Source organism: Weissella uvarum (assembly GCF_016908785.1).
In the GTDB taxonomy this organism is placed as follows: domain Bacteria; phylum Bacillota; class Bacilli; order Lactobacillales; family Lactobacillaceae; genus Weissella; species Weissella uvarum.
Genome location: NZ_JAFBEO010000003.1, coordinates 57,672 through 173,014 on the forward strand (window position 1 = coordinate 57,672; position 115,343 = coordinate 173,014).

Sequence of the window (115,343 nt, forward strand, 5' to 3'; positions counted from 1 at the left end):
CATAAATATCAAATGCAAGTCAAAACGGATCAACCCATTGATATCAAAAACGTCTCCGTGAAAAATGAGCTTGGCAAAGACGTCACGAATCAATTTAATGTGGTGAATAAAAATCAAAATGGGGCCCTCTTAGTGGCCAAAAACTTAGCGGATCCAAGCTTTTATGGACAAAGCTATGCGGTGCAGTTAACCGCTAATTTGAAGAACGCCAAGGACAAGGATGTTGTTAAGGCTTACAATGAAGTGACCTTAAATGATACGCAATACGAAACAGCACAGGTAACGACCCTTGTTAAGGCAGAGCAACGGGCCATGCCACCAGCAAAGCAGGAGCCTAAAAAGCCTAACCACAGAGCCAGCTCTGTGAAAAAACAAGCTAAGGTCGCTAAGAAACAGTCTGTCAAAAAGCATCAGGCTAAGCAAAAAGCACCTCAAAAGCAGCATAAGCAAACCACGCTAAGTCATTTGACTAAGGCTAAGAAACGACAGTCTAAAACCATTCCGCAGGCAACACGGAAATCGGTGCATCATAGAAAAACCGTCTCCCAAGCGGTCGGGCGTAAAAAGCCAGCGAATCATACTGTTAAGCATGTTTTAAAGCAACAACATAAGAAACGTGCAGCTAAAGCAACGTACAAAAAATATCCTAAGCCCAAACTTAAAAGCAATGTCTTTCAACAAAATACAGGGATTTCTAGAAAGGACCAGAAAGCATTATTTGGGGCTTTAAGCAAAATTGAAAAGTATGGAAAAAAGCATGGCTGGTCAGCTGCTAGAATACAGAGAGCCCAGCTAACGTTAATGACACCAGATTATCTAGATGATAAAAAACAAATCTTAGTAAGTGGCCCTACGGAGAAAGATCGCAAAATAAATAAGAAAATCCTTGGAAATGCCACCATTCGCCACGTATACACTATTGTTGGTAAACGTGATAACGGGCAAGGTACTGATAAAAATCTTAAAAAAAAGCAAAGGCCTGATTTACAGCACCAAATGATTATTTGGAAGTCCTATCAACATGGCAGACCAGTTATGCGTGCTCTAGGTTCGACAAAACTTCGAATGCCATGGAACTATCCTGGTCCCATAGGTGGTATCTTATTTAGTAAAGATTTATATGATGCGCTTAAACATAATAAGAAGAATATGTTGGCGATTAACTCATTAGTTGGAGATGCTTATCAACGATTTGGGCCTGGAGACTTTGAATCTGATGCAGATGTTCTGAAGATGGTGCATAAGAAGTACGGTAATAGGCCAGTGCAAGATATGTTAATCGATCTTTATGGCCAAAAAAGAATTACGAATAAGGACCGGCATAAGTTTCTTAATAAGCATGTTTCAAGAAAATGGTTGGAAAAACAAAAAAATAAAACTGGAACGATTATAATTGCCGCAATCACAGCTCTGGGATTCATAAAAGGTAAAGATTTTCTACTCAAGGAATATAGAAAACAAGTTAAAAAGAATAAGGCTTGGTATTATCCTAGCGGATCTAAAAAGCCAAAACAGCCTCCAAAGCCAAAGAAGAAAAAGACATTTAAGCAACGCGTTCGTGAAGCTCAAAACAGGTTTGACAAGGCTAAAAAGTCGGTTAAACAGAGGTATCGAAAGACCGTTCGGGGCATGAATCAGGCGGGCCACAAGTTTAAACGTGGTGTTGATCAGACCGCTCGTAAATTCGTACGTAGTGCTAAGCAAAATTTTGATAAAGCTAAAAAGTCCGTTAAGCACACGTATCGAAAGACTGTTCGGGGCATGAATCAGGCGGGCTACAAGTTTAAACGTGGTGTTGATCAGACCGCTCGTAAATTCGTACGTAGCGCTAAGCAAACTTACCGCAGTGCTAAACGTCGAGTTAAGCACACGTATCAAAAAGCTAAAAAAGCCGTTAAAAACACTTATCGCAGAGCAAAACGTCGAGTTAAGCATACGTATCAAAAAGCTAAAAAGGCAGTCAAAAGCACTTACCGCAGGGTTAAACGTCGTGTTAAGCACACGTATCGTAAAGCTAAAAAGGCGGTTAAGAAGACTTACCGTAGGGTTAAACGTCGAGTTAAGCACACGTATCGTAAAGCTAAAAAGGTGGTTAAGAAAACTTACCGTAGGGTTAAACGCCGAATTAAGCATACGTATAGAAGAGCTAAGAAGGCAGTTAAGAAGACATATCGCAGATTTAAGCGTGGCCTCAAGCATAACTACCGTAAAATGAAGAAACGTATTCGACGGACTGTAAAACGGTATAGCAAGAAATGGCATAAGTTTAAAAAGAGACTTAAACGAAAGAGAAAGGCTAAAAAGCGCCGCAGGAAGAAGCGAAAGGGAAAGAGTTTCATGTCGAGATTCCGTTCTTGGTTGAAAAATCGCAAACGTAATCGCCGTCGTAAGAAACACTTAAAGAAAGCTCGCCGCCGTCGTAAGAAGCGCCATAAGAAGCGCAATCGTCGTCGCCGTCGTAAGCATCGAACTAGCCGTAAGCGTCGTAAGAAACGTCGTCGTCGTGGTCGTAAGCGTAGAAGGAAGCACCGTCGTCGTGGTCGGAAGCGTAGAAGGAAGCACCGTCGTCGTGGCCGGAAGCGCAGAAGAAAGCGCCGTCGTCGTGGCCGGAAGCGCAGAAGAAAGCGCCGTCGTCGTGGTCGTAAGCGCAGAAGAAAGCGCCGTCGTCGTGGCCAGAAGCGCAGAAGAAAGCGCCGCCGTCGTGGCCGGAAGCGCAGAAGAAAGCGTCGTCGTCGTGGCCGGAAGCGTAGAAGAAAGCGCCGTCGCCGTGGTCGGAAGCGTAGAAGGAAGCGTCGTCGTCGTGGCCGGAAGCGTAGAAGGAAGCGCCGTCGCCGTGGTCGGAAGCGTAGAAGGAAGCGTCGCCGTGGACGGAAGCGCAGGAGAAGGTAATGCAAAAAAAATCATCAAAAATCGGAAAAATTATTTGTTGGATTTTGGGTTTGTTATTTCTATTAATCTTTGGGACCATCTTTGCATTTTTGAATTTTAGAACATATGGTTTGTATTATGCAGAACAATATTATGGTAAAGATAGTTATTTTCAACTTTTGAGAGAAGATTATAAAACGAATACAAATCCAAAAGAAAAAAGACAATACAAAGACGTTTTTTACTTATCTAATGAGGATCGCGATAAGTCAATTGCTTTGGGTAATGGAAGAGGTTATTCTAGAATCTATATACTCTCTGGGGAATCTACAGCAGAGAAAGTTTTGGCCATGCAAAGTAACCCACACTTTACGAGGTTTTACAGCTTGCATGAAAATAATCGATTACATTATGATTCTTATACAGATGAAGATACCGGTGAAGATTATGATAAAAAGCCCCAAAATTTTGCAAATCTGTATAAAAAGGACCAAAAAGATTTCAAAAAATATATGAGACAATATTTTGATATTCAATTAGAGTCGATTGATAAGCCAATTATTAATCTTCAATGGATTTACAATATTGTGCAGATGAAATAAAGGAAAAGCACTAGATTTTTAACAAGCGTTATCAATCTAGTGTTTTTTTTATGTTTAAAAGACCATTTGACTTGGATACAATAGAAGGAGTTATTTGGAAGAGATAATATATTAGTTTTCCAGTTAAAATAAGGCATCAAAATTCTTTCCAGGTTTAAAATGAGTTTGAGAAGAAGGAGGAGATAATGAAAAAAGCATCAAAAAAGAAAAAAATTATTTGGTGGATTTTCGGGTCATTATTCCTATTAATCTTTGGAACCATCTTTGTATTTTTGAATTTTAGAACATATGGTTTGTACTATGCCGAACAATACTATGGTAAAGATCATTATTATCAACTCTTAAGAGAAGATTTTAAAAACAATTCAAATATAAGGGAGAAAACAGAGTATAAAAATGTTTTTGCACTTTACCCTGAAAAGCCAAATAAAATGATTACTTTTGGGAATGCTGGGGGTCGTGCTAAAATGTCGATAGAAACGAATACGGACCCAACAATTCCATCGGTTACAGGACCTAGGCTTGTCTATATTCAACATAGTAAAAATTTAGAAATGAATTATTTATTAGATGATGATAATAAATTAAAATTTGATTTTTACAATGAAAATGATAATGCTATCAAACCGCATAATTTTAAAAGTATTTATAAAGAGGACACAAAAATTTTTAAGAAATATGTGACACAATATTTTGATATTCAATTAGAGTTGATTGGTAAGCCAATCATTAATCTTCAATGGCTCTATAATATCGTGCAGATGAAATAAAGAAAAAGCACTAGATTGATAACATCTTGTTAAAAATCTAGTGCTTTTTTATGTTTAAAAGATCGTTTGCTTTGAATATAATATCTTGCCTGGCGTGCCGGATACTGGAGTGGATCTTAATCAGTTTCGCATTTTATTATCAGGTTTAAATTGGTTTGAATTAATTTTTTCAAATTAAGATTTTAGCTACATTCGTGTATGCACTTAGTCAGAATATCATGTAAAATAAAGGTATCAACTAAGAAATATATGAGGGAGTAGGAAGCTTATGACATACAATAGACAAGACTTAATTAAAGATGTTGCAGAAAAGACGGGATTAACTAAAAAGGACTCTAATGCAGTTATTGATGCAATGTTTGCCTCAATTCAAAATAACCTAGCCAAGGGTGAAAAGGTACAGCTAATTGGGTTTGGTTCATTTGAAACACGTGATCGTGCTGCACGTACAGGACGAAATCCTCGAACAGGTGAAGAGTTTATGATTGAAGCAACAACTATTCCGGCCTTCAAGCCTGGTAAAGAACTAAAGGACGCAGTAAAGTAACTAATGGAGAATACGGTGAGTAATCTAATTTAGTTAGTTTCTGATTTTAAGACTAAAAATAAATAGTTGGACAGTTAATTACAAGTAGTTGGTTATTTATCAATTACTTGTTTTTTATTTACTTGTTTTTTATTTTTAAAGATAAAAAAGCGGAATTGGGGGTATTTCTTGACTAAATCTGACCTTTCCCATTATGATAGTTGTATTAAATTTAAGGAGTAGTACTATCGTAATTCAGAAAAAACAACGAAAAAATGCGCTAAGTTTTGATGAACGTCTAGTGATTGAAGACTTATGGTTACGTCAATATTCGATTAGTCGTATCGCAAGATACTTAGAACGTTCTAGGTATGAGATTGAACAAGAATTGAAACGGGGTAATGTCATTTACTTTCAAGGGTTAAGTGAGCATGAACTTAAATTGATGACCCTGCATAAGCGCATTAAATATATGCACAACAATTTATTGTTCAAACAGATATGGTCCATGAAGAACGGCATCACTTAACCCCAAAGGTTAAACATTTTGTTGAAATGAAGTTAGCACAAGGGCTTTCTCCTGAAAAAATTAAACAGTTGTATGCTGATGAAATACCAGTATCAGCACGTATGCTTCGGTATTACATTGATCAAGGGTTAATTCAAAAACGGTTACATAAAGCAGACGCCATAGTAAATAAAAATAATGGTGTGGTTGAGATAAAACCAGTACATAGAATAAATCCCGAAATGATAACCTTTGGTCATTGGTTAGTATATGTCAAACATGAAACACCTGTTTATCAACGTGTTGCGACATTAGTGCTAGTTGAAGAACGAACAACTAACGTTGTTTTAGTTCGGATTGAAGATACAACGGTACAGGATATTTATACAGGTTTAGTGATATTTCTTAGTCATTATGCAGATGCGGTTAAATCGTTAGATTTACTTGACGATTGGTATTTAGATCGTGAAAAAAGGCAGTTATTAGTTAAGGATTATGACTTAATTGTCTATCAAGCCCAGCAGTTAGCCGGCCAGTATTTAAATCGATTGAAAGCGGTGGAAGAGCTGTTGCCCGATTACGTTGATATGATCAAGTTGACGCAACACGAGATGGATGTTTTAGCTTCTATTTTAAATGAATGCCCAATTAATGATAATATAAATAGTGGGACTGTTGCGGATGTATTTGAAAAGGAATTATGGGCAAATGGGAAAACACTTAACTTTTGAAGATCGGGTATTACTTGAACATTATTGGAATGTTGAACAAAAATCAATGACGGAAATTGCTGATTTAATGGGAAGAAGTCAGTCATCGATTTCACGTGAGTTATATAAGGGTTCAGAAACCGACTTGTCGACCATACCGAAACGTGTGTTGAATAAGAATTTACATGGTTTGTTGAAGTATTCGGCACGTCAGGCACAATATTATAAGCAAAAAGCGAATGGCAATCGTCGTGGATCACGTAATTTAACTTACGCTTGGCAAAAAAAGATTGAATTGTATTTGAATCAGCGCGGTTATTCACCCGAAGACTTTGTATATGAGTTTCCGGGTTGTCCCATGAGTGTGGCGACGATTAGAAATTATATTGCAAAAGGCTATATTAATGTGTCGAAAACTGCTTATGGTCGGCGTTCTACGAAACATAAAAAGACTCCTGAACGAGCGACTAAAGCAGAGGTACAAGCTAGTATGGAGAATTTAAATGCGAAAATAGAGCGGGGGAATCGTAACACGACCTCTTCTATTCAAGTGAAGCGTTTAACGATTGAAGACCGCCCTGCTTCGGTTGAAAATCGCCGGCAGTTTGGGCATTGGGAAATGGATTTAGTTGTCGCTCGTGATGGTACCTATTCAGCTGTGATTGTGTTTGTTGAGCGTAAAACACGTTATATGGTCGCTGTACGGCTCGGTCAAAGCCGTAAGGCTGATGCGATGATCGCAGGTTTAGACTACTTTATGAATTTACATGGTCAATTTGTCCGTTCAATTACCTTAGATAATGGGATTGAATTTATTTCATGGGACTTTTTAGCACATATTCAGCAAGATTTTGGCGTTAAAATGTATTTTGCGCACCCTAATTCACCGCAAGAACGTGGTACTAATGAGCGTCGTAACCGTGATTTACGCCATATTGTTGGTTATGGTGACTATGAGAGCAAAACTCAGTTAGATTGGGATAAAGCCTGTGAAATCGCTAATCGTAAACCGATGCGGATAGCTTTAGATGGTGAAACCCCTAGAAAGATGTATCATCAGGAATGTTTAGCTCGGTTGCGTCAAATCAAGCGTGCTAAATCGAGTCCAGCTAGTTAATCTGCTTAATCCCGAATATGATATTAAAAATAAAAAGCGTACCGTTTAAATTAGCTTCAGAACGGTACGTTTTTTATTTGTTTTTCTTCAAATTAAGTTAGTAAGGTGCTATAATAGATTTACTTAAAGATATGCCAATGTTCGTTGCAATACGAACAATACCCTTGTTGGAGTTTGTGCCCAATGATGCATGAAAACATACGTTTTCAGTTCAAGCTAAAAAAAGAGGGGAACGTTGGTATATTACAGTTTAGTAACATTTTCGTCAATTCATGATTTTCGGGTTGACATGTGCCTAACTTATTCTAGTTTACATAATATATATTATCATTAGTTGTTATTTAGTGTGGTTATTTTGAATTACTTATGTAAAACCAGTATTTAAACAATTACACAACAAAACACTGCTACTAATTAGTTTGACTGTTTGATCATGATTTTGTCTTTCATGTCGTAGACGGTTTTCAAGGACTTTTGGTTTGCATTGACGTAGTTCAATATTGTATCTAATTTTTCATGCTGGCTTAGTGTTTTGCCACCTGAGTGAACAATAAAGCTGTGATATGTTACTGAATCATTATTTACGACGAAATAATTTGGTTCTAGTTTCTTATCATTATTTTGAACTGCTTTATTTTCCCAAACATAATTTTTGCCGTTGTGCATTTGTTCGATTTGCCAACCATTTTGACTTGTAGATGGCTCTTTCCAACGTTGAATATCAACTTTGTTAAACCCATAATTTAAGATTGCGGCATAAAGTAATTTTTTGTCGTGTGTAATGCTAACTTTGCTGATTGGCTTAGTATTTTGGACGATTTTTTTAACGCTATAATGCTTTGAACGCCATAATTTATAACGTTTATCGCGGTTGAAATCGCTTTTGTTAACGAGTGTTACCTCATGTGTACGCAAGTTAACTTGGTAATCATTATAGTATGGCTGATATTTGATCTTATTTATATCAAACGTTGGCGTATAGACAGGTTTTCCCAATAGTGGCTTTGCTTCGGTTACCTCAATTGGTGTATTTTTGGAATCAATACCTGGCTCTTTGGTGTGAATGTAGTATTCGTTTTTATGCTTACCAGCATAAATGTCCATATCGATGTTATCTTTGGAAATTGGCTTTAAATAGCGACTGATCGGACTATTTTTATAATCAGATGTTTGCTCTTTAAAAAAGACATTTTGTACTTTCTGAACTGTCTCATTACGTTTTTTGTCAAGGAAGATTAAGGCTATACAAAAAATAATAATCACAAGAAATACTGTAGCCACTGTTGTTATGAGCGTTTTCTTTTTCATAATTTCAATAATCTCCCTGATGATTTAATAGACCCTATGTTGATTGTACGCTCTTATGTGAAATGATGCGAATAACGTGGAATTTATGGATTAACTGATTTATTCGCATATTAAAGACCAAATAAAAAGATGCATGGTGCTCTTAAGCGACTATGCATCTTTTTTATTATTAGTGCTGGTTAGCAAAGACTGTTATGAACCAAATATTTTGATCCCTTTATGACGATTAGTCTGCCAAATAATCATAAACCTTATGTGGTGCTGGTAAGGTCAAATCAGTAACGATATGCTGTGATTTTACAATTTCACGCACTGGCAAATCAGCGACGGGCGCCATAACATGCTCAAACAATTGTAGCTTTGCGGGTGAGTTCTAGGCCCCTTTGACTTCAACATCCGTGATTTGTGACTCGGTTAATTCAAAAATACGTGGTGATCCATCGTAGTTGCGCATAATATTTAAGCGGAAGCTAGGCTTAGTAATCTCTGCTTTACCCTCTTCCAAATCCATTGGATAGTAATTATAGGCCATGGTAGCAGTGGCGACTGGTAACCCGCTGTATTCCAGTTTACCAACTAGGACGTCGTTGTCTAAATAGATTGATGTATCAGCTAGCTTTTTTGGAAAGGCAGCTACTTCACGTCCCGAAGCGATGGCAGCACCATTGTTTACATACATTGAAAGGTAAAATTCGCCCTCTTTACCATTAAATGTCACCGGAATGACTTGGCCAATTTCTGAATAATCTCCTAATCCGTCTGAATCAGGCATGTTGATAAATTCAAATTTTACCAAGTCATCAATGGGTTCAAGTGGTTCAGGTAAAATTTTAACTAAGGCATCATGATCAGTGCGGTAAGTGATATTCATAAAGTCGCGATTATGAAATCGTACCTTAGCATCCGAGAAGGCCGGAGAATCAAGCGGCGTGGTTATTTTGTTCATTAAATCTGACTGATTCATTATATATAGCACCTTTCACCTTTATATTAGAAAACACAAAATGTTAAATGAAAATTTTATTAACATAATCAAGTATAGCACTGTTTTTAAATTCGGATTAAAAGTTAGTGTAGAGCAACGAATATGATTATACTCAGATACACAAAAATGCTCTCCCTTTCGCAATAAGGACGCGATTGGAAGAGCATTGATGGGCTTAGTCTATATTTTTAATTGATTTTTGTAGATTGATATCGTAATTTCGCGCTGACTTAAACGCCAAGTTGATTGGTACGCAGAGCAAAATGGCAATACCTGCGATAATAAATACGGTCGTTAAGCCAATTGAATCACCTAATGGGCCGATGACGATTAACCCAATCGGACCAGGCAAACTCAAAACTGACAAGGTTGCCCCCATCACCTTTCCGAGATCTTTCGCTTCATAACTTTGCTGAATCATCGAATTTAGGATAGTTTCAAAGAATGGCACACTAATTCCAGATAACGCCGCTAGAATGTTGAACCAAATAAAGCCGGTGAAATTAGCTGGTAATAGCCCTGAGAGCAAGAAGGTTGCCCCTAAGATGACATAAGATAGCACAAATGGAATCATTCGGTTTTTCCATTTTCCAAACAGACTAATGATAAGCCCGCCTGAAAGCATACCAACTGAATACAAAACTTCAACAATTCCTGCATCAGCAACAGTTAGTTTAAAGAAGTTTGTGGTCATAAGTGGATAAAGCGTTGCAGTTGGCATAACAAAGAGTGTTCCAACTGCACCAATTAGTAAAGTAATCCATAGTCCTGTTTTGCTCCGAAGCAACTGAAAACCAGTGCGCATATCAATGAAGGCTTGCTTAACAGATTGCTTTTCGCCGGTTGTTTGATTTGATGGAATATTGACATAGCGCAGTATTAAGATCCCAAAGAAAGCACCTAGAATATCAAGTAAGAGTAGATATTCGATGGAAATGATACCAAATAGGAATGCACCTAACGCTGGTGCTAAAATCATATTAACCGATTGAATCACTGAAAAGCGACCATTTACTCGGGTTAGCTTATCCTCAGGTGTAATCGTTGGAATGATTGACTGCAAAGTCGGCATTTGGAAGGTTTGCGCAACTGCTCGGATGAACAATACTGCAAAAATGAGATAAGTCGCTTGCGCGCTCGTTTGATGGAGATATAATGACAATCCCCCTGCTACTAACGCGGCCACGACATCAGGTGCGATTAAGAGCACTTTTTTATTGTAGCGATCAACGATTGTACCGGCGAACGGACTAAGAACAATCATAGGTAACATCCCAATTAATGTCGCAATACTCAATGTGGTCGCTGAATGGGTTTGTTCAGTTAAGTACCACATAATGGCATACTGAACGGTCATACTGGTGATACCAGTCAAAAACTGACTGATTAGCAGTAAATTAACATTTCGCTCTACCTTTTTTGGCTTGGTAGAGTCTGCATGATTTTGCATGTTGAAGCCTCCTTTAATATAAAAGCTTGCATGCTAAAAATACTTATTTAAATGACTATTAATCTTACATATACCTATCAGGTCATATGTCTGTTTTGATTAATAAAATTTTATTAGACGGCACGCCCAGGGGCGTACAAGTAATTTAAGCATAGAAGTGACAGTGTTCCCTATTGTTTGAAAATTACCAGTCCGCGCATCAAGTCCTCCTTTAGTTTTATTGGCAAGGTTTAAAAGTATAGTGAATGTAATTGGATTTGTCAACAATGATGCTGTAGCCTATTAGTTTTCTGTCTAAGATTTGTTATCAAGTCGCTGTGTTTTATGCTATCATATGGCTTAATCAAGACCCAAGGAGGATTTAAGAGATGTTTGTATTTGATGAATTTACAGCCGAACAACATTATGTACAGCTCGTATTACCAGAGCGCACGCAAGCACCTGCAATTTTTGAAGTGTTACAGCGGAATCAGACTGAATTTGCAAAATGGTTACCTTGGGTCTTAGAAACTAAATCAGCTGAAGATGAAGCCAAGTTTTTGATGGAGGCCCGTGTACGTTTCGCAAAATATGAGGCATTAACATTGATTATCTTGGTCGATGATCAACCGGTTGGGTCAGTCGATTTGCATAACATCGATACAGATTTCCATACAGCTGAGGTTGGTTACTGGTTGGATGCTCATTACCAAGGCCAAGGTATTATGACCCGAGCAGTACAACATTTAACAGAAGCTGCCTTTGTTGATTTAAATTTGCATAAACTTAGTATTCAAGCTGATGCTAAAAATCTGAACAGCATTGCTGTGGCTGAACGAGCTGGCTACACCTATGAAGCGACTTTAAAAGAACAAATTATCAATCAAGGTGAATACCGAGATGAAGTGATTTATTCTAAAATTAATGAAGTCTAACCATCCCCATTTATAACAGCATATGAAAAAGCGAGTAACTCACACGGGAGTCGCTCGCTTTTTATTTTATAAGGTAGCATGAATAAGTGTTGGCGCTTGCGCATGTTCTTGAATTTGAATATGCTCATCTAAACTTGATAAATCTAACTCGGGTTGATTGGCATGTACAGTCAAAATTGGTTCACCAACTGAAATGGCATCACCAATTTTTTTATGCATTGTGACGCCAACTCCATAATCAAGTGTATCATCTTTAGTCGCGCGGCCTCCGCCCAATTGCATGACCAAGATACCTAAAGCATCTGCATCGATGGTACCTAGTTTCCCCGCCGTTTTTGCGACATAGGGGATGGTATATGGTGCTGTTGGTAACTTTAGATAATCTTGGATGAAAGCTGGGTCACCACCTTGGGCAACAATCATCTCGGTAAATTTAGTTAAAGCAGAACCATCAGAAAGTGTTTGCATCAGCATTTTGCGAGCAATTGCTTCGTTTGGAGCTTTTTGGGCCATCACCACCATCGGTGCTCCTAAGGCTAGGCATAACTCAACTAAGTCATCTGGCCCATTCCCTTTGAGCGTTTCAACCGTTTCGATAATTTCTAAAGCATTACCAATTTCATAGCCCAGGGGCTGATTCATGTCTGAAATCACAGCACGCATCTTAACGCCGGCAGCTTCGCCAATTTCCATCATTGATTCAGCTAAGGCTCGTGCATCTTCAGTATTTTTCATAAAGGCACCACTACCTGTTTTCACATCCAAGACTAGCGCATCATTGCCGGTTGCTAACTTTTTCGACATGATTGAACTAGAAATCAAGGAGATTGAATCAACAGTACACGTTACATCGCGAAGCGCATAGATTTTTTTATCCGCTGGTGCAATTTCACCAGTTGCCGAAATAATAGCCGTTCCGACATCGCGAATTTGTTGTTTGAAAGCATCTTCAGACAAATCAACCTTTAACCCTGGGATTGCCTCCAGCTTATCCAATGTGCCACCAGTATGACCAAGTCCACGCCCAGAAATCATTGGAACTTTAATATCTAAAGCAGCAACCATCGCGGCCAGCGGTAAACTTGTTTTGTCACCCACACCACCAGTTGAATGTTTATCAACCTTTATGCCGGGAATATCAGACAAGTCGAGGACATCCCCTGACTCCATCATGGCTTTGGTCAATGTAGTTCTTTCGGCAACATTCATCTCATTAAAGTAAATGGTCATCAAAAAAGCACTCATTTGATAATCTGGAATGCTGCCAGCTGTGTATTGGTTGATGACATCAGTAATCTCTTTATCCGTTAGGACTGCACCATTACGCTTTTTCATTAAAACATCGGTCATATTCATGATCATGACTCCTTGATGTTAGAACTTGAGACTAGTTTCAAGTGCAACTTCCATCATATCCTTAAATGAAGTCTCACGTTCTTTTGCGGACAATGCTTCATCACGGTAAATATGATCAGATGCGGTTAGGATATCTAGGGATCTAAACTTTAATTTTGCTGCTAGCAAATAAAGTCCAGCCGCTTCCATTTCAGTACCAATGACGCCATAATCCTTCAACTTGTCCATATCTAGTTCATCATTATAGAAACGGTCGGCAGCAAAGATATTACCAACTTTAACCGGAATGTTTAGTTGTTCTGCAGTATGATATGCCGTATCCAATAGTTCGAAATCAGGCGTAGCTGACCAATAAATGCCAGGACCAAATGTTTGCGCAATGACAGCCGAATCAGTTGAGGCTGCTGAAGCGAGCACAACATCACCTAATTGGATTGAATCTGCCATCGCACCAAATGAACCGACGCGCATGATGGTTTTAACGCCAAAGGCACTAACGAGTTCATTGATATAAATTGACATTGAAGGGATGCCCATTCCAGAACCTTGGACCGAAACACGCTTACCCTTATAGGTCCCCGTAAATCCTAAAGCACCACGAACTTCATTGACTTGGACCACGTCTTCTAAAAAGTTTTCGGCAATGTACTTAGCACGAAGTGGGTCACCAGGCAAAAGAACTGTATCAGCGTAATCACCCATTTTTGCATTAATATGTGTTGTCATGTTGTTACTCCTATTGATTTTTGAGGTCGTTTAAGAAACTTTTACCGACCGGACCAGGATTGACGTTGAAATTTTCAAGGATAGTTTGTCCAAAATCAGCATAAGTTGGACGGATTCCAATTGAATGACTATTTGTAAGACTAGGTGAATAAGCTAACATTGGTACAAATTCACGCGTGTGGTCTGTTCCTTTGAAGCCGGGATCATTGCCATGGTCAGCCGTAATCATTAGGAGATCGTCGGGTCGCATTTGGTCTAAGACATCCCCTAACCGTTGATCAAAGTCCATTAAAGCTTGCCCCATTCCCTTTGGATCACGCCGATGGCCATACATGGCATCAAAGTCGACTAAATTAGCGAAACAAAAACCGTTGAAGTCTTTTTGGAGCCAAGCATCAATTTGGTCCATACCATCCATATTTGATTCAGTATGGATGCCTTCATTAATCCCTTCACCTGAGAAAATATCATTGATTTTACCGATTCCAATAACTGATATGCCGGCATTTTGCAAGCGATTTAAGTCAGTTTCGCCCATTGGCTTAAGCGCGAAGTCATGTCGGTTAGCAGTACGCTTGAAATTATTTGGTTGATCACCAACGAATGGGCGTGCAATGACGCGCCCGATTAAGTTGGGTGCGTCATTAACTAAAGTTCGTGCATACTCACAAATCTTGTAGAGCTCTTGCACAGGAATGGCATCTTCATGGGCGGCAATTTGTAGCACAGAGTCTCCTGAGGTATAAATGATTAATGCCTTCTCTTGCAATGCTTGTTCGCCATAGTCATGGATAACTTCAGTTCCAGAATACGGTTTATTTACTAAAATGGGATGTCCAGAATAGTCTGCAATTTTATGCAGTAGGTCTTTTGGGAAACCATTTGGGTAAGTTGCTAATTCTGTTTTAACAGGTAGCCCCATCATTTCCCAATGACCATCCATGCTATCCTTGCCCACAGATGTTTCTTGCATTTTTCCATAGACACCAATAGGGTCAGCAATGGGTTCAACCCCTTGAATTGGGTTGTTTGTTCGAATGTTACCAAGCCCAAGTTTTTGTAGGTTTGGTAGCTGCCATTGGCCTTCGTAAGCTGCTCCGATATGACCTAAGGTATCTGATCCATCATCATCATATTTGGCAGCATCAGCGGCAGCGCCAATACCAACAGAATCTAATACAATTCCAAAAATTCGTTGATAAGTCATAAGTGATTCATCCTCCATATTTGTAAACGCTTACATTTAACTGGTAAATAAAAGGTAGGTGATAATCCCCTACCTGCTGGTCTATTAATAGTCTCCAGTGTATGTTTCTTCGTTCATAATGGCGACTGAGGCACTTACACCTAGCCGAGTTGCGCCTGCTTCAAGCATTGCTTCAGCTTCTTGGCGCGAATGGATACCGCCAGATGCTTTCACACCAAAGTCAGGGCCAACAGTTTGACGCATTAATTTAACGTCATCGATTTTTGCCCCACTCGTTGAAAAGCCTGTTGAAGTCTTTACAAAGTCGGCCCCACCAGCGACGGTGGCCTTACTTGCGGCGACAATTTCGTCTTTAGTCAATAAAGCTGTTTCAATAATTACCTTTAAAATAGCATGACGCGCATGGGCAGCTTGTGCTAATTGATGAATTTCATCAGTGACCATGTCAACGTTGCCATCTTTTAGCTCACCAATGTTCATGACCATGTCGACTTCAGTTGCCCCATTTTCGATCGCATCAATTGTTTCAGCAACCTTAATGGCAGTTGTATTAGCCCCTAGTGGGAAGCCAATGACCGTGCAGGTTGCAATATCTGTTCCGGCCAGTGCTTCTGACACTGTTGGGACCCAATATGGGTTAATGCAGACAGAAGCAAAGTGGTATTGCTTGGCTTCTTGTGCAATTTTTAAAATTTGTTCACGTGTAGCGTCAGCTTTTAACAAGGTGTGGTCCATTGTTTGAGCGAGTTCTGTGTTAGACATAGTCTTTCTCCTTGAATATAGAAAAATGAGAATGCCCAAATTCTCGTTTCTAACAGCCTCCACACCACACTGCTGTCACCCGCCACAATTTATGAAATCGCTTACATTTAGATTTTAGCAATTTTATGTTAAAAGCTCAAGTACTGTTTGTGATAAAAAAGACTCGCCATTTATAGCGAGTCTTTTAGGATATTCAGTTTATTAATGGCCTGATCCATACAGGTTAACAAGGACGACCCCAATAATGATCAATCCAAGTCCAAGCAAAGTTGGCAAATTAACGGCTTGATGAAATACGAGGACGGAAATGATTGTTAATAAGACGATACCAACCCCACTCCAAATTGCGTAAATCACGCTCGTTGGGACGTTGTGCGACATCGCTAATGATAAGAAGTAAAATGTCACCGCATAGGCTGCAAACGTCATCAAGGTTGGTCCTAGCTTTGTAAAACCTTCCGTGTACTTTAGTGAAGTTGTTCCGATGATTTCACCAACTATGGCGATAAATAGTTGTAGATAAAACATAATTCCCCCATTTTAATTCAGTTGTGTTGTACGCTAAATTAAAATGGGGCATCACCACAATTGCTCCCAGGCTAAGGTATTAAAAAGAAACTTATCAAACATATGCTAATACCTCCTATCCTAAAAGTCGTTGTCAGACCATTATATGGATAGTCATATTTTAATGCAAGCTTTGTTTAACAAAAAGTTCCTGAGAATTGTCGTTAATGAATCATGCATAAATTTCTACTGCTGTTCGCGTGGCATAGTCCTTCGGGAACGAAATTTCACGAATACCAAAGTCAGAGTAACTCTCAAAATACAAGCGGCGACTTTCAATACATACTGCACTACGGTAGACCGTATAAGTATCTGATCGCGTATGCTGCGCGGGCACAGTCACATTATTGAGCACATGCCAGATTCCGATAACGCCAGCGCGTTCATTATCAAAGGAATCGAGGCGTTCTTTATTAATCATCGTTCGAATAAACCGCGCCGTTGGCGTAAATCCTGTTGGTGCCGTTTTAAGTCCCGCAAAATTACCATCAGTTAAGCGGTTTTGGTTAAACGGTAATGCTTCCCAATTATCCGCATGTAGTGGGAAGTATTGCTTGAGCCGGGTTACTTCCCTTCTAAAATCAACGGCATTGGTTGTGACATTTAAAGGATTATCAATTACAGACATGGGCATTTGAGTCGGTTCGATTAGAATCAATCGCCCACTAGGATCCGTGGCAATAAAATGTAATTCGGCTGGTCGTTCCCGGAAGCTTATGGCAGAATTGGTACTCGTCATGAGTTCGATTGTTGGCAGTTTTGCGATTAAATCATCAACTGATGCACAATGGGTTAAAGCCCACAATACAAATTCAAATGGCGCAATTTGGTCCATATTATCTTTACGTTCTTCACTAAAGTTAGCCGCATTTTGAAAGGTCAATTTATGAACGGCTAAGCCCTTTTCATTAACCCCATCTGCAACGTCTTCGTGTTGCGCATGAGGCTCACCAACGCCTAAGATAGCATAAGGACCAGCATGCCATTTTTCATTATAGAGTGATTGCCAGGCATATTTTCGTGGTATGAACAGTGGACGAGAACTTTCATCATACCAATCCATGGTACGTGCGAGAAGATGACTATGATCAGTTGCCGTCATTAAAATTGAGGTACACATAGTCGGCTCCTTTACTTAGCTAAGACTCTGTCCAAGAAATCGACAACAACTTGATTGAATGACTCACTCGCCTCAAGATGCGGAATATGGCCAACGTCTGGGAATACAACTGCTTGTGAAGCCATATTTGGTTGGAGGGCTTTTGCCGCTTCAGCTTGTTTTGCATCATATAGTGGTGATGCTGCCCCCGCTAAAAATAGATGGGGCATTTGCTCATGTGTCTCAACATCCAAAAAATTCTGCCCCATCCCATCTAACAATAATGGCAGATTTTCATTGAAATCGAATTTAGGTGTCGGATGGCTAATGCGCCGTTTTTGTTCACTGGTCAACGGTTGGCGTATTAACGGTGTTTTAGGAAAATCCATTGCCATTTGGACTAAGTTAGCATAATTTAAATCGTAACGCCCATAGGGCCAATTTTCATCTGGAATCATTTTTGGAGGTTGATCTTCAGAAACGATGGCTAAAATATTGTCGTTGTTGAAAAGTGATGTATAGGCATAGTCAACCATGGTCCCCATGGAATGGCCAATCAAAACATATTGTTTAATCTGTAGATTATTGATTAATTCATGCAGGTCTTGCGCTAAACGGGCAATTCGTAGACCATAATTAACACGGTCACTGTCACCATGTCCGCGATAATCCCAGGTTAAAACCCGATATCCTTGTTCAATGAAGTAAGGAATTTGTAGCTGCCATGTTGCAAAATTGCCAGAGTAACCACTAGAAAAGATAACTGGAATACCATCATAAGGCCCTTACCATTCATAATGAATGCGGACACCATCATTTGTTTTAAAAAAGCTCATCGCAATAACTCCTATTGACAAAAAAGAGGTACCTCAAAGTGTAAGGAACCCCTTTTTTGATTTTATTTAGATATGAATACCGAGCCCGTCAGCGACCTCGGCCGTATCCATAATGGCTTCACCTAAGGTTGGATGTGGGTGGATTGTCAAAGAGATATCATTTGAAGTTAAACCATTTTCAATGGCTAATGAAATTTCTGATATCAAATCTGAAGCACCCGGTCCAACGATTTGTGCACCAAGTACGGCATTGGTTTCTTTATCGGTAATCATCCGGATAAAGCCAACCCCTTCATCAATACTAAGGGCACGACCATTTGCGGCGAATGGGAATTTTGTAACTTTGGCGTCAATTTGCTTCTCTTTAATTGACTCTGGTGTTTCACCAGTTGTTGCTAATTCGTAATTCGTGTATGCCACTGATGGTAATGAGTAATGCATATCATGGGCAGTTGGGTCACCAGAGATAGCTGCCGCCGCAATTTTAGCTTGGAAGCTAGCCTTGTGGGCCAAAGCTGGGCCTGGTGTGATATCACCAATTGCGTAGATATGGTGAGTTGAAGTTTGCATTTGATCATCAACTTCAACAAGACCACGATCATCAGTTTTGACATCAGTATTGTTTAGACCTAATGCATCTGTGTTGGGACGACGACCAACTGATACTAAGAGATAATCCCCCGTAACGGTTTGTTCTTGGCCGTCAACTTCAAAGGTCAAAGTCACATCATCATCAGTTTGTGTTGCTGATTTAGCTGTGGCAGAGGTGAAAATTTCACCGCCCTTTTCTGCAAAATCTTTCAAGACAGGCCGTGTCATTTCTTTATCAAAACCATTTAAGGTATGATCAAGTCCTTCGACGATGGTGACCTTGGTACCGAGGTTAGCGTAGGCACCACCTAATTCAGAACCAATGACACCACCACCAACAATAATCAAACTTTTTGGAACTTCTGGTAGGCTTAGGACACCGGTTGAATCAACAATGCGTCCACCAAACTTAAGGGATGGAATTTCAACTGGACGTGAACCAGTCGCAATAATCGCATTGTTAAATTGCAATAATTGGTGGTCATCTTCTTGAATAACGTTAATTGTTTCGTTATCAATGAATGATGCTTCCCCATGGATAACGTCAATTTTGTGTTTTTTAAAGAGCATTGACACACCACCAGTCAACTGTTCGACCACTTGGTGCTGCTTCCAATCTTGCGTCTTTTGCCAATCCAATTCAGCCCCCCCAACTGTTAGCCCAAATGGGTTAGTTTGTTGTGTGGCTTGGTAATGATGGCCAACGTTAATTAAGGCCTTTGATGGAATACAGCCAATATTTAGACAAACACCACCAATATCACCGCGTTCAATAACGGTAACCTTTTGACCTAATTCTGCAGCCCGGATAGCAGCGACATAACCACCAGGGCCTGAGCCAATCACGACTGTATCTAATTCTGTTGCTTGTGCTCCGACAACCATTTTTTTACACCTCCATCAACATATAAGCTGGATCAGCCAACAACATCTTGAGGTAATTCAAGGCTTCTTGACCCAACATACCGTCAATCAAGCGATGATCATATGTTAATGATAACTTCAAGTTTTGACCAACTGCTAACTCACCCAAATCATTGACCACTGGCTCCTTAACGATTGAACCAAGACCAAGAATAATTGATTCATGACCGTTGATAATTGGTGTGAACCAAGTACCGCGAGCTGATCCAAGATTTGAGATAGTCATTGTAGCGCCTTGCATTTGAGCTGGCTTAATGGTTCCATTCCGCACTGCTTCAGCAAGTTCAGCAATTTCTTTAGCAATGGTGAAAATAGACTTACGATCAGCATTTGCAATCACAGGCACATACAATCCATTTGGCGCGCTAACTGCAATTCCCATATTTACTTCGTCATGGTAGATAATCTCGCTCTTATCCATATCGATTGATGCATTTAGTTCAGGGAATTTCTTACCAGTTGCGGCCAAGGCCTTAACTGCATAAGCTAAGTATGTCAAATGGACATCTTGCTTCTTGGCAGTTTCCTTGAAGGCTTGACGATGTGCAACTAACTTTGAAACTTCAACACTATCAAAATTCGTAACGGATGGAATCGTGGCATTTTGCGTTGACATTGACTTAGCGATTGCCTTACGAGTTGGTGACATTGGCTGGCGTCCTTCCGTCACATGAGCAGCAGCAACGGCTGCGACAGCCTTAGGCTTATCTTCAGCAACTTTCGCAGCAGCTTCACCAGCAACAGCGACTGTATCAGCCTTTGCCTTTTCGGCAGTGGCAGGTGCTTGCTCAGCATGGTCGATGTCAGGAACTGAACTACTAAAGCCTTGTACATCGGCCAATGTAATATGACCGTGACGTCCAGTTGCAGGAACTTGGGTCAAGTCAATATTGTGTTCAACCGCATAATGACGCACCGAAGGCATTGCCAATATCTGACCATTTGAAGCAACGACTGGCGCAGCTTCAGTTTGGTTGGCAGCTTGTGGGGTTTCATTTTGCTTAGCTGTAGCATCAGTTTGTGTTGGTTCAGTCGCAGTCGCTTCAGATTTGTCTGCGGTATCTGTACCAGCACCACTGCCATCCCCATCAAATTCAATTAATGGATCACCAACTGTCACAGTGGTATTAGGCTCAACGAATAACTTTGTTACCTTTCCTGAATAGGGTGACAAAATTTCTTGCATTAATTTATCGTTTTGTACTTCAGCGACGGAATCATCGACTTTCACTTCATCGCCCACTTTAACAAGCCAATCGGTGATTTCGCCTTCTGTCATCCCTTCGCCGATATCGGGCATCTTAAAGATTTCAGTCATAGTTGACAACCTCCTCAGTCTTTGCAATTACATCATCTGCCTTAATCATCCAGTCATTTTCAGCTTGAGCGAATGGATAAACAGTATCCGGAGCAGCAACACGACCGATTGGAGCCTTTAGACTAAGAATGAAACGTTCAGAAATTTCTGCCATCACATTAGCAGCAACACCGGCCATTCGTTGTGCTTCTTGGACGACAACGACACGACCTGTTTTCTTGACTGATTCGCCAATTGTCTCAATATCTAGTGGAGAAACAGTTCGCAAATCAACAACTTCAGCATCAATCCCCTTCTTGGCAAGTTCTTCGGCAGCCTTAAGTGCTACGGGAACACCGCCACCATAACTGATGATCGATACGTCCTTACCTTCACGGGCGATGGCAGCCTTGTCCAATGGTGTTGTGTAATAACCATCAGGCACTTCACCCTTTAGAGAACGGTATAAGTGAAGGTTCTCTAGGAAGACAACGGGATCGTTTGATTCGATTGAGCTAAGCAACAGTCCTTTGGCATCAGCTGGGTTAGCTGGCATAACAACACGGATACCAGGAATTTGTGCCACTGTGCCTTCTAAGTTATCGGCGTGCATTTCAGGCGTCTTGGTTCCCCCACCATATGGAGAGCGGACAACGATTGGCATTTGACGCGTTGCTCCTGAGCGGAAACGATTACGGGCCATTTGGCCAGCGATTGAGTCCATAACTTCATATAAGAAACCAAAGAATTGGATTTCCATGATTGGGCGGTAATTTTGGGTCGTCAAACCAATGGCCAAACCACCAATACCAGACTCAGCGAGCGGCGTATTGAAGACACGGTCTTCGCCATGCTTTGCTTGTAGTCCGTCAGTAGCTCGGAAGACACCACCATTTTTACCGACATCTTCTCCAAAAATTAACGTATTTTCGTCATTTGTTAATGCTAAATCTAATGCATCATTGATTGCAGCTAAGTAAGTTTTAACAGCCATTTATTTACCCTCACTTTCGAAGTGTGCAATTTGTTCTTGCATCGCTTGACTCGGAACTTCCATGGTATTTTTAATAAAGTCACTAATCTTTTGTTTTTCAATGTTATCGGCAATCTTGATGTTTTCGTCGATATCCGCATTGACCTTAGCGATATAAGCTTGTTCCATGTCCTCGTTCCAGATGCCCTTGTTGGTTAGGAAAGTACGCATCCGAATAAGTGGATCCTTTTGCCACCAAGCATCAATGTCTTCTTGTGTACGATAACGAAGTGGGTCATCACCAGCAGTTGAATGTGGCTCTAAACGGTTCGTCAACGTTTCAATCAAGACTGGACCGTTACCAGTTGCCGCCCAAGCCCGGGCTTCCTTAGCAGCAAGGTAAACGGCAATGGCATCATTACCATCAACGACAACGCTTGGCACACCAGAACCCCAACCTTTTGCGGCGAGGTGTTGTGCGGCTGTTTGAACATCCCGTGGTGTTGAGATAGCGTAACCATTGTTTTGGATAAAGAATACGGCGTTGGCCTTATAGGCAGCTGCAAAGTTAACACCTTCATAGAAGTCACCTTGCGATGAACCACCATCACCAGTATAAGCATAAGCAACAGCATCTTTATTTCGCTTCTTCAAACCAAGGGCAACCCCAGCTGCTTCAACATATTGGGCCCCAATGATGATTTGTGGAATCCAAGCATGAACATCATTACCATCGGCGTCTAGCATTTTGTTTCCTTCAACATGACCACGTGACCACAAGAAGGCCCGCCAAATTGGCCAACCCTTAACTAAAATTTCAGGGATGTCACGGTAACCTGGGAATAGCCAATCTTCGTTATTGAAGGCAAATGATGAAGCCATTTGTGAAGCTTCTTGCCCTGCCGTTGGTGCAAAGAAACCAAAACGACCTTGCTTTGCTAATTTAGTTGAACGAATATCTAGCTCACGGCTAAAAATCATGCGTTGCATCAAATCAACTAATTGCTCGTCAGTTAGACCAGCCCGTTGTAGTGCGTCCTCATCGATGATGTTACCATCAGTATCAAGAACTTTAAGAGTTGGGAATGCATCGTCCTGTGCTTGCAATTGATAATTGAAGTCGAGGACTTTTTTGTTAGTATCGCTAATTGTTGCCATATCTGTCTTCCTTTCTTTCGATCCACTTAGACAAAGTCAGTATTGGTTTCTTTTGCTACATCGAGTAAGCTGGCAATTTCGTCGTTGCTAATGCTACCAAAGTACTGTTGTTCATCATTGGCTTGATTCAGTACCTTGAGGAGCGCTTCCTTAGTGAATGGAATACCAATAAACTGATCTTTGATATCACGCCACTCTTCTAGACCTAAGAAATCACCAGTAAAGTCGATATCCTTGATGCGACCGTCAGCTAAATTAGCTGAGATACCTAAAGTACCACCAGGGAAACGCTTCTCATTTTCAAAGTCAGCAGCTGGTGATTCACCGTAAGTCCAATTCCAAGTAGCAAAACGATTATTACGTAAGTCCATAATGCTTTGCTTTTGTTCGTCAGTTAATTCGTATTCGCCATCTTGACCATGGTTCGTCAATTCGTCCATCAAACCAGCCATTAAGTCTTCATAACTCAAATCAGGCTTAATGTCATGAATCATACCAACACGGCTACGCACAGACTTAGCTGCCTTCGAGATGAACTTATCATCTGAAACATTTAAAGCACGTACCATTGTATCGATGTCCACATCGTACATCAGCGTACCGTGATGTAAGACATAGCCCCGTTCCATACGTTGGGCATTTCCAGAAATTTTCTTACCATCAACAACTAAATCATTTCGACCAGTCAGTTCTGCGGGGATGCCCATCTTCTGTAAGGCTTTCAAAACAGGTTGAATGAAAGTGCCAAAATCAATTTTACCTGTCTCACTGGTAACCGGTACAAATAGACTGAAACAAATATTACCTAAGTCATGATATACAGCCCCACCACCGGTTACTCGGCGAACGACTTGGATATCTTTTTGTTCCACGACATCCTGATTAATTTCTTCGTACGTGTCCTGGTTACGTCCAATAATTACAGCATTCTTATTACGCCAAAGTGCAAAGACTGGTTCATCAGCATGTAAATTACTTAATAACCAAGCGTCCATTGCAATATTCGTATATGCATCCGTCCCAAAATATTGAATATATCTCATAGCACCACCGATCCTATTAATAAAATGATTGCTCTCTACCCTTTTATTGTAAGCGGTTTCATTCGTTTGTGCAAGGCTTTTCAAGCAAATAAAACGCCTTACTTTTTGTCATCGAATTAAAGAGGAATGTTTATTGTTTTTCTAATTGTTTCGTAATGATACCGATAACATAAACACCTTTTTTGAATACATATTTGAGTATACAAAAAAGACCAAGAATGGCATCATTCTTAGTCTTTTTCATATTATTTAAGGATTAGAAGCTAAACTTGTTACCTTCGTCAGCCTTGATGTACTTTGATTCCAAACCTTCTTGTTCAAGGAATTCGCGCAATGGTACAAGATCTTCAGCTTCGTACTTAGCCTTGTATTCATTAACCACGTCTTCACCGTACAACTTTGGATCTACCTTCAAAGTTTCAACAGGAATTGGACGATCCTTTGTAATCTTAGCATCAACAACAACTGTGCGACCTTGCTTGTTGTATTCAACAGCTTGCTTCATCACGTCATCGATGTCTTCAATCTTGTTAACAGTCAAACCAACAGCACCTTGTGCTTCGGCAATCTTAGCATAGTCAACATCAGTGAAGTCAACACCAACATTGTACTTGTTAGTGTCTTCGTACTTGTTCTTGATGAATCCGTATTCAGTGTTAGTGAAGACAACGTTGATAACTGGCAAGTCATAACGTACGTTTGTCACAACATCAGGATAAGTCATTGAGAAGGCACCATCACCAATCAAGTTCCAAACTTGACGGTTTGGATAAGTCTTCTTGGCTGCAATACCACCTGGCAAAGCAATTCCCATTGAAGCAAACAATGGTGAAGTACGCCACATGTTCTTTGGTGTCATGTGCAAGTGACGTAGTGACATTTGAGTAACGTTACCAACGTCAGTTGAGTAAATCGCATCTTCATCAGCAAACTTGTTGATAGCATTGTAAACTTGGTAAGCTTGTAGGTCACCTGAAGTCTTTTGCTCCAACTTGTTCATGTAATCACGCCAGTTTTGAACGTTCTTGACGTTAGCATCCCACCATGCTGATTGTTCAACAGGCTTAACCTTGTCTAACAAATCATTAACGGCTTCGCCAGCGTCACCAAGGATTGTAACATCTGTGGCATGACGCTTACCCAACATTGCTGGGTTGTTGTCGATTTGGATGAACTTATCAACGTTACGGAAAGTTCCTTCAACTTCTGAGAATGGGAAGTTTGATCCGACAAACAAGACAGTGTCGGCTTCAAGAACCATTTCATTAGCTGGCTTCCAACCAACACGGAAAGTTGAACCAGTCAATGCTTCAAAGTCCCAGTCGAATGTTTCGAAGTTCTTACCAGTTGTGATGATTGGGGCCTTAATCTTACGGGCCAATTCTTGAACTTCAGGACCATGTCCCATTGTTCCGATACCAGCGTAGATAATTGGACGCTTAGCTTGGTTCAAGATTGCAGCAGCATCTTCGATTTCTGATTCATCGATTGGCGCTGACTTGTAGTTTTGGAAAGCTGATCCTGATGAATACAATGGTGTTGAGTAAACTGACTCTGGGTCAAGTTCAGCAAAACCAAAGTCGGCTGGTACTTCAAGTACAGCCACACCACGCTTAGCAACGGCAGTACGGATCGCATCATCAACCAAGTGTGGCAATTGTTCAGCAGTTGCTACACGACGGTTATAAACGGCAATGTTTTCGTACATTGGGTTTTGGTTTAATTCTTGGAATGAATCCATGTTCAATTCACGCACAGGCTTTGATCCCAAGATTGCCAATACTGGAATGTTATCCATAGCAGCATCATACAAACCGTTAATCAAGTGAGTAGCACCTGGTCCACCAGAACCAACAGTAACACCAATCTTACCACCGAACTTTTGTTGCATAACGGCAGCCATGGCACCAACTTCTTCATGCTTAACTTGCAAGAACTTGATGTTGTTTTCAGGATCACCCATCGCATTCATCAAACCACTCAATGTACCAGAAGGGATACCATAAATGGTGTCAACACCCCATCCTTCCATAACCTTTAAGGCAGCTAATCCAGCTGTCATCTTCTTTTCTGACATTAAAATAATCCTCCATGTATGTATGGTATTGTAAACGTTTTCCTTAATCTATTTTATTGGTTGTATGTATACAATGTCAAGCAATTTTCATGTTGGTGACCTGATAAATTTCACAAAGTTTAGGAAAGGCGTTGAACTAAGTTAGCATTGCCTACAAATATGGCTTTTAACGCTTAACAACAAGGCTTTTACCTCCCTTTGATGTTGATGATTTTTAAAAGGATTCATGGCTGAACGCAGTTGTTAATTGTGAAATCGGAAAAACGTTTTAACGCTTAAATTAGACCATTCAATGACATTATTTAGATGTTGAATATAGTATTAACTGGTGTTCTAGATTATTTCTGTAATTTTTTTGATTATGAATGTTGAAACTCGATTACTAATGTTGTTATAATACTTTTAACAAATATGTAAAACAAATGTAATATATTGTATTAACCGAATGAACTCATTTGAGTGGAGGCTTTACGACATGGATAAGAATCAATTGATTAATTCATTAGAAGAAAATATTGATGAAGTAGTTGCATCGCAAGCAGAAGCTATGGCAGAACATTTGGCTGAATATATGGGAGATCTAGCAACTGATTATGGCATCCCACTGGATGTGTTAAAGTCTCGCCTCTTCCTATCACTTGAAGATCCTGAAATGCCTTTGTTAGCCGACAAAGTAAAAGAACGGGTCGTGAGTATTATCGACCAACAATTAAATTAAAATTGACCCGGGTGCACCAAATTGGTGGCACCCTTTTTGTTTGGACATTAAAAAAGCAGTCGCTCCCTTTCGAGAGCAACTGCCTTTGTGTATACGATAAGTTTTTAATCTAAGTTGTTTTGATTGAGCTGATTAGGCTTCATCATACCAGCTGTAATGGAACATTTCACCACGAGGAGCATCGACACGCTCGTAAGTGTGTGCACCAAAGTAATCACGTTGTGCTTGGATTAAGTTGGCTGGCAATACTTCTGAACGATATGAGTCATAGTAAGCAATTGCAGCTGACAATGATGGTGTTGGGACTCCTGCTTGAACGGCCAAGGCGACTACGCGACGAGCAGCGTCTTGATACTTCATAGCAATATCACTGAAGTAATCATTCATAAGCAAGTTGTGCAAATCTGGGTTCTCATCGAACGCATCAGTAATACGTTGCAAGAATTGAGCCCGGATAATGGCACCAGCACGCCATAGTTGTGCTAATTCACCAAATGGAAGGTTCCAGTTGTATTGGTCTGAAGCCATCCGAAGTTGGTCGAATCCTTGGGCGTAAGACATAATCTTACCAAAGTATAGGGCCTTACGAATGTCTTCAATTGTTGCATCTGCATCACCATCAAAGTGGAAATCAGGACCATTCAAAACCTTAGAAGCAGCCACGCGGTCATCCTTCATTGCTGAGATGAAACGGGCGTAGACTGATTCAGTAATTAATGATTGTGGTGCACCAGCATTAAGGGCTGATTGTGATGACCACTTTCCAGTTCCCTTGTTTCCGGCACGGTCCAAAATCATGTCAACGATTGGTTTACCAGATCCCTTGTCATCCTTACGCGTCAAAATATCAGCCGTAATTTCAATCAAGTATGAGTTAAGCTCACCCTTGTTCCATTCACGGAAAGTATCAGCTAATTGATCATCATCAAGACCAACCACGCGCTTCAATAGGTCATAAGTTTCGGCGATAAGTTGCATATCACCATACTCAATTCCATTGTGGACCATCTTAACATAGTGGCCAGCACCATCAGGTCCAACATAAGTAACCGTTGGCTTACCATCTTCAGGCGCCTTTGCAGCAATTTCAGTCAAAATTGGCTCAACCAAATCGTAAGCTTCCTTTTGACCACCTGGCATAAGTGATGGGCCTTCCAAGGCACCTAATTCACCACCAGAAACCCCCATACCGATAAAGTTAATACCTGAATCAGCTAAGTGTTCTGAACGACGAATCGTATCTTCATAGAAGGTATTTCCACCATCGATTAGAATGTCTCCCTTATCTAGATATGGAAGCAATTCTTCGATAATGGCATCGGTCCCTGCGCCGGCTTTAACCATAAGCAAAATTCGACGAGGACGCTTAATGCTTTTAACGAAATCTTCGACTGAGTAACTTGGGATAAATTTCTTATCGGCATGTTTCTCAACTAAATCCTTTGTCCGCTCAGATGAACGATTGTAAACTGACACGGTATATCCGCGTGATTCAACGTTCAAAGCTAAGTTACGACCCATTACGGCCAATCCAGCGACACCAAAATCTGATTGTGTATTTTGATCCATCGTACTTTCCTCCAATTGTTGAGTAGCAAATGCTACTGAGTAACAAAACAACGATAAATGAGAAAACTAGCAGGTAATTCGAACCAAATCATCTGTTAAAATTTTCATGCGCGCCACGTTATCTTGCACATTATCAAGATAATAATAACTTTGGGTACCATTTTTTTTAAAGTTAATAATACCCGCCTCTTTTAAAATCTTAAGATGATGTGAGACAGCAGGACGTGAGAGATTAGTTAATTCGGCCAAGTCTTTGACACACAGTGGTTTATGCTGATAAGCATTAATCAAATGAGTCAATAACTCCAGTCGTTTTTTATCTCCGAGGGCGATGAGTAAATCCTCAACATTTGCAATATCTTGATTGATATTTGCAGCCATTTCTTGATTTTCTTCCAAAGAATCACCTTCTTCCTAAATTGTACAACTTCTCACAAAATATTTAAAGTTTAATAACTTGAAAAGTCTTTTCATCGGGTAGAACCGCTTCAGGCGTGTATTGCACTGCTGTGATTTTTAAACGTGGCATACGTTTTGTAATGTACGCGTCTAGTGTTGCAATGTCTGCAAGACTCCCCTGGACTTCTCCTTCAACTTGATCGGTTCGTTCAGGATGATTTTTCACCCAGCCGGTCAACTGACGTTGTTGTGCAAGCAATCGATAGATTTTACGAAAACCGACATCTTGCACTTTCCCCTCGTAGACAAAATGATACCGGACAATCGGTTGGTCAAAATCAGCATTCGGCCAAGCAACTTTACTTGTTTCGTAAGCTAAATATCGATCACGTAGTTTTAAAAATTGTTTCCGAAACATGCTTATTTCCCAAAAATTTGACGGATTCCCTCATCGAATGACGTAATCTTGAAATTAGGGAATTGCTTTTGGAATTTATCAGATTTGAAGACATTATCATACTTGTAGCGTGGTAGTAACTCTAGGAGTTCCTTGGCATTGTCATTGAAGTAGCTGGCTAACTTAAAGGCCCACATTGGAACAACGCTATACTTAATATCTTGACCGATGATTTTTCCGGTTTTAGCAATAATGTCTTTGTACGACAAGCTTGGTGCAGTTGGCAAGTGCCATGTTTGTCCATATGCTTCAGGTGTATTACCAAGCAAAGCCAAAGCCCGGCTGGCATCTGGCGTCCAAATTAATGTCCGGAGTACTGAATCACTCAAAGGTACCACAGCACGCTTGCCTTCCTTCACACGGTTAAAGACCATCGTGTTTGTAATACTTTGCGTGTGATCAGGACCATAAAATTCAGGAGCCCGGCCAATGACAGCATCAATATAGCCATCATTCATGGCCTTCAAAAGTGTTTCGGTCATTTCGCCACGTAAAGTTGACTTGTGACCAACCGGTTCAAATGGTGAATCATCAACTTGAACCTTGTCATCTTTAGCATACATATAGGTGTTATCAAAATAAGCTAACTTAGCCCCTGTTTCATGGACGGCCCGGATGACATTGTCCAAAATTGTTGGGAATTGGCTGTCCCAGAGGTTGTATGGCAAACCGACTGTGAAGTAAACAACATCACTCCCCTTAATGGCACGATAAGCATCTTCATACTTGAAAAGGTCAGCCTTAACAAGTTCATCAGTTGGATTGATTTGCTTTGGCTTTCGACCGACTAAACGAATATCTTGTGTGTAGTTTTTGTATAGTTCCTTAGCAACTTCGGTACCAATTTGGCCGTTGCTTCCTAAGATTGTTTGCATGGTGTACTCCTTTAAGATTGATTTACTTTAAATTATTGATTAATAGTCGCGCAACTTGACGAGGTGAGAATGGATTTTGTCCCGTAATCAATTGGCCATCTTGAACGGCATATGGCTTGTAAGCGCGTGCCTTTTTGAAATCGGCGCCCTTTTCTTGCGCAATTTTTTCATTCATGAATGGTACTTCACGAACCTTACCACTCAAGTATTCTTCAGTCGTCGTAAAGCCGGTAATTTGTTTACCAGCGATTAGTGGTTGTTGATTTTCATCTTGTAGGTAGAATAATCCAGCGATTCCATGACATACAGATGTGACATAACCACCGTTTTGGTAGATGCGCTCACTTGTGCGTTGCAAATATGGGTTGTTTGGGAAGTCCCACATTACACCGTGGCCACCAGTGTAATAAATAGCATCATATTCATCAGGCTTAATATCTTTAGCAGCCATGGAATGGGTCAAAGCACGGTCGATGAAATCAGAAGATTTATAATATTCAAAAATATTTTCGTCAGCATACTTTAAGCTACGTGGGTCAATTGGTACATAACCACCTTCAGGACTAACATAGTCGACATCGATTCCGACTTTGTTTAATTCGTCTACAAATTCAGTTGCTTCACCAAGCCATAGACCAGTTGCATCTGCGTGATCACCATAAGTTGATACATTAGTTAAGACAACAAGTACTTTTTTCATATGCTTACTCCTTTTTTTGAATCCTGTTTGCTTTCGATGAACATAGTATAACACATTACTTGGATAATGGTTTAAAAAAATGGACGAATATGTTTATTTTTTTGAACGAATGGTCAAGCATGTGATTACAGCAAAGATTTTGTGTTAAAAAAAGCGCTTGTTTTTTTATAAACAAGCGCGATTAAAATTATTTAGCATCACTTGCCTGTAATGCTGTGTAAGTTGCGATATCTGATCCAAGTGCATCACTAGGCACAATGACTGTGTTGTTTTCACCGTCAGCCAAATGATTATATGAATCAATTTGTCGATTTTGTAAGTATTTAGGATTAACATCGGCAAAGGCTTCGTTTTCAATCCGGATGGCATTCGCATTGGCAGTTGCTTCAGTTTCTGTCATCTTTGCGGCATTAATAGCTTGTGCCAATTCTTTTTCGTTGACAATCGCTTGCATTTCCTTTTCGGCGTTCGCGTTTGTTAACTTAACCTTCTTTTGCCCTTCAGCCGTGATAATGGCAGCACTGGTTTCGTTATCAGCGGCAATTTTCTTATCCATTGACTCTTGAATTTTTTCATTTGGATTAATGCGGTCAATATTAGCAAAGTCGACTTTAATGCCAAATTGCGCGGTAATGGAATGCCCATTAGCCCCACCATCTTGCAGATATTGTAAGAGAGCTTTATTGATTTCAGTCACATCTGATGTACATTCGGCCATATCGCGACGCCCAATTTCACCACGTAAATATGCATTAACGATGGAATCCATTGTTTCGAGTGGATCATCATTAGCATAAAGAAATTTACGTGCATCTGAAACATGATATGTGAGAGATGCATCAACTTGAAGCATGGCATTGTCCTTAGTAATTGGGGCCAAATCATTTAGATGCGTTGTCCGTTGGGCCAAAGAAACCTTGAGGGCACGATCCCAAGGAGCTTTAAAATGGAACCCAGATTCTAGTGTTTTATCCAAAGGTTTTCCAAAACGTACCAATTGTCCTTCTGAGTTAGGTGGAATAATTGTGAAACTAAAGATACCGACAATGAGTAATAGAATAATAAGTGTGATGATAATAAACATGGAACCTCCTTGATGGCCCGTTATGGCAATGCGTTAATAGACAATAGATTCTCGGCTTAACTGATTGTTTGGGTTAACTCACTGGCTTGGTCATTAACTATTTTTTCAATTTCTTGCGCGAAGGTTGTTCGCGGTACTGGACGACATTTTGTTAAAAATGACAAGTGAGCCCGTTGAATCAGCCATTTGAGCATAAGTGCCGGATAATAAGTTGATTGACGTGTACGATCATACACGAGGCCAGGATAAACATTGAAGGCCCGTGCGTTGAGCCGACTTTTTGCAAAATCTGCGATGGCCCGTTTGGTGTCCATATACTTTTTTAACGGCGAAGCATTCGCGTTAATGAATAGAAATTTAGTGGCACTATTTTCAATCGCGCCAATGAGTCGAATGGGTGGTAATAAACTATTTTGTTCGTAAGAGGTATGTTTAATTGGATTGGGCAACAAAATACCGATGCAATCAATCAACCAGTCCGCCTCCTGACATTCTTGCTGCCAGACGCCATCTTTATTTAGGTCAGCTGCTAAATAGCGGACTCCAGATAGTTGGTTATTCGGCTTACCACCTGTTTTTGAGATACTAACCAATTCGTATTGTGGATTTTGACGTAATTGTTCTAAAATGCCTTGCCCCACAAAACCTGTGCCACCGGCGACGACAATTTTTGACATAGATGCGACACCTCCTTTTTCTAGCTTAATTTCAGTATACAAGAAAAATACAATGAACGGTATATCACCCGACAAAGTAAATCGTTTCACCTTAACATTTTAAAATGTTATACTTAAAATGTTATTAGATTTAAATCAAGTATTGAGACACGACGAGGTAGTTAAGATGGTTAATCCTGGAAAAGAAGCAGCTGCAACAGCAGCTTTGAGTTATGTTGAAGACAATATGTATGTTGGTTTAGGTACAGGTAGTACCGCCAAAATTTTTATTGAAAAGTTGGCCCAACGCGTTAAGGATGAAAACTTAACGATTACATGTGCGGCTACTTCAATTTTTTCAGCTGAATTGGCAGCGTCATTGGGTTTGAAAGTTGTGCCCTTGGATGATGTTGATGAACTTGACATTAATGTTGATGGTGCCGATGAAGTTGATCCCCAGTTGAATGGAATCAAAGGCGGTGGTGCTGCCCTATTCTACGAGAAGATTGTGGCTAAAACGGCTAAGAAGAATATTTGGATTGTTGATCCCTCTAAGCAAAGTGAGCAATTAGGTAGCTTTAAATTACCAATTGAAGTCCTACCTTTTGGAAGCAAGCATGTTTTTAATTATTTGAAGCATGACTTGAATTTGGATCCAACTTTCCGCCTTCAAGCAGACGGATCTTTATTAACAACTGATTCAGATAATTACATTATTGATGTTGATGTGGCTAAGATTGATAATTTGTATGAATTAGCAGATGAATTAATTCGACATGTAGGTATTTTGGAACATGGCCTATTCATGGATATCTGTGATATCTTAATTGTTGGGGATGAGCCCGCGCAAATTATTGAACGTCAAAATTAATTTAAATGAAAAAGCGTCTAGACTATGCAAAATTGTCTAGACGCTTTTTTTGTATTTTTATTTAATCGCCTCACCGGCAAAGTCGACATTTGATTCTAAAACAATGTTTGAAAAAGGAGTGACCTCTCCGGTACGTACGGTTGCAATGTTATTTGGATCACGCGTCATCGCTTTTAGAGCTTCATGACTAATCCATTCAATTTGTACATCATCGTCTAATAATGTTTGGATGGCTGTTAATTGCTCTGGATTTGCTTGTTTAATTTCTTGAGCAAGATAGACTTTTTGTACTTTCATCTCTGATAGCGTTGCAGCTAAGACATCAATGAAGCTTGGAACGCCTCTTACCAATGCTAAATCAATTTTTTGTCCAACATCTAAAATCGGTAGACCCGCATCACCAATTGATAACCATTGTGTATGACCGATTTGTGAAATTGCAGCGGATAATTGACTATTAAGTAGATTAGTTTTTCGCATTTTTAAGACCTGCACTAAATTAAAGCTTAGTCAGCTTCGTGAGCAGCTAAAATGGCTTGAACTTCGTTCTCAGTTGGAATACTTGGTTGGGCCCCAGGACGTGAAACAGTAATTGATGAAGCTGCAGCACCATAGCGCATTGCTTCTGGCAAGTTACTCAAATCTGGTGCTAAGCGTGTGGCGGTTGAACCAATGAAAGTGTCCCCTGCAGCTGTGGTATCAACAGCCTTAGTCTTGAATGCAGGTACAATCCCTTCTTCACCATTGTCTCGCATGTAATATGATCCATGTGAGCCAATCGTAATAATGACTGTATCGATACCTTGTTCAAAATAATAGACAGCGTTATGACGCATAGAACTCATATCATCTGTGACTTCCACATTAGTAAGCAAGAACGTTTCATGTTCGTTCGGTACGATAATATCCGTTTCCTGCAACAACTCGGCTGGAAGGCCACCTGCTTCTGGCATTGGTGCTGGGTTCAAAATTGTTTTCACACCGTGTTCATGTGCAATCTTAAAACCTTCAATGACTGTTTCCATGGGTGTTTCTAATTGCGCAATAATGAAGTCTGATTCGGCAATCGCCGCTTCATGCTCACGGACATCGGCAGCCGTCATATCAGCATTCGCACCACCATAAATATAAATAATATTATCACCAGTCTCTTCAGATACAGTGATGTAGGCATGGCCAGTTTGCTCACTAGCCGAACGCATGACGTGATCAGTTAGCAAATTTGGCACATTCATATTCTCATCAGTATTGAATTCAAGGCCAACTTTAGTAATCATATTCGTTGAAACACCAGAACGGGCTGATGCAACACCTTGGTTAAGTCCTTTACCACCCATGGCTTCTTCAAGATGGTGGCTAGTATGTAAAGTTTCACCACTTGCGCCAAAACGTGGTACTTTAACAACTTTGTCGATGTTTGTTGATCCTAAAATGGTAATTTTTTTATTCTTATGCATGGTGTGACTCCTTTTTAAATCTTTTTCTAAACAGTGCAATCATACAATATTTAAAACGTTTTAACAACATCATTTTAACGTATTTAAATATAAATGTAAACGCTTTCTATAAAATTAAAGAAAAAACACCCGCAAAAAATTGCGAGTGTCGATGAATTTTAATGTGTATCGTTGTCTTTAAAGACAACTAATTTGCTAAGAATGTAATTCAAGATGACGACAACGACATTATCAATTAATTTCCAAATAAATGGATTTTGGTGCAAGAATTGGACACCAAACCAGATAATCATGATATCAACTAGCAAGGTCGCAAAACGCGCCCCAGTAAATGATAAGGCTTCACGTCCAATCGCTTTGGGTGTGGTTGCCTTTGAATGGAAAACCCATTTACGATTTGTTAAATAAGCAAATAAAACCGATAAAATCCAAGCTGTGACGTTTGCAATTTGGACATTTACATGAAAGTAAACTAAGACATAGAACGTCACCAAATTAACCAAAGTCGTTAATACTCCAAAAATTAAGTACATTAACACATCTTGATACTTTTTAAAAAGTTCAGTCATTCTGTACCCCTTTGATTTAGTGCTTAATGACGCGTGAATTGCTTATCATCCAAATCTTCATTGTTCAATAAATTATCTTGGATGACATAACGTGGGCGATCTTTGACTTCGTTAAAGATTTTTCCGATGTACTCACCTAAGATGGCGATCGCAATCAATTGCAAACCACCGATTACCCATAATGAAATCATCAAAGATGACCAACCAGCGACCGTGTGGCCAGTGATTTCTTTAATGAAAGCATAAATCACCATAATAATGGCAAAGAGCACACTCAAAACACCGATTCCAAGAATGAAGCGCATTGGTGCCACTGAGAAAGAAGTGATACCATCCCACGCAAAATTAATCATCTTACTCAAAGGATACTTAGACTCCCCCGCTTCTCGCTCTTTACGAGCATAGTAAACAACAGTACTTGGGAATCCAACGCGAGGCACAATGCCACGCAAGAAAAGATTGTGTTCTTTGAAATCAAGTAAGTGGATGACTGCTCGTCGTGACATTAAACGGTAGTCTGCGGAATCAGGCACCATTTCAACCCCTAACTTACCCATGATTTTATAGAACAATTCAGCTGTGTTTCGCTTGAATGCTGAATCCGTTTCACGTGAATTACGGGCACCGTAGACAATGTCGTAACCGGCAGCATTTTGAGCAACCATTTCAGGAATTGCATTGACATCATCTTGTAAATCAGCATCGATGGTGATGAAAATATCGGCAGCATCTTGTGCAACTGTTAAGCCAGCAATTAAGGCGTTTTGATGCCCATAATTACGACTAAAATTAATTCCAGTGATGTGTGGATTAGCTTGCGACGCTGCAACAACGATATCCCAAGTTTTATCTGCGGATCCGTCATTGACAATCAAAATTTGACTATTCGGTGTGACTTGTCCCTGATTAATCATTTCAGAAAGCACGCCATCTAAGACCTCAAGGGTTTTAGGCAGGGCTTCTTCTTCATTATAAGCAGGCACGACAATCATTAATTGCTTCATTTTTAACTCCAAATTTAATTATATATTTATATATAAATGTACAAGTAATAACCTTAACATACTATTATCGAAATAAAAACACGCTATGGTCTGAATTTTATTCTGGCTAACCAACTCCGGGTTAGTTCCAAAATAAAAGCCAATTTTCACAATTGTGGAAATTGACTTAAATATATTATTTTTAGTTTGCTTGACGCTTATGGCTACGTTGCGTGAAGTAGTATACTGGCAAGCCAAGCAAAGTCACACCTAATCCAATCATGGCAAGTGTAAATTGTGTGAACAATGTTGAAATGATAATAAATAAACCACTCAAAATTGCAATCAATGGAATCCATGGATACAAAGGTACCTTATATGGACGTGGCAAATCAGGTTCGCGATGACGTAAGATGATTACCCCTACGAAGACCAATGTGTAGAACAACCAAATAACAAAGACTAGCATGTCAGTCAAAGTATCAAATCCACCGACGAACATCAAAGCGATAGCCAAAACAAGTTCAAATAATCCAGCGATGTAAGGAATTTGGTTCTTGTTCAAGCGTGTAAGATACTTTGAGAATGGCAATGAGTTTTCTTCGGCCATAACATATGGCAAACGCATACCAGTCAATGTGTAACCATTCAAAGTTCCATAAATTGAAATCAAGATACCAATGGTGATAAGCTTACCGCCCCACTCACCAAAAATCTTGTTTGCAACGTCCATGGCAGCATTTTCATTACCGGCCAAGGCACTTAATGGTAACGTGTGCAAGAAGACAAAGTTAACAAATAAGTAAACAGCCATAACGGCTAAAATTCCACCAGTGATGGCCTTTGGCAAGTCACGTGAAGGGTTCTTCATTTCACCAGCAATGTTACCAACGTGGATCCAGCCATCATAAGCATACATTGTGGCAAGCAAACCAGCTCCCATAGCAGTAATGAAACCACCAGTACCTGGGCCTGCAGTCACTGGGAAGAGACTAACATGCACCCCACCAGGTTGCATTAAACCAAAAATGACAATTAATGCAAGTGGAATTAACTTAAAGAATAATGTGATTGACTGGAAAGCTCCAGCAATCTTAGCCCCTAAGAAATTAATCAACTCCACAGAGATTAAGGCGATTGCGCCGATTAGGATAATAAATTTGGCATCTAGATGGAATAAGTTAACCAACTGGGTTCCAAAAATGATTCCTTTGGCTGCAATACTTGCTGGGAAGTACACAATAACTTGCGCCCAGCCAAGTAAGAAACTTGGTAATTTTCCGTACGCCCGTTCGATGTATACCAACATCCCACCAGTTTCTGGCAAAGCAGCCGCTAATTCGGCACCTGTCAAACCAGCACATAAGGTAATTAAACCACCTAGTAGCCAAACGAGCATCGACATACTTGTTGATCCAGTCACCTCTGAAACATTTGAGACTTTAAAAAAGACACCTGCTCCGATAACAGTTCCTACCACAGTTGAGATGGCAGACATAAGCGACATACTGCGCTTCAGTTGTTTCGGATTAGATGAAACATTTTCATTATTCATAATTATCTGTACCTACTCACTTTTTTCTAACTTTATTAGCTAATCCCAAAATTATAGCTGAATTTTATATGTTTTGCAATATTTTAATGCCCTTTTAAGGCTTGGTGCATGTAGTGCCGGTACATATAGTTGTACTTTTCAGTGACATTTTTACTATGCCAAGGCTTATTTTTACCACAATAGTGCAAGAAAACGGTGTTATTAATGACCCAATCAGTATCGCAAATGCCATTTGAGACAAATTGGTAGGTCATATCTTTGCGGACATCGTAATTGTAGTAAGCATCCGTGACGGGCAAAATTTGATCACCATACAGTTTATTTAAGACATCCTGGTCGGGCAACAACAAGAAATTTTTGTATTCTTCAATGAAATTAAAAATGTCCTCTGGATGGACCTTTTCACGAATATACGCTAAGTTCATCAATAAAACGCCAGAATTATAATAGTTGTCTAAATCAGTGTCGAGACGAATCTTGTTGACAGTTCCGGTTAAATTCAAGGCATCTGCATGCATTGAAGCCGCATAAAGATAATTATCAATATTTGTTGTATAGAATTCGCTAATATCATTGATGCAAAGAATATCTGCATCTAAATAAAGAATTTTATCTAGATTAGTTGGTAAATATTCATGTGCTAGTAGTCTGAAATAAATCGACTTTGGATAGCGCTTAGAAACTGGCGCCTTTGAAAAATCATCTTTATCAATGATGATTGGATGATAGGTCATGTTAAATTGATTTAAAAATGCCTTCAAACGAGCAGTTGTTTGGAGCTCTTCCTCTTGGACAACATAAACGTGGTACTGGTTATCAGGTGATGAATTCACGTAAATTGAATAAACTGTTGTCATCAGTTGATCAGTAAAGTGTTCATCAATCGAAAAAAGTAAATTAACATCCATAAAAAAACCTCGATAGTTTGGTCATTTAACACTTAATTGATATTGGGGTTTCCTACTTAAGTGGTAATTGTAGTTCTTTGATAACCGTGTCTAAAACACCGTCACGTTGATTATCAGCAATTGCATGTGGGAAATGCTCTAATAAATAAGGATCTCCGTTTGGCATTGACCGTGCTGCTTTAGCATGTTCTAGCATTTCTAGATCATTAAATCCGTCCCCAAAAGCCATGACATTGTCGAAAGTTAAACCATAATAGTCTAGCAGATACTGGATACCTGTTGCTTTATTGACGTTTGCGGGAATAATATCGATGGCACCATATCCGGATGTAGTAGCATGATAAGTCTCGCCATAATTACGATTAATCATGTCAATAAATTGGCGCGCATCTTCTGGTAAGGCGCTAAAAATAATCTTAATGATGGTCTCATCGGTTGGAATTTCTGAGAAATCATCGATAAATTTCAAATCAGGGAAATACCAGCGAATATCGTCATAGAGATCCCCCTGTCCACGGTATTGGCTGAGCATATACGAATCGTGTTGACCATTAAAGATGATGCCATGACGTAAGCGTAGCTGTGCATCTTCAATAAGTTTTTGGATTTTAGGACCGTCTGAGCGTTCAAAATGCGCTTCACGCAGTAATTCACCTGTTTTAGTTTTAACTTGTCCCCCATTGTTGACAGCATAATCGAAGCGACCGATAAAAGGTCTAAAAACGTGGTCCACTAAGGGCTGATCATTACCGGTGGCGATGACAAAATGTAAATCGTGGGCATCAAAATAATCGAGCAAAGCACTAAATTTGGCTTCATTCACGCCACGTTGATTGTTGAAGAATGTACCATCTAAGTCAGTGGCTACCATTTTAATTTCAGACATATCGCTCTCCTTTAATTGTTGGGCACTTTTCTTTCATTCTAGAGTAAAAAAAAGCAGGTGTAAACCACACCCACTTTTGAAAGGCCTATTTTAGGCTTGTTTATATTTTTTAATCCCCTTCATGATAAACGAGAGCATGAGGTTAACGGCGACCATGCTACCATAGATGCAGACCGATGTTTCAACGAAGCCTTCCGTATTCGTGATAAAGACGGCTTTATCAAATTGAAATAGACTCATAATCATTAAGTATAGCTTTTGTCCAGGGAAATAAGGCACTAAACCAGGTACTAGCAGAATAAAGGCCGGAATGTGATAGCGTCGGGCGGCAAAAAAACTAAGTGCAGTGACACTAGCAACGCCAAATGCCACCCCATAATAAATATTATTGGCAATATACGTGGCAATTAAATTAGGAACATAACTAATGGCACCAATTGTCCCAGCAACTAATAAAGAACGATTAGGCGCTTGCACGGTCATGGCAAAGCCAATGGTTGCGCCGAAAATAAGCAAGATTTGTAATGCAATTGATGAAATGGACATACCTTACCTCCAAACCGTGTAAACGAGTAGACTACCTAATACCATGGTAAATGTAAGAATTAAAGCACTCAACAAACGTTGTGGCCCACTAATCAAGTTACCATCAAAGATATCGTTAATCGAGGTGGTGATTTGGACCCCTGGTAATAATGGGAAAAGTGCACCAATAATAATCATATTATATTCTGGTAAAGGAGTTCCAAGTTTAATCAAACGGACGGCAACTGTAATTAAGGCGGCCACAATTAGTTCACCGATAAATGGTCGATGGAGCACATTATAGAGTTTGGTCACACCGTACATGCCTAATAAGCCGAAAATACCGGCTAAAAGACTATTGAATACATTGTGCATGGCCATATACGTTAATGTACTACTGAGAAAAAAACTACCTAGATTGGCTTTTGTTAAGCTGGTCATGGGTTGTTTTCTAAGTTTACGCAGTTCTTGATAGAGTTCTTTTAGGGTAAGTTCATGCGCGACAAATGAGCGGGACAAACGATTAATCTCATCAATTTTGGTTAAATTAATTGATTTCACACTGGTTTGTTCAACCAAGACTAAGGGCTGCATATCTTCATCTGTCGGGTCATTGGCTGTAATGATAATCAAAGTACTGGTAACATAAGCTTGAATATCATCATTACCTTCCGAATAGGTATTGGCGATATAATGCACAGTGTCGTCAATTCGTGAAAGTTCAGAACCATTTTCCATTAAAATTTGGCTCGCCAATAAACAGGTTTTAGCGAGTAATAGTTGTTGCCGATCTTGCCCTATCATAGCGTCCTCTTTCCAGTAATTGTAAAAATTTAAAATATCAATTGTCGTTTTTTAGCTGCCGAGGCAGGCCAAACCACAAAAAAAGTTACTAAAGTTGATTGGAACTTTCAGTAACTCATTATACTTAATAAAATGGATTGTACCGCTTAAAACGATGTGATCGATTTCCGGCTGTCAGAATTCGTTTAACTTGGTTCAAGCCATTCTTATTGACTGAGGCCATAGCTGCTTGATCAGGTTCAAAAAGTAATGCAGCAGTTGAACCGACTAACGGTAACAGCGTTTGTGGGTCCCCTGCTAATTGATTACATTTACTTAATGCATCTTGATAAGACTCAGCATTGAGGATAATCCAAATGCAGGCAGTTAAGGTATCAGTAACTTGGTTTGAAGCAGTTAATTCAGTCACATGGGTATGCTTGAAATCGGGTGTGTTTAATTGGTTAAACGCCGAAAGTGAATTTTGAAATACTTGATGTTTTGAATAGTAATCATAAGCAGTATCAATTGCCGATTCTAGTGCATCAACTGGTGTGACCTGCGCTAATAATTGATTGACGAACATCGCGTAGATACCGTTGGCAATTAAGGCTACCGGTTGATTGTGTGTTAAGCCAGTAATTTGATGCAAAATCAACATTGCTGGGTCATCAACGACAAAATCATCACCATATTCAGTATTCAAAAATAGCACTGCGGGCATAATTCTTAATAAAGCCCCATCATCAACATCCTCAGTCTGATTACTACCAGACGAAAAAGGATCGTGATTAATCATATAGTGTTCAATCGACCGAATGGTTGTTCGATCACTGAGTTGCACACTACGGTCAGCCGTATAGTCGCCACGCGCATACCAAGCCGTAAATTGATCCATTAAGTGATTTAAGTTGTATCCTCGAGTTAAGCTAGCAATGGTTGCCAGGCTTAGAGACGAAGCAGATGACCAATCTGTGATGTCACTGTACTCCTGCTTTTCGGCGTAACAGTCCGCATTGATCAAGCCATAAGTTGTCTGGGTTAAAGGAGACTGCGTTTCATTCATGTGTCTTAATCCTTTCAATCATCAAATTCTAACATGGATGTAATATGTTGGCAAATGAATTGAAATGCACTATAATTGGAGATATTGATTTTCAAATTAAGGAGTACCGCATGGACGAATCAGTTCAATCACCAGAAATTAATACATTTTCGCTTGTCGCATTGCGCGATCGTTTGCTACCTGATTTGTTACAAGATGATGAATCTAACATTCTTTATTGGGCTGGTAAAAGCTTAGCACGACGCGAAGAATTTAGTAGCATCACCGCCATTGAAATTTATTTCAGTCGCATTGGTTTTGGTAATCTCAAAGCCCTCGGCCATAAAGGTACAGAGATCAAATGGGAATTAACGGGACCAATTGTTGGGGCCCGCTTAGCTGAACGAACAGAAGCAAGTTTTTATTTAGAAGCAGGTTTCTTAGCACAAGCACTTGAAACACTATCAGGCGTTGGGACAGAAGCTCAAGTTAACGTGGCTGATGATATCGCTACATTCGATGTGTTAACTGAAAGCTCAGTTGACCTACCAATTTAATAAAGTATAAAAAAAGCAACGATTCGTCTATATGAATCGTTGCTTTTTTATTGCTGTTATTTGAATGCGCCCACAAATTTGTAAATTGGGAAACCACGTTCTGAAAACTTTTGTTCATACTCTGTTTCTACATTATCAACCATTTTCTCAGGGTCGGCATGCAAGTCGAGTGAAATACCATCAGGCAAAAATTCTAAACCAAATTGATTAAATGAATATAGTGAGTATTCAAATAAACCACGGTTATCGGTTTTAAATTCTAATTCCCCACCGGCTGGTAAGACAGCTTGATAACCAGCTAAGAATGATTTGTATGTTAAACGGCGGCTTTCGTGGCGTGTTTTTGGCCATGGATCAGAGAAGTTAAGGAAAATCTTGCTAACTTCCCCTTTTTCAAAATAAGTTTCGACGCCAGCCCCATCACCATAGATGAATTTTAGGTTAGGTAATTCATCTGGATCTTCATCGGCTTTACGAGCAGCTACCGCAACGGCGGCTTCTTGAATTTCCATACCGATGAAATTGATTTCAGGGTATTTTTTGGCCATACCAATGATAAATTGTCCCTTTCCAGTTCCAATTTCGATTTGTAGTGGTCGTTGGGTTGGAAAAATTGATTGCCAATTGCCTTTCAATTCTGTGGCAGCCTGTTGGTTGATGACTAATGAGTCATGTGCTTCAAGCCAAGGCCCAGCCCATTTTTTATTTCTTAGACGCATTGCGTGTTCTCCTTTTGAACATTGAGTTAATTGAATAATTAGAATACCAGAATACCAAAAGCAAACTCAACATGACAAGCGTTAAGCTCATAATTGCCTGAAATTCATGGAGTGGTTGCGTTAGGATAATGAGGATGAACCAAACGATATCCATAATGAGTAATAGCGGTAAACTTAGTGCTTGAAAAGCTTTTTTACGATCACTTAGACTGATTGGCAGAATGCCATCATAGGCTAAGCGACGATAGCTGCTAACTAAAGGTAGCAGTTGAAGGACAAAAAGATATTGGAACAATGCTAGAAGTAAGAGTAACAAAGGTCCCTGTAGGAATGGAATGAGTAAGCTACCAAGCACCACCATTCGGACCCACAACATTAAATATTGACTCTTCCGAATGAAAGTTGTCAAATACAAAGGCAGTAATGCTAATTTATGGTAACCAGGCCAGCTTGGCCGAATTTTTTCTAAATAAGGATGTGCTTTGATTGGGCTGGCTAGTCCTGGGACATCAACAAATAGATTGAAGAAGCTGTAGATATTGGCTAAGCGCTGATCTTCGGCATTAGCAATCGCTTCCCAATTCATCAATTGTGGCTGTTGTTTAAAACGAGCAGTTCGTTGTCCCCGCATATATGTGATGCTGATTTTTGCTAAGACAAGCACGACGGTACCGATGATGATAATCCACTCCAGCTGAGCAAATAATTTAAAAGCAATGGGCCAAAAAATGAGGACCATTATTAACTGTAGGCCACCATTGAAGAGCATACTGTAGGTCATTGCTTGTTGCCAAGCATGCCGAAGTTTATGTTCATCACCTAAAAAGACCAAGGCATCAGCATGGCGAATGAAGGTAGCCGGCTTGTTAAAGATAGCCAAACTAAAGCCTAGGATGAGGCCTAAACTAGCCTGCGTCCACCACGTAACTGGCAAACTGATGAGTAACTGACGATAGGCAAATAAAAGTGCTCCAAACAAGAAGAAAAAAGCAATTACTGCATGGTCGTTAAAAATGAATTTTAAATACTTTAAAAATTCGCGCCATTGTTGGGCTAAGCGTTGTTTAAATAATTGATCCGTGTGCATATGCTAACCCTCGCCCATCAACAAGGCTGGTACACGTCCGGCCATGGTATCAATTGGACCAGCAGCAGCAATTTCACCATTTTCCAGATAAATAAAATGATTGGCATGGGCTTTTAATGTGCTCATCACATGAGTAGTAATGAGAAAACCAGCGCCTTGTTGCTTTTTTTCATCGATTAGCTCCAATAAATCTTGGACAGCCAGGGCATCAAGGCCTAAAAATGGTTCATCAATGATGTATAAATCAGCATTAGTGATAAAAGCCATGACAATCATGACTTTCTGCCGCATCCCTTTTGAAAAATGGGTGGGAAACCAATTTAATTTATCATCGAGTCGGAACATTTTGAGTAGACGATCAGCTTTTTGCCAACTTGTAGTTGCATCTAGTTTGTAAACATCAATCATTGTTTGCAGGTGCTCTTTTAGATTTAATTCCTCATACAAAACAGGTTGCTCAGGGACATATGCAATTTGTGATTTATATTGGATTGGATTTGCTGTGAGACTAGCCCCATTTAAAGTGATTTGTCCTTGCATGGGGGCTAAAAGTCCGACGAGATGGTTAATCGTGGTCGATTTACCAGATCCATTTAAACCAATTAATGCAGTGACTTCACCAGGTTCAATTGTAAAATTAATATCATGAATGACGGTTTGTTGGCCGTATCCGCCAGTTAGATGTTCGACATTTAGTGTCATGTGTTTTCCTCTTTAATCTTTAGTCCATTCCCTATTTTACACTATTTTGCGAGAAAGTTTACAAGCATAATTCAAGCGCATACGCTATAATGAAACTATAACTAGATTTAACCGGAGGCATCACAATGGCAGAAGAAGATATTTTTGATAAGATTATTTCAGGCGAAATCCCTGCGTATAAAGTCTATGAAGATGACGATGTTTTAGCATTTCTTGATTTAAGTCAAGCGACACCAGGACACACATTGATGGTGCCTAAGCAACATGTCGACAGTATTTTTGATTACGATGACGCTTTAGCTGAGAAAGTCTTAACTAAGATTCCAAAGGTGGCTCGGGCCATTAAAGCCAGTGATGATGCGATTATCGGTATGAATATTTTGATGAATAATGGCGAACCAGCAGGACAATCCGTCTTTCATTCGCATATTCATTTTATTCCGCGTTATGCTGATGATGATTTGAATTTGCCCGCTCCATCAACCGAACATCCAGTTGATGAACAAACCTATAACGAGCGTGCTGAAAAGATTCGCAAACAATTTTAAGGAGTTAGCTCATGATGGACAACATTAAAAATTTATTTGGTAATGGTGCCAAAGCTGTTCAATATAATTTGCAACATGTGCAACTTCGCTTGAAGTCACTACAGGTTAGTACCAAGGAAGTTTCAGCCGCAGTTGAAAATCTGAAGGATGCCCTACCTGAAATTCAAGCAGTTGGGGATGATTTGAAAAAAGAAACACAAAAGCTTGAATTTAAGAATAAGCCCCATTTAGCCCGAATTGATGAAGCTAAAAAACGGATTGATGATAACTTGGAAACAATCAATCATACCCTCTCATTTAAGCGTAAAAACAAGAAAAATAAAGCATAACAACATAAAAAGAGCTAACCGGCATTCACCTAGTTAGCTCTTTTTTATTCACCAATTTGTAGCTTTAGTTCCATAACTGTATCACGGAGGTTGGCGGCTTCTTCGAAATCTAAACGTTTAGCAGCAGCACGCATTTGTTCTTCCAGATTAGCAATCGTGGCCTCTTGATCATCTCGTGCCATATCTTTAAAGGCGGTTTCAGTAAAGCTGCTTTCAACATGATCGGCATCTTTTGGATCATGCGAAACTGAAATCAAGCCACGAATATCCTTTTTGATTGTATGTGGCGTAATATCATGCTCTTCATTATATTTCATCTGAATGGCACGTCGACGTGACGTTTCATCCATGGCTTCTTGCATTGATCCAGTGATTGAATCGGCATACATAATAACATGGCCATTCTCATTTCGAGCGGCACGTCCAATCGTTTGAATCAAAGAACGTGGGTTACGAAGGAAGCCTTCCTTGTCAGCATCTAAGATGGCAATCAAAGAGACTTCGGGCACGTCAATTCCCTCACGCAGTAGATTAATTCCGACTAAGACATCAAATTTACCAAGGCGCAAGTCACGGATAATTTCAGAACGCTCAAGGGTTTTAATATCAGAATGGAGATATTTGACCTTAATACCAACATCTTCAAGATAGTCGGTTAAATCTTCAGCCATCTTTTTTGTCAAAGTCGTAATGAAGACACGCTCATCTTTGGCAATACGTTCATTAATTTCACCAATTAAATCATCAATCTGCCCTTCGACCGGACGGACCTCCACTGTGGGATCTAGTAAACCAGTTGGTCGAATAATTTGTTGGGCTACATCTTCTTCTGGTACGCGTTCGGTTTCATAATCTCCTGGTGTTGCAGACATGTAAATAATTTGATGCACATGTTGCTCAAATTCATCAATCTTCAATGGGCGGTTGTCCAAAGCACTTGGAAGACGGAAACCATAATCAATCAAGGTTTCTTTACGTGCTCGATCGCCTTTATACATACCTCGAATTTGTGGCATCGTCACATGAGATTCGTCAACAATGATTAAGAAATCATCTGGGAAGAAATCAAGTAAGGTAAATGGAGGTTCACCAGGTTTACGACCATCCATGTGACGTGAATAGTTTTCAATTCCGGTCGTAAATCCCATTTCTTGAATCATCTCAATGTCATATTCGGTCCGTTGCTTAAGCCGTTGTGCTTCAAGTAATTTACCCTCAGACTCAAACTTCTTCAATTGTTCATCTAGCTCAGCTTGAATTGTTTTAACAGCACGATTTCGAATCGCATCATTAGTCATGAAGTGGGTTGCAGGATAAATTGAGACAAAGTCATCATCAGCTGTAACCTCCCCCGTTAGAGCATCTACTTCACGAATTCGGTCAATTTCATCACCAAAGAATTCAACGCGTAAAGCCTTGGCATCAGATGAGGCTGGGAAGATTTCAAGTACATCACCACGGACGCGGAAGCGACCACGTTGGAAATCAATGTCGTTCCGCTCAAATTGAATATCGACTAAGCGCCGCATTAATTCGTTACGTTCGATTTCCTCACCAACCCGTAGGTTAATGACGTGATCACGATACTGTTCAGGACTACCTAATCCAAAAATTGAAGAAACAGAAGCAACCACAATGGTGTCATTACGTGATAGCAATGAGGCAGTTGCCGAATTACGAAGCTTATCAATTTCATCGTTGATTGATGAGTCTTTTTCAATATAGGTGTCAGACGAAGGGACATAAGCTTCGGGTTGATAATAATCATAATATGAAACAAAGTATTCAACCGCATTATTTGGGAAAAATTCTTTAAATTCACCATAGAGTTGGCCAGCCAAAGTTTTATTGTGTGAAAGGACTAGAACTGGTTTGTTGGCATTAGCGATGACATTCGAAATGGTGTATGTTTTACCAGTTCCAGTGGCTCCAAGTAGAATTTGTTCCTTGGTACCAGTATTAACACCAGTTGAAAGTTGTTCAATCGCGGTGGGTTGATCACCGGTTGGACTATATTTTGATACTAATTCAAATTTATTATCTGTAATGCGGTTAGGCATAAAACGCCTCCTTCTTGATTCAATATGTAATACTATTATAGCGCGGTTGGCATGGCATGTCTTTGGGAATGCGGATAACCGCAAGAAAAAACGAATATGCCAGTTTGGTCATATTCGTTATCACATTAGTCAGCGTTAAAAATGCTGATATAAATTCGTTGTAAAGTTTCAGATCCAGGGAACTGTTCATCTAAAAGTTCCGGAAGGACCTCCTTGATGAAGTACGCCACACTTGGCATATCACGGAAGGCGAAAATTGTTTCAAGGCTTTCTTTGTAGATATCTAGAAAGACTGATTCAGGATTTCCTTTTTGTAGTTCACCATAAGCTTCATAGAGCAAATCAATTTTATCGGCAACCGATAAAATGCGACCTTCTAAAGTGTCATCCTTCCCTTCATGTAAACGACGCTTATAGACGGATTGTAGTTCCTCTGGAATTTCTGTTTCAACAAAATTATCAGATAAGCGTGTTTCAACGTTGGCAAGCATTTCACGTAATTGCGATGATGCATATTTAACGGGTGTACGGATATCACCAATAAAACGTTCTGACATGTCATGATTCAAGGCCTTTTCGTACAACATGCGCCAATCAACTTCATTCCCTGCTTGTTCTTCCACGTCGCCTAAAAATTGCGCGGCTTGTGTGACTTTCCAAGAGTGTGCAGCCACTGAATGTGGTTGGTACTTGAAATAACCAGGAGCACGAGTAATCATTTCTAATTCATTGAGTCCTGATAGATATTGATGCATTCCCATTGTGAAAAGACCTCCAAATAATATTTTATCTATCTTAACGAGCTTTACGGGATTATGCAAGCCCATAAAAAAAGCAACACAGGTTTGTGTTGCTTTTTTTATTTAATTATCAGTACCGAGAATAGTTGTCGTGTACTTGTCATCGTTGGCATTCTTTGTAACATATGCTTGCATATTGTTAGAAGCGCTGATGTTAATTTTAACTGGAATACCCTTTGGTAAGTAATTTGGTGCAACTTGTGCAACATAATTAGCAAAGCTAGTAATCTCAGTTGCTGAGAAGAATTGTGTTGAAATCGTCACATTTAGTGATTGGACTTCATTGTCCTTATATGTGGCTTGTCCAGTCACCGTTGAAAGATTTGGGAAGAAGTTTTGAACATTATTTGTGAAGTTCGTGAAACTTTGATTCAAATCAGCCGCAGGCGACTTTTTAGTCGTGTTAGATTGATCTTCTCCTTGAATTGGCAATGTCACAGTTTTATTGTTCAATTGCTTCCAACCACTGAGTTGATCACCATTAGTCGACTTAGTCCAACTGTAGAAGTTACCACCAGCCAAAGAATCATCGGGTGCTTGAGCATAAGTGGCAACAACAATTGGCACATTCTTACTAATACCCTTCATCTTACGGTAGCGTTCAACAACTTCTTTGGCGATTTGCTGTCCTTGAGCTTTCCGATCTGCTTCAGAGATATCCTGAGTATAGTTAGCACCATACTTTTCCTTTTGGTAAGTATCTTGTGTGTTCATACCAAGACCAATAACAACACCAGCCAGCTTGAGCTTGTTATCATCTTGTTTCATATAATCTTGCTCTTCGATGGTTTGAAGATAGATTGGATTACGAGAACTATCGGTCTTACCGTTATCCTTAGGATTCAATCCATCTGGATTAGACTTTGACTTACGACCAAGCCAATTTTCAGCTGTATTAGCATCCAAATATTGACCTTCTTGGAAGACATAGTCTGAAGGACTAAAACGATCCTTTGAAAATTCTTGAAGACCATTTTCAAAACTAATCATATTGAATTGATTATTATTTTTTGATGCTGTAACACCACGCGCTTTATTGGTTAAGTAATGTCCATCTTTGATAACAGTCTTATAGTTTGAGTTACTTCCCTTACCTGTGACTTGAACACCAGACTTGTCATTACTTTTGGTGTTTACAGAATCCTTAGAGTTACTGTAATTGTTCTGTGAAAAATAATTTCCAAAGAATACGAGGATGCCGACTAATGCAAGGACTGCTAAGCCAACGATTCCCCACTTAATCCACTTATTATTAGACTGCATAATATCTCCTTTAATTTACGCCATGCAGTATGTGGGCGAAATTCTATTTATATTTAATATAACTTATTCTCCCATATTATCACGGAATTGGGCTTCTGACCAAATTTCAACCCCAAGATTTTCAGCTTTTGTTAACTTTGAACCAGCATCGGTCCCGGCGATAAGGAGGTCTGTTTTTTTAGACACACTATTGGCAACGGTTGCACCGTGCGCTTCTAGCCACTCTGTCATCTCAGGACGTGTCATATCTGATAATTTACCGGTGATAACGACTTTTTTGTCATTGAAAATTGAATCAGTTGTGATATTCAAAGGTTCAGACGTATAAGCCAAATTAACGCCTAATCCAGCTAAGTCTTCAAGTAAGGCTTGTGCTCGTGGAGTTGAAAAATATTGGGCAATGCTGTGACCAATCACTAAACCAATGCCAGGAATTGATGCAATCTCCTCAGCCGTGGCCTTTGCAATCGTTGGCAAGTCTCCAAAATGTTTGGCAATGACTTTTGCCCCTTTCGCACCGACATTGCGAATGCCTAAGCCAAATAGTAAGCGTTCGACTGAGTTTTGACGTGACTGATCAATTGCTGTTAACAAGTTATTTGCGGAAACTTCACCAAATTTATTTAAATCAATTAAATCATCAAAAGTTAGGCGGTATAAATCTGAAACTTCTTGTACAAGATGGCGCTGCAATAGCTGTTCAACAATTTTAGGACCAAGGCCGTCAATGTTCATAGCTTGACGTGAAGCAAAGTGTGTAATTGATTCTTGAATTTGGGCTGGACATTGCGGATTGATACAACGTAATGCCGCCTCCCCATCAACATGGACTAATGCTTCATGGCAAACCGGACATTCTGTCGGAATAGGATACGGTTCCGCATTAGATGGTCGCTTACTTAAAACGACTTCACTAATCTCAGGAATAATATCCCCGGCTTTATGAAGTAAGACCGTATCACCAATGCGAATGTCTTTGCCAGTCAGGTACGCAGGATTATGTAGCGAAGCACGCGCAACCGTCGTACCGGCAAGACTGACAGGATCCATGATAGCTGTTGGTGTAACCGCTCCAGTTCGACCGACAGTCCAAGTAATCTCTTGAATGACGGTTTCAGCTTCTTCGGGTGGAAACTTATAAGCAATCGCCCAACGTGGCACTTTAACCGTATTTCCAAGCGTATTTTGCAGGGCAAAGTCGTTAACTTTAAATACAATGCCATCAATGCCATACGCGAGTTGATCGCGCTTAGCATTTGCCTGTTCAATGTAAGCTTCACTTTCTGACAAATCTGAGACAACTGCATTGGTAGGGTTTGTTGGCAAACCTAGTGCCGCTAGTTTTTCTAATAACTCAGATTGGGTCGTCACGTTTAGTGAGTTAAGAGGGTCAACAGCATAGTATAAGAAAGTTGATAATTTACGTTGCTTCGTGATTTTAGGATCTAATTGACGTAGTGAACCTGCCGCGGCATTCCGTGGGTTCGCAAAAGTTGTTAGTCCATCGCGTTCACGTTGTTCATTCAACGCCACAAAGTTAGCTTTGTTCATATAGACTTCGCCACGTACCTCTACCGATAGCGGTTCATTTAATGTCTGTGGAATATCATCAATTTCTTTGATATTCGCCGTCACATCTTCACCGATTGAGCCATCTCCACGCGTTGAAGCCTGGACTAATTGACCTTCTTGGTAGATTAAACTAATGGCGAGTCCATCAATTTTAAGTTCTGCATTATAAGTTAATGATTGTTCATTTTGTTTTTGAATGGTATTAAACCAAGTATCCAGTTCATCATATGAAAACACATCGCCCAATGAAAGCATGGGGACTGGATGATTGACTTTAGGTAAATCATCCTTGAGCTGATTACCACCTACTTGCTTTGTAATTGAATCATCGGCAATTAAGGCAGGATATTGTTCTGCTAAAGCTGTTAATTGTGCGTATAGCCGATCGTATTGAGCATCTTCAACTGATGGTGCATCTTGTTCATAGTATTCTTTGGCCCATTGTTTGAGTTGTGTTTCCAATTCATTAATTTGTTGCTGGGCTTGCTGTTGTTGTGCATCTAATTCAGGCATACGCAACTCCTTCCAATCTAATCATCCACTTTGGTAATTGGCGCAAAGGCTGCCAATAACCGCTTAACACCTTGTTCAGGGAAAACAATGTCAAGTTCTTGGTTTTCACCAGTACCAGATGTTTTAACAACACGGCCAATGCCCCACTTTTTATGGGAAACCTTGTCACCATCGTGCCATTCGACTGCGGTTTTATCAGTTTGCTGAGCGCCAACTGGACGTGATGTGGCCCGCTTCGTTTGATTCTGTTGAACACTACTACTCTGTCGACGACCACTAAAAGTTGTGTTAGTGGCACGTTCCGATCGGCGTGCGAACGGATAAGCTTCAGACTGATTTTGGCTTGTAGAAAGGCCAGCACCTTCTGGCATTTCTAATAAGTTAGGATTAATTTCGTCAATAAAGCGCGAAGGTGGATTTGTATTTGTACGCCCGTATAGTAAACGTGAATATGCATTAGTAAGGTAAAGCTTTTCACGTGCTCGTGTAATACCGACATATGCCAAACGACGTTCTTCTTCCATTTGATCGTCGTCATTCAAAGCCCCTGCTAAGGGGAACAAAGACTCTTCCATGCCGACCATGTAAACAACAGGGAACTCCAACCCTTTGGCCGCATGTAGTGTCATCAAGGTAACTTGATTAGTTGTGGCTTCATCTAGATTATCCAAATCAGAAACTAAAGCTAGTTCAGATAGAAAATCTGCATATTTAGAGATGGTTTCATCAGTTGGCTCATAATGTTCATCAAATTCAGCTGTTACTGACAAAAATTCAGCCAAATTTTCTAATCGTCCTTGATTTTCAGGCGTTGGATGCTCTTGTAAGAACTTCTCATATCCAGATTGATCCAGAATTTGTTTGGTTAAATCGGTAATGCTGAGGTCAAACTCCGTTTGTTTTTGGAGATTTTCAATCATATTGGCAAATTTAGTTAATTGATTGGCCGCACGACTAGTTAAATTCGGGATTAGAGCAGCGTTTTTAGCTGCATCTAGCAAGGTCCAGTTATTTTGTTGGGCAAAGGCACGCAATTTATCAATAGTAGTTTGTCCAATCCCACGTTTAGGCTCATTAACAACGCGCAAAAAGCTTTCATTTTCGGCTGGGTTGGTAATTAAGGTGAAATAAGCGAGGATATCTCGAATTTCTTTTCGATCATAGAACTTTGAACCACCAACAATCGTATAAGGAATATTGGCTTTTACTAAAGCCTCTTCCATTGTACGAGATTGGGCATTCGTTCGATAAAGAATGGCTTGGTCTTTATAATCGTATTTTCCAGAGTCCTTTAAAGCTTTGATCTGACTGAGAACGTACATGGCTTCATCACGATCGGATTGTGCTCGATAATAAGTAATTTTTTCACCAGGACCATTATCAGTCCAAAGTTTTTTATCGATCCTTTCTTGGTTGTTGTTAATGACAGCATTGGCAGCATCCAAGATATTTTGAGTTGAACGATAGTTTTGTTCCAACATGACTGTTTTGGCATCTGGATAATCTTGAGTAAAGTTCAACATGATTTGCATATTGGCACCACGCCAGCCATAAATTGACTGATCGGAGTCTCCCACTACTGCTAAATTCCGATGGAAATCAGATAACAAACGAATTAGACGATATTGAGCATCGTTGGTGTCCTGATACTCATCGACGTGAACGTATTGAAATTTATCTTGATAGTAATTACGGACTTCGGGTTCTTTTTCCAAGAGTTCAATGGTTAACATAATGAGATCATCAAAATCAACTGATTGTGCCAAAGCTAATTCATGTTGATAACGTTTATACGCTTTAGCAACAATTTCCTCGAAAGGCCCATTCGCTTTTTCGCTGTAGTCCTCAGGTGTTTCCATTGCATTCTTTGCATTTGAAATTGCAGATAAGACCGAACGTGGGTCATATTTTTCGATATCGACATTCAAGTCTTTTAGCGTACGCTTAATCAAACTACGTTGAGCTGAGGTATCAATAATTGTAAAGTCTTTTTTATAGCCCAAACGGTCAATATCACGACGCAAGATACGCACAGCTAAAGCGTGGAATGTTGAAACCCAGACGGCATTGGCATCTTCAGGCGATACCAATTGTCCAATTCGTTCACGCATTTCACGGGCAGCCTTATTTGTAAATGTAATCGCTAAAATCCGCCAAGGCAATACATGTTCATCCTCAATTAAGTGTGCCACACGGTGCGTTAAAACACGTGTTTTACCTGACCCGGCCCCGGCCATAATTAAAAGCGGACCTTCCGTTGTCATAACGGCTTCAGCTTGTTTGTCGTTCATTCCTTCCAATAAAGGATTCATACTTAATCTCCTTTAGTTTGTGTCCGTGCATATCTGTTTAACGGATTTTCTTACCCCAGAATTGATATAAATCAACCTTTAGGGCCCCATTGTATAGCTTACGCTTTTTGGTTGCTTTAGCGCCATAAGCTTCTTCAAAACCTTCGTCAGAAGTTAAAATATACTTTGACCAAGTTGGCATTTGGTTATAGATATGACCCATTTGTGCATACAATTGTCGTGCGGCATCTTCGTCACCTAAACGTTCACCATAAGGTGGGTTGGCGACAATGACACCATTGATTTTGTCTGTTGACCAATCTTTTGCGGCCAATTGTTTAAAGGTAATGTCTTCACCAACACCGGCTGCATCAGCATTGGCCTTAGCAATTTCAATCATGCTACCGTCAATATCGTAACCTTCGATATCTAATTCAACATCAAAGTCAATCATTTGACGGGCTTGAGCTTTCAAACTCTGACCAATTTTTTTGTCAAACCAATCCCATTGCGAAATATCAAATTCACGATTTAAGCCTGGTGCAATATTGCGACCAATCATGGCTGCTTCAATGGGGATAGTACCTGATCCAGTTGTTGGGTCAACAAATGGATTGTCGGTAAACCAGTGGGCTAATTGGACCAAGGCAGCTGCCATGGTTTCTTTCAAAGGCGCCCCACCTTTCTCAGTACGATAACCACGTTTAAAGAGTGAATCACCCGTGGTATCTAGTGTAACCATGGCATGATTTTTATCAATGGCGGTTTCTAAGACAAAGCGATTTCCGGTCTCAGGTAAGTGGCCATGAGCATGGTAATGGTCAGACAAACGTTCAACGATGGCTTTTTTGGTGATTGCTTGAATAGTTGGCACAGAATGTAAGATTGAATTTTTTGAACGACCATTGACGGGAAATTCTGCATCATAAGGAAGTAATTCTTCCCAAGGATATTTTTTAACACCCTCAAATAGTTGATCAAATGTGCGAGCAGAGAAATCAGTCACGACGATTTTAATGCGATCCGCAGTTCGTAACCAAAGATTAGTACGATAAATATCTTCCATTGTGCCATTAAAAAAGACACGACCATTCTCTGTCTGGGTGGCATAGCCCATTTCCTTGAGCTCTTTAGCAACAAGTGCTTCTAATCCAGCGCCAACTGTGGCCATTAATTTAAAATTTTGCATGTCTGCAGTACTCCATTTATCTAAGAATCTATTTAAGATTGTGTTGAATTTGTCAAAAAGAAAAGCCGACGCCACTAGGACGCCGGCTTTGCCAGATGTATTGGCTGTAAGCCATGTTTTGTTCCACACAAAGGATGGCACTCTTTATGTGGTGGTAATCATCTATCTCAGATATTGCTATCTCCCCGACCATCGCTTCAATTTGCTAGGTCAAGCGCCCCTACCAAAGTTTGGGTTGCCCGCTCGTGGGGTTTACCGCGTTCCATTCAACTTATTTCTAAGTTGATTCGTCACTGTGGCACTTTCACAACTATTTAACCATAGATAATCCGTAGGTTTTTCGTTGGCCGTCAACTCTTTAAGAGCTGCCTAGCCTTATTTTTTCAGCTAGCACGAACACTACTGACATCGCAGTCAGTGCGAGCATGGACTTTCCTCATACGGCATAAGCCATACGCAATTACCCACCAATACATCAGTAATTAGATATTATACACTTATTTTGAGTTTTGAGTAGACCCTTGTTGTGAGAAATTGGCAACGATTGTTTCTTGACCAACTTCTGTAGGAGTTACGCGTGTTTCAGCTGGCTTAACACTTGGTTCGGCCGGATTAACGGTACCGTTATCTCCTGAAACAGTCCCAAACACACGGCGTTCCAAATTAGACAAACGCTTCAAAATATCCATATTAGTGTTGGTGTTTGTTGCAGCACTTGCTGGTGCTGGATTTGAAGGGTTGCTTGCTGAAATAGCTTGAGCAGCATTTACTTGCTTAGTTAATTCAGCAACTTGCGCCTTAAGCTTTTCGTTTTGGCTTTGTAATTCATCAATATTGTTTTGGAAAATTTGGTAATCTCCCATAATTTCATCAAGATAGGCATCAACATCAGTCTTATCATAACCAGAACCGATACGAGTATTCTTGAAATCTTTGTTTAAAATATCTTCACGAGTGTGTTGAACATTTTCCATGTTTAGGAACTCCTTTTATCTCTTACTACATGTCATTAATTTTAGCAGTTTTAATGCCTAATTACAAAAGAAAAGCGCTTTTTATTAAAAATTAGTCATTTAATTGTTCCGCATATTCATCAGCATAATCTTGTAGACGATCGAAATCGATCATTCTTTCTATATAATCAGGATGCTGTTGTTGATAGTGCTGGATGGCTTGATGCGCATAATGTGTCTTTGCCTGTTCAGCGATGGAATCAAAATAGATGAGAGCTTGATCAGTATGATTGAGCATAAATTGTTGGTAATTCATCATTTGACGTGGATTTTGATAATCTGCCTTTGAAACGCTACCGGCAAAATCAACTTGCTGCATGCGTTGGTGTAGTTCATCTTGGCGTTCTTGTTTCCAATTTGAACCAAAATGGGCATAGGGTGTCATCAAGGCAACTTTTAGATTAGGGTATTCAGCTTGAAGGGTTAAGGTTGTTTCAATGGCCCATTGCTCAATCCCAGACTGACCACCGGTTAATACCCAAAATTCATCATCAATATCTGAAAGTAGTTGCTTAGCTTGCCGATTTAAGGCATATTTGATGACGCGTACTTTTGGATCCTTTTGGCTAAAAATCCCAAGGTCATATTGTGTAAAGCCAGTTATCCAAACCCGTTCCAACTTGAAATTCCTCCTATTTATAGTATTGTATTTTTAAAATTATACCGAAATTTGAAAAAAATAAGCTTAAAATGCTTTATTAAAAAATATTTTTGCTATAATTGTATAGATACAACTGGAATTGAGGTATATTTAGTGGCGATTAATTATCCAAATGGTCAAAAATATCAAAATCCAAAACATGATGTTATTTCACGGAAATCTTTCTCAGCTGCTAAGCGTGGCATGACGTTAGAAGATGAACTGAATCAGGCTAATAGTTATTATTTAGCGACGAACCGTGCGGTGATTCATAAGAAGCCTACCCCTGTACAAATTGTGCATGTGGACTATCCCGCACGATCGGTAGCTAAAATTACAGAAGCTTATTTTAGGGAAGCTTCAACGACTGATTATAATGGTGTTTATCAAGGCAATTACATTGATTTTGACGCTAAAGAAACGGCAAACAAAAATTCATTTCCTTTAAGTAATGTCCATGAACACCAAGTTAATCATTTAAAACAGGTCGTGCAACAGGATGGCTTAGCGTTTATGATTATCCGTTTCACAAAGCGGCAGGAAACCTTTGTGATATGGGCGCAATTATTATTCGATTATTGGGATAATCAAGAGCACGCTAGAAAGTCAATTCCATATGATGTCATCGCTGAGCAGGGACAACATGTTAATTTGGGCTTAAACCCTGCCCTACCATATTTAGATGCAATTGATCAGTTGCGTAAGCAACGTTAAATTGAAGGAGTAGTTAAAATGAGTGATGAACCATCACGAAAGAATCGAAGCGATTCTAATCAAAATAGTCGTGCAGGTAAAAATAGCAATCAAACGCATCATTACCTACGTAACGGCCTTATTACCGTAGCCGTGGTTGGTGTCTTAGGCGTGGCTGCCGGAGCTGGGTTATTTACCTATTATGCTTCAAGCGCACCTAAGATTACTGATACTGCTTTACGGGGAACTTCACAGACACAGTTACTTGATTCTAAAGGTAAGGTATTCTACACCACTGGTAACCAAACACGAGAAGTTGCTAAAGAGTCAGAATTACCTAAATCATTGAAGCAAGCGGTTGTTTCAATTGAAGATAAGCGTTTTTATAAGCACCATGGTGTGGATCCACGACGAATTCTTGGTGCGACATTAGCCAACTTCACAGGCTCATCGTTGGGTCTCCAAGGTGGATCAACGTTAACGCAGCAATTGGTTAAGTTAACTGTCTTTTCAACTTCTAGTGCTGATCAAACTTTAAAGCGTAAAGCGCAAGAAGCTTATCTGGCAGTTAATTTGGAAAAGAAATATTCTAAAGATCAAATCCTTACCTTCTATATGAATAAAGTTTATATGGGAAATGGCGTTTATGGTATGAAGACGGCGGCTGATTACTACTTTGGTAAGCCAATGGACAAGTTGACGACCCCAGAAGTTGCCTTGCTAGCTGGATTACCACAGTCACCATCTGGTTATGATCCATACACCAACCCTAAGGGCGCCAAGCAACGGCGTGACACAGTCTTAACGGCGATGCAACAAAATGGCGTTATCTCAGAAGCCGAGATGAAGAAGGATCAAGCAACGCCAATTACTAAGGGCTTGCAACTTGATCATCCTGATACGGATAAGACAGCGCAAAATGCTAAGATTTCAGATGCCTATATTTCATCAACCTTGCAAGAATTGCAACGTTTGGGTTATGACCCTTCTCGAGATGGCTTACGTGTTCACACTAATATGAACTACGATGTTCAAAAGAAAGCATACGAAATTGCGAATGGCGATAGTGATGTGCAGTGGCCAAGCGACGACCTACAATGGGCTTCAACTGTTACTGATCCGAATAATGGTAAAGTTATTGCTCAGATTGGTGGACGTAAGAATGATTCAACGTTTGGATTAAATCGTGCAACGCAAACCTCACGTTCTTCTGGTTCAACAGCTAAGCCATTGGTTGATTATGGGCCTGCAGTTGAAAAGCTTAATTGGCCAACTTATCGTGCTTTGGATGATTCGGCTTACACATACCCTGGTACAAATACTAAGGTATATGACTTTGATCACAAGTTCGAAGGTCCAATGACCATGCGTTATGCACTTGCTCAATCACGAAATATTCCTGCGATTAAGACATTTGAATCGGTTGGAGCTAAGCGTTCATCTGATTTCTTGCAAAAGTTAGGCATTGATATTAAGCCAAACAAGATGGTTGCAAGTAATGCCATTGGTATTGATGTTTCGACCGAACAAGAAGCTGCTGCTTATGCTGCCTTCGATAATGGTGGTACTTATTACAAGCCTTACTATGTTTCAAGTATTTCTGAACAAAATGGTGACGTAAAGGATATCAAGCCTAATGGTAGCCGAGCAATGAAGAAGTCAACCGCCTTCATGCTAACAAGTATGATGAAGTCAGTTGTTTCTGATTCATACGCTAATATCGTTAAGACTGATGCTTATGAACAAGCTGGTAAAACTGGTACGACTGGTTACTCTGATGATGTTGATGTGCCAGATGGTGCAGCTTCTGATACGTGGTTTACTGGTTATACCAAGAGTGCTGCCATTTCAAGTTGGACTGGTTATGACGAGCCAAACACACCAGGCCATTACTTAGCTAAGGGTGATGAACAAATGCTTGCCCTACGTGCTTATAAGTCTTTGATGGATTATGTCATGACTTCTGGTGCAATTAAGGCTGACGGTTCTGATTGGAATGTGCCATCAAGTGTTAAGACTGTTGAAAAGTATGGTAAGGAAGAATATGAAGTTCGAGGGGCTCACTTTAGTGATCCTGGGCTAGACAAGCTTCGTTCTGAAGATAGTTCTTCTAAATCAGATGATGATTCTGATTCATCTGCAAACAGTTCAACGATTATGAATAGTCATACTGCCCAAATTCTACAGAGTTCAAGCAGTCAATCTGATGACAATAATCAAGCAACAAATGGACAAAATAACAATCAAACTGGTAATACTCAGAATAATAATGTTACTGCCAACAGTAGCAGCAAGCCTGAGGTAACAAGTAGTAAAGAAACTGAAAGCTCAGTTTCCCCTACTACTGGTGGAAATGAGAACGATGCTTCAAGTTCAGCCGCAGGTGAATAAATAAAAAAAGACCTAGCAGATAGATAATCTGCTAGGTCTTTTTTTATAGCTTTGACCAATCAACTTGGTTAATATCGACATCAGTAACGACATGTTCTACTGGTGTTTCAGGATGTGATTGCTTATATTGTTGTCGATTTTTCCGTTCATTGTAAACATCATTAAGTGAATGATAATTCTTTTTTTGCCAAGTAACTAAGATTGTTTCGATATATCTTAGGTTTAAGGCATTATTTACAACAGCTTCTTGTAAAGCGGCTTTAATAAAGTCTGGACGGAAATGATCAATATCGAACCAATCTCGTACGGTCTGTAATTCCATACTACTTAGAGGCCGGCCGAATTCTTGTTCAATCATATTATAAATGTCGGTGCGCGTTGGTTGATCATTTTGTGCGTTGGTTGTCGCCATGACTTCCCCGTGACTTTTGACACGCTGGCTTGCTGTTGATTGCGTGTATTCTCCTTGCTTCGTCATAATCTGATTGTAGAGTGGTGAAAAATCAATAGAAGTCGTCATACGCCCCTGTGCATCGCGTTGTGAATTTAGATCAATAAAATTTTTAGAACGTAATTGTTCAATTAAATTATTAATGGTTTCAGTTGACCAACCTAAATTGTGAGACATTTGTTGTAGGTCAATATCAGGTAAATGCTCGGCTTGGTTTTTTAATTGAATGTAAACTAATAATTCATCGTTTGTCATACCAAGGTCTTGATAATGATTTAGCAGATAGTTACTGATGGATACGTCACCCATCGCAAAGAAATTCTTTTGAAAATATGCGTCAGCCAAGGGCTCCTCCTCTATGAATTAAGCTTTAAAAAAACAGATGCAATCACATCTGTTTTTTTAGTACATTTAAATGTTTTAAGGCTTTAGACGGTTCATCGTACGTGGGAATGGAATGGCTTCACGAATGTGTTCTTCACCTGTCACCCATGTGACCATACGTTCCAAACCAAGACCGAAACCAGAATGAGGCACAGAACCGTACTTACGAAGATCTAGGTACCATTGATAATCATCCACATTAAGACCCATTTCCTTAATGCGTGACTCTAAGTAATCGTAATCAGTATCACGTTCTGATCCACCGATGATTTCACCATAACCTTCAGGTGCTAACAAATCGGCTGAGATGACAATATCATCACGTTCATCATCGCGCTTCATATAGAAAGCCTTGATGGCCTTAGGGAAGTTGGTAATAAATACAGGCTTATTGAAGTGGTTTGCTAAGAAAGTTTCTTCAGGTGAACCAAAGTCAACACCCCATTCAACATCGAAATCGTTGTCTTGTAGCAACTTAATGGCATCATCATATGACATACGTGGATATGGTAGTTGCGTGTAACTCTTCAACAACTCTTTGTCTCGACCTAACAAGCCAAGCTCGTAATCATTGCGATCAAGAACGGCTTGAATCAAGTAAGCAATATAACGTTCTTGGACCTCAAGTGATTCATCTTGGTGCATCCAAGCCATTTCGGGTTCAATCATCCAGAATTCAGTTAGATGACGCCGGGTTTTTGATTTTTCAGCACGGAAAGTTGGTCCAAAGGTGAAGACCTTACCGAAGGCCATTGCACCTGCTTCGGCATATAACTGCCCTGTTTGTGATAGATAAGCATCTGTATCAAAGTATTCAGTGTGGAATAGCTCAGTTGTACCTTCAGGAGCTGAACTAGTTAACAATGGTGAGTCAATCTTAATGAAGCCTTCTTTGTTGAAGAATTCATACGTTGCTGCAATCAAAGTGTTTCGAATACGAAGAACTGCAAATGGCTGAATGTGGCGAAGATATAAATGACGGTGGTCCATCAAGAAATCGGTACCATGTTCTTTTGGTGTAATTGGGTAGCCTTCTGATTCACCAACAACCGTAACATCTTCAACATCCATTTCGTATCCAAAGGGTGAACGGTCATCTTGGCGGATAGTACCCACCAAATACATACTTGTTTCTTGAGTTAAGGCTTTAATTTTAGCAAAAGTTTCTTCCCCAACTTCTTCCTTTGAAGCCACACCTTGGAAAAAGGCTGTACCATCACGAAGTTGTAAAAATTGCATTTTGTTTGAGCCACGCTTATTACGTAACCATGCTCCCAAACGAACCTTCTCACCAACAAAATGTGGGGCGTCTTCAATACGAATCGTTTCCATAAAATTAACTCCTTAATATTTATATTTATTTTACAAGTTTAAAATCGAGCGCAAAACCTTACCATCACTAAAGCGATATGTAACGTAATTCATATTATTTTGCTTATCGATAAACGTTACATCCCAAGCCGGAATATTATGATAAGTGGCAAGACCTAATGAGGTAATTTTTTTAACCTGATAGTTTTGCTTAACGCTTTGTCGAATATCTTTGGCACTAAGACCATGATTTAATTTAACGGTCGTTAGCTTTTTTGAACCTTTACGTTGGATAACCCCAACAGGTTGGTTATCCTGGTTACGACCAGTTAAAGCATAATACGTATGTTGATTTGAGACATGATAAAAATGATCAACATAACGAATTTGCTTAGCTTGTTTAGCCGAATGGGTTAAATTTGAGCGCGCCTGTGACATTGGGTGATTGACTGCCGCGAAATAACCGACTACCAAGATAAGAATGATTACTATAACACCAATAATTGTGTAGCGGCGGCGGCGCTGTTGGCGCCGGCGACGTTGAGGTGCCAAACGCATCTCCATAATGAGCCCCTCCTCTAACATCATACCTCAGGGTATGATTCAACTAATATATACTTTATCAAAAAAAGGCCGGACTTAAAAGCTTTATTCCGCCTTTTTTAAGGGTTTTCTGTCGAGTCATCTGTTGCCCGATGCTGGAAAAATTCCTTGAGCTCAGGACCAATTTCTTGACTCGTTAATGACTTCTTTGGCATTGAGTCAGGCAACATATTTTGAATGGTTTTACCGTATGTTTTATCGAGTAAGCGCACATCTAACATGACCACAGCTCCATAATCAGCTGGGGTTCGAATTAAGCGCCCTACTCCTTGACGCATTCGTAGCACTGCCTTGGGCAAGGTGCTTTGATAGAACGGCTGACGCCCATGGGCTTGCAAAAAAGCTTCCTCAGCTTTTTGCGGGATTGAATCAGGTTGGTCGAACGGTAAGCGGGTCATAATGACAAGCCGCAATTGTTCAGCAGGCAAATCGATGCCTTCCCAGAAACTATTGGCGCCGAGTGCGACAATTCCCTGTTCGTTTTGCATCCGTTTCAAAATTCGTCCACGAGTTCCAGTCACACCTTGTGCTAAAAGCGTGAGTTTGTTTTTGCTACCAGCGTTTAGATTTTGCATTTGGTAATAAACTTGTTGCAAAGTTTCATGGGAATTAAACAAAATCAGCGTATTTTCACTAACATCATTTAAAATATCTGTTAATTCATGGGCTAAATATTGGACATAACCTGAATCGTTCGGGCTAACTGCATCTTTAGCCATAATAAATTCACTTTGGGTCTCATAGTCAAAGACATCTGGAAAAGTGTGCACTTCGGCAGTTGTGCGATCAATATTTAGGCGATCGTAGAAATAGCTTGATTTGTTTGAGGTAAATAATGTGGCACCAATAAACGTTGCTGGCACAAAGTAAGGATACACCCGTTGCTTAAAGTAATCGACAGTATGCAATAATCCACCGCTAAGCCGCAGATGTTGCCCTTCTTGATCAGCGGTTTGTGAGAGCCAAAATACGCTGGCATCAGGAAAATCTACTAAATCTTGTTGGAACTGATTAATTTTTTTGGCTGAATCGCTAATGAGGTTGAGATGCCGTCTTAAATCAGCCAGAGCTTGACGTTCTTCAATTGAAAAGACGTGTTTTAATTGACTAAATTCGTTTAAAAAGTCATTCAGAGCTTGTTCTAAGTCGTGAACCGCACCCTCAATCTTATCGACGCGCCCCCCTTGTTCAACCCAAAATTGAGCTAAATCAGGCAAATCAATGGGAAATTCATGAATACCGCTGGCGAGAACTTCCTTTTTATTAAGCAAGAAGCGCCGGAATAATTTTGTTTCTAGTTGCGGGATTTCACTGGCAAGTTGTTGTAGCCGTTCAGTGAAACGTGTCTTGATTTTACGACCACCAGGAATACGCGCCAAAATGTCTTGAATGTTGGCAGCATCAGTTCGTGTAAAGAGGTTTTGCGTTTCTTCTACATCATTGAGCCAACGTTTGAAATTTAATTGACGGCGACTTTGTTGAATAACTGCTTCTGGCAAATGTTGCGGTTCATCAATGACCAAATATGGCGCATCTTCTTTAACGCCCAACGTATGAGCGTATGAGGCCAAATAGGCATGATTCACAACCAAGAATTGTGACTCCTTGGCTAAAATGTCCTGGCGGTCACTAAATTCATGCCCGTAAAAGGCTGAGCCACTCGGATTATTGGCTGGTTGTGATAATTTCTCCATAAATTGTGTCTGAGGGTTAATGAGATTAAGTTCGTCAAAATCACCCGTCAGCGTTTCAGTCAACCACACCAAAATCTGGGCTTTAATAAATTGCAAAGCCACTGATCCTTCATCAACTGTCAGTGCGCGCTTAAAGCTTTGCAGATTTAGATAATGTGATTTTCCTTTTAAGCTAACCGCACGTACTTCAAATGGAAGAACGGCATTGAGTTGTTCATTAATCACTTCAACGACCTGGTGCTGTAAAGTGATGGTTGGTACCGAGATGACAACTTGCTTTTGATTGGCATTCGCCAAATAAGCGTATGGCAAAGTATAACCTAACGTTTTTCCCATGCCGGTTGGTGCTTCAATGACTAACGTATTTTCGCCCTCAGCATTTGGCTTTAAAGTCTCTTCGTAATGGCGAGCGACAAGGTTCATTAATTTTGCTTGTGGCTTACGATAGCTTAACTTGTCACCATAAAGCTTTTCTTTCTGAGCAGCCTTCTTTGGATATTGTGCGTGAGAATCTTGAACAAGCGGTGCTGGATCTGAGAAACGGCGGATGGCTAAGCCATCAATGATTTCTAGATAGTCTGGCAAAGGTTGTGGATGCCGGCGATTAGCTGCTAGTGCGTCTGCAAAAACTGATTTAGTTTGTTGTGGCAACACGAGTGGCAAATCATTTAATGCTTGTAGTGTGACCATTGGTAAAGATTCAGCTCGATTTAAAATTGCAATCAATAGTTCAGCAGTCGTTGCAGCATCACTATCCGCTTGATGTGGATGCGTATGTAAAATGCCTAAATATTGGGCAATATCAATCAGACGGAATCCAGGTGCAGTCGGCCACAATATTTGGCTTAGCGTTACTGTATCTAAGGCTTCAACATCAAGTGGTTGATAGCCGAGCCGTGTGAATTCATTGTTTAGGAATGGTAAATCAAAATTCACATTATGGGCGACAAAAGTTGTCCCTTGCAACATATTATAGATAGTTGGCGCCATTTCTTCAAAATATGGGGCCCCTTTTACCATCTTATTGGTAATACCAGTTAACTGTGTCACATGTCTGGGGATTGGTTTGTCAGGATTAACCATTGTTGAAAATTGATTAATGATGGTTTTGTTTTGTACAAAGGCAATTGCGATTTGAATGATGCGCCCATCTTCTTGTGAAGTTTGGGTTGTTTCTAAATCAACAACGGCATAGATATCTTTTTTTGGCATTGTTCACCACGCCCTTACCTATTTTCTGAGCCTAATTCTGTATTTCTTAAGGTATGTTTATTTTAATAGATTAGACTAATGTTTACGTAAATGTAGCCCTATCAATGAGGCAACATTGAATACACATGCTATTGTACCAGTGATGGAGCGCCCTTGTCGATGTTCAATAGCCGATAAATCCTGTTTTTTCGGGATTAGCTCCGTTTTTTCGGGATTTATTTTTTTGTACATCACGCGCATGTGATATAGCATATTAGGTTAAATTTTGTTAGACTTTATTAGTGTGTAATTTAACGTGAAAACGCTATGAATAGATACATAAACATATATATAATTTGTTAGATTGGTGGTTTAAACATGAAAAGTGAAAGTATGGGAAAAAGTCACGCCAAGGTCATTTTAATTGGTGATCATTCGGTCGTGTACGGGCAACCAGCAATCGCAATTCCCCTCCCCGATTTGGCGATGACAGCAACTTTGAAAGAACGGCAAGCAGGACAAGTTGTTTTGACGCCAAATTATCAAGGTCCGATGGAAGCCATGGGTGAAGTATATGAAGGTGTGCGACAATTAATCACGCACTTACTAACATATTTTGATGCCGTTGAAATGCCGTTTACTTTAGAGATTGAATCAAAAATACCACAAGAACGTGGTATGGGGTCTTCAGCTGCTTCGGCAATTGCCATTATTCGTGCTTTTTTTGATTTTTTTGAAACACCACTTTCAGATCAAGATTTACAAAAGTGGGCTAATATTGAAGAAGCTGTGACGCATGGGTCACCTTCTGGTTTGGATGCGGCAACTTCAGCTAGTGATGTACCGGTTTGGTTCATTAAAAATGAGACAATCGAAACGCTGCAAATGAATTTAGAAGGTTATTTGATTATTGCAGATACCGGTATTCGCGGTCAGACTGGTTTAGCGGTTTCAGTTGTTCGACAACAGATGGAAACCAAACCCAAAGAGACACAAAATCATATCGAGGCCTTAGGTGCCATTGCTTATCAAATGCGCAATGGTTTATCTCATGATGATTTACATGAAATTGGTCAAGCAATGACAGATGCGCATACGCATCTTAAAGCTCTGGGGGTATCACATCCTAGTCTTGATCGTTTGGTTGAAGCAGCAATTGCTGCCGGGGCGATTGGTGCTAAGTTAACTGGTGGCGGTGTTGGCGGTGCTATGTTGGCGCTCACCGAAACTAAAGCCCAAGCCCAAGCAGTGATTAAAGCCTTACAACAGGCTGGTGCTCAAGAAACTTGGTCACAACATTATCATAAGAAATAGGAAGACTTATGCGAGAATATACAGCGCGTGCTCATACGAATATCGCCCTGCTAAAATATTGGGGAAAAGCTGATACGGATTTTATTATCCCAACCACAACTTCGATTTCGTTAACACTAGATGAATTTTATACTGACACTTCAGTGAAGTTTGATGATGACTTGGTCCAAGATCAAGTCTTTTTAAATGATGCTCCACTTGCTGGTAAAAGTTATGACAAAATCGTACGTTTTCTAGATATCGTACGACAAGAAGCCCAATTAAGTACGCATGCCCTTGTTAAATCAACTAACCATGTGCCAACGGCCGCAGGACTGGCTTCGTCAGCTTCAGCCTTTGCAGCCTTAGCGGGATCAGCAAGTAAAGCGGCTGGGTTAAACCTAACCCCAAGTGAGTTAAGTCGCCTAGCCCGACGCGGTTCAGGATCGGCATCACGTTCAATTTTTGGTGGTTTTGTTGAATGGCAGCGTGGCGATAGTGACGAAAGTTCATATGCAAAAGTTTTACAAGCTGACGTTGATTGGGATATTCAACTGTTGACGGTTATCATTAACGATCAACCTAAAAAAATTGATTCACGTGGTGGCATGCAACATACCCAAGCAACCTCGCCCTTCTATGCACAATGGGTTGAAAATACGAATGCGGCCGTGAGTGACATGGAAGCGGCAATTGCGCAGCATGATTTTGAAAAATTAGGGTCATTAGCTGAGAGCAACGCTTTACAAATGCATGCAACAAATACTACAGCTAACCCACCGTTTAATTATTTAACTGACCAATCATGGACGGTGATTCAATTAGCTGCCACTTTACGGCAAAAAGGTATTGAAGTGTACGCTACAATGGATGCGGGTCCAAATGTTAAATTAATTTCAAAGCAACAAGATACACAAGCGATAACAGAAGCCCTGGCCGCTAGTTTACCTAATGTCCAAACGGTAGCTGCCACACCTGGTCCGGGGATTCAGATTGTCAAAGGAGCAAAGCTATGAAGACTGTCGCAAAAGCACCTGGCAAATTATTTTTAGCCGGTGAATATGCAGTTACGATTCCAGGACATGCAAGTATTATTTTTGCAATTGACCGGTTTATGACGGTTACGGTATCGGATATTGATGAGCCGGTGCTCGATTTAAATAGTGATAAATTGGGCGGTTTAATGGTTAAACTGGATGATTTAGATCACTTATCAGCTCAGGGTGAATGGCAGTTAGTGATTGAAACCCTTAAATGGGTGAAGCGTCGCTTACAAGCTGATAATTTGACACTGAATGGCTTACAAATATCTTTTAAAAGTGATTTAGACATTGATGGTAAAAAGATTGGTTTAGGATCGTCGGCGGCTTTGGTCGTTGCCCTAGTAAATGCTTTAGTGAAGCATTACCATTTACCAGAGAACCCAATGCATATATTCAAATTGGCGGCAATTATCATGACCAGTCTTCCCGATTTTAAACGTGGTTCGATGGGTGACGTAGCGGCTGCCAGTTTTGGTGGCATCATTTTTTACGAGCGCTTTGATAATCTTTGGTTGGAGAAGCATCTTTTGCAACCTGATTTTAATTTGATGGTCTTATTAGAATTACCTTGGCCTAAATTAGTCGTACGACCAATCGTTTTCCCAGAAAATTGGCAATTACTGGTTGGTTGGACGGGTGAACCAGCTGATACACAAAAACAGCTATCAGTTAATCAAAGAACAGCTATTATTTATAAAGAGCGCTTAGGGAATAAAACTACCCCTTTGATTAAATTATTAGAACAAAATATTAAAGCAGCAGACTATATTGGTTTTCGAACAAATCTACATTTAAACCAAGTTGCCCTAGTTAAGTTCGCTGATGTGATGCACCTAAAGTATATGACACCAAAGTTACGAGCTCTGCTAACTGTTGCACATCATCATGGCATTGCTGCTAAAATTTCGGGCGCTGGAAATGGTGATAATGGTTTAGCAGTCATCCGTAATGAAGCAGAACGTGTTATGATGGCTTCAAAATGGGAAGCTTTAAAAATTACACCATTAGATGTGCATATCGCAAAAAGCCGACTGGAAGGTATTGATTAATGGAATCAGTTCATGGACAAAGAAAGAATGAACATTTAGCTTTGGCAGAGCTAAATTATAAGAAGAATCCCCCGGTTTCTTCACTGGATGCAGTTCGCATAATTCATCGGCCTTTGCCTGAAACGAGCCAAGCCGATGTTAATTTAAAAGTTGATAATGCAGATTTTCCTTGGGACTACCCCTTTTATATTGAAGCAATGACTGGTGGTAGTGCAAAAACAAGTGAAATTAACACTAGTTTAGCTGCTGCTGCTAAAGCAACTGGCGTAGCGATGGCAGTTGGATCACAGAGTATCGCGATGAAAGAACCAGCCCAAGTTGCTGGCTTTGAAGCGGTACGTGCTGCTAATCCAAATGGTTTTATGATGGCCAATATCGGTGCTGGACATACTGTTGAGCATGCGCAACGCGCAATCGAAATGCTACAAGCAAATGCCCTTGAGATTCATATTAATGCTGCACAAGAAACAGTTATGCCTGAAGGGGATACAACTTTTTATTGGAAAGACAATATTGCCAAAATTAAGGCAGCCGTTGATGTGCCTGTTATCGTTAAAGAAGTTGGTTTCGGCATGGACGCCCAGTCAATCGCTGAACTAGCCGATTTAGGTATCGAGTACGTTAACATCGGTGGCCGTTCAGGAACAAATTTTGCTGAAATTGAGGACCGGCGCAATCGAGAAAATCCTTATCAATATGATTTCTTATATGATTGGGGTCAAACGACAGCTGAGTCACTTTTGGAAGCACAGCTGGCACCCCACCACCCCACAATTATGGCAACTGGTGGGATTCAATCACCGTTAGATATTTTGAAGGCACAAGTACTAGGCGCAGAAACGGTTGGTGTAGCTGGGCATTTCTTGCACACTTTACTGAAAGACGGTGAAGCAGGTTTAATCGCTGAAATTACACTTTGGCAACGCCAATTACGTGAGTTATACGCCTTAGTTGGTGCTAAGAATGGATCTGATTTAGTGCATGTTCCCTATGTATTATCTGCTGATTTACAAAATTATTTGACGCAACGACGCTAAGCATGCTTTACAGAAGAGTAAACTTTTTAATAAGGAATGTTTAACTTTGCTTGCTTAATCTAAACGATTTATAAATATTGTTGTTTTTTTCTGGGGTAACCATTATTTTCAGGCTACGTGCGCTATGATGAGGTTATGAGAAATGCAGTGACTGAAAGTATTCGTCAACAGACGGATGAACAAATCATTGATGCAACCCTAACTTTGTTGCAAAGCCAATCTTATGACCAACTGGCGGTGACTGAAATAACCCGCGAGGCAGGCGTGTCACGGATGGCTTTTTATCGCCATTTTGGTACAAAGGAAGCCGTCATCGATGCCATCGTTAAGCAATTAACGAATGAATTTAGTGTTGAAACTGACCAAATTGAGTTGAATGCTCAAGCAATCGCCCGCGCCTTTTTCGGTTTTATTCAATCAAACGGTATGATTATTGCTGTCTTGTTGAATGCAGGCTTACGTGAACAGTTCTATCCTCCCCTTCGTGACATTTTGCAATCACTTTATGTGCAATTATTTACGCAAGAGATGTCAGAGCAAGGACATAGTGTGCAATCAATTGATTATCTAGCTGACTTTACCGCATCAGGTATGCTGGCATTGGCGATTCGTTGGATCGCAACTGGCATGCATGAGTCGATTGACGAAATGGCCGATATTGCTGAAAAAATGACAGAAGCTAATGTATAAAATAAAAAAGGTAACTTGATTCAAATCAAGTTACCTTTTTTTATAGATTTTCAAGCCATTGTTTAACATCAGCAGGGTTTAAGCGTTCGCCATTCCCAATGTGATCAATCATTTTACCGTTTTCGATTTGTACAAAAGCAGGGATACCACGTAGCCCCAAAGCATTAGCAATGTCGATATTATCATCGCGGTCAGCATCAATCCAAGTGTAGCCATTCGATTCTGCCAATGATCGCAAATCTTTTACAAATGGCTTAATCGCTTTACAGTCACCACACCAATCGGCTTGTAAAAATAACATTACCTTGTCGTTGTTGGCAATGGTTGAACGAATCTCTTCGTCAGTATGCGCTGTTGGTTCATAAAATTCCATGAAAAAACCTCCCGTTTCAAACTACCTTTAGTATACACTCTTACAAAATATAAGTAAAAGAAAAGAGACGATTAAATCTTAAATCGTCTCTTTTTTTATTGTTTATCACCTTGATGCTTCTTCTGATTGCGTAAACGATTTTCTTCACGAATTTGAGCTTCAGTTTTCTTAACTGGCTTCTTGCCAGTTGCTTCTTGTTGTTGCTCAGCCTCAAGTTCTTCTTGTGCGTTTTGCATTGCCTTAGCAAAAGCACTTTGTGGTTCAGCACTTGATTCTAAAGTACCAGCAAGGGCATCATCGACGACATCCTTAACTTCAAAGGTGTCAGCGACGTGCCGGCGAATCCGAGGACGCCACATCGTAATAATCAACTGTTGAAGAATCATCACAATGGCACCAACACTGAAGTAAAGTGCGATTCCACCGTTGGTAAACCAAGTGGTGAAAAGCATCATCAAAGGCATGATAAACATCATTGAACGCATTGATTTCTTTTGATCTTCAGGCATACCAATCATTGATAGATATGATTGTAAGAAGTAAACAAACGCTGTGAAAATGGCAAGTAATGGACTTTTATCGGATAGTGAAATCCCATAGAAGCTAGCCTGCGCTAATTCAGGTGAATGTTGAATGGCTTGGTAAAGTCCAGTGAAGATTGGCATCTGGATAATCATCACTGAGAAGTTAACGCCGCCAAGCATTGAGACCCCGTTTTCACGATAAATGGCCATCATAGCTTGAGAAGCTCGCATTTGTTCTTCTTGAGTTGTTGCATTCTTTTGTGCTTCTTGGACTTTATTAAGTTGTGGTTGAAGCAAAATCATTTTTTCTTGTTGCACGGTTGCTGCATGCTGTTGTTGAACCATAAATGGCATCAAGAGTAAACGAACCATCAATGTCAAAACGATAATTGACCAACCAACTGCGTTTGGGCCACCAATCACATTACCGGCCCACTCCATAAATTGTGTTAAGGGACCTTGTAAAATACCAATGTTTCCGGTGACTAATAATCCAATCAAGATGATGAATAGTATTGGTGTTAAACTTTTTAGTTTCATTTTTTGAAATTTTACCTCATTTGATTTTATTGTAACTAATATATTATAGCATAGCTTCACACAAGTGATGTTACAGCTCAATAAAAAAACACCAGATTACTTGGTAATCTCGTGTTTAGTTTTGTTTATAATTTACCGTGTTTGCGTTCACCGTGCTCATAAAGGACCCAAGCGATGAAACCAAACAAAATTGGGCCGATAATTGTCCAAAAAGCATTGGCATAATCATGAGACATAAACAATGGCACAACGGTCATAACCATTGAAATGATAATTAAGCATTCAACAATCGCTGTAACAATCCAAGTAACCGTCATTGACTTATAAAAGACAATTGGATGCTCAACGTTGTTAAGTTTTTTGAAGATTGGAAATGCTACAATTAAGAAGACATATGGAAGTGTTGAAGAAACATTTCCCATGTTGGTAAGGATCAAATAAAGTTGGTTGGCATCACTGCCACCAAAGGCAATCCCAAAAATAAATAGGACAACTAAACCAGCTTGAATCCAAACGGCAACACTTGGCACCCCTGCTTTATTCAAACGTACGACAGACTTTGGCCAAACCTCTTTAGGAGATCCTAAGATGAATGACTTTAATGGTGAATAAGTCAACACGAAGAATGAGCCTAAGTAAGCCATGAACATTGAAAGGCCAGCAAAACGTGCAAACCATGCTCCAATCGTTAAGGCGGTCGCTTGAGTAAAGCCAAGTGATGTTCCCAAGGCAACACCTAAGTTGTTCATCAACACGTAAGTAATGTTACCCAAGTTAACATGCTTCATACTAGCTAGGTGACCCCAATTTGATGTGACACCCCAAAGCAAAATTGATAATGCATAGCCGAATGTAATCACCATGGTGGCAATCATAACACCACGGGGATATGTCTTTTCAGGCTTTTCAATGTCATCCATCATGCCCCCCATTTGCTCCATACCGGCGTATGCAAATACAGCATACAAGGCAAATGAAATCAATTGGAATGGTGTCTGGAAGGCAGGATTTTCAGGGATAATAAATGACTTACCAGTAACGGGTTCAGCAAATTGACCATGATTGGCAATTAAAACAATTACTGAAACAATCAAAAGTAGAACATTTAAAGCCATGACGAACATTCCGCCAACTGATGAAATTTTAGAAATCGACTCCATACCACGTGTGACAAAGAATGCTACAACAAGCACAAAGATAATCGCTAAAAGTCCAATGGTTTGTGGACTAGTCAAGCCGAATAGATGCCAAGATTGCGTCGTATCATGACCAAAAAACATGGTTGACAAAGGGATCCAAACTTTCTGAGCAACTGAAATCATCCAGACAACCCAAGAAGCTAAAGCAATAAAAGTCGCAATAAAGGCTGTTTTCTTACCTAATGCGCCTTCCATCCAGGTGTAAATACCACCTTTTGAATCCTTATACGAGGCACCGAATTCGGCGTACATCATTGAAGTTGGTAGGAAAAAGAGTAAGGCTCCTAATACATACCAAATAATTGAGGCATACCCCATTTGGAAAAAAGCAACGGGTCCGTTACCAAAACCAAATATTGATGAAAAAATCATGAGAACTAACGCGGCGAGGCCGATTTTCTTTTTATTCATTTCTTACTCCAATCAGAAACCTTTCATGAATATATATACAGAGTAGCATACCCTTTTTTGTATACCGAAACAATTAAAAAGAGAACAAACTCATCTAGTTGTAATGATATTATTAATAACTCATATCTTTTTAAGAATTGAATTTACTCATGATTGAACCAATGTCCTTTAACATTAAGGTTTGTGTACCATCTGGGTTATTGACGAACTCCACTTTTGATTTATCTTGATAGATATCAATTGGAATTGTAATTTCAATGCCTGAATCCAATTTGAACCTTTGCACTTGGTATTTCTTTTCATATTTCTCAGCATTTGGTATCTCAATTGATTCGCCCAAATCTTTCTCTTTTGAAACTTCTTGATAAGCATTTTGTGCTGAAATATTACCAGCAAATACGGCATCACCAATGTCAGAAACTTTGATTTCGCCATCATTATCTTGGATATTTTTAAAAATAGCAGTTTGGGCAGATGAAAGCGCCTCATGCTCAGGAACATCAAATTTGTCGGCCACTTGCTTCACCGTGTTTTTAATCGTTTTTAGATTATCTTTGGCTGAAGTTTCAGGGGAAATTTCAAGGAAATCTTGTGAGAAATAAAATGTTCGATGGCCATCAATTAAATATTGTTTTTCAACCAATTGATAAGCTCCAGTCATGAGGTTAATCAAGATGCCTTCCTGCGCTGATTGCGTTGGATCTGGCAAGATAGACTTATTTAAGACTAACTTATTGACGAGGGCATCACCTTCATAATCAACTGTGTGCGTATAATGTGGCGCTAAGTTTAATTTGAGCATGGTAAAGAAGTCATCGGTGCCAGATGAATATTCAACACATAGCAAATCTCCGGCAGGCACCTGTTCACTTGGTGCAATAATACTAAATAACTTATCTGCTAAAGTCGTCGTTTTCTCAACAAATGAGTCGGGGTTCTCATCACTGATGACACCGGCAATGTAGTCATTATCAGTTAGCTGCCCTGGTTTATAATCCGTATTTTCAAATTTTTGGATAATTCCTTCTAAATATTCGTGAATTTGAATATTAGAAATATCCATTTCGTTTTGAGAAGCAATTAAATTACCAGCATCTTTATCTAAGATATGTAAAATGGCATGTTTAATAATCATGTGTGTGTCATCCTTTTTAAAAATTTAATCCATCAATTTAAAAACGCTAGCAAGCGTTTCAACCACTTTGCTAACGTTTTTAGTGTAACATTTATGCTTTAGTTTCTGATTGAATTGGTAAAGTAAAACGGAAAACAGAACCTTCACCGACGGCCGATTCAAGCGTAATTTCACCGCCATAGCCTTCAATCACTTTTTGAGCGATACTTAAACCAAGCCCATTACCACCTTGTTTTCGTGAACGTGCTTTATCAACACGATAGAAACGATCAAAGATGTGCTTAGCGTCTTCAGAACTAATTCCTTCACCGAAGTCTTGAATGGCCACTTCCAAATTTGAACCTGATTTTGAGGCTGCAAAGTGAATCTCTTTGCGATCTTGACTATATTTAACAGCATTGTCAGTTAATATAATCAAGATTTGCTCAAAATGATCACGATTCATATTTAGCCAAGTTGGCCCCTTTAAACCATCGTCTAGTAAGAAAGTAAAGTCTGGATAAATTAACTTGTAGTTATTGTAGACCGCATTGATAACTTCCTTAGCATCAGTTTGGCCATCTTTAAAGGTCAATTCGATTTGATCAGCACGGGTCAAATCTAACATTTCTTGAACCAAGCCTTGCATCCGCTTCATTTCAGTCAGCGAAGCTTGAATTGATTCGTCTAAGATTTTAGGATCATCTTTACCCCAACGATCAAGTAATTCCATATGGCCTTTAACAATCGCTACGGGAGTTCTTAATTCATGCGAAACATCTTCCACAAAACGTTGCTGTTGCGTAATGAAACCTTGCATTTTATCCAACATTTCATTAAAAACAGCAGCTAATTCAGACAGTTCGTCTGGATGCTTAGTTCTAAGCGAAACACGCTCAGGCGAACTAGGATCTTTTTGAATCCGATCAGCAACTTTGGTCATGTCTTTAATTGGTTGTAGTAGATATCCTGATAACCAGTATACCCACAATCCTAGGAACATTAAGCCTAGAACAATTGATACAACAATAATGGCATAAACTTGTTTGAATGTTTTGTGATAAGTAATGAGATGATTTTCAACAACTAAGTAACCAACCCGCTCACCCTTTTGATTCGTGATGGGCTGGCGACCTAACATTTGTTTGCGACCATTAATTTTTTCAACAGTCACAGTTGGTTTCTTAACTCGCTTCAAACTAATTTGTGACTGCTCACTGGGATAAATTTGCTTTCCCTGCTCATTATAGATCACCATATCGTAATCTGATCGGGCAATTTCATGCACAACTGGGTCTTTAACCATTGAACTGAAATCGTCTTGATCGGGCTGCAAAATTTTATCGATGTCTTTTGTGGTAAGCTGTTGTAAAGATTGTTGCTCCAAACGCTTTGCCACGGTAAACATGGAACGACGTGTATTAACTTCCTCGTTATTTAACATCCGATTTGAAAAGGCAGATGTTAAAAACCAAGCAAACATACAAAAGACAAAGAATACCCCCACCAGGGTTCCCAAAGTCCACTTCCACTTTAATGAAATTCGCTTAGTGGCTGTAGAATTTTCTGTGGTTTCATCCTTCTCCATTAAGCTGCCTCCTCAAACACCTATTGGCGCATGACATACCCAGTTCCGCGAACGGTTTGAATATATGATGCACGTGAATCTGGTTGGTCAATCTTATTACGAAGATAACGGATGTACACATCAACGACATTGGTCTCGATATCAGTATCGTAACCCCAAACCTTCATTAACAATTCATCACGTGATTGGACGACATTAATGTTTTCCATCAAAATCAATAGCAATTCGTATTCACGCTTCGTCAAATTAATAATTTCATTACCACGACGGGCAATCCGGTTTTCTTTTTCGACCGTTAAATCACGGTAACGAACGATACTTTGATGTGAGCTGTGTTCTTCAGTTTCAATATTAATCCGACGCAACAATGAACGCACACGGGCAAGCAGCTCTTCAATCGCAAAAGGCTTTACAACATAGTCATCAGCCCCATAGTCAAGCCCTGAAACACGATCAATTACTGAATCACGGGCAGTCATCATAATGATAGGTGTGTTCTTAGCTTCACGCAAACGACGCGCAACTTCTAATCCACTTAATTCTGGTAACATTAAATCTAATAGAATCAAGTCATAATCATTATTAATTGCTTCATCAAGGCCATCACGACCATTATCTGCTACATGTGTTTGATACCCTTCGTGTTGCAATTCAAGATCAACAAAACGGGCCAAATTTTCTTCGTCTTCTACGATGAGGATGTTATTGCTCATTTTTAATACCTAACTTTCTTTATATAAATCTAATAGAAATTAACATGTCATAAACAGGTTAACTTTAACTAAATCATACCACAACGTTCTCATTTTTCCTATTCTTTTGCCGTAATTTAGGCATTTTCATCTTGATTTGTGGTTTGCTTTTTATGCTGTAAATAAAAAACTAATAATGTAAATGGGAATACTAATACCACACCCAAGATGGAATACATTAACGATAGTAATGCCGAAGTAAACAGTTTTGTATTGATAATGTCCGTGAAGCTATAGTTTAAACGGGTAAATAATAGTGACAAGCTCAAAAAATCGGCTAAATAACCAAATAATACGGTGTTCACGGCTGTTCCCACAATTTCTCGACCAACCTGTTGACCAGCGCTAATGAGTTGTGACAATTTTGCACGGGGCTGATCTGCTTGTAGTTCAGCTAGACTCGACGAAATGGCTACGGCCGCTTCGGCAATTGCACCAAGCGTGGCCAGTAGTGCGGCACAGATGCCTAAAGTTTTAAAAGGTACGTTAATACCTAATGAAAGACCTTCTAACTCTTCACTATTTTCGACTGAAAAGCCGGCTGAGCTTGAGATTTGTTCCATTGGGACAATTAAAACGAGTAGTAATAACATCACAATAAAACTGACCGTTAAGGCCGTCCGTGTCGTATCTTCATCTGATCCGGTACTGATAATCGTGATGGTCAAAATAATACCGCCCCCAATTAAAAGCACCCAAAATGGATTAAAAGAAAAACTAATTAAGGTAATGATACAAGCTAATACTAAGAAATTAATCCATAAACTAACAAAGGCTCCCAGCCCTTTAGCACCAGCGATGAGCACCATTAATATGAGCAAGATAATAGCTAATGCAATTGTAACGTTCATCCTTGGCCTCCAATCTTTTGGTGACTTGAACGATCAAACAATTTAAATACCAATAAACCAACTGGTACTGTTAATACAATTCCAATGGCACTAATGAGCGTTTGAATCATACCAATTGATAAATTGCTAATGTACGTAAATGACCAAGTGTTTCCATTTCTAAGATAAAGCACAGCCATTGGTAATTGTTCGGCAATAAAGATTAAGAACAAAACATTGTTAAGGGCGCCAAAAATTTCGCCGCCTAAATCACGTCCAGCGTGAATCAATTCGGAGGTTGAAATGCTAGGACGCTCGCGCTTAAGTGAGAATAATGTGGCCGTCATGTCAGTAGCTTCGTCCATGACCGCACCAAGCACACCCACTAAGGTCATGGCCATAAAGAGATTGTCAGGATTTTCAGTGACAAAATCCATATGCTCATAGTAAACACCTTGATTGTGCAAGACCTGGAAGACAATCTCACTTAAACCAAGTGTGATTAGGCTTGTTAGCAAGACCGTTGAACTAATGACCCACATTTGTTTTGAACGAAAGCCCATAAGTAAACCAAGCGTTAAGATGGTGACAATGATGGCAAATGGAATGAACAAGACAAATAAGTTTTGATTCGGGATCGCATTATTTAACCAAACGAAAGCAATAAAAAGCCCGACATTCATAAATAGTGTCAAGATCATAATCCGACCGTGTTGCCCCATTAAAATCCACAAGCTACCTAAAACGAAAATAGCAAATGGAATCCAAATATAGTCATGGCGCACATTTTTTATTGACCAATTAGCGTGACCATCATGCGTTAAGAAGACTTGTTGTCCTTTATGTAAGCGCACATTTAAGGCTTCGGCCGAATCAAAGCTATTGTTAAGATGAATCGTTTCTCCGCGATGTTGGCCATTCAGCCGTTGCACGGTTAACTTTTGATTATATGTTTTAACGCGATTCCCATATTGATCACTTTGTTTACCAGTAGACTGGGTTGATATCGTCGTAATTTTACCAAGTGGTTCTCGATACATTTGGCCATTATTTGCAAAAAAACAGGCTGTAGCAATGACAATAATTCCAAGTGTCAGCCAAGCTAGCCCGGTTTTTTTCAAGAATTTGATAATAATTTGCATTAGTGCACCCGCTTATTTTCGCCAAACATGGCGATTTCCTTTGCTAGAAACTTAATTCTTTGCATTAAGCGCTCGGCTTTAATCGGTTCACTTCCATCTTTGGTATTCGTGAAATGTTCTTTTTCTAATTGGTCCATTGAGAAATTAGAAGTGAAGAAGGTCGTGAGTTCATTTTGCATGCGGTATTCTAAAATTGGACTGAGAATATCATCACGTAACCAAGCGGTTAATGATTCGGCTCCAATATCATCAAGTACTAAAATTTGGGCCCGTTGCAAAGCTTCGAGACGTTTCTGGTTTTGATTATTTTTATCACTAATCCCATTCCGCAATTCAATGGCAAAACTAGGGAAATGGACCAACGTGACCGGAATACTGTAGCGCGCTAAGGTATTCGCCATCGCCCCCATCAAATGCGTCTTTCCGACCCCATATGGTCCATGGATGTACAAACCACGATGATAAGTATTGGGGTCTTCCGTGTAACTGGTGATGAAATCCGCAACAGCCCCAATGGCGTTACTTTGATCTGGCGATGGATTAGAAAAATCAGAAAGTTGCGCCCGTTCAATCAATTTTGGCATTTGAACAGCATGTACCAAGGCCTGTTGTTCTCGTTGTTGTTGGGCACGAACAGTCGCTTGGCTAGGTTGATACATGACATTAATTTGCCCCTCGTTAAACATCAAGCTAGGCACATAGCCTTTATGAACACTTTCTGAATCATCTTTATGTTTTTGAGTGTAAAACTCGTATAGGCTGGCAAAGTCACGATCAATAATGGTCTGTGTTAACTCATCTTGATGATCCTTTAAAAATTTTTGGACATCGTCATCAGCAAAAACCGCTTTTTGCATGGCGGCATAGCGCTCATTGAGATGATTCTTTTGCATGGCCCGTGCCATAGCTTGACCGACATCTAAAGGTGACTGATTTTGAGTTTGGTCTGAATCGTTCATTGTGGTTGGTCCTCCTGCTTAGCTTGATTAGCCTTCAACAAAGCATCCAATTTACGCTGAGCATCGGCCTGCTGGTTTGAATTGGCAGCCGCTTTTGCCCGCTGTTCTTCCCAGTCTGGACGCGTCTCGTTCTTAACTGGACGTTGATTTTGATAGCGCCGTTTTGGTGTAGCTGGTGTTTGTTGTTTTTGTTGTTGGCGTTTTTGTAAGTAACTAAAAGCATCTTTGGCGGTTTTAACTCCGGCTTGACTCCAATCATTGACAATCGTTTGCATCAAATTCCGATTCAACGAAGTCTTTTGCTCAACCACTGTCAATTCATAAAGCATGACATTGATGACTTCGTTTGGCAACCGCTTTAACTGGGCAATATCTTCTAATGATTTTAGTTCATTATCGGTGACAAACCCACCTTTTTCTTGGCGCAGTGCCTGTAGATATTGGACTGGCGATAAGCTTTGAACTTGTTGCAAAAGTTGTTCAGCTGCACTAGCGGGCTTACTTTGAGCTGAATCTGATCCAGTGTCAGGTTGAACCTCATTTGCAGCAATAACATTTTCTGCCTGACGCTGATTAGCTTTCGCTTGCATCTGTAAGTTTTTACGCAAGCTAGGCATATCAATCTCGTGATTTTGAGTCAAATTTTGTTGAATCAAGCGGACTAATGTTACATCATCCAGACCGTATAGGTTTTTTTCAACTAATAAAGCGGCTTCATTTTCTTTTAGGGTGCGCATTGGCACGTTGAATGATTGCAACATTTGACTCATCATGTTCAAATCCAACTTTTCTGGATTTGACTTGATGGAAGCCTGGAGTGCTGGCATGCTCTCCTTTTCAACCGGCGCTTTGATTTTCTTAAAGCGTTCTGCGCCAACTAAATCAAAGAATGATGCCGTTACATTTTCTCCGGGTATTTTTTCGGGCTCTGGTAAAGTATCCGCCACCAACTTATTTAGCGTACTTTCTCCTAAATAATGTGCTAGCAAACTCGCCAAAGTATCATCAGCTAAAAAGGCTTGAGTTGACATTGGTTCAAGCATTTCGTAGACCCATTGCGTTTTTTCTGTTAAATCTTGTTGATAGGTCTTCATGAGCCCCATCCCCTCAAGACGTGCACGTGCATCCAAAAAACCATGATGACTAAGGCCGACTTGATCTAACAAATCCGTATGAATGTATTCTCGATTTGCTTCGTGTGGATAACAAGCTAACGTTAAATACAAAGTGAAAGCTTCATGGCCAATGATGGGTAAATAGACTTGGGTTAAAGCACGAATATCCGGCATAGTTAAATCGGCGTCCAATTGAACACGATAACGCTGTTGTAATGAGAATTCTCGCACTTTATTGCCCTCCATTTCTTTTATGAATATCTGTTAACATATCGTCAACTTGCTGGTAACTATCTTGTAAATTGCCATTATTATTAATCACATAATCAGCTTGATTAATCTTTTGTTGTAGCGGCATTTGCGCGGACATTCGTGCTCTGGCCTCGTCTTCATTCAGTTGATTACGTGACATTAAACGTTGTAGCTGGTTTGCTTCATCCGTTGCCACAACACAAACTGCGTCATATGTCATGCCTTGATTACTTTCAAATAAAAGTGGAATGTCTAATACAACGATTTTGGCGCCTTGTTGTTCTAATTCAGTTAAAGTATGCTGCATTTTTTCAAAGACCCGCGGATGCGTAATTTGGTTTAATTGGGTTCGCTTAGATGCATCATTGAAAACAATCGCACCTAACTTTTGTCGGTTTAACGTGCCATCTGAATGTATCACATCTAGTCCAAAAGTGTCGGCGATATCTGTTAGGGCCGGTTCACCAGGTTCCATAATTGCATGTGCAGTTTCGTCAGCGTCAAGCACAGGCAAATGTTTTTCATTTTTAAGATAATTTGAAATAGTTGATTTACCTGTTGCGATTCCACCCGTTAACCCTAATTTAAACATCATTAATCCTCTTCAATCTGACAATGTGGACAATAGGTTGTCCCACGTTGTGCAACTTTGATTTTCTCTAACGGCGTTCCACACCGCAAACATGGTTCGCCAACGCGACCGTAAACTTCTAATTCATTTTGGAATTCACCCGCTTGACCGAAGGCATTCGTAAAACTATGCACCGTGGTCCCGTGATGATCGATGGAACGCGCCATTTCGTTAATAATATTTTCACGAAGCGTGCTAATTTGCTCATCGGTTAGTCGGTCAACATGTGTTTTGGGATGGATCTTACTTTGCCATAATGTTTCATCAGCATAAATATTACCAATCCCAGCAATGTGACTTTGATCAAGTAAAAACGGCTTAATGCGCGCATGTGATTTGCGAAAGATTTCTTTCATATAATCAAACGTTAAGTCCGTTTCATTTGGCTCAGGTCCTAATGCAGATAAGCCAGGTACTTGATTCAAATCTTCATTTTTAACTAAAGTCATGCGGCCAAATTTACGAGTGTCACGATAAAATAAATCAACATCTTGGTCGAGATGGAAAGTGACCAAATCGTGCTTCCCTGGTGTCGTACCTGTTGGTACGGTGTAATAAGATCCTTCCATTCGAAGATGAGATACCATCGTATAGTCACCTGAAAAACGGAAAAGTAAGTACTTTCCTCGTCGATCAATTTTTTCAATTTTTCGTTGTGCCAATGTCGCATCAAATTCTTCTGGCGTCATGTTATTCACGATTTTGGGCCAACGGACTTCTGTTGAAAGTACCGTACGCCCCTTTACTAAACGGGTTAACCCCCGTCGAACAGTTTCAACTTCTGGTAGTTCCGGCATTAGGGTCTCCTTTCCTTGATATAGCAATGTTTGTAAGTTATTTTGGAGTACTCTTTTATTGACAACATTATTAAATACGCGTGCCAAATTAATCTTTAGATATTCTTCCTAATTATAGGCTACTTTAACGCTAAAAAAAAGAAAAAGGCCTACCTATCAATATAATTTAGGAACACCTATTTAAAATTTGCTATCTATATTGATGCTTCAGTTTGTGTCAATTTGATGACAAACAATCGTTTAATTCCAGCTAGGCAACATTTATTTTAATATATTGTTTCATATGTTCATTTTTACGTTTATATCCGTTAATATATAATTTTTAATACCTCATGGGACAATTCGTTTAAAAATTCATTTTCAATAATCTTTTTTAGATTAAATATTTAATATCACGTGCAAAAATCTGATTCACGTTAAAAGCTGATAGGAGTATTTTATGAACAATGACGTGTTGCTATCAGAATTATCAAATAATGAAAAGTTATTAGTTAATTCACAAGTACAATCAAAGGGTAAAAACATTGTGCTAGCATATGTATTTGCTTTCTTTTTTGGACTTTTTGGGATTCATCGTTTTTACATGGGTAAGACAGTTTCAGCAATTGCCATGCTACTAATCACTGTCCTTTCTGTTGGATTTCTTGCAATTATTTCTGGAATTTGGACTTTTGTTGACTTATTCCTTATCCCTCGTTGGATTAAGAATGACAACGCTCGGATTGAACGTGAAGCAGCCGAAGCAATTATTAATGATCCAAAGCGAGCAATCAAAGAAGTTTAATTTTTAGTTGCCTCCAAAGGCAACATACATAGTAAAAACGTTCTAGTAACGCGCTCAATCGAGGGATAAAAGTGAGCGGAGTTGGTGGGATAAAAAATATTAACTAATTTTCTCCGTGAACATATTCTTATACTCCATAGGGGAAAAGACACTGAATTCTTCTTTTATACGAAATCTATACGAAATCGTTGCTGTAATTTGTATATCTGGTTACGAGTTAAATATATATAAATATGAAAAAACTTACAACAGATACATTATCAGTTTGAGTTTCTTCTATTTTTTGTCCAATCCCTTTATCAGTAAATTTGAATAAATTATAAATGCAAACATAAACAAACTGAATTTAATTGATATCGATGATATATCGATCTGTGTAATGTGTATGCTTGTTGATTGAGATATTAAACAGCTATTTTTTTAAAAGAGACGTAGATTAACCCGTATATGTAGATTTTTGTGACAGACTGTTAAACTTTCATGTTGTTTGGAAAATTAACTTAGAATTTTCGAGGAATTCTTTGGCTACTAATGTCTTAAATTCATTTAATACTTTATTATAAACAAAATCCCCCTAAGTCGAACCTTTTTGTCCAACTTAGGGGGCCTTTGTTTATAGTCCTTCTTATTAATAACTAGATTTGATTTCCTCAACTTTTAAAAATTTGTAAATTATTTTTTGGTGGTAAATGTGTCCAATGACATGTTGATAATTTGGTGTACCACATGATATGTAGATACCATAGAATATGTCATTAACGTTATTAAAATAACGAATAACACTTTGTTTAAAAATATATTACGTATATCTATCATAAAAACATTATAATATGCTTCATAAATTAGTGAATATGTTATAAACATAATGGATGGGATGAAAGCTCCAAAGATTCGATACTTTAACCCCCATACACCTTTATACTTTTCAGACATCAAAGTAAATGTACTTGATAAACGTCCAGAAAAAATTAATCCAATCATTGTACCTAACATTCCAGTAAATATAGAAATAATACCCCGGACACTAGTATTAAATTTAGTCATTCCTTCTACGTTAAAAGATTTATAGTTACTTAGAATTAATAACACAATAATGACAGATAATGTGACTATAACTTCTTTACTTTGGGATCTCCAAAATTTGGTACTTTTCAACTTATTGATCATACACTCGATCCCCCTTGTTTATCTAGCAATCTGGAAAGTCACTATTATATCGGAAAATTAATGCTGTCTCAACTTCATCCAAATTAACGTATCCAGAATCAGTAGAGCTAACCTCTATTGTTACTCGTTTTTTTGCATCCATTAAGTCCAATAGTGAAGGTCGCTCATCTTCATTCATATATTCAATTTGAGCTTTTTTAACTCTTTCAGGGTTTTCCGACACAAAATTCACTAACTGAGAAACAGCAGTGTCATTTAAATATTCTTGTCCATGCCCTTTAGAAATAATCAGTTGCGCTGTTGTTCCTTGGAAAGCCTTAGTATATTGTTGAATGCCATTAATAGGATCTCCTTCATTTTTATCCGGAATGTCAGCAGAGTGATTACTTAGCTTAAGATCAATCTTTTTGGTACCGTGCCAGCGTCCAGTTTTTAGTTGTTCTATAAATTTATCAACATCATTATGCATTTGCCAAAACTGAAAAGAACCCACTCCATTCCCGTTAATATGCCAAAAATGGTTAATGTATTCTTCCACACGTGGCATTCTACACGATTTCCCATTAACTTGAAATAACCCACGATTATTTTTCATATCTATAATTAAAACTGCTCCATCTGAAATATACGTATGGTCATCACGTAATTTTAGTTCTTCAGATCCAGCTCTATCATCTCTGGACTGCGCCAAATCCTTATGACTTAATCGTTGGAAATGCATCCTTAAAAATTTATTATTTTTATCTTTACTAATTTTGTCTAATCTTAAAACATAATTTCCCATGGTAATATTCTTTTGTCTAATCTTAAAACATAATTTCCCATGGTAATATTCCGTAAATTAGCCTTGCCATTACCAAAGTGTTTTGATTTAATGCTACCAAATTCTGAAGGAAACGATTCCATCAAAGCATCATAATCAATATTGCTATCCAAGTTCTTTGAATTTTCTCCAACTAAATGTACTTCATAGTAATCACAGTTTACCTGTTTTTGTTCCATATCCCAAACCCCTCATAATTCCTTTTCCCTTAAGTATAACAAAATCAATAATAGTTTAGGAATCAAAAAAAATATGAATATGATTGATTATATTTCAAATAGATTGAATCAGATATTTGCTTGGTGCCTGTTAATTTAAATACTTATTCATCATAATAGGGGCTTTTATGATAATAATTCTTGAACGATTTTCCGTTAAATATTTTAGCAAGAGTATGGCTTACTTCGTCGTAGACTAAAAATCATATAATTTTTGACACAATAAAGATAGTTACTTGTCTCTTTTTTTAAATTATATAAGTATACTAAACATGTTTTTTTATATCGAAATTAACGCCTATAAATATAACCGATTTTTAAAAAATAAGACTTTGCCCCAAAAATGTATTTCCAATCAATAAATTGCTCATCTTAATGGTTAAAAATCATCTTTTTAAATTAAAAATAAAGCTCTAATCAGTGGTTTTGATTAAAGCTTTGTTCAGCCTATTTAGTTTTTACGGTTAAGCCAGTTAGTATTTTTAAAGCAGTTGGTTGGCAAAGCGCTAAGAATAAATATGAGAAGCGTTAAAATGTCTGAAAGAACTTCCATACCAGCATACTGTCTAGCAAAGTAGTTAGCAACAATCCTACCAAAGACTAATACTACGAAGGCAGTCCATACTAATGGTTCGGCTAAGTCAATATCGCGGAATCGACGTACCTGTAAAGCAAGCATCGGAATAATGATGATTAAGATGATTACTACCATAAGTAATATCAAAAAAATTGAAAGTATTAGCGCCCCTGCTGATAAATTATCCATCATCTGATCGATGCTACCAGTTCCACCCATTAAGAATATGGTGAGAAATAAGCATAAGGCCAAGGCAGCTTCAGTTAGCGTAATAGTTAAAACCATCCACCAATATTCGGCCCGAGTTGATGTTCCCTTGAAGTTAAAACCTTTTTTGAAAAAGTTCTTAAAGGCTGTTTTATATGAAACCATAATTTGTTATCTCTCCATTCTGTAATCTCTTCAATGCATACCTTAACATAATGGAAAAATGATGCAATTTTTTAAAACATTTTAACAAAAATAATTAGATATTTTTAGGAAATAAATTTAAAAGGCAAAATAAAAACACGCTTGTCAGTTGTTTGACGAGCATGTTGTGCTTCTCATTTATTTGTTACGGCTAAGCCAACTCACATTTGCAAAGCAATGTGTAGGTAACACACTTAAGATAATAACGATGACACTAAGTACTTCTGAAAGTACTTCTACTCCAGCACTCGCACCACCATAGTTACCGATGAGTGAAGCAACTAAGGCAATCCAAACCAAAGGTTCAGACAGATCAGTATCACGGAAACGCCGGGTTTGGACTGCGAGGAATGGAATGAAAATTAGAATCCCAAGCACTAAGGTGATAAACATCCAAACCAGGGTTAAGAGACTACTCTGACTTGGCAGACTTGCAAACAAATGTGCTAAGTTAAAATCCCCATTGGTGAAGATTGCTAAAAATGTCGCACTGATGGTTGTCCAAAAAATAACAAAAACAAATAAAAGCAGGCATGGCCACCAAAATTCGGCACGGGTCGCAGTACCACGGAAGTCGAGGCCTTTCTTGAAGAAATTTTTAATAGCTGTTGAAAATGAAACCATGTAATTATCCTTTTTATTTTACTATTTCACTGCTAGCACAATCTTTATTTTTTGGGGATTGTGGCGTAAAACTACTACTGAAGTTTATTATTTCCGACTTAACCAACTAATTTTAGTTAAATAATTAGTTGGTAACACGCACAAAATAAGGACAAGTAAGCCTGCAATACCTGAAATAATATTCATCAATGTATTTGCCCCACCAAATTGACCAACAATTGAGATAATTAAAGCAATCCAAACCAAAGGTTCAGCCAGAGCTGTGTCACGAAAGCGACGAACCTGCAAAGCCATGTACGGAATTAATAAAATAATCATTACCACAACCATAACCGCTAGCCAAGCAACTAATACCATAATTTGATTATCATTAAAGGTAATTGAATGCGCACCCCAATCAACTTTATTACCGGTCAATGCAAAAACAATCAAGCCTAAAACGCCCCAAATTAAAGTTGCTAGCATGAAAGTGCCCACCATCCACCAAAATTCAGCGCGAGTTGAAGTGCCTTTAAAATTAAAGCCCTTCTTGAAAAAGTTCGTAAATGCGGTTTTATATGAAATCACAGTTGTAAACTCCAATCTTTAAGATACAGCTATTTTAGCATAAGCTACTATGCCCCCCATAGTATTTTCTCCTCTAGCATCGTAGACCAATATGGTATGATTACTAAAATAGTTCCATTGGAGGTTATGATGCTCTTACAACAAATTTTAGCAGTGATTGGGTGTGTACTAGTCTTGATTTGGCTTGGTTTGCGCTATATGAAAATTACTGCACGTGGCATTAATTATGTTGCTCTTACAGGCTTAATCATTTTAATTATGAGTTTATTTGTATAAAGATTTATTTCACGGTTCAAGTTGAACCGTGTTTTTTTATTTAAAATGATAAAAAAATTGACTTTAAATGAGAGAATGCTAATATTGTCTTCAACATCCTTGATTTATAAAGAGTTTTCACATGTCAGTTAGCAATTGGAGGAAGTAGCATATGACTAGACCACAAAATGAAAATTTGAATCGTATCCACCCTAATATTATTCGCGCATATGATGATCGTTTTAGCGCCATCGATGATATTTTAAAGCTGACTATTGGAGAACCTGACTTTAATGTGCCAGAAAATAGTAAGCAGGCCATCATTGACAGTGTCACAGCAAATGACTCACATTATGGCCCTTCCCGGGGAACCGTAGCTGTCCGGGAAGCCATCGCCCATTTTTTAAAAGATCGCTATCAACTTGAATATGATCCAGAAGAAAATATCGTCGTAACCGTTGGTGCGACCGAGGCCATTTACGATACGATTTGTGCTTTTGTGAATCCAGGTGATAAAGTGCTGATTCCGAGTCCTACTTTTCCCCTTTACGAAAGTGATACCTTGCTTGCTGGTGCTGATCCACTCTTAGTCGATACCTCTGATGATGATTTTCTTTTGACACCTGATCATCTGAAACAAGTCATTACTGAATATGGTGATGCCATCAAAGTCCTTGTGTTGAACTACCCGGGTAACCCCACTGGCCGCACTTATTCAGCGGAAACCTTACAAGCATTAGCTGAAATTCTAGATGGAACCAATATTGTGGTAATTGCCGATGAAATTTACTCGGAGCTCACTTATGACGGTCCCCACCACTCAATTGCTACCTATCTACCAGAACAAACCTTAGTATTGAATGGTGTTTCTAAATCACATGCCATGACCGGATATCGTTTAGGCTTCATTGCCGGTCCCGCTGATTTAATCAAAGGCCCCGCCCAATTCCATCAACTTGCAGTCACTACTAATGCCAATCCAGTTGAAGCAGCAGCGACCGTTGCCCTGGGTACTCCAGAAGGCCATGCTGCAACCATTCAAATGAGAGATGCTTATCGTCAGCGCCGTGATTATGTCGTGACAGCGTTACGTGAACTTGGTTTCACTTTAGATGAGCCAGAAGGTGCTTTTTACGTCTTTCCGCATGTACCTGAAGCCTATGGTGAAGATGATGAACATTTCGTCATTGATTTAGCTGAACAAGCGCACGTCGCCACCGTGCCTGGAAGTGCTTTTGGGCCAGGTGGTGAAGGCTATTTCCGAATTAGCTATGCTTGCAGTCAGGAAACCTTAGAAGCGGCCATGCAGCGGATTGAAGCATTCCTAAATCATTTGTCAAAGTAAAGGAGGCCCATTTATGACCAGAAAAATCGGAATTATCGGTGTCGGACACGTCGGAGGTGCAATTGCTCATAGTGCGATTGTACAAGGCTTAGCCGATGACTATGTGCTCATCGATTCAGATGAAGCGCACGTGGAAGCAGAAGCACTTGATTTAAGAGAAGCACAGCCTAACCTAAAGTATCATGCCAATATTACCGTCAATGACTATTCCGCTTTGGATGATGCCGACGTTGTCATTTCATCAGTTGGAAAGATTGCTCTGCAAAAAGCTAAGCCCGGAACAAATTCACGTTTTATTGAAGTGCCCCACAACTTGATTCAAGTCCAAGATGTCGCACAAAAATTAAAAGCAACTAACTTTCATGGCATTCTTGTGGTCATCACCAACCCTAATGACATTATGACTACCCTTTACCAAAAGTTAACGGGTTATCCTAAAGAACGCGTCTTTGGCACAGGTACTTTGTTAGATACTGCGCGAATGTTAACTGGCGTTGGCGAAGCATTTGGTGTCGATCCACGTTCCGTTCGTGGTTATAACCTGGGCGAACATGGTAATTCTCAATTCACAGCATGGTCAACTGTTACAATATACGATGAACCGGTGGTCCCCCTTGCTGAGAAGAATAACATCGACTTAGACCAAATTGAATCGACAGCGCGTAATAATGGTCACTTCTTATTCCAAGCCAAGGGATTTACTAATTATGCGATCGCTGGCGCTGCAGTTCGCCTAACAGAAGCCATTTTATCAGATAGCCATAGCGAATTACCTGTTTCTAATTTGCGTGATGGTCAGCAAGTTTACTTATCAACGCCGGCAATTGTCGGTCGTGACGGTATCTTAAAGCAAATTGACTTAGATTTAACCCCCTCAGAATCAGAAAAGCTCGCAGCTTCTTATAAATTTGTGGGTGATAAATTTGCCGAAATTAGCGCTGAATTACATTTGAATTAGTCCAACAAAAAAAGCGATTCAGAAATGAATCGCTTTTTTGTATGTTTAATTTAATTAGACAAATAAGCTTAATAGCAAAACAATAACCAATCCAACTACGGCGATCAATGTTTCAAGCACAGTCCAAATCTTCAATGTTTGCTTAACATCAAGATCGAAGTATTCCTTAAACATCCAGAATCCAGCATCGTTAACGTGTGATGCGGCCAATGATCCGGCTCCGATAACCAAAACCATCAAGGCTGGGTTAACAGAAGCACTAACCATCAATGGTTGAACCAGACCAGCAGCTGTCAAAGCAGCAACTGTAGCTGAACCAAGCGCAACACGCAAGATAACTGTAATAATCCATGCTAGTAGCAATGGTGATAGTGATGAGTGGATAAAGATCTTAGCGATTTCTTGTGAGATACCACCGTCAATCAAGATTTGCTTGAAGGCAGCTCCACCACCGATAATCAAAAGCAACATGGCAATTGACTTAACAGCATCTTCAACCGTTGCACCCATTTGCTTTGAATTCTTGTGTTGGTGCCAACCCATTGACCAAAGTGCAAAGGCCAATGAAATAATCATAGCGCCAACTGGGTTACCAATCATGCTCATAAATGAATCAAAACCAACTGGCTTGGCAGGTGCCACACCATTATGGACAACAACCGTATAAATAGTTGTGATTCCCATCAAAATAACTGGGAACAAACTTGTCAAAAGTGAAAGTCCAAATGAAGGTGTTTCATCTAATTCAAATTCCTTCACTTCACCAAAAGCACTCAATTCTTTCTTGACTTGGAAAGCTTCCGGAGCAAAGCGTTGGGCAACCTTTGTAAAGACAGGTCCTGCAATAATGGCAGCTGGGATAGCAACCAAGATTCCGTACATCAAAACGTGACCAGGGTTAGCCCCTAAGGCTGTTGTGATGGCTGTTGGAGCAGGATGAGGTGGTAAGAATCCGTGGGTAACTGACAAAGCAGCTGCCATTGGGATTCCCAAGTAAAGTAATGGCACCCCAACTTCAAGGGCGATTGCGAAGACGATTGGAATCAAGATAACCATTCCAACTTCGAAGAATAGCGCAATACCAAGAATAAATGATGCGACCATAACCGCGATTTGAACGTACTTACGACCAAATAGGTTAATCAAAGTGTGGGCAATTCGGTAAGCCCCACCAGCATCAGAAACTAAACGACCAAGAATGGCCCCGAAACCAAAGACAATAGCTAGTTCACCAAGTGAACTCCCGATTCCCTTTTCAATTGAGACGGGGATTTGTGCCATATTCATGCCCAAACCGAGCCCGACAACTACTGAAGTGAAAATCAAAGAAATGAATGTATTCATTTTGACTTTGATAATCAAAAACAATAGTAAAGCAATTCCTAAGAATAAAACAATCATTGCTTGCATGCTTTTTTTCTCCTTTAATTTTAATAACGAAATAATATCAGCAAGAAGTATTCTAACATAATAAAGCCCCGCCGTGAATACGCTTTCACTAATTTTCTCAAACCAAAATAAAAGATGAAATATTCATATATTTCATCTCATACGTTCTATTTATTTACCCATCAATAAAGCTTAGTTTTAGCTACTTTAGTGGCATTATTTTAGACAATATTCATGATATTTTTCATAAAATTTATCATTACTAATTAAAATAATCCAGTAATATGACCTGATTCATCGATATCAATATCATTAGCAGCAGGATGTTTTGGTAATCCAGGCATCGTTAAGATAGTACCAGTCATCGCCACTAAGAATCCAGCTCCTAATTTTGGAACAAATTCACGGACATGGATGACAAAATTCTTCGGAGCTCCAAGCTTGTTTGGATCATCTGACAATGAGTATTGTGTCTTGGCCATAATAATAGGTAGTTTATCCCAACCTAACATAGCATAACGCTTTAATTGCTTTTCAGCCTTTTCGGAAAGTTCTACTCCATCAGCGCCATAAATTGTTTGAGCAATTGCATCTAATTTCGACTGTGCTGAATCCTCTGGTTGATAAAGTGGTGTGAAGTTGGCTGGCTTTTGTGTCGCAGCGACAACCCCCTGCGCTAATTCAGTTGCGCCAGCACCGCCTTGCCCCCAAACATCCGCAACATATGCTGGTACGTCAAAGCTTTCTGCATACGCTTTAACCGTAGCTAATTCTTCTGGTGTATCATCAGTGAATTGATTAATCGCCACAACCAGAGGGACACCATAACGCCCCATACTTTGAATATGCTGACCTAAATTAGCAAGTCCTTGCTTCAAGGCAGGCACGTTTGGTTCTTTTAAGTCTGCTTTGTCAACGCCACCATGCATTTTTAAAGCCCGGACGGTAGCAACAATGACAATGGTATCTGGTGTTTTTCCTAACAATGGTGTTTTAAAATCAAGGAATTTCTCCCCACCTAAATCAGCACCAAAACCTGCTTCAGTCACCGTATAATCAGACAAACGCAACGCCGTCTTAGTTGCTTGGATTGAATTGGTTCCTTGGGCGATGTTAGCAAAGGGGCCACCGTGAATTAGCGTTGGTGTGTGAGCTAGCGTTTGTACTAAGTTAGGATGGATGGCGTCTTTTAAGAGTGTCGTAATCGCGCCGGCCACGCCCAAATCCTTAACTGTAACCGGTTGACGATCATAGGTCTCGCCAATCACAATTTGTTCAATGCGATGTTTCATATCCATCAAATTTGCTGATAGAGTCAAAATTGCCATGAGTTCGGATGCAACTGTAATATCAAACCCATCCTCACGAGGTACGCCACTTGTTGCTCCGCCCAGACCAATTGTGGTATGGCGTAAGGCCCGGTCGTTTACGTCAAGGGCGCGTTTCCACAAAATACGACGCGGATCAAGGTTCAATGGATTACCTTGGTACAAACTATTATCAATTAACGCTGCTAAAGTATTGTGAGCACTGGTTAAAGCATGAAAATCGCCAGTAAAGTGCAAATTAATATCGGCCATCGGCACAACTTGTGAGTAACCTCCGCCGGTTGCTCCACCTTTAAGTCCCATCACGGGTCCTAATGATGGCTCTCTTAGCGCAATCATAGTTTTCCCGTTCATGGCATTTAAAGCGTCCCCCAATCCAACAGTGACTGTTGATTTACCTTCACCAGCTGGTGTTGGGTTAATGGATGTTACTAAAATTAATTTACCTAAAGCATCCTGATTATGTTCCGGACCAAGCATTACTTTGGCTTTATCAAAGCCATATGGCTGCCATTCATCCTGCTTTAAACCAATTTGTTTTGCAATTTTTTCAATCGGCCAAATTTCTGCTCCCTGAGCAATTTCAATATCACTTAACATCACAACCCCTCCATTTTTTCAAATGCCACGGCCTGTTGTCCAATATCACGACGATAAATGAAATCATCAGCCCGTTGATTCAATGCTGCATATACATGCGCTTGCGCTTCTGTAGCAGTTTTATCATGACTAACCGCAGTTAGTACCCGACCACCACGACTAACAAGCGTGTTTTCAACTTTTGTAACACCAGCATAATCGATTTGAATGTCATTTGGCAATGTTGGAATTGCAAGGTTTTGCAATTGCTGTTCGGGATAACCTGGTGCAGCTAAGGTTACACCTAGATATACATCTTGATTTTGCCAATGCATCTGCGTTGGTCGGCCCTGTTGTAAGTCTAGGAGATTTTCAAATAAATCTGATTGTAATTGGGGTAATACAACCTGTGCTTCTGGATCACCAAAACGAACATTGTATTCAATGACTTTTGGTCCTTGTGCTGTTTGCATAACGCCGGTATACAAAACCCCACGAAAAGGTAGAGCTTCCGCTTCCATCGCTGATAATACTGGCATGACGAGTTGGTTAATTGCTGTTTGTATGTCAGCTTCAGATAGCCAGCGCACAGGACTATACGCGCCCATACCACCAGTATTGGGACCTTTGTCATGATCAAGTAGTCGTTTATGATCTTGCGCCACCGGCGTATGCACCACTTGTTTTGGGCCAACAAATGAAAAAATCGAATATTCAACACCTTCTAAGTAATCCTCAATAACTAAAACAGCATCAGCATATTTAGTATAAATGGCATTGATTACTGTATTTGCCTCCTGAGCCGTTTGACAAATATGAACCCCTTTACCAAGTGCTAAACCATCTAACTTAATCACAACCGGGTAGGCATGTTGAGCCAAAACACTTTGCGCTTGTGGCAAGCTGTGTGTTGTTTGTGACATTGCAGTTGGAATTTTGTAATCATGCAAAAGTTTTTTAGTGAACGCTTTAGAACTCTCTAATTGCGCAGCTGCTTGTGTCGGACCAAAGACAGGTAAATTAGCAGCTTCGAAAGCATCAACTAACCCCTCTGCTAATAATTTTTCAGCGCCAACGAATGTAAGAGCAATTGCTTTATCCTGTGCAAACTTAACTAGGTCTGGAATTGTCGTTAAGGCAACCGGCGTAATCCCTGGAGTTTGCATACCTGGATTCCCTGGTGCAACGAAAACTTGATTAACATGCGGACTTTTTAAAAACGTCTGAGCAAAAATATGCTCACGCGCACCTGACCCGACGACTAATACATCTGCCATGACCAATTCTCTCCTTAATGCTTAAAATGACGGTTTCCCGTAAAGACGAGCGCAATGCCAAGTTCATCTGCTTTATCAATTGATGCTTGGTCCTTAATTGATCCCCCCGGTTCAACAACTGCTTTAATACCATGTTCAGCGGCATAAGCAACGGAATCATCCATTGGGAAGAAGGCATCTGAGGCCAAGACTGCGTCTGCAAAACCTGGTTTATCCTGGGCATGGTTAATGGCAATTTTTACTGAGTCAATTCGGTTTGGCTGTCCAGCACCAATGCCTAAGGTTTGATTATCAGTTGCAACTACAATCGCATTTGATTTGGCATGTTTGACAACCGTCTGCGCAAATTTCACTGTTTCCAATTGTTGTGCGGTTGGTTGTCGCTTTGAAACAACTTGATAATCACTCACATTTTCAGGCAATAGGTCTCGGTCCTGCATAACGACCCCACCGAGCACAGAAGTTAATTCAAGTGATTGCGGAATCACATTGGTAAATGGCACTGTTAGAAGTCGTAAATTCTTCTTCTTTGCTAATTCAGCATAAGCATCATCGGTAAAGCTTGGTGCAATAATGATTTCTAAGAAAATTTTGTGCATTTTTTCTGCTGTTGCTAGGTCAACTTCCCGATTTAGCGCAACAATCCCACCAAAAATTGAAACATCATCAGCAGCAAAGGCACGATCCCATGCTTGCTCAATCGTGTCACCTTGACCAATCCCAGCTGGATTCATATGTTTGACCGTCACAACAGTTGGTTGTTCAAAATCAGCAATAATGCGGAGTGCGGCATCAGCATCACGAATATTATTATATGAAAGTTGCTTACCATGCAAAGTATTGGCGCTAAGAACTGAATAGTCACTCGTTAAGGCATTCTGATAAGCAGCCGCATGTTGATGTGCATTTTCACCATAACGTAAGTTAGTTGCTAATTCATATGGCAACGTCTTTTCTTTCGTAAAAGGTTCATCAGTTAAATAATCGGCGATTAAAGCATCGTAAGCCGCTGTGTGGCGAAAGACTTTCGCTGCAAGTGCTTGTCGCTGTGTTTGAGAAACCTCTCCTGCTTGCAACGCAGCTACAATTGCATCATAGTCGGCTGGGTCAACAATTGGAAGCACCGCATCCATATTTTTGGCCGCTGAACGCAACATCGCTGGGCCACCAATATCAATGTTTTCAATAACTTCGGCACGAGTAACGTCTGGTTTTTGGACAGTCGCCTTAAACGGATATAAGTTCACCACTACCATATCAATTGGTTCAATCTTTAAATCGGCCAAAGTCTCCATGTGCTCCTTTGAATCACGACGAGCCAATAAGCCAGCGTGAACACTTGGATGCAGTGTTTTAACACGCCCATCCAAAATTTCAGGAAAATGCGTGACGTCTTCAATTGGCGTTGCGTGAATCCCAGCTTCTGTTAATGCTTTGAGGGTACCACCTGTAGAAATCAATTCATAATCAAGTTTTACAAGTTCACTGGCAAAGGGGATTAAATTTGTCTTATCAAAAACACTGATTAATGCGCGGGCCATTAGTTAAATACCTCTTCTTTCAATAATTGTGCGAGAACGTGTGGATAGAGTTGATGTTCAGTTTCATGAATGCGTTTGGTTAAGGTTGCTAAAGTATCATTTACCAAAATTGGCACAGCTGCTTGATCGATAATCTTTCCAGTATCAGTCCCTTCATCAACGTAGTGTACCGTGACGCCAGTGATTTTAACCCCATAAGCAAAGGCATCTTCAATTGCATGGGCACCTGGGAAACTTGGTAAAAGCGCTGGATGGAGATTGATAATTTTCTGTGGATAAGCTTCTAAAATAATAGGGCTTAAAATACGCATATAACCGGCTAATAAAATACCTTGTACCCCATCTTTAGCTAGTTGTTCGCATAACTGTATTTCGACTTGCTCACGGCCACCCATTTTTTGGTAATTCACAACGGTGACGGGAATATTGGCTGCTTTAGCAATGTCAATTGCACCAGCATGTTTATGATCAACAACTAATCGAACTATTTGTGCTGGTAAAGCTTGGGCCTGAATCTGCGTCAATAAGGCTTTGAAATTGGTGCCTGTTCCGGACGCAAAAACGGCTAACTTGGTGGTTATGGCCATGGTGCTTGCCCTTTCCATTGAATTCGTTCATCAGTTGACGTGGCTGGTTGTAGTTCGCCAATTTTATAAGCCACTTGCTGCGAAGCTGCTAAAGTTTGTAGCAAAGGTGTGACTGCTTCGGGAGTGACGATTAAAATCATTCCTAAACCGTTATTAAAGGTTAATAACATATCTTCTAAACTCAAATTACCAGCTGATTGCACCTGATCAAAGATGTTTTGAATTGGCCAACTGCCCCATTCAAGGTGCGCGGTTAAGTCTGAACCATAGGCCCGTGGTAGATTTTCAACGATTCCACCACCTGTGATATGCGCTATGCTGTGAATCCAGCCTTTTTTAAGCAGTGGTCCCACAATTGGATGATATAAACGGGTCGGGGTTAGCAGCGTCGTTTGTAGTTTTTCATCTAATTGGTTAAATGCGTCTGGTTCATTCAAGTTAAAAAGCTTACGAACTAACGAATAGCCATTAGCATGCAAACCGCTCGATGGTAAGCCAATTAAAATATCACCGGCTTGAGCCTGTGTAGCTGATAACATGGCGTCTTTTTCAACCACACCAAGCCCAAAGCCAGCTAAATCATAGTGATTTTTCGCATACATACCCGGTAATTCAGCAGATTCTCCACCAATTAAAGCGGCCCCAATCTTCTGACTGGCTTCCGCTATACTAGAAACAATCGTGGCAACTGTTTTTGGACGCATTTTATCAACTGCTAAGTAATCCAACATAAATAAGGGCTGCGCACCTTGGGCTAATACATCATTCATCACCATGGCTACTAGATCTTGGCCAATCGTATCGTATTTTTGTGCAGCAATCGTTAGTAGTAATTTAGTGCCTACACCATCCGTACCACTAATTAAAACGGGACTTTGGAAACCGGTTGGTAAAGCAAAAGCAGATCCAAAGCTCCCTAAAGGGGTTAAAACTTGGGCATTAAAGGTTGCATTCACAGCGGCTTGCATCTGTTCAACACTTTGTTTACCTGAGTGAACATCGACGCCGGCTGCTGCATAAGCATTTTCTGGTTTCATGTTGTTTTAACTCCTCTCATCTTGCGTTGGCTCATCATCAAAGGTGACTTGGCCCGTTTGAACTAACGGAGCTAAGTCAGCTTGATAATCATAAACTGGTGCTGGGTAATGGCCATCAAAATATGCCGTTGTTAAGCCATTTCCATCAGATTGTTTTGGGAGGCCAATACTTTCAACCAGACCCGGGACAGATAAAAATTCCAAAGAATCCGCCCCAATGATTGTTTGCATTTCAGATTGCGAATAATTAGCTGCCATTAATTCATCAGTCGTTTGCATATCAACACCAAAGAAAGATGGGTATTTAAACGCTGGAGAGGCAATGCGTACATGCACTGATTTAGCCCCAGCTTCACGCAACATTTGAATAATATATTTTGAAGTGGTGCCTCGAACGATTGAATCATCAATTAAAACAATCCGCTTTCCAGAAACAACCGCTGGCATTGCTGTTAGCTTCATGCCTACCGCACGTTCGCGCCGACTCTGAGTTGGCTCAATAAAGCTCCGCGCGATATACTGATTTTTTATTAATCCCATTTCATTTGGTAAATTTGCAGCATCGGCATAGCCCATGGCGGCTGATAATGATGAGTTGGGGACGCCCACGACCATGTCGGCATCAATTGGTGCTTCTTGCGCTAATTTGGCCCCCATTCTTTGCCGGGCTTGGTGAACGTTGATGCCATAAATATTCGAATCTGGGCGAGCAAAATAAATATATTCCATGACATCAATATTTAAACGAGTCGCTTGGGTATAATGATCAATGTGCATACCATTGCGGTCAAAGCGAATCAATTCACCAGGTTGTACGTCCCGCAAAAAATTAGCACCCACCGCATTCAATGCGGCCGTTTCACTAGCCACAACATAGCGTGCTTCATCACCAAATTGACCGATGACAAATGGACGAAAACCATGTGGGTCCAAAGCAGCATACATAGCATCTGGCGTTAATAGAAGAAAAGCAAACCCACCATGAACTTGGTTTAAAGCATCGACAAGCTGAGCTTCAAATCCATCAGCTGAGGAACGACGAATCAAATGCAATAAAATTTCAGTATCTGAAGATGATTGAAAAATTGCACCTTCTTGTTCCAACTCCGCGCGAAGCGTTTTCGCATTTGTAATATTACCGTTATGGGCTAAAGCTACTTGCATGTCTGCAAAATTCACCATAAATGGTTGAATATTTTCAACACCATGATTACCAGCCGTTGCATACCGAACATGACCGATAGCGGCAGAACCAGTTAAATTGTCAAAGCGGCGTGGATCTGCAAAAACATCACTTAATAAACCTAATCCGCGTTCTTGCCAAAGCTGCCCATCATCATGTCGAGCAACAATCCCAGCGCCTTCTTGTCCACGATGCTGTAAGGCATGGAGTCCATAAAAAGTTAAATTTGCAGCTTGTTCATGGTTCCAAATACCAAAAATACCGCATTCTTCATTTAAAGAATGTTCATTTATCATTGAAGTCTCTGCCATAAGCTATCCTTATATTTTTCCTTTACTTGTGTCATGGGAAGTTGAATCTCTTTAGCATCGTTTCCGATAATATGCAGTTCGGGAACTGGAGTAATCTTTCCAATTTTCATTGCCGCAGTTCCCATTAAATCTTCAAACGCTTGCTGCTGGGCTGAACTAACACTCACAATAAACTGAGCAGGTACTTCTGAAAAGATGTCATTTAAGGGTGTCTTCAATTCAACTTGAGCGCCGAACGGTGTTTCCATCAAACTTTCACTTAATGCGACAGCGAGTCCACCCTCTGAAAGATCATGAACGCTTTGCACCAAATGTCTTTTCGTAGCTGTTTGCACCTTTTCCATGATTGCTTGAACTTGCTTATGGTCAATCGGTTTTAGAGCTCCACTGAGCTGTCCTTGTACCATATTTTGTAGTTCACTACCGTTAAATTCAGCTGGTTGCGGATTAATCAAATAAATTTCATCATCAACGGCTTTAAAATTTTGTGTCACAATTAAATCAGTGTTAGAGATTAGCCCTACCATGCCAACCATTGGTGTCGGGTGAATCGCTACGCCATCTGTTTCATTGTAAAGTGAAACATTACCTGAAATGACTGGTGTATTTAATAGCTGGGCCATATCGTTGATGCCTGCAACTGATTGTGCTAATTCATAATAAATTTCAGGATCATCAGGATTTCCAAAATTCAAGCAATCAGTGATTCCAATTGGTGTTGCTCCGGTCGCAACAATATTTTGTGCTGCTTCGAGTAAGGCCCTTTGACCACCAATAAAAGGATCAAGATATGTTAAACGACTATTTATATCGGTTGTCATAGCTAACGCCTTATCGGTTTGACGAATTCTAACAATTGCTGCATCCGCTTGACCAGGCTTTACAACTGTATTGGCCTTAACACTGCAATCAAAATGTCGATATAAGCTAGCTTTGGAAGCAACATTTGGTTGAGCTAGTAAAGCCAACAAGGTTTCAGACGGCTGTGCTAAATCAGGTTGATAATCAGATGCCACCTTTTCTAAACGGGCTGGCTTGGTTTGAGCCATATGCATCTTTGGTGCCGACGTTAGAAAATCAACTGGCACATCAGCTACTAACTCATCTTGAAAGTATAACTGGTATTGCTTACCGTCCGTAACGGTACCAATCTGAACCGCATTCAAATCTTGGGCTTTAAACAAATCCATAATCGATTGGGCATATTCTGGTTCAACCACTAAAATCATACGTTCTTGTGATTCGGAAAGCATCAATTCATATGGTGTCATATGAGCTTCACGTTGTGGCACTCGATCAAGATTTAATTGCATCCCCCTCCCTGCTTTATCTGCCATTTCTGCAGTTGAAGAAACTAATCCGGCAGCACCCATATCTTGGATACCAACAATATGGGCGCCAAATTCTCGCACTGCGTTTAAGGTCGTATCCATGACTAGCTTTTCCATAAATGGATCACCAACTTGTACAGCAGAACGATTTTGGTCTTGATGACTATCAAATTCACTTGAAGCAAATGTTGCCCCATGAATCCCATCACGACCAGTCGTTGCTCCAACATAAATGACAGCATTACCGATGCCTCTAGCTTGACCGACATGCAAATCAGCTTGATTAAGTAAGCCGACTGCCATCACATTAACTAGTGGATTTTGCTGATAAGTTGCATCAAAATTGGTCGCACCACCAACGGTTGGAATCCCAATTGCATTCCCATAGCCTGCAATTCCGGCCACAACACCGTCAATCAGGCGCTTCGTCTCAGCCTGATCAGGGTTACCGAATTGTAAGCTATCTAAGACGGCAATCGGTTGAGCCCCCATTGAAAAAATGTCTCTTAAAATACCACCAACGCCAGTAGCAGCCCCCTCGTACGGTTCAACCGCCGAAGGATGATTGTGAGATTCTGCTTTGAAAACAACTGCTTGATTGTCCCCAATATCTAAGATGCCGGCCCCTTCACCAGGCCCTTGTAAGACACGATCATTCTTAGACCAAAAAGTTTTCAACACGGGTTTAGATTTCTTGTAAGAACAATGTTCAGACCACATCGCGGAAAATAAACCTGTTTCAGTGTAGTTGGGCAAACGTTGCAATTTTTGTTCAATCAGTTCATATTCAGCATCGGTTAAGCCCCAAGCTTGGTAAAGCTTAGTGTCTTTAATTTCATTGGGCGTTGGTTCTTGTACTTGCGTTGTCGACATGCTTTGTTCCTTTCTTAAGCTGGTAATGATGCTTGAATACTTTCAAAAAAGCCACGTCCATCAACATTACCAATTAATGCTTCCATCGCTCGTTCTGGGTGCGGCATCAAACCAATGACATTACCGGCTACATTGGTAATACCGGCAATCTGTTCAACTGACCCATTCACATTATCTTGATAGGTCAAAATGATTTGCTGATGCTCAACTAGCTCTTGAAGTGTTGCTGCATCAGCGTAGTAACGACCATCGGCATGCGCAATTGGTAATTTAACTGAGGTACTCGTGTATGCGCGCGTGAAAGCAGAATTTGGATTGGTAATATTGACCATAACTTCATCACAAATGAAACCGGGTGTCGCATTTTGCATCAATTGCCCAGGCAATAGTCCGCTTTCCGTTAAAATCTGAAAGCCATTGCAAATACCGACGACTAGCTGACCAGCATCTGCTGCGTGCCGGACCGCATCCATAATGGGAGAAAAACGAGCGATAGCACCTGTTCGTAAATAATCCCCATAAGAAAAGCCACCTGGTAAGAAGATTGCCGCATAATCAGATAAATCACTTTCTTCTTGAGCTGAAACGAAAACTGGATTGAGGTTTAAATCAGCCAAGGCGTAAAACAAATCTTCATCACAATTTGAACCTGGAAAACGTACGACTGCTGTTTTCACCATTAATCCGCAACCTCCGTCAATGTGTAGTGATAAGTCTCGGTATTTGGATTAATCAATAAATCATTGGTCATAGCTGCCACTTGTTGTTGAGCCGTTTTTTCGTTAGGTGCATCAAACGTGACTTCAAAATACTTTCCTTGCACAACACGCTCAACGGTCTGATAATCTAAGCGGTGTAAGGCAGACTTGATGACTTCTCCCTGTGGATCAAGCACAGATGTTTTATAAATGACATTAATTTTAGCTAAATACATATGCTTATTCTCCTAATTGTTGCTGTAAACGAGTTAATACGCCCGCATAACTGGTTGTCAAATCACCACTATTGTTTCTAAAGACATCTTTATCAAAAGATTGTCCAGATGTTGTATCGATTAAACGCATATTGTCGGGAGATAATTCATCCCCCAAAACAATTGTGCCCGCTTGATCACGACCAAATTCTAATTTGAAATCAACCAGAGTCAAACCAAGCTTTAAAAATAAATCACTTAGGCAAGCATTCACTTCGTCAGCTAACTGATTCATTTGGGACAACTCTTGCGCAGTGGCGATCTGTAAGGTGATAATTTGCGAATCGTTCATAAATGGATCATCCAAGGCATCTGCTTTGAAATACATCTCATGAACAGCTGGGGTCAATTCTTGGTGCTCAGGCACTTTAAAACGACTAACAAAATGACCTGCTGCATAATTGCGAACAACGACTTCCAATGGAATCATATTTAAAGCCTGAACCAGGCTCTCACTTGGCCCCATTTCACGCACAAAATGGTTTGGTACACCATGTGCTTGTAAATATTGAAATAGATACCGACTAATTTGATTGGTGTAATAACCTTTGTCAGCTATTTGCTCTTTCTTGCGCCCGTTTAAAGCAGTCGCTTGATTTAAGTTTTCAACCCAAAGATATTGCGAGTCGCTCGTTTGGTAAATTCGCTTTGCTTTACCTTCAGTAAGCTTTTTTTCACGTTCAATTGTCGGCATGTTTTTGCCCCCAATCCGTTAATTGTGCAATTGCTGGATGTCCTAAGACGGTAATGTGCCCCATCTTACGATTAGGTTTGATTTGAGCTTTACCATAATCATGGAAATGCCACTCTGGATGTTTGTTGAGCTCTTGTTGCGCGATTGTTAGGTTATCACCTAATAAGTTCAACATCATTGCTGGTTCATGTAACGTAATTTCCGGGATTGGTAAGCCCAAAATGCTTCGTAAATGGCCTTCAAATTGTGAAATATTAGTTGCTTCAATTGTCAGATGGCCTGAATTGTGTGGACGCGGTGCTAATTCATTGACATAGACACTGTCACCCCGAACAAACATTTCAATTCCCAAAATGCCTTTTAATTTAAAGGCCTGTGCAATGTTATTTGCAATCTGAATCGCTTTCTCGGCAACAATTGGTTTCACACCAGTCGTTGTTGAAGTATGTAAAATATGGTTCTGATGTTGATTGATCGTCATTGGCCAAGTACGAACTTGGTTTTGGCCATCTCGTGTCACCATAATACTTAATTCATAATCAAACTCGATGCGCTGTTCTAAAATAAACGGACCGGCAACGCGATTATCCCAGTGGGCTAATAATTCCGCTAGTGTTTCAGCATCTGGTAAATCCCATTGTCCGTGACCATCATAGCCACCTTCCACCGTTTTTAAGATGGCTGGGAATCCAACAACTCGACTCGCTTGATCTAAATCGGCCATTTGACGAACTTCGCTAAAGCGAGCAACTGGTAGGCCCAACCGCTTTAAGAAATTTTTTTCAGCCAATCGATTTTTGGTAATTTCCAATAAATGGGTTCCCTGTGGTAAAGGTGTAATATCACCTAAACTTTCCAACGTTTTTAAATCAACATTCTCAAACTCATAGGTTAAAACATCACTTTGCTCTGCTAAATGTTGTAATGCAGCAACGTCATCATAGGTAGCAATAATCTGTTTGTCAGCAATTTGGGCTGCCGGTGCATTTGGGGTTGGATCTAAAACAATCACATGATACCCCATGGGTTTAGCAGCTAGGGCCATCATCTGCCCTAATTGACCACCACCGATAATCCCAATCGTTGCAGGAGGTGTTAGTGTTTTAGTCATGAGTTGGTACCTCATCAGCCAATACGGCCTCAGTTTGTGTTTGGCGTGCATTTGCCACTGCTTGCGCAATTTGTTCATCTTGAAGCGCTAAGATTTGAGCTGCCAAATAGGCCGCATTCTTAGCACCTGCTGTCCCAATCGCCACCGTTGCAACTGGAACACCACTTGGCATTTGCACGATACTTAAGAGTGAATCAAACCCGTTCAAGGCAGCAGATTGAATTGGTACCCCAATCACGGGTAACGTTGTCGCAGCGGCAACCATACCAGGTAAATGTGCCGCACCACCTGCTCCAGCAATAATGATTGAATAGCCATTGTCCTTCGCATTTTTAGCAAAATCCATCATCTTCTCGGGAGTCCGATGAGCTGAAATAATGTCAACCGCATAGTCCACACCTAATTGGTCTAGGATATCCGTCGTTGCTGACATTGTTGCTTGGTCCGATTTGGATCCCATAATCACCGCCACTTTTGACATACATTCCTCCTAAATTGATAAATATAGTTCGGTTAATACAAGTACATTTAAACATCAGTTAGACTAAATGTAAAGAAAATACGTACAATTAATCGAAATAAAGTATATCGTTCGTGTTTTATGATGTTAATGGACTGCTGCAGAAAAATATAATAAATTTTATTGGTTAATTTTGTTACTAAATGAACAAAATGAGGTATACTAATATAGTATAGGTATATTTAAATGTGATTTCGTACATATTTCGTTATCAATAACTGCTAAGGGAGTGCGTCATGACAGTACAAGAAAAAATGCAAGTTGTTTTTGAACAATTTAATGATCCAGAGATGCAAACACTATTACAAAGCCAATCAAAAGACTTAAACTATCTGGTTGAGCATTTGGAACATGGTGAAGTAGTTGTTGCAGGTATCACCGGACAAGTGAAACAAGCAGTTGTCTTGGTTTTTCTAACAAATTTGCATATTATTTTATTGCGTCATCGCATGTTGTTAAAACCTTGGTTATGTGAAATTGCCCACCAAGAACTTACTCATCTCAGCAGTTCATCCGGAATTGCATTTACAAGAATTGAATTAGATACTAACGAACAAGCAATTATTATTAATGCTGTTAATAACGAAAAAGCATATCAATTTATCACTAAACTCAATCAACTAATCGCGACTTTAGAAAATGATCGCATTATGGCGCAACGAATCGGAAAAACTAGTAACCCTGACTTTTTCGAAAATGAAAAAATGCGCTTGGATCGATTACATGATCATGGCATTATCAATGATTTGGATTATGAAAATAGTAAAGCGAACCTCTATTTCACCCATCGGAATGAGAGCACATAAAAAACAGGTCAACACGTTTAACTGTGTTGACCTGTTTTTTTATTATTTTCAAGATCTGTTGTAATGAGTTTAAAATGCTCAAATAAAATCCAATCATTCTCCGTAAAGGGGCGCCCAAGTACTTCTCTAAACAAAGGTTGAAAAAATTCTTCATGGTTCTTGCGCCATGAGGCAAGGCTCTTATCACCTTCACCTTCAATCTGTGCCAGCTGGTCATCGATATGACGAAACTGACAAAATTCAACGGCAGTTGTCTGAATTAGCGCCACAATCTGCCCAGTATGGTTGAGCACTAATGAATATTCGCCGGGTTTTGGTAATGCTTCATCTTTCTCATACAAGGCCAGCGCACTTGCTGTACCACGTTTAATCCCTTGGCATACCAGTTCAGCCAAAGCATCTATTTGCGCCGGTGATTCGCCACCAAAAGCGAAGGCATCATAGATTTGATTAGCTGGAATTCCTTCAGTTTGACAGTATCTTTGCCAAATCTGTTGTTGTTCAGTTGAGAGCATCCTTGTCCTCTTTAATTATGCTTTGTATAGCGTTGCAAATAGCGTTGACTATGCAATGTAATCTCTGATAATTCTAGTTGCTTGGCAATTTCATCCAACGGCACTTTTTGATCCATCAATTTTGCAAATTGCTTATAACGTGTTTCATAACTTTGGTGAAGCCGTGAGCTTTGTGAAATATGTTGTTCTTCATTTTGACGATCGCTATTTTCTGGTGTTTCACCCGCGACATCAACATGGACTTTCAAATTATTATGTGTGGTCTTATTAAATTTGTAATTGCCAACCTGTCCTAACATCTTTATCACAGCCTCTCTCTCATCTGACTTGTTTCTGAAAAATAATTGCTACTCCCAACAAGCATTTTTCATTAAAAAATTATTGTGTATTCATTAATACTTTATTATAGCCCTTTTTAAAGGACAATGAAAGCGCTACGCCTTAAATGAGCCACAGCACAAAAAAAGACACTAGCCTAGCTAGTGTCTTTTTATTTTGCTTCGAGCTCTTCAATCCGCTCTTCAATTAATCTCAAACGACGACGTAAGTTCTTTTGGCGTTCCAAAAAATCTGTACTACGGTTACGGCTTGAGTAAATTTCGTTCAATTTCATTTGAACTCTGACATGCTCATGTTTCAAGGTTTTCAATCTAAACCACTTTGATAAACGATTCATGTAACATACCTCCTTAAATATTCTTCAATATATTAACGTATTAATATATAAATGGTAGTTCATGCACACTCAATTAAATTGAAATAAAGTGTTTACTTGACATAATATTATATCAGCTTGTGACATTAAAAGCAAATTGTATAAACTATCCACTATGAAACTCATCGGAGGCGCTACGCCTGCTTACTAAGACCTAGACTTCTTAAAAGGCAGCTAAGGCTTCTTGAATTGGGGTAGCCCCATTCTTCATGGCAATGATGTGATTGGTTGTTCGAGGGAAATTAGCAACTTCGGCCAATACTGTGGCCACATCATCCAAAGTATTTTCATTTGGTGTTTCAAAATCTGACAAGATTTTTTGTCCGTTCTTTGCGACTGGCATCAAATCGACTTTCCCAGTTGGAGCTGCTTCAGTCAGAGAAGCAGCTTGAACCAACGTATAAGGTAAGTTACTTTGGAGCAATGCTTTGTCAGCAAAATGGCGCGCAACATTATAATCTTGTAGACTTGCGAAATGAGGGTCACGCCATGAATCAGGATCTAATGAACCCATCCCAGTCAATTGGACAAACCGTTGAACCCCCACTTGATCAGCGGCATCAATTAATTTAACATTTCCCATTAGATCAGTTTGGAATAAATCTTTACCACGTGAACCAGCAGTAAAGAAGATTTTGTTGAAAGGACGAATCGTTTGACGAATATCTTCAAAAGATGCATGTAAATCTAATTCAATCATATTGTCGGCATCTCGCTTAACACTGCTACTACCAAAGACGTTATTATTTGGATCTTGTTGCAAAATTTGCATCAAGCGCCTACCTACGCGACCAGTTGCACCCACTACTAAAATATTTTCAGTCATTTTCTTTTCTCCTTATTTTTTGTAAATGAATATAATACAAGAATACACCCTTTTTTTAAAAATGTGAACCAAATAAAAAAACTTAAAGAATTCCCATATATATTGTATAATCAAATACAGACAACTCTGATCGGAGAAAGACATGTACTATATTATTATTGCTATTTTATTAATTTTATTGGTGGTTTTGGCCTTTATGTATTGGCGCCTTAATCACAAATACCAAGAATTATTGCAGACCACGAAGTTAAGAGAGTCAATTGTTGATAACAAGGTCATCCAAATCTCAAATATTGAAGATACGATGGAACACAACAAATCACTTTTGATTCAAGAGCGAGCCCGCATTGACGAGCAACTTGCTGAGATGGCTAAAGCTGAAGAAGAAGCGGCAGCTAAAGCCGAGGCCAAGGCAGCTGAAAAAGCTGAAAAAGAAGCGGTAGCTAAAGCCGAAGCTGAGGCAGCTGAACAAGCGGCTAACGACGTCCAAACATTACAAAATCAAGCCGATTCAGCTGAAAATGAATTAGACGCTGAAATGGAACACACTGATTCAGTTGTACCAAAACAAGCGGCAACAAGTTTGCAAACGGATGATGCGATTCAGGACTTGGTTGATAGTCAAACAGTGGCAACAACCGACACCACTCCTACAGAATCAGAAAGTCAACCAATGCAAAAACTTGCAGATCAGATTGATAAAGATAAATTACATGAAGATGTTCAACCTTCATAAAACAAAAAGACTAGCTAAGGTCGACTTAGCTAGTCTTTTTTTAGTTATTTAGCATCATACCACGTTGGCCCTTCATGACTTGAAACCTTTAATGGTACTGCTAAGTCCATCGCAGAATCCATTAATTGTGGCACCAAAGTATGAATTGTCTCTAACTCAGTTTTTGGTACTTCCAAAATAAGTTCGTCATGCACCTGCAGTAACATCCGAGACTGTAAGCCTTGCTCCTTAAGCGCGTTTTGCACTTTCAGCATGGCAATTTTAATGATGTCAGCTGCAGAACCTTGAATTGGTGTGTTCATTGCTGTTCGCTCGGCAAAGCTACGAACATTGAAATTCTTAGCATGAATGTCTGGGAGGTAACGACGCCGATGCGCCATTGTCTCAACATAACCGTTCTCACGTGCAAAGGCTACAATATCTTCTGACCATTGTTTGATACCAGGATATTCTTCGAAATAAGTGTCAATGATGTCTTTAGCTTCCTTACGACTAACACCGATATTTTTTGCTAGTCCAAAATCAGAAATGCCATAAACAATTCCAAAATTGACCGCTTTAGCCTTTCGTCGCATATTGGGATCAACTTCATCTTCCGGACTGAGATGGAAAATACGCCGGGCAGTCGCCTCGTGAATATCTTCATCGTTCTTGAAGGCCATTTGCATATTTTCGTCACCAGAGATATGCGCTAGCACCCGCAATTCAATTTGTGAATAGTCCGAGCTCACAATGAGCCAGTCTGGTTCACTTGGAATAAAGGCTTGTCGAATTAAGCGACCTTCTTCTAGTCGTGCTGGAATATTTTGCAAGTTGGGATCATTTGAAGATAGACGGCCTGTTTGCGTCAAAGTCTGCAAATAGTGGGTATGCACCTTTGAATCTGAACCATGGATCACCCGTAATAGGCCTTCCACATATGTTGACTGGATTTTGGCAATCTGTCGATACTGCAAAATAGCATCAACAATTGGGATGCCTTGCATTTGTTCAAGAACTTCAACACTCGTCGAATAACCCGTCTTTGTTTTCTTAATCGGCTTATAACCCATCTCTTCAAATAACACGGTGCCTAATTGCTTAGTCGATTGAATATTAAATTCATGACCAGCTTCGGAATAAATTGTCTTCTCCAAATCTTTCAGACGTCCATCTAACTCCGTACGCATCGTCAATAAGCGCTGACTATCAACCTTAATCCCATCAATTTCCATTTCAGCTAACACTTGAGACAAGGGCAATTCTAGCGTTTCGTATAGTTCAGTTTGTTCACGCTCATTTAATTGCTGCAACAGTTGTTCTGGCAAACGATTCAATGCACGTCCCTTCTGCCCGAGATGCTCAAAAAAGACATCATCGTCGTCTGGAATGGCAAATTTAGCACCTTTACCATAAACTGCTTCATCTGTTTGGACATCATAATAGTCATTTTGTTGCGCTAAAGCGCCTAAATCATCACTATTATCATTCGTATCAACTAAATAAGACATCAACAAAATATCATCATCCACGCCTACCAAATTTAAGCCGTAACGATGTAATACCACATACAAAGCCTTCATGTTGAAGACATGTTTATTAATTTGCGAATTCAATAAGACATCCTTCAATTTGCCAGTTAGCAAAACATCAATGTCCCGACCAACTACATAGCCTTGATCATCATTACCAATAACAAAACCAACTGGTGCAGCCGTATGATAATCCGTATCATCCAATTCAATGTACAAACTAACAGCTTCCGTAAAGTCCGGTAAATCCGCTTCAGCAGTGTCATCAGCCTTAATTAAGTTGAGTGGCGCTTGTGGCTTAGCATCAACTGCTTCAGCCCCATTCTCAGTGCTATTTTGTGCCACATGGCCTTGGCTAGCCAACTTAGCCAATTGCTGCTTAAAGTCTAATTGCTGATAGAACGGAATAATATCTTCATAATCAGGCCCCGTATACTTCAAATCTGACAATTCAAAGGTAATCGGTGCATCAGTGCGGATCCGCGCCAAGTCTCGTGACATGGTTGCATCTGCTTCTCCAGCCACTAGCTTTTCTTTCTGTTTATTGGCCTTTAACTCATCAATATGTTCATATAATTCAGGGATTGAATGATATTCTTTGATTAATTTTATTGCCGTTTTAGGACCAATTCCGGCTACTCCCGGATAATTATCGGAAGTATCGCCTTGGAGCCCCTTCACGTCGACAATTTGGTCTGGCGATAGCCCATCATACTTTTCAGCAACCATGGCTAAATCATTATGTTCGACTTCAGAAACACCCTTCTTGGTAATCCAGACTTCAATATGTTCATCAACCAACTGTAACATATCACGATCACCCGTTAAGATGGTTACTTCAAGGCCTTCTGCCTGCCCCTTTTTGGCGGTAGTACCGATAATATCATCAGCCTCATAGTTAGGTAATTCATAACTGTAAATACCATGTAATTGCACCATTTGCCGCAAATAAGGGAATTGTTCCGTTAATTCAGATGGCGTCTTATCGCGATTTCCCTTGTAGGTATCAAATTTTTCAGTTCTAAAAGTGGTTTTACCCGCATCCCAAGCCACCATGGCATAATCAGGATCGAATGGTTCCACAATTCCGTCTAAGAAGTTGTTAAATGCAACCAAGGCGTTGGTATGCAAGCCTTCATGATTCACAAAACGATCAACTTGGTTAATCATGGCGTAAAAAGCCCGAAAAGCCAAAGAATTCCCGTCAATCAATAATAATTTTGGTCTATCCATGTTGTTCTCTCTTTCAGCTAAATCTACTGTACTCATCTTAACAGAAAAAGCGTTCGATTCGAAATCGAACGCTTTAAAGTTTTAATCGTTATTACTTCCACCAGCTAATCCGAAGATTTGTAGCAAGTAGATAAAGATATTCACGAAGTCAAGATAGAGATTCAAAGCACCTGAAACAGCCAAACCTTGTTCCATCGTAGCGCCAGCACCACTTTCAGAGAATTGATAGTACATTGACTTCAAGGTGTTCATATCATAGGCAGTCATCGCAGAGAATACGATGATTCCAATAACAGCAGTTACAAAGTATACCATGCTGTTAAAGAAGAAAATATTCAACAAGCCGACAACAATCAAACCAATCATTGCCCCCATTAGAATTCCACGCCATGACGCTAATGACTTTTTAGTCATATAACCATAAAGTGCCATTCCAGCAAAAAGTGCTACTGCACCTGCTAAGGCCATTCCAATTGTTGCAACATGGAATGACAAGCCAATGACAGCAAAGGTTGCACCATTTAGCACAGCGTAACCCATTAGCATTCCAAAAGCTTTCCCAGGGTTTGTATATACGCGCTTTGAGAACAAGTAAACAAAGCCAATCATTACCGCAAACATCACTAATGACATAATTGGATTACTAAAGATTGACAAAATTTGTGGTGCAAAGAATTTGACGCCGATATAGGCCGTCACAAATGATACAAGCAAGGCCATCGCCATATACTCGTACACTTTTAAGAAGAAGCGGTTCAATCCAGCGGTATCCGGATTAACCGTTCGACGTGAATTATATTGATCCATTAAATCACTCCCATTCGTAGTTTTAATTTAAGTTAATTAAACATAAATTACCTTAGATTAGACTTAATTATTGTAAATTAGCCTGTGTATTTGCCAAAAGCTTTTCAAAAGCAAATTCGGTATTTTGCAAATCACCAGCCCCCATAAAGACGAACACACCATCTTCGTGATCTAATAGTGGTGATACATTTTCAGGGGAAACAATCGCGCGGAACTTACTGATTTCTTCACCAAGTTCTTCTGAGCTAATATTCCCCTTCTTTTCACGAGCTGAGGCAAAAATATCAGTCAAATAGACATCATCCGCTAGGTCTAATGTCTTTGCAAATTCCTCTTTATAGGCAATTGTCCGACTAAATGTGTGGGGTTGGAACACCGCCACAATTTCACGATCCGGATACTTTTGGCGAGCAGCATCAATCGTTGCTTTAATTTCTGAAGGATGATGAGCATAGTCATCAATAATGGTTACTGGGCCCACTTGTTTTTCAGTAAAGCGGCGCTTAACACCCTTAAAAGACATCAACTCCTTCTTCACTAAGTCCTTATCCATGTCCTCAAAGTGAGCCACAGCCACAACAGCAAGCGAATTCAAGACACCGTGTTGTCCATACAAAGGCACCTCATACGTGCCTAGGAATTCATCATGGTAATAGGCATCAAAGGCTGAACCACGCGTTGAACGCTTAATATTAGTGGCATAAAAATCGTCTGTTTCTGGATTGGTACCATAATAGTAAATTGGCACATCAAGCTTTAACATTCGTAGTTGTGGATCATCACCCCAAGCAAAAACACCCTTCTTAACATGTTGTCCAAATTCTTCAAACGCAGACCGCACGTCATCGATACCGGTATAGTAATCTGGGTGGTCAAAATCAATGTTAGTCATAATGGCATAGTCAGGATAATAATTCTTAAAGTGACGCCGATATTCGTCAGCTTCAAAAACAAAGAAACGTGGGTCAGGCACGCCCTTACCACTACCATCCCCAATCAAATATGACGTTGGGGCAATTCCTGACAACACATGCGCCAACAAACCAGTTGTTGACGTTTTACCATGTGCTCCAGCCACTCCAATTGAGGTTGATTGCTCAATCAATTCTTCCACAACTTCAGGGTAGGTAACGACCTTAACTTCCCCTTGTTCTTGCATTTTCAAAGCTTGTGAAACTTCGACTTGATCATCCTCAAAAGCATTTCCACGGATCACCTTCATGCCAGGCTTAATATTATCAGCATCGAAAGGGTAAATTTTAATACCAGCATCTTCCAATGGCTTTTGCGTGAAGGTATATTCATCAATATCAGAACCTGAAACTTGATATCCCTGGTCATGCAAAATGCGGGCTAAAGAACTCATCCCTGAACCCTTGATCCCAATAAAATAATAATTTGTATCCTTATCCATAATATGTGATCTCCAAATCTTTATAACAGTTTATTCCAGCTTCCATAATAGCAAAAAAAACGCGTCACACATAGTGTGAACACGCTTCTATTTAGAATCTTTAAAATAATTTGATTGTATCTTACGGGCTGCCTGGTTTTCTTCACCAAAAATAGTATCTAAACTCAAGCCAAGACCAGTCATATTTTCACTATGCTTAGTCTGCTTTTCCGCTGGCTTAGCTTGAACCTCATCTGATACCAACTCTTCAGCCTGGGCTTCATGATCAGGCAAAACAGCCTTTTTTTGTGGTTCAAGCTCCACTGCTGTAACCGAAGTGATTTGGTCACTGTCGGCTGTCGCCAGCTCCTCACCTTCAGATTGCACATCTGGCTGTTCCTCAAGACCAGTAAGTTCTTTTTGCTCACTTGTCGTTTGAACATGAGGCCGCAACACTTCAGGTTCAACTGGTGTATGCGTTGATTGTGCAGGCTCTGCTTGTTTAGCTGTCTCTGGCTGTGAGACCACCGCTTCGTCAGGGTTGGCATAAAGAATATAATCCGTTTTTGCTGCCATGATTTCGG

Annotated in this window: 111 protein-coding genes, 1 other RNA gene and 1 pseudogene (2 of these 113 cut by a window edge); 26 read left to right on the forward strand and 87 right to left on the reverse strand. The window is 39.9% G+C overall.

All coding sequences use genetic code 11. The features are described 5' to 3' along the window. From JOC36_RS04655 to JOC36_RS04685, 7 genes are all read left to right on the forward strand, one after another. Positions 1-2,889 carry the 3' portion of a mucin-binding protein gene (locus tag JOC36_RS04655; RefSeq protein ID WP_205145349.1) on the forward strand. It extends 1,614 nt beyond the left edge of the window, so only the last 2,889 of its 4,503 coding nucleotides appear in the window; its start codon lies off the left edge, out of view; the stop codon is at positions 2,887-2,889. Beyond that, on the forward strand, positions 2,889-3,470 hold the full coding sequence (locus JOC36_RS04660; protein ID WP_205145350.1) for a hypothetical protein: 582 nt from the start codon (positions 2,889-2,891) through the stop codon (positions 3,468-3,470). Before JOC36_RS04655 ends, JOC36_RS04660 begins: the two co-directional genes overlap by 1 nt. Before the next feature lie 185 nt (positions 3,471-3,655). After that, complete coding sequence (locus tag JOC36_RS04665; protein ID WP_205145351.1) at positions 3,656-4,240, forward strand: hypothetical protein; 585 nt, start codon at positions 3,656-3,658, stop codon at positions 4,238-4,240. A 268-nt stretch (positions 4,241-4,508) separates the two neighbouring features. Continuing rightward, positions 4,509-4,787: an HU family DNA-binding protein gene (locus JOC36_RS04670; RefSeq protein ID WP_205145352.1), complete on the forward strand. Its 279-nt coding sequence runs from the start codon at positions 4,509-4,511 to the stop codon at positions 4,785-4,787. Between the two features lie 193 nt (positions 4,788-4,980). Further along, entirely contained in the window at positions 4,981-5,295 is a 315-nt protein-coding gene (locus tag JOC36_RS08875) for a helix-turn-helix domain-containing protein (protein ID WP_205145353.1), read from the forward strand. Further along, positions 5,268-6,005 (forward strand): MerR family transcriptional regulator, encoded by a 738-nt coding sequence (locus JOC36_RS04680; RefSeq protein WP_205145354.1) that lies wholly within the window; start codon positions 5,268-5,270, stop codon positions 6,003-6,005. The genes JOC36_RS08875 and JOC36_RS04680 overlap by 28 nt, the downstream gene beginning before the upstream one ends. Further along, positions 5,983-7,101: an IS30 family transposase gene (locus JOC36_RS04685; protein ID WP_205145355.1), complete on the forward strand. Its 1,119-nt coding sequence runs from the start codon at positions 5,983-5,985 to the stop codon at positions 7,099-7,101. The genes JOC36_RS04680 and JOC36_RS04685 overlap by 23 nt, the downstream gene beginning before the upstream one ends. A gap of 414 nt (positions 7,102-7,515) precedes the next feature. Here JOC36_RS04685 and JOC36_RS04690 read toward each other — a convergent pair whose 3' ends face one another. The 3 genes and pseudogenes from JOC36_RS04690 to JOC36_RS04705 form a co-directional block, all read right to left on the reverse strand. Continuing rightward, positions 7,516-8,409, reverse strand: a complete 894-nt coding sequence (locus JOC36_RS04690) for a hypothetical protein (protein WP_205145356.1) — start codon at positions 8,407-8,409, stop codon at positions 7,516-7,518. A gap of 226 nt (positions 8,410-8,635) precedes the next feature. Further along, a pseudogene (locus tag JOC36_RS04700) lies at positions 8,636-9,373 on the reverse strand (acetoacetate decarboxylase). Positions 9,374-9,569: 196 nt separating this feature from the next. Then, positions 9,570-10,844, reverse strand: a complete 1,275-nt coding sequence (locus JOC36_RS04705) for an MFS transporter (RefSeq protein WP_205145359.1) — start codon at positions 10,842-10,844, stop codon at positions 9,570-9,572. A gap of 368 nt (positions 10,845-11,212) precedes the next feature. On the opposite strand from JOC36_RS04705, the gene JOC36_RS04710 reads away from it, so the two are divergent. Continuing rightward, positions 11,213-11,758, forward strand: a complete 546-nt coding sequence (locus JOC36_RS04710) for a GNAT family N-acetyltransferase (RefSeq protein ID WP_205145360.1) — start codon at positions 11,213-11,215, stop codon at positions 11,756-11,758. A 66-nt stretch (positions 11,759-11,824) separates the two neighbouring features. On the opposite strand, the gene JOC36_RS04715 is transcribed toward JOC36_RS04710, so the two are convergent. The 13 genes from JOC36_RS04715 to spxB form a co-directional block, all read right to left on the reverse strand. Then, positions 11,825-13,114, reverse strand: a complete 1,290-nt coding sequence (locus JOC36_RS04715) for a thymidine phosphorylase (RefSeq protein ID WP_205145361.1) — start codon at positions 13,112-13,114, stop codon at positions 11,825-11,827. Between the two features lie 18 nt (positions 13,115-13,132). Next, positions 13,133-13,840 (reverse strand): purine-nucleoside phosphorylase, encoded by a 708-nt coding sequence (gene deoD, locus JOC36_RS04720; RefSeq protein WP_205145362.1) that lies wholly within the window; start codon positions 13,838-13,840, stop codon positions 13,133-13,135. 10 nt (positions 13,841-13,850) lie between these two features. Then, complete coding sequence (locus tag JOC36_RS04725) at positions 13,851-15,047, reverse strand: phosphopentomutase (RefSeq protein ID WP_205145363.1); 1,197 nt, start codon at positions 15,045-15,047, stop codon at positions 13,851-13,853. An 84-nt stretch (positions 15,048-15,131) separates the two neighbouring features. Next, complete coding sequence (gene deoC, locus JOC36_RS04730) at positions 15,132-15,809, reverse strand: deoxyribose-phosphate aldolase (RefSeq protein WP_205145364.1); 678 nt, start codon at positions 15,807-15,809, stop codon at positions 15,132-15,134. A gap of 201 nt (positions 15,810-16,010) precedes the next feature. Next, positions 16,011-16,337, reverse strand: coding sequence for a DMT family transporter (locus tag JOC36_RS04735; protein WP_205145365.1), 327 nt, complete (start codon positions 16,335-16,337; stop codon positions 16,011-16,013). 211 nt (positions 16,338-16,548) lie between these two features. Beyond that, the gene (locus JOC36_RS04740) at positions 16,549-17,496 is read right to left on the reverse strand and encodes a linear amide C-N hydrolase (protein ID WP_205145366.1); all 948 of its coding nucleotides are present in this window, start codon (positions 17,494-17,496) and stop codon (positions 16,549-16,551) included. Between the two features lie 11 nt (positions 17,497-17,507). Beyond that, complete coding sequence (locus JOC36_RS04745; protein WP_205145533.1) at positions 17,508-18,245, reverse strand: alpha/beta fold hydrolase; 738 nt, start codon at positions 18,243-18,245, stop codon at positions 17,508-17,510. A 132-nt stretch (positions 18,246-18,377) separates the two neighbouring features. Then, positions 18,378-19,787, reverse strand: a complete 1,410-nt coding sequence (gene lpdA / locus JOC36_RS04750; RefSeq protein ID WP_205145367.1) for a dihydrolipoyl dehydrogenase — start codon at positions 19,785-19,787, stop codon at positions 18,378-18,380. A gap of 4 nt (positions 19,788-19,791) precedes the next feature. Then, entirely contained in the window at positions 19,792-21,144 is a 1,353-nt protein-coding gene (locus tag JOC36_RS04755) for a 2-oxo acid dehydrogenase subunit E2 (protein ID WP_205145368.1), read from the reverse strand. Further along, entirely contained in the window at positions 21,137-22,117 is a 981-nt protein-coding gene (locus JOC36_RS04760) for an alpha-ketoacid dehydrogenase subunit beta (protein WP_205145369.1), read from the reverse strand. Before JOC36_RS04760 ends, JOC36_RS04755 begins: the two co-directional genes overlap by 8 nt. Further along, positions 22,118-23,254: a thiamine pyrophosphate-dependent dehydrogenase E1 component subunit alpha gene (locus tag JOC36_RS04765; RefSeq protein WP_205145370.1), complete on the reverse strand. Its 1,137-nt coding sequence runs from the start codon at positions 23,252-23,254 to the stop codon at positions 22,118-22,120. Positions 23,255-23,280: 26 nt separating this feature from the next. Then, on the reverse strand, positions 23,281-24,297 hold the full coding sequence (locus tag JOC36_RS04770) for a lipoate--protein ligase (protein ID WP_205145371.1): 1,017 nt from the start codon (positions 24,295-24,297) through the stop codon (positions 23,281-23,283). Positions 24,298-24,553: 256 nt separating this feature from the next. Beyond that, positions 24,554-26,374, reverse strand: coding sequence for a pyruvate oxidase (gene spxB / locus JOC36_RS04775; RefSeq protein ID WP_205145372.1), 1,821 nt, complete (start codon positions 26,372-26,374; stop codon positions 24,554-24,556). Positions 26,375-26,849: 475 nt separating this feature from the next. Here spxB and JOC36_RS04780 point away from each other — a divergent pair, with 475 nt between their 5' ends. Beyond that, positions 26,850-27,092, forward strand: coding sequence for a hypothetical protein (locus JOC36_RS04780; RefSeq protein ID WP_205145373.1), 243 nt, complete (start codon positions 26,850-26,852; stop codon positions 27,090-27,092). 132 nt (positions 27,093-27,224) lie between these two features. On the opposite strand, the gene gndA is transcribed toward JOC36_RS04780, so the two are convergent. The 7 genes from gndA to JOC36_RS04815 all read right to left on the reverse strand — a co-directional run bounded on the left by gndA (position 27,225) and on the right by JOC36_RS04815 (position 32,853). Further along, complete coding sequence (gndA, locus tag JOC36_RS04785; RefSeq protein WP_205145374.1) at positions 27,225-28,661, reverse strand: NADP-dependent phosphogluconate dehydrogenase; 1,437 nt, start codon at positions 28,659-28,661, stop codon at positions 27,225-27,227. A 66-nt stretch (positions 28,662-28,727) separates the two neighbouring features. Further along, positions 28,728-29,060, reverse strand: coding sequence for an ArsR/SmtB family transcription factor (locus JOC36_RS04790; protein ID WP_239517542.1), 333 nt, complete (start codon positions 29,058-29,060; stop codon positions 28,728-28,730). 43 nt (positions 29,061-29,103) lie between these two features. Beyond that, positions 29,104-29,478: an acylphosphatase gene (locus tag JOC36_RS04795; protein WP_205145375.1), complete on the reverse strand. Its 375-nt coding sequence runs from the start codon at positions 29,476-29,478 to the stop codon at positions 29,104-29,106. Positions 29,479-29,480: 2 nt separating this feature from the next. Next, positions 29,481-30,392 (reverse strand): NAD-dependent epimerase/dehydratase family protein, encoded by a 912-nt coding sequence (locus tag JOC36_RS04800; RefSeq protein WP_205145376.1) that lies wholly within the window; start codon positions 30,390-30,392, stop codon positions 29,481-29,483. Positions 30,393-30,414: 22 nt separating this feature from the next. Then, complete coding sequence (locus tag JOC36_RS04805) at positions 30,415-31,092, reverse strand: type 1 glutamine amidotransferase domain-containing protein (RefSeq protein WP_205145377.1); 678 nt, start codon at positions 31,090-31,092, stop codon at positions 30,415-30,417. Between the two features lie 187 nt (positions 31,093-31,279). After that, positions 31,280-32,176 (reverse strand): SPFH domain-containing protein, encoded by an 897-nt coding sequence (locus JOC36_RS04810; RefSeq protein ID WP_205145378.1) that lies wholly within the window; start codon positions 32,174-32,176, stop codon positions 31,280-31,282. Between the two features lie 56 nt (positions 32,177-32,232). Next, positions 32,233-32,853, reverse strand: coding sequence for an NAD-dependent epimerase/dehydratase family protein (locus JOC36_RS04815; RefSeq protein WP_205145379.1), 621 nt, complete (start codon positions 32,851-32,853; stop codon positions 32,233-32,235). Positions 32,854-33,019: 166 nt separating this feature from the next. Between JOC36_RS04815 and rpiA the strand changes: the two genes are divergently transcribed. Continuing rightward, positions 33,020-33,703 carry a ribose-5-phosphate isomerase RpiA gene (gene rpiA, locus JOC36_RS04820; protein WP_205145380.1) on the forward strand — a complete coding sequence of 228 codons (684 nt, stop codon included), beginning with the start codon at positions 33,020-33,022 and terminating at the stop codon, positions 33,701-33,703. Between the two features lie 57 nt (positions 33,704-33,760). On the opposite strand, the gene rbsD is transcribed toward rpiA, so the two are convergent. The 10 genes from rbsD to JOC36_RS04870 form a co-directional block, all read right to left on the reverse strand. After that, positions 33,761-34,183, reverse strand: coding sequence for a D-ribose pyranase (gene rbsD / locus JOC36_RS04825; RefSeq protein ID WP_205145381.1), 423 nt, complete (start codon positions 34,181-34,183; stop codon positions 33,761-33,763). Positions 34,184-34,209: 26 nt separating this feature from the next. Then, positions 34,210-35,160 carry a ribokinase gene (gene rbsK, locus JOC36_RS04830; protein ID WP_205145382.1) on the reverse strand — a complete coding sequence of 317 codons (951 nt, stop codon included), beginning with the start codon at positions 35,158-35,160 and terminating at the stop codon, positions 34,210-34,212. A 158-nt stretch (positions 35,161-35,318) separates the two neighbouring features. Then, a complete protein-coding gene (locus JOC36_RS04835) occupies positions 35,319-35,729 on the reverse strand; it encodes a GtrA family protein (protein WP_205145383.1) in 411 nt (136 codons plus the stop codon). 23 nt (positions 35,730-35,752) lie between these two features. Then, the gene (locus JOC36_RS04840; RefSeq protein WP_205145384.1) at positions 35,753-36,733 is read right to left on the reverse strand and encodes a glycosyltransferase family 2 protein; all 981 of its coding nucleotides are present in this window, start codon (positions 36,731-36,733) and stop codon (positions 35,753-35,755) included. A gap of 181 nt (positions 36,734-36,914) precedes the next feature. Beyond that, positions 36,915-38,267: an APC family permease gene (locus JOC36_RS04845; RefSeq protein ID WP_205145385.1), complete on the reverse strand. Its 1,353-nt coding sequence runs from the start codon at positions 38,265-38,267 to the stop codon at positions 36,915-36,917. Between the two features lie 83 nt (positions 38,268-38,350). Then, positions 38,351-39,175 carry a glycosyltransferase family 8 protein gene (locus JOC36_RS04850; RefSeq protein ID WP_205145386.1) on the reverse strand — a complete coding sequence of 275 codons (825 nt, stop codon included), beginning with the start codon at positions 39,173-39,175 and terminating at the stop codon, positions 38,351-38,353. 52 nt (positions 39,176-39,227) lie between these two features. Further along, positions 39,228-40,061 (reverse strand): HAD-IIB family hydrolase, encoded by an 834-nt coding sequence (locus JOC36_RS04855; protein WP_205145387.1) that lies wholly within the window; start codon positions 40,059-40,061, stop codon positions 39,228-39,230. Positions 40,062-40,151: 90 nt separating this feature from the next. Continuing rightward, positions 40,152-40,607 (reverse strand): threonine/serine exporter family protein, encoded by a 456-nt coding sequence (locus tag JOC36_RS04860; protein WP_205145388.1) that lies wholly within the window; start codon positions 40,605-40,607, stop codon positions 40,152-40,154. A 3-nt stretch (positions 40,608-40,610) separates the two neighbouring features. Continuing rightward, a complete protein-coding gene (locus JOC36_RS04865; RefSeq protein ID WP_205145389.1) occupies positions 40,611-41,390 on the reverse strand; it encodes a threonine/serine exporter family protein in 780 nt (259 codons plus the stop codon). 124 nt (positions 41,391-41,514) lie between these two features. Then, positions 41,515-42,435: an ADP-ribosylglycohydrolase family protein gene (locus tag JOC36_RS04870; RefSeq protein WP_205145390.1), complete on the reverse strand. Its 921-nt coding sequence runs from the start codon at positions 42,433-42,435 to the stop codon at positions 41,515-41,517. 110 nt (positions 42,436-42,545) lie between these two features. Here JOC36_RS04870 and JOC36_RS04875 point away from each other — a divergent pair, with 110 nt between their 5' ends. Next, a complete protein-coding gene (locus tag JOC36_RS04875) occupies positions 42,546-42,971 on the forward strand; it encodes a DUF2507 domain-containing protein (protein ID WP_205145391.1) in 426 nt (141 codons plus the stop codon). 56 nt (positions 42,972-43,027) lie between these two features. On the opposite strand, the gene trmB is transcribed toward JOC36_RS04875, so the two are convergent. From trmB to JOC36_RS04890, 3 genes are read right to left on the reverse strand one after another with little or no spacing between them, the layout of a single operon-like run. Then, positions 43,028-43,690 (reverse strand): tRNA (guanosine(46)-N7)-methyltransferase TrmB, encoded by a 663-nt coding sequence (gene trmB, locus JOC36_RS04880; protein ID WP_205145392.1) that lies wholly within the window; start codon positions 43,688-43,690, stop codon positions 43,028-43,030. Next, positions 43,674-44,777 carry an ABC transporter permease gene (locus JOC36_RS04885; protein ID WP_205145393.1) on the reverse strand — a complete coding sequence of 368 codons (1,104 nt, stop codon included), beginning with the start codon at positions 44,775-44,777 and terminating at the stop codon, positions 43,674-43,676. The genes trmB and JOC36_RS04885 overlap by 17 nt, the downstream gene beginning before the upstream one ends. Positions 44,778-44,780: 3 nt before the next feature. Then, entirely contained in the window at positions 44,781-45,479 is a 699-nt protein-coding gene (locus JOC36_RS04890) for an ABC transporter ATP-binding protein (RefSeq protein WP_205145394.1), read from the reverse strand. Between the two features lie 125 nt (positions 45,480-45,604). Here JOC36_RS04890 and JOC36_RS04895 point away from each other — a divergent pair, with 125 nt between their 5' ends. Both JOC36_RS04895 and JOC36_RS04900 read left to right on the forward strand, forming a co-directional pair. Next, positions 45,605-46,027, forward strand: a complete 423-nt coding sequence (locus JOC36_RS04895; protein ID WP_205145395.1) for an HIT family protein — start codon at positions 45,605-45,607, stop codon at positions 46,025-46,027. Positions 46,028-46,041: 14 nt separating this feature from the next. Next, the gene (locus tag JOC36_RS04900; RefSeq protein WP_205145396.1) at positions 46,042-46,356 is read left to right on the forward strand and encodes a hypothetical protein; all 315 of its coding nucleotides are present in this window, start codon (positions 46,042-46,044) and stop codon (positions 46,354-46,356) included. Positions 46,357-46,400: 44 nt separating this feature from the next. On the opposite strand, the gene uvrB is transcribed toward JOC36_RS04900, so the two are convergent. The 9 genes from uvrB to JOC36_RS04945 form a co-directional block, all read right to left on the reverse strand. Then, positions 46,401-48,416: an excinuclease ABC subunit UvrB gene (uvrB, locus tag JOC36_RS04905; protein WP_205145397.1), complete on the reverse strand. Its 2,016-nt coding sequence runs from the start codon at positions 48,414-48,416 to the stop codon at positions 46,401-46,403. A 125-nt stretch (positions 48,417-48,541) separates the two neighbouring features. Continuing rightward, positions 48,542-49,177: a YfbR-like 5'-deoxynucleotidase gene (locus JOC36_RS04910; RefSeq protein WP_205145398.1), complete on the reverse strand. Its 636-nt coding sequence runs from the start codon at positions 49,175-49,177 to the stop codon at positions 48,542-48,544. Between the two features lie 102 nt (positions 49,178-49,279). Next, positions 49,280-50,479 (reverse strand): CamS family sex pheromone protein, encoded by a 1,200-nt coding sequence (locus JOC36_RS04915; RefSeq protein WP_205145399.1) that lies wholly within the window; start codon positions 50,477-50,479, stop codon positions 49,280-49,282. 63 nt (positions 50,480-50,542) lie between these two features. Then, positions 50,543-52,564 (reverse strand): NAD-dependent DNA ligase LigA, encoded by a 2,022-nt coding sequence (ligA, locus tag JOC36_RS04920; RefSeq protein WP_205145400.1) that lies wholly within the window; start codon positions 52,562-52,564, stop codon positions 50,543-50,545. A 17-nt stretch (positions 52,565-52,581) separates the two neighbouring features. Further along, a complete protein-coding gene (gene pcrA, locus JOC36_RS04925) occupies positions 52,582-54,876 on the reverse strand; it encodes a DNA helicase PcrA (RefSeq protein ID WP_205145401.1) in 2,295 nt (764 codons plus the stop codon). Positions 54,877-54,913: 37 nt separating this feature from the next. Continuing rightward, entirely contained in the window at positions 54,914-56,044 is a 1,131-nt protein-coding gene (locus tag JOC36_RS04930) for a THUMP domain-containing class I SAM-dependent RNA methyltransferase (RefSeq protein ID WP_205145402.1), read from the reverse strand. Between the two features lie 102 nt (positions 56,045-56,146). After that, positions 56,147-56,516, reverse strand: an RNA gene (gene rnpB, locus JOC36_RS04935) — RNase P RNA component class B. A gap of 25 nt (positions 56,517-56,541) precedes the next feature. Continuing rightward, positions 56,542-57,018: a cell division regulator GpsB gene (gene gpsB, locus JOC36_RS04940; protein WP_205145403.1), complete on the reverse strand. Its 477-nt coding sequence runs from the start codon at positions 57,016-57,018 to the stop codon at positions 56,542-56,544. A 91-nt stretch (positions 57,019-57,109) separates the two neighbouring features. Further along, positions 57,110-57,676, reverse strand: a complete 567-nt coding sequence (locus JOC36_RS04945) for an SLOG family protein (protein WP_205145404.1) — start codon at positions 57,674-57,676, stop codon at positions 57,110-57,112. 135 nt (positions 57,677-57,811) lie between these two features. Here JOC36_RS04945 and recU point away from each other — a divergent pair, with 135 nt between their 5' ends. Both recU and JOC36_RS04955 read left to right on the forward strand, forming a co-directional pair. Continuing rightward, a complete protein-coding gene (gene recU, locus JOC36_RS04950; RefSeq protein WP_205145405.1) occupies positions 57,812-58,411 on the forward strand; it encodes a Holliday junction resolvase RecU in 600 nt (199 codons plus the stop codon). 18 nt (positions 58,412-58,429) lie between these two features. Next, positions 58,430-60,781 carry a PBP1A family penicillin-binding protein gene (locus JOC36_RS04955; RefSeq protein ID WP_205145406.1) on the forward strand — a complete coding sequence of 784 codons (2,352 nt, stop codon included), beginning with the start codon at positions 58,430-58,432 and terminating at the stop codon, positions 60,779-60,781. Between the two features lie 43 nt (positions 60,782-60,824). Here JOC36_RS04955 and JOC36_RS04960 read toward each other — a convergent pair whose 3' ends face one another. The 4 genes from JOC36_RS04960 to JOC36_RS04975 all read right to left on the reverse strand — a co-directional run bounded on the left by JOC36_RS04960 (position 60,825) and on the right by JOC36_RS04975 (position 66,436). Continuing rightward, positions 60,825-61,577, reverse strand: a complete 753-nt coding sequence (locus tag JOC36_RS04960; protein ID WP_239517543.1) for a DnaD domain protein — start codon at positions 61,575-61,577, stop codon at positions 60,825-60,827. A gap of 75 nt (positions 61,578-61,652) precedes the next feature. Further along, on the reverse strand, positions 61,653-62,948 hold the full coding sequence (gene asnS, locus JOC36_RS04965) for an asparagine--tRNA ligase (protein ID WP_205145407.1): 1,296 nt from the start codon (positions 62,946-62,948) through the stop codon (positions 61,653-61,655). Between the two features lie 30 nt (positions 62,949-62,978). Next, positions 62,979-63,491, reverse strand: coding sequence for a cell wall elongation regulator TseB-like domain-containing protein (locus tag JOC36_RS04970; protein ID WP_205145408.1), 513 nt, complete (start codon positions 63,489-63,491; stop codon positions 62,979-62,981). 98 nt (positions 63,492-63,589) lie between these two features. Beyond that, positions 63,590-66,436 carry a helicase C-terminal domain-containing protein gene (locus JOC36_RS04975; RefSeq protein ID WP_205145409.1) on the reverse strand — a complete coding sequence of 949 codons (2,847 nt, stop codon included), beginning with the start codon at positions 66,434-66,436 and terminating at the stop codon, positions 63,590-63,592. 357 nt (positions 66,437-66,793) lie between these two features. Here JOC36_RS04975 and mvk point away from each other — a divergent pair, with 357 nt between their 5' ends. The 5 genes from mvk (at position 66,794) to JOC36_RS05000 (ending at position 71,527) form a co-directional block, all read left to right on the forward strand. Further along, a complete protein-coding gene (gene mvk, locus JOC36_RS04980) occupies positions 66,794-67,729 on the forward strand; it encodes a mevalonate kinase (RefSeq protein WP_205145410.1) in 936 nt (311 codons plus the stop codon). 8 nt (positions 67,730-67,737) lie between these two features. Beyond that, positions 67,738-68,724, forward strand: coding sequence for a diphosphomevalonate decarboxylase (gene mvaD, locus JOC36_RS04985; protein WP_205145411.1), 987 nt, complete (start codon positions 67,738-67,740; stop codon positions 68,722-68,724). Next, entirely contained in the window at positions 68,721-69,800 is a 1,080-nt protein-coding gene (locus tag JOC36_RS04990) for a phosphomevalonate kinase (protein WP_205145412.1), read from the forward strand. Before mvaD ends, JOC36_RS04990 begins: the two co-directional genes overlap by 4 nt. Beyond that, complete coding sequence (gene fni, locus JOC36_RS04995; RefSeq protein ID WP_205145413.1) at positions 69,800-70,837, forward strand: type 2 isopentenyl-diphosphate Delta-isomerase; 1,038 nt, start codon at positions 69,800-69,802, stop codon at positions 70,835-70,837. Before JOC36_RS04990 ends, fni begins: the two co-directional genes overlap by 1 nt. Positions 70,838-70,984: 147 nt before the next feature. Then, on the forward strand, positions 70,985-71,527 hold the full coding sequence (locus tag JOC36_RS05000; RefSeq protein ID WP_250780481.1) for a TetR/AcrR family transcriptional regulator C-terminal domain-containing protein: 543 nt from the start codon (positions 70,985-70,987) through the stop codon (positions 71,525-71,527). A 40-nt stretch (positions 71,528-71,567) separates the two neighbouring features. Here JOC36_RS05000 and JOC36_RS05005 read toward each other — a convergent pair whose 3' ends face one another. The 12 genes from JOC36_RS05005 to mutM form a co-directional block, all read right to left on the reverse strand. Then, the gene (locus tag JOC36_RS05005; RefSeq protein ID WP_205145415.1) at positions 71,568-71,900 is read right to left on the reverse strand and encodes a thioredoxin family protein; all 333 of its coding nucleotides are present in this window, start codon (positions 71,898-71,900) and stop codon (positions 71,568-71,570) included. A 95-nt stretch (positions 71,901-71,995) separates the two neighbouring features. Next, positions 71,996-72,964: a membrane protein insertase YidC gene (gene yidC / locus JOC36_RS05010; protein ID WP_205145416.1), complete on the reverse strand. Its 969-nt coding sequence runs from the start codon at positions 72,962-72,964 to the stop codon at positions 71,996-71,998. A 125-nt stretch (positions 72,965-73,089) separates the two neighbouring features. After that, on the reverse strand, positions 73,090-74,574 hold the full coding sequence (yjeM, locus tag JOC36_RS05015; protein WP_205145417.1) for a glutamate/gamma-aminobutyrate family transporter YjeM: 1,485 nt from the start codon (positions 74,572-74,574) through the stop codon (positions 73,090-73,092). Between the two features lie 130 nt (positions 74,575-74,704). Then, a complete protein-coding gene (locus JOC36_RS05020; protein ID WP_205145418.1) occupies positions 74,705-75,709 on the reverse strand; it encodes a nucleoid-associated protein in 1,005 nt (334 codons plus the stop codon). A gap of 91 nt (positions 75,710-75,800) precedes the next feature. Then, positions 75,801-77,276, reverse strand: a complete 1,476-nt coding sequence (locus JOC36_RS05025) for a HAMP domain-containing sensor histidine kinase (protein WP_205145419.1) — start codon at positions 77,274-77,276, stop codon at positions 75,801-75,803. Between the two features lie 20 nt (positions 77,277-77,296). After that, entirely contained in the window at positions 77,297-77,989 is a 693-nt protein-coding gene (locus JOC36_RS05030) for a response regulator transcription factor (RefSeq protein WP_205145420.1), read from the reverse strand. 116 nt (positions 77,990-78,105) lie between these two features. After that, positions 78,106-78,879 (reverse strand): YibE/F family protein, encoded by a 774-nt coding sequence (locus JOC36_RS05035; RefSeq protein ID WP_205145421.1) that lies wholly within the window; start codon positions 78,877-78,879, stop codon positions 78,106-78,108. Next, positions 78,876-80,000: a YibE/F family protein gene (locus JOC36_RS05040; RefSeq protein ID WP_205145422.1), complete on the reverse strand. Its 1,125-nt coding sequence runs from the start codon at positions 79,998-80,000 to the stop codon at positions 78,876-78,878. The genes JOC36_RS05035 and JOC36_RS05040 overlap by 4 nt, the downstream gene beginning before the upstream one ends. Beyond that, positions 80,000-80,959: a primosomal protein DnaI gene (gene dnaI, locus JOC36_RS05045; protein ID WP_205145423.1), complete on the reverse strand. Its 960-nt coding sequence runs from the start codon at positions 80,957-80,959 to the stop codon at positions 80,000-80,002. Before dnaI ends, JOC36_RS05040 begins: the two co-directional genes overlap by 1 nt. Continuing rightward, positions 80,956-82,305 carry a DnaD domain protein gene (locus tag JOC36_RS08845; protein ID WP_205145424.1) on the reverse strand — a complete coding sequence of 450 codons (1,350 nt, stop codon included), beginning with the start codon at positions 82,303-82,305 and terminating at the stop codon, positions 80,956-80,958. Before JOC36_RS08845 ends, dnaI begins: the two co-directional genes overlap by 4 nt. Position 82,306: 1 nt before the next feature. Next, complete coding sequence (gene coaE / locus JOC36_RS05055; protein ID WP_205145425.1) at positions 82,307-82,918, reverse strand: dephospho-CoA kinase; 612 nt, start codon at positions 82,916-82,918, stop codon at positions 82,307-82,309. A 2-nt stretch (positions 82,919-82,920) separates the two neighbouring features. After that, a complete protein-coding gene (gene mutM, locus JOC36_RS05060) occupies positions 82,921-83,754 on the reverse strand; it encodes a bifunctional DNA-formamidopyrimidine glycosylase/DNA-(apurinic or apyrimidinic site) lyase (RefSeq protein ID WP_205145426.1) in 834 nt (277 codons plus the stop codon). Between the two features lie 439 nt (positions 83,755-84,193). Between mutM and JOC36_RS05065 the strand changes: the two genes are divergently transcribed. Next, positions 84,194-84,538, forward strand: coding sequence for a TM2 domain-containing protein (locus JOC36_RS05065; protein WP_205145427.1), 345 nt, complete (start codon positions 84,194-84,196; stop codon positions 84,536-84,538). A gap of 1,189 nt (positions 84,539-85,727) precedes the next feature. On the opposite strand, the gene JOC36_RS05070 is transcribed toward JOC36_RS05065, so the two are convergent. The 5 genes from JOC36_RS05070 to JOC36_RS05090 all read right to left on the reverse strand — a co-directional run bounded on the left by JOC36_RS05070 (position 85,728) and on the right by JOC36_RS05090 (position 88,925). Further along, positions 85,728-86,489: a DUF6731 family protein gene (locus tag JOC36_RS05070; RefSeq protein ID WP_205145428.1), complete on the reverse strand. Its 762-nt coding sequence runs from the start codon at positions 86,487-86,489 to the stop codon at positions 85,728-85,730. After that, positions 86,471-86,707: an RNA-binding protein gene (locus JOC36_RS05075; protein WP_205145429.1), complete on the reverse strand. Its 237-nt coding sequence runs from the start codon at positions 86,705-86,707 to the stop codon at positions 86,471-86,473. Before JOC36_RS05075 ends, JOC36_RS05070 begins: the two co-directional genes overlap by 19 nt. 490 nt (positions 86,708-87,197) lie before the next feature. After that, positions 87,198-87,695: a DUF805 domain-containing protein gene (locus tag JOC36_RS05080; RefSeq protein WP_205145430.1), complete on the reverse strand. Its 498-nt coding sequence runs from the start codon at positions 87,693-87,695 to the stop codon at positions 87,198-87,200. Positions 87,696-87,872: 177 nt separating this feature from the next. Beyond that, the gene (locus JOC36_RS05085) at positions 87,873-88,358 is read right to left on the reverse strand and encodes a DUF805 domain-containing protein (protein WP_205145431.1); all 486 of its coding nucleotides are present in this window, start codon (positions 88,356-88,358) and stop codon (positions 87,873-87,875) included. Positions 88,359-88,445: 87 nt separating this feature from the next. Beyond that, positions 88,446-88,925 carry a DUF805 domain-containing protein gene (locus tag JOC36_RS05090; protein WP_205145432.1) on the reverse strand — a complete coding sequence of 160 codons (480 nt, stop codon included), beginning with the start codon at positions 88,923-88,925 and terminating at the stop codon, positions 88,446-88,448. A 129-nt stretch (positions 88,926-89,054) separates the two neighbouring features. Between JOC36_RS05090 and JOC36_RS05095 the strand changes: the two genes are divergently transcribed. From JOC36_RS05095 to JOC36_RS05105, 3 genes are all read left to right on the forward strand, one after another. Next, positions 89,055-89,201 carry a hypothetical protein gene (locus JOC36_RS05095; RefSeq protein ID WP_205145433.1) on the forward strand — a complete coding sequence of 49 codons (147 nt, stop codon included), beginning with the start codon at positions 89,055-89,057 and terminating at the stop codon, positions 89,199-89,201. Positions 89,202-89,352: 151 nt separating this feature from the next. Then, positions 89,353-90,525 (forward strand): aminotransferase class I/II-fold pyridoxal phosphate-dependent enzyme, encoded by a 1,173-nt coding sequence (locus tag JOC36_RS05100; protein ID WP_205145434.1) that lies wholly within the window; start codon positions 89,353-89,355, stop codon positions 90,523-90,525. 13 nt (positions 90,526-90,538) lie between these two features. Continuing rightward, a complete protein-coding gene (locus tag JOC36_RS05105; RefSeq protein ID WP_205145435.1) occupies positions 90,539-91,483 on the forward strand; it encodes a lactate/malate family dehydrogenase in 945 nt (314 codons plus the stop codon). Between the two features lie 54 nt (positions 91,484-91,537). Here JOC36_RS05105 and JOC36_RS05110 read toward each other — a convergent pair whose 3' ends face one another. The 13 genes from JOC36_RS05110 to purE form a co-directional block, all read right to left on the reverse strand. Next, a complete protein-coding gene (locus tag JOC36_RS05110; protein WP_205145436.1) occupies positions 91,538-92,893 on the reverse strand; it encodes a gluconate:H+ symporter in 1,356 nt (451 codons plus the stop codon). 245 nt (positions 92,894-93,138) lie between these two features. After that, entirely contained in the window at positions 93,139-94,800 is a 1,662-nt protein-coding gene (locus JOC36_RS05115) for a formate--tetrahydrofolate ligase (RefSeq protein ID WP_205145437.1), read from the reverse strand. Next, on the reverse strand, positions 94,800-96,056 hold the full coding sequence (gene purD / locus JOC36_RS05120; protein ID WP_205145438.1) for a phosphoribosylamine--glycine ligase: 1,257 nt from the start codon (positions 96,054-96,056) through the stop codon (positions 94,800-94,802). Before purD ends, JOC36_RS05115 begins: the two co-directional genes overlap by 1 nt. Positions 96,057-96,070: 14 nt before the next feature. Beyond that, positions 96,071-97,597: a bifunctional phosphoribosylaminoimidazolecarboxamide formyltransferase/IMP cyclohydrolase gene (gene purH / locus JOC36_RS05125; RefSeq protein ID WP_205145439.1), complete on the reverse strand. Its 1,527-nt coding sequence runs from the start codon at positions 97,595-97,597 to the stop codon at positions 96,071-96,073. Next, on the reverse strand, positions 97,597-98,184 hold the full coding sequence (gene purN / locus JOC36_RS05130; RefSeq protein WP_205145440.1) for a phosphoribosylglycinamide formyltransferase: 588 nt from the start codon (positions 98,182-98,184) through the stop codon (positions 97,597-97,599). Before purN ends, purH begins: the two co-directional genes overlap by 1 nt. After that, on the reverse strand, positions 98,175-99,221 hold the full coding sequence (gene purM, locus JOC36_RS05135; protein WP_205145441.1) for a phosphoribosylformylglycinamidine cyclo-ligase: 1,047 nt from the start codon (positions 99,219-99,221) through the stop codon (positions 98,175-98,177). Before purM ends, purN begins: the two co-directional genes overlap by 10 nt. 6 nt (positions 99,222-99,227) lie before the next feature. Next, on the reverse strand, positions 99,228-100,715 hold the full coding sequence (purF, locus tag JOC36_RS05140) for an amidophosphoribosyltransferase (protein WP_205145442.1): 1,488 nt from the start codon (positions 100,713-100,715) through the stop codon (positions 99,228-99,230). Beyond that, positions 100,697-102,919, reverse strand: a complete 2,223-nt coding sequence (gene purL / locus JOC36_RS05145; RefSeq protein ID WP_205145443.1) for a phosphoribosylformylglycinamidine synthase subunit PurL — start codon at positions 102,917-102,919, stop codon at positions 100,697-100,699. The genes purF and purL overlap by 19 nt, the downstream gene beginning before the upstream one ends. A gap of 14 nt (positions 102,920-102,933) precedes the next feature. Then, positions 102,934-103,596 carry a phosphoribosylformylglycinamidine synthase subunit PurQ gene (gene purQ, locus JOC36_RS05150; protein ID WP_205145536.1) on the reverse strand — a complete coding sequence of 221 codons (663 nt, stop codon included), beginning with the start codon at positions 103,594-103,596 and terminating at the stop codon, positions 102,934-102,936. A gap of 2 nt (positions 103,597-103,598) precedes the next feature. Beyond that, a complete protein-coding gene (gene purS, locus JOC36_RS05155) occupies positions 103,599-103,853 on the reverse strand; it encodes a phosphoribosylformylglycinamidine synthase subunit PurS (RefSeq protein WP_205145444.1) in 255 nt (84 codons plus the stop codon). Between the two features lie 4 nt (positions 103,854-103,857). After that, complete coding sequence (gene purC / locus JOC36_RS05160) at positions 103,858-104,586, reverse strand: phosphoribosylaminoimidazolesuccinocarboxamide synthase (protein WP_205145445.1); 729 nt, start codon at positions 104,584-104,586, stop codon at positions 103,858-103,860. Next, the gene (gene purK, locus JOC36_RS05165) at positions 104,573-105,697 is read right to left on the reverse strand and encodes a 5-(carboxyamino)imidazole ribonucleotide synthase (RefSeq protein ID WP_239517545.1); all 1,125 of its coding nucleotides are present in this window, start codon (positions 105,695-105,697) and stop codon (positions 104,573-104,575) included. The genes purC and purK overlap by 14 nt, the downstream gene beginning before the upstream one ends. Continuing rightward, on the reverse strand, positions 105,690-106,178 hold the full coding sequence (gene purE / locus JOC36_RS05170) for a 5-(carboxyamino)imidazole ribonucleotide mutase (RefSeq protein ID WP_205145447.1): 489 nt from the start codon (positions 106,176-106,178) through the stop codon (positions 105,690-105,692). The genes purK and purE overlap by 8 nt, the downstream gene beginning before the upstream one ends. A 275-nt stretch (positions 106,179-106,453) precedes the next feature. Here purE and JOC36_RS05175 point away from each other — a divergent pair, with 275 nt between their 5' ends. Next, positions 106,454-107,023, forward strand: coding sequence for a PH domain-containing protein (locus tag JOC36_RS05175; RefSeq protein WP_205145448.1), 570 nt, complete (start codon positions 106,454-106,456; stop codon positions 107,021-107,023). 17 nt (positions 107,024-107,040) lie between these two features. On the opposite strand, the gene JOC36_RS05180 is transcribed toward JOC36_RS05175, so the two are convergent. From JOC36_RS05180 to JOC36_RS05195, 4 genes are all read right to left on the reverse strand, one after another. Then, complete coding sequence (locus JOC36_RS05180; protein WP_205145449.1) at positions 107,041-107,538, reverse strand: ASCH domain-containing protein; 498 nt, start codon at positions 107,536-107,538, stop codon at positions 107,041-107,043. Positions 107,539-107,549: 11 nt separating this feature from the next. After that, on the reverse strand, positions 107,550-107,837 hold the full coding sequence (locus tag JOC36_RS05185) for a hypothetical protein (protein WP_205145450.1): 288 nt from the start codon (positions 107,835-107,837) through the stop codon (positions 107,550-107,552). A gap of 191 nt (positions 107,838-108,028) precedes the next feature. Next, a complete protein-coding gene (locus JOC36_RS05190; protein ID WP_205145451.1) occupies positions 108,029-108,214 on the reverse strand; it encodes a hypothetical protein in 186 nt (61 codons plus the stop codon). A 202-nt stretch (positions 108,215-108,416) separates the two neighbouring features. Continuing rightward, a complete protein-coding gene (locus JOC36_RS05195) occupies positions 108,417-109,079 on the reverse strand; it encodes an NAD(P)H-binding protein (RefSeq protein ID WP_205145452.1) in 663 nt (220 codons plus the stop codon). A gap of 142 nt (positions 109,080-109,221) precedes the next feature. Between JOC36_RS05195 and JOC36_RS05200 the strand changes: the two genes are divergently transcribed. After that, positions 109,222-109,815 (forward strand): hypothetical protein, encoded by a 594-nt coding sequence (locus JOC36_RS05200; protein ID WP_205145453.1) that lies wholly within the window; start codon positions 109,222-109,224, stop codon positions 109,813-109,815. Between the two features lie 44 nt (positions 109,816-109,859). On the opposite strand, the gene polA is transcribed toward JOC36_RS05200, so the two are convergent. The 4 genes from polA to JOC36_RS05220 all read right to left on the reverse strand — a co-directional run. Beyond that, positions 109,860-112,559: a DNA polymerase I gene (gene polA, locus JOC36_RS05205; protein WP_205145454.1), complete on the reverse strand. Its 2,700-nt coding sequence runs from the start codon at positions 112,557-112,559 to the stop codon at positions 109,860-109,862. An 81-nt stretch (positions 112,560-112,640) separates the two neighbouring features. Continuing rightward, entirely contained in the window at positions 112,641-113,366 is a 726-nt protein-coding gene (locus JOC36_RS05210) for a Bax inhibitor-1/YccA family protein (protein ID WP_205145455.1), read from the reverse strand. Positions 113,367-113,433: 67 nt separating this feature from the next. Further along, positions 113,434-114,780, reverse strand: coding sequence for a UDP-N-acetylmuramate--L-alanine ligase (murC, locus tag JOC36_RS05215; RefSeq protein ID WP_205145456.1), 1,347 nt, complete (start codon positions 114,778-114,780; stop codon positions 113,434-113,436). 87 nt (positions 114,781-114,867) lie between these two features. Next, positions 114,868-115,343 carry the 3' portion of a hypothetical protein gene (locus JOC36_RS05220; protein WP_205145457.1) on the reverse strand. The gene runs 70 nt beyond the window's last position, so only the last 476 of its 546 coding nucleotides appear in the window; its start codon lies beyond the right edge, outside the window; the stop codon is at positions 114,868-114,870.

Coding starts and splice junctions, on each gene's coding strand:
- JOC36_RS04910 (WP_205145398.1), bottom strand. CDS start 49,177: ATGGGAATGCATCAATATCTATCAGGACTCAATGAATTAGAAATGATT.
- fni (WP_205145413.1), top strand. CDS start 69,800: ATGGAATCAGTTCATGGACAAAGAAAGAATGAACATTTAGCTTTGGCA.
- JOC36_RS04715 (WP_205145361.1), bottom strand. CDS start 13,114: ATGAATATGACCGATGTTTTAATGAAAAAGCGTAATGGTGCAGTCCTA.
- JOC36_RS04915 (WP_205145399.1), bottom strand. CDS start 50,479: ATGCAGTCTAATAATAAGTGGATTAAGTGGGGAATCGTTGGCTTAGCA.
- JOC36_RS05025 (WP_205145419.1), bottom strand. CDS start 77,276: ATGGAGAAGGATGAAACCACAGAAAATTCTACAGCCACTAAGCGAATT.
- purM (WP_205145441.1), bottom strand. CDS start 99,221: ATGAAACCAGAAAATGCTTATGCAGCAGCCGGCGTCGATGTTCACTCA.
- JOC36_RS04725 (WP_205145363.1), bottom strand. CDS start 15,047: ATGACTTATCAACGAATTTTTGGAATTGTATTAGATTCTGTTGGTATT.
- JOC36_RS04760 (WP_205145369.1), bottom strand. CDS start 22,117: ATGGCTGTTAAAACTTACTTAGCTGCAATCAATGATGCATTAGATTTA.
- yidC (WP_205145416.1), bottom strand. CDS start 72,964: ATGAAACTAAAAAGTTTAACACCAATACTATTCATCATCTTGATTGGA.
- JOC36_RS04895 (WP_205145395.1), top strand. CDS start 45,605: ATGGCAGAAGAAGATATTTTTGATAAGATTATTTCAGGCGAAATCCCT.
- JOC36_RS04840 (WP_205145384.1), bottom strand. CDS start 36,733: ATGAAGCAATTAATGATTGTCGTGCCTGCTTATAATGAAGAAGAAGCC.
- JOC36_RS05195 (WP_205145452.1), bottom strand. CDS start 109,079: ATGACTGAAAATATTTTAGTAGTGGGTGCAACTGGTCGCGTAGGTAGG.
- rpiA (WP_205145380.1), top strand. CDS start 33,020: ATGGTTAATCCTGGAAAAGAAGCAGCTGCAACAGCAGCTTTGAGTTAT.
- JOC36_RS04890 (WP_205145394.1), bottom strand. CDS start 45,479: ATGACACTAAATGTCGAACATCTAACTGGCGGATACGGCCAACAAACC.
- JOC36_RS05040 (WP_205145422.1), bottom strand. CDS start 80,000: ATGCAAATTATTATCAAATTCTTGAAAAAAACCGGGCTAGCTTGGCTG.
- JOC36_RS05030 (WP_205145420.1), bottom strand. CDS start 77,989: ATGAGCAATAACATCCTCATCGTAGAAGACGAAGAAAATTTGGCCCGT.
- JOC36_RS04970 (WP_205145408.1), bottom strand. CDS start 63,491: ATGGAGATGCGTTTGGCACCTCAACGTCGCCGGCGCCAACAGCGCCGC.
- JOC36_RS05100 (WP_205145434.1), top strand. CDS start 89,353: ATGACTAGACCACAAAATGAAAATTTGAATCGTATCCACCCTAATATT.
- uvrB (WP_205145397.1), bottom strand. CDS start 48,416: ATGCCTAACCGCATTACAGATAATAAATTTGAATTAGTATCAAAATAT.
- JOC36_RS05035 (WP_205145421.1), bottom strand. CDS start 78,879: ATGAACGTTACAATTGCATTAGCTATTATCTTGCTCATATTAATGGTG.
- JOC36_RS04770 (WP_205145371.1), bottom strand. CDS start 24,297: ATGAGATATATTCAATATTTTGGGACGGATGCATATACGAATATTGCA.
- gndA (WP_205145374.1), bottom strand. CDS start 28,661: ATGGATCAAAATACACAATCAGATTTTGGTGTCGCTGGATTGGCCGTA.
- JOC36_RS05105 (WP_205145435.1), top strand. CDS start 90,539: ATGACCAGAAAAATCGGAATTATCGGTGTCGGACACGTCGGAGGTGCA.
- coaE (WP_205145425.1), bottom strand. CDS start 82,918: ATGTTTAAATTAGGGTTAACGGGTGGAATCGCAACAGGTAAATCAACT.
- JOC36_RS05210 (WP_205145455.1), bottom strand. CDS start 113,366: ATGGATCAATATAATTCACGTCGAACGGTTAATCCGGATACCGCTGGA.
- JOC36_RS08875 (WP_205145353.1), top strand. CDS start 4,981: ATGATAGTTGTATTAAATTTAAGGAGTAGTACTATCGTAATTCAGAAA.
- JOC36_RS05115 (WP_205145437.1), bottom strand. CDS start 94,800: ATGTTAAGTGATATTGAAATTGCTCAGGGAGCAGAAATTTGGCCGATT.
- JOC36_RS04755 (WP_205145368.1), bottom strand. CDS start 21,144: ATGACTGAAATCTTTAAGATGCCCGATATCGGCGAAGGGATGACAGAA.
- JOC36_RS04805 (WP_205145377.1), bottom strand. CDS start 31,092: ATGAAAAAAGTACTTGTTGTCTTAACTAATGTATCAACTTATGGTGAT.
- JOC36_RS05190 (WP_205145451.1), bottom strand. CDS start 108,214: ATGAATCGTTTATCAAAGTGGTTTAGATTGAAAACCTTGAAACATGAG.
- purN (WP_205145440.1), bottom strand. CDS start 98,184: ATGGCCATAACCACCAAGTTAGCCGTTTTTGCGTCCGGAACAGGCACC.
- JOC36_RS04665 (WP_205145351.1), top strand. CDS start 3,656: ATGAAAAAAGCATCAAAAAAGAAAAAAATTATTTGGTGGATTTTCGGG.
- dnaI (WP_205145423.1), bottom strand. CDS start 80,959: ATGAACGATTCAGACCAAACTCAAAATCAGTCACCTTTAGATGTCGGT.
- JOC36_RS04780 (WP_205145373.1), top strand. CDS start 26,850: ATGGATAAGAATCAATTGATTAATTCATTAGAAGAAAATATTGATGAA.
- JOC36_RS05085 (WP_205145431.1), bottom strand. CDS start 88,358: ATGGTTTCATTTTCAACAGCTATTAAAAATTTCTTCAAGAAAGGCCTC.
- JOC36_RS04670 (WP_205145352.1), top strand. CDS start 4,509: ATGACATACAATAGACAAGACTTAATTAAAGATGTTGCAGAAAAGACG.
- JOC36_RS04875 (WP_205145391.1), top strand. CDS start 42,546: ATGGACGAATCAGTTCAATCACCAGAAATTAATACATTTTCGCTTGTC.
- JOC36_RS04845 (WP_205145385.1), bottom strand. CDS start 38,267: ATGAATAATGAAAATGTTTCATCTAATCCGAAACAACTGAAGCGCAGT.
- purK (WP_239517545.1), bottom strand. CDS start 105,697: ATGACTAAAACACTAACACCTCCTGCAACGATTGGGATTATCGGTGGT.
- JOC36_RS04930 (WP_205145402.1), bottom strand. CDS start 56,044: ATGCAAAATTTTAAATTAATGGCCACAGTTGGCGCTGGATTAGAAGCA.
- JOC36_RS05020 (WP_205145418.1), bottom strand. CDS start 75,709: ATGATTATTAAACATGCCATTTTACATATCTTAGATAAAGATGCTGGT.
- JOC36_RS04705 (WP_205145359.1), bottom strand. CDS start 10,844: ATGCAAAATCATGCAGACTCTACCAAGCCAAAAAAGGTAGAGCGAAAT.
- yjeM (WP_205145417.1), bottom strand. CDS start 74,574: ATGAATAAAAAGAAAATCGGCCTCGCCGCGTTAGTTCTCATGATTTTT.
- JOC36_RS04955 (WP_205145406.1), top strand. CDS start 58,430: ATGAGTGATGAACCATCACGAAAGAATCGAAGCGATTCTAATCAAAAT.
- lpdA (WP_205145367.1), bottom strand. CDS start 19,787: ATGGTTGTCGGAGCACAAGCAACAGAATTAGATACAGTCGTGATTGGC.
- JOC36_RS04795 (WP_205145375.1), bottom strand. CDS start 29,478: ATGTTTCGGAAACAATTTTTAAAACTACGTGATCGATATTTAGCTTAC.
- mutM (WP_205145426.1), bottom strand. CDS start 83,754: ATGCCGGAACTACCAGAAGTTGAAACTGTTCGACGGGGGTTAACCCGT.
- mvk (WP_205145410.1), top strand. CDS start 66,794: ATGAAAAGTGAAAGTATGGGAAAAAGTCACGCCAAGGTCATTTTAATT.
- JOC36_RS04710 (WP_205145360.1), top strand. CDS start 11,213: ATGTTTGTATTTGATGAATTTACAGCCGAACAACATTATGTACAGCTC.
- JOC36_RS05200 (WP_205145453.1), top strand. CDS start 109,222: ATGTACTATATTATTATTGCTATTTTATTAATTTTATTGGTGGTTTTG.
- deoD (WP_205145362.1), bottom strand. CDS start 13,840: ATGACAACACATATTAATGCAAAAATGGGTGATTACGCTGATACAGTT.
- rbsD (WP_205145381.1), bottom strand. CDS start 34,183: ATGCGAAAAACTAATCTACTTAATAGTCAATTATCCGCTGCAATTTCA.
- JOC36_RS05075 (WP_205145429.1), bottom strand. CDS start 86,707: ATGGAACAAAAACAGGTAAACTGTGATTACTATGAAGTACATTTAGTT.
- JOC36_RS04865 (WP_205145389.1), bottom strand. CDS start 41,390: ATGATAGGGCAAGATCGGCAACAACTATTACTCGCTAAAACCTGTTTA.
- purS (WP_205145444.1), bottom strand. CDS start 103,853: ATGTATTTAGCTAAAATTAATGTCATTTATAAAACATCTGTGCTTGAT.
- JOC36_RS04740 (WP_205145366.1), bottom strand. CDS start 17,496: ATGTGTACCTCAATTTTAATGACGGCAACTGATCATAGTCATCTTCTC.
- rbsK (WP_205145382.1), bottom strand. CDS start 35,160: ATGCATAAGAATAAAAAAATTACCATTTTAGGATCAACAAACATCGAC.
- polA (WP_205145454.1), bottom strand. CDS start 112,559: ATGGATAGACCAAAATTATTATTGATTGACGGGAATTCTTTGGCTTTT.
- JOC36_RS04855 (WP_205145387.1), bottom strand. CDS start 40,061: ATGTCTGAAATTAAAATGGTAGCCACTGACTTAGATGGTACATTCTTC.
- JOC36_RS05065 (WP_205145427.1), top strand. CDS start 84,194: ATGAACAATGACGTGTTGCTATCAGAATTATCAAATAATGAAAAGTTA.
- JOC36_RS04850 (WP_205145386.1), bottom strand. CDS start 39,175: ATGGATGTTAATTTACTTTTTTCGATTGATGAACACTTTACTGATCAA.
- JOC36_RS05005 (WP_205145415.1), bottom strand. CDS start 71,900: ATGGAATTTTATGAACCAACAGCGCATACTGACGAAGAGATTCGTTCA.
- deoC (WP_205145364.1), bottom strand. CDS start 15,809: ATGTCTAACACAGAACTCGCTCAAACAATGGACCACACCTTGTTAAAA.
- JOC36_RS04835 (WP_205145383.1), bottom strand. CDS start 35,729: ATGACTGAACTTTTTAAAAAGTATCAAGATGTGTTAATGTACTTAATT.
- JOC36_RS04810 (WP_205145378.1), bottom strand. CDS start 32,176: ATGTTTATTATCATCACACTTATTATTCTATTACTCATTGTCGGTATC.
- JOC36_RS05180 (WP_205145449.1), bottom strand. CDS start 107,538: ATGCTCTCAACTGAACAACAACAGATTTGGCAAAGATACTGTCAAACT.
- JOC36_RS04885 (WP_205145393.1), bottom strand. CDS start 44,777: ATGCACACGGATCAATTATTTAAACAACGCTTAGCCCAACAATGGCGC.
- spxB (WP_205145372.1), bottom strand. CDS start 26,374: ATGTCAGAAAAGAAGATGACAGCTGGATTAGCTGCCTTAAAGGTTATG.
- JOC36_RS04685 (WP_205145355.1), top strand. CDS start 5,983: ATGGGAAAACACTTAACTTTTGAAGATCGGGTATTACTTGAACATTAT.
- JOC36_RS04680 (WP_205145354.1), top strand. CDS start 5,268: ATGGTCCATGAAGAACGGCATCACTTAACCCCAAAGGTTAAACATTTT.
- purC (WP_205145445.1), bottom strand. CDS start 104,586: ATGCCGACAATTGAACGTGAAAAAAAGCTTACTGAAGGTAAAGCAAAG.
- JOC36_RS05095 (WP_205145433.1), top strand. CDS start 89,055: ATGCTCTTACAACAAATTTTAGCAGTGATTGGGTGTGTACTAGTCTTG.
- gpsB (WP_205145403.1), bottom strand. CDS start 57,018: ATGGAAAATGTTCAACACACTCGTGAAGATATTTTAAACAAAGATTTC.
- purE (WP_205145447.1), bottom strand. CDS start 106,178: ATGTCAAAAGTGGCGGTGATTATGGGATCCAAATCGGACCAAGCAACA.
- purL (WP_205145443.1), bottom strand. CDS start 102,919: ATGTCGACAACGCAAGTACAAGAACCAACGCCCAATGAAATTAAAGAC.
- JOC36_RS04765 (WP_205145370.1), bottom strand. CDS start 23,254: ATGGCAACAATTAGCGATACTAACAAAAAAGTCCTCGACTTCAATTAT.
- JOC36_RS04900 (WP_205145396.1), top strand. CDS start 46,042: ATGGACAACATTAAAAATTTATTTGGTAATGGTGCCAAAGCTGTTCAA.
- purD (WP_205145438.1), bottom strand. CDS start 96,056: ATGGCAGATGTATTAGTCGTCGGGTCAGGTGCGCGTGAGCATATTTTT.
- JOC36_RS04735 (WP_205145365.1), bottom strand. CDS start 16,337: ATGTTTTATCTACAACTATTTATCGCCATAGTTGGTGAAATCATCGGA.
- JOC36_RS04870 (WP_205145390.1), bottom strand. CDS start 42,435: ATGAATGAAACGCAGTCTCCTTTAACCCAGACAACTTATGGCTTGATC.
- JOC36_RS05080 (WP_205145430.1), bottom strand. CDS start 87,695: ATGGTTTCATATAAAACAGCCTTTAAGAACTTTTTCAAAAAAGGTTTT.
- JOC36_RS04860 (WP_205145388.1), bottom strand. CDS start 40,607: ATGTCCATTTCATCAATTGCATTACAAATCTTGCTTATTTTCGGCGCA.
- JOC36_RS04815 (WP_205145379.1), bottom strand. CDS start 32,853: ATGTCAAAAATTGTCGTCGCCGGTGGCACAGGTTTTGTGGGGCAAGGC.
- JOC36_RS04660 (WP_205145350.1), top strand. CDS start 2,889: ATGCAAAAAAAATCATCAAAAATCGGAAAAATTATTTGTTGGATTTTG.
- JOC36_RS04690 (WP_205145356.1), bottom strand. CDS start 8,409: ATGAAAAAGAAAACGCTCATAACAACAGTGGCTACAGTATTTCTTGTG.
- JOC36_RS04990 (WP_205145412.1), top strand. CDS start 68,721: ATGAAGACTGTCGCAAAAGCACCTGGCAAATTATTTTTAGCCGGTGAA.
- JOC36_RS04800 (WP_205145376.1), bottom strand. CDS start 30,392: ATGCAAACAATCTTAGGAAGCAACGGCCAAATTGGTACCGAAGTTGCT.
- JOC36_RS04975 (WP_205145409.1), bottom strand. CDS start 66,436: ATGCCAAAAAAAGATATCTATGCCGTTGTTGATTTAGAAACAACCCAA.
- JOC36_RS05185 (WP_205145450.1), bottom strand. CDS start 107,837: ATGTTAGGACAGGTTGGCAATTACAAATTTAATAAGACCACACATAAT.
- JOC36_RS05110 (WP_205145436.1), bottom strand. CDS start 92,893: ATGCAAGCAATGATTGTTTTATTCTTAGGAATTGCTTTACTATTGTTT.
- asnS (WP_205145407.1), bottom strand. CDS start 62,948: ATGGAAACGATTCGTATTGAAGACGCCCCACATTTTGTTGGTGAGAAG.
- ligA (WP_205145400.1), bottom strand. CDS start 52,564: ATGCCTGAATTAGATGCACAACAACAGCAAGCCCAGCAACAAATTAAT.
- purF (WP_205145442.1), bottom strand. CDS start 100,715: ATGGCAGAGACTTCAATGATAAATGAACATTCTTTAAATGAAGAATGC.
- JOC36_RS05175 (WP_205145448.1), top strand. CDS start 106,454: ATGACAGTACAAGAAAAAATGCAAGTTGTTTTTGAACAATTTAATGAT.
- pcrA (WP_205145401.1), bottom strand. CDS start 54,876: ATGAATCCTTTATTGGAAGGAATGAACGACAAACAAGCTGAAGCCGTT.
- mvaD (WP_205145411.1), top strand. CDS start 67,738: ATGCGAGAATATACAGCGCGTGCTCATACGAATATCGCCCTGCTAAAA.
- murC (WP_205145456.1), bottom strand. CDS start 114,780: ATGGATAAGGATACAAATTATTATTTTATTGGGATCAAGGGTTCAGGG.
- purH (WP_205145439.1), bottom strand. CDS start 97,597: ATGGCCCGCGCATTAATCAGTGTTTTTGATAAGACAAATTTAATCCCC.
- JOC36_RS05070 (WP_205145428.1), bottom strand. CDS start 86,489: ATGGGAAATTATGTTTTAAGATTAGACAAAATTAGTAAAGATAAAAAT.
- trmB (WP_205145392.1), bottom strand. CDS start 43,690: ATGCGTCTAAGAAATAAAAAATGGGCTGGGCCTTGGCTTGAAGCACAT.